We start from the raw sequence: 114356 nt of genomic DNA, 5'->3' as shown, positions 1-114356 counted from the left end.
CCCAGCCCACCGCAGGGGAAGTCACCGCCGAACAGCGCCCAGTGCAACCAGGTTCCGACGATCGGCACGCTCATCGTGATCGACGACAGCGCCGCACGAAGGCCGATGCCGGACAGCAGGTCGTCGGGCAGCGAGTAGCCGAAGTACCCCTCGAACATGGCCAGGATCAGCAGCAGCGACCCGATGACCCAGTTGGCCTCACGTGGCCTGCGGAACGCGCCGGTGAAGAAGATGCGCGCCAGGTGCACCATGATCGCCGCGGCGAACAGCAGCGCGGCCCAGTGGTGGATCTGGCGGACGAACAGGCCACCGCGCACCTCGAAGCTGATGTCGAGCGCCGAGGCGAACGCCTTCGACATCTCGACGCCGCGAAGCGGTTGGTACACACCCTGATACGTCACCTCGGCCATCGACGGGTCGAAGAACAGCGTCAGGTACACGCCGGTGAGCAGCAGCACGATGAAGCTGTACATCGCGATCTCACCCAGCAGGAACGACCAGTGGGTGGGAAAGACCTTGTTCAGCTGTCGTCGAACCGCGGCCGACGGGTGGTAACGGGAGTCGATGGCGTCGCCCTGCTTGGCCAGGGCATCGTTGAGTTTCGGACTCATGATGTGCGCTCCCAGAATGCGGGTCCGACGGGCTCGGCGAAGTCGCCGTTGGCGACCAGATACCCGTCCTTGTCAATGGTGATCGGCAACTGCGCCAATGCGCGCGCAGCCGGACCGAAGATCGGCCGTGCGAAATGCAGTGCGTCGAACTGCGATTGGTGGCACGGGCACAGGATGCGATAGGTCTGCTGTTCGTACAGCGAGGCCGGGCAGCCCAGGTGCGAACAGACCTTGGTGTAGGCGAACAGGTCGCCGAAGTTGAAGCTCTCCTGGCCTGCACGCTTGACGACCTTGGACATGTCGGCCGGCTTGATGCGGATCAGCATCACCGGATTGCGCACGCCCATCGCGATTTCGCTCAGTCGCTCGTGGCTTTCGACGGTGGTGCCGTCGCCGTCGCTCTCACGCCACGGGAACACCGTCTCCATGCCGCCGGCGTCGATGTCCTCGGGTCGCAACTTCACGAACGGCGACTCGCCCGGCAGGCCGGTGGCGCGCGCCAGGAAGATGGTCTCGCCGGTGAACCGCGGGGTCCATCCCGAGGTCCACAGCACCGCCTTCTTGCCTTCGGCGGTGGGAACCACCGGCTTCCACGGGTTCTTGATCAGACCGCCGATGAACGCCACCAGCGTGCCTGCGCCGAACGCGCCCATCCCGATCCCGAGCGACAGCCCAACCAGCTTGCGCCGCTTGATCGTCGATTCTTCGAGAGCGTCGGTGAGGTTGGCGACGACGGTCTTGCGCTGGATCAGCGGCGAGGCGCCGTCGTGGCGCTCCTGGACCGAGATCTCCTCGGGGATGAACTTCTTCTGGTAGAGCACCGCGCCGATGCCGATCGCCAGGATCGACATGCCGAAGGTCAACCCGTAGAGCGGGGTGGCCAGCTCGGACAGGGAGCGCTCGTTCGAGCCGTCCCACTGCCACGGCCAGAACAGGAAGACCAGCAGCAGCGCCAGACCGAACAGGCCGCCGAGCAGCAGCCAGATCGACACCAGACGCGCTGCGCGCTTCTCGGCCTTGGTGCCCTCGACCGGCCAGCGCGGGTCCTTGACGATGGTCTCGACGCCGTCCATCCGGCCGCCGAGTTCGACCAACTCCTCGCGCGACATCCCAGCGAGTTGCTCGTCGGTGGGCTGATTTACGTCACTCATGAAGATCTCGCTCCGATCCACAGCGCCGCGGCGATGACGGCGACCATGCCGATGATCCAGGCCGCCATGCCCTCAGATGAGGGGCCGAACCCGCCGAGGCCGTAGCCGCCGGGGTCCGGCGCGCGAGTCGCCATGCGCACGTAGGCGATGATGTCTTTCTTCTCCTCAGGAGAAAGCTGGCGGTCGCCGAATTTGGGCATGTTCTGCGGGCCGGTCAGCATCGCGGTGTAGATCTGGGCCGGGGTGGCCGGCTCGAGGTCGGGTGCGTACTTACCCGACGACAGGGCGCCGCCCTTGCCGGTGAAGTTGTGGCACGAGGCGCAGTTGAGCCGGAACAGGTCGCCGCCGCGGGCGACGTCGTTGCCGAGCAGCGAGTGGTCGGCGATCTGGCCGTTGGCGTCGCGGGGGACCAGCGGTCCGCCGCCGTTGGCCTGAACGTAGGCGCCGAGCGCGTCGATCTGGGCCTCGTCGAAGACCGGGTCCTTGCGCGGAGCCTGGGCTTCGCCGCGCATCGCCGGCATGCGGCCGGTCGACACCTGGAAGTACACCGCCGCCTCGCCGACGCCGATCAGGCTGGGGCCGCGGCCCTCGACGCCCTGGAGGTTGGCGCCGTGGCAGGTGACACACGAGGTGTCGAACAGCTGCTTGCCGGTGCGCAGCAGTGCGGACTGCGATTCGTCGGCCACCGCGACCTGCGGTGTGGGTGTCAGCGTGGCGGCCAGGCCACCCGCGACACCGAGCCCGACCAGCAGCAGTACTGCACCGGTCAGGCGGCGACGAAGCCGGCGACGCGACTTGTCACGCGTCGCCGAAGACTCCACCCGCGCCGATCTCTTGAGCATCGAACCCCTTCTCATCGGATGAAGTAGATCGTCGCGAACAGGGCGATCCACACGATGTCGACGAAGTGCCAGTAGTAGGACACGACGATCGCGGCAGTCGCCTGCGCAGGCGTGAACTTGCTCATCGTGGTCCGCAGCAGAAGCAGGACGAATGCGACGAGACCGCCGATCACGTGCAGGCCGTGGAAACCGGTCGCGAGGTAGAACACGCTGCCGTAGGAGCTGCCCGCGATGGTCGTGCCGTGAGTGACCAGGTGGTAGTACTCGTAGCCCTGTCCGAGGACGAAGAACAGTCCCATCAGGAAGGTGATCACGTACCAGCGGCGGAGCCCGTAGACGTCACCGCGCTCGGCCGCGAACACACCCATCTGGCAGGTGAACGACGATGCGATCAGCACCAGCGTCACCGGAACCGCCTGATACAGGTTCAGTTCGGTGGGCGGTGGCGGCCATACCCCGCCGGCCTGAGCACGGGCAGTGAAGTACATCGCGAACAGTCCAGCAAAGAACATCAGCTCACTGGAAAGCCATACGATGGTGCCAACACTGACCATATTCGGCCGGTTCAGCGAATGTACGCGCGATGTGATCGCAGTTCCCGAAGTGCCAACAGCGCTCGTCACAACAAGAAGTATGACGCTTTGTAGTTGTCGAGGTACAGCCAGGGGGCCAATTGGTCACATCTGTCTGAAAACTGACGTGTGGACATGCCCTGCGGCATGGGAACATCGGCCCGTGACTCACCCCCATTCCCCGCCCGGCGCAGGCTCGCCGGATACGTCATGGCCGCAGGTCCTGGACCGGTTGACGGCAAGCCTGGAACTCCAGCCGGGGCAGGCGAGTTGGGCGATGGACCAGATCATGAGCGGCGTCGCGACGCCGGCTCAGATCGCCGCCTTCGGCGTGTCGATGAAGATGAAGCGCCCGACCGCCGCCGAAGTACGTGAATTGGCCGACACCATGCTCGGCTACGCGCGCATGGTGCCCACCGACGAGATCGGCACCGACACCGTCGACATCGTGGGCACCGGTGGCGACCGCGCCAACACGGTGAACCTGTCGACGATGGCGGCGATCGTGGTTGCCGCCGCCGGGATCCCCGTCGTCAAGCACGGCAACCGGGCGGCGTCGTCCAAGAGTGGCGGCGCCGACATGCTCGAGGCCCTCGGGGTGCGCATCGACCTCGGTCCCGACGAGGTGGCCCGCTGCGTGGCCGAAGTCGGCATCGGGTTCTGCTTCGCGCCGGTCTTCCACCCGTCGTACAAATTCGCCGGGCCGCCGCGCCGCGAGATAGGTACCCCGACGGTCTTCAATCTGCTTGGGCCGCTGACCAATCCGGCCAGCCCGCGGGCCGGCCTGATCGGCTGCGCGTTCGGCGATCTGGCCGAGGTGATGGCCGGGGTGTTCGCCGCCCGCCGCAGCAGTGTGCTCGTGGTGCACGGCGACGACGGCCTGGACGAACTGACCACCACGACCACCAGCACGATCTGGCGGGTACAGGCCGGCACCATCGACAAGCTCACCTTCGACCCGATGGGATTCGGTTTCGCCCGGGCCCGCATCGAGGAGCTGGTCGGCGGCGAGGCCGAGGATAACGCCCAGGAAGCGCGCGAGGTGCTCGGTGGCGCCACGGGAGCCGTGCGCGATGCGGTGATCCTCAACGCGGCCGGGGCGATGGTCGCCCACGGCGGGCTATCCAGCCACGCCGAATGGCTGCCGTGCTGGGAGGACGGGCTGGCCCGCGCCGCGGAGGCGATCGACTCCGGGGCGGCCGAACAGCTCTTGGCGCGTTGGGTGCGGTTCAGCCAGCAGCTCTGAGTCCATCCGCTGCGCCTGTTCGGCGGCCAACCGTGCCGAGCGTGCGGCCGCGGCCCACTGCGCCCATGGTCCGGCAGAGGCCAGCGGTGACGTCAAACCCGTTGTGGCACTGACGATTCGGACGCCCGCGCTGTTGATCCAGCGGGCGATCAGGGCGGTCTCTTCGACCAGCGCGCCGCCCAGTGGCGCCGGCCGCGGGAGCACCACCTGCGCGCCTGCCCGGAGGGCATCGACCACGGGCATCGGGGGAACCCGACGCGGCGCGACGCCTGCCGCGGCGAGTTGCCCATGCCGGATCACCGCCAGCTGCCAGCCGCCCGCACCGTCCGGCGCGGCGGCGACGAGTTCTTCGACGGCACTGAGCGACCGCAGGCGTTGCCCCCGCCACAGCACGTCGACGGCCACGGCGACGTGGTCACGCAGCCGCGCCGCGCTTTCGTAGCGGGACTTCTGCGCCAGTGCGCCGACCTGGTCGACGGCCGCACCGAGCGCGGCGTTGTCCAGACCTTCGATCAGTGCGGCCGCCAGCTGCGGAGCCGCCGCATACTGCTCGGCGGTGATGCCGCGCGGCGCGGGACAGGGGGAAACCTCGCGCTCCGGACAGGATGGTCCGTGCTCGGCCGCGCGGCCGATACGGCTGGTACAGGTGCGCACACCGGTGAACCGGGCGATCAGGGCCGCGGTGTCGAGGGCGTCGGCCCGCGACCGGAACGGGCCGATCGCGCGGTCGTGTCGCGGCTCGCGGACCACCGAGAGACGCGGGAACGCCTCGTCGGTGAGCGTCACCCACCACCAGCGATGCGGAAAGCGGGACCGGCGGTTGTACGGCGGCGCATGCGCGGCCAGCAGCCGAAGCTCACGCACCCCGGCTTCCAGCGCGTGGGCGCATTCGACATGGTCGACCGCTGTCGCCAGCGCCACCATCTCCTTCATCCGGCCGCGTGGATCGGCGCCGTTGAAGTACTGGCCAACCCGGCGGCGCAGATCGGTGGCGGTGCCGACGTAGAGCACTTCGCGAGCCGGCCCGCGGAACAGGTACACCCCCGGACGGTGCGGCAGGGTGCGGGCCAAAACCCGTTTGCTCCGTTGGGCGTTCGAGATGTTGGGCAGATACCCGCGCAGATCGGTGTAGGTGTGCACGCCCTGATTGCCGACACGCTCGATCAGCGCGTGCAGCACGTCGACGGTGGCGCGGGCGTCATCGAGCGCCCGGTGGGTCGGCTTGGTGGCCGAGCCGACCAGCGCGGCCAGTGTGGACAGCCGCACGCTGGGCGCCTCCTCGCGGGTCAGCACGCGCCGGGCCAGCCGCACCGTGCACAGCACCGGCGGCCGGGGCCAGGGGATGCCGCACTGTTCGGCGGCGGACTTCAGGAAGCCGATGTCGAAGCCGGCGTTGTGGGCGACCAGCACGGCGCCACGGGCGAACTCGAGGAACATCGGCAGTACGGCGGCGATGGTCGGCGCGTCGTGGACCATCGCGGTGGTGATCCCGGTGAGCTGAACGATCTGCGGCGGGATGGACCGCTGCGGGTCCACCAGGGTGGCGAATTCGCCGAGCACCTCACCGCCGCGGACGCGGACCGCACCGATCTCGGTGATCGCGTCGCGGGAGCCGTCGGCCGATGCGGTGGCCCGGCCGCCGGTGGTCTCCAGGTCGACCACCACGAATGTGGTCTCCCGCAGCGAGACGTCGGCCGCGGGGTCGACGTCGGCGAAGCTCAGCTGCGCATCGATCGGTGTGGCCGGCACAGCACTTGACGGTAGGCAGACCCACCGACAACGGCGGTGTGCCACTCCGCGACCGATCGGCTTTCCGGTGGCGGGACGGGCGGACTTGTCGGTACCCGGCGATAGCGTGCGGCCAACTCGATAGAAGGAGTCCCGAGATGGGAATGGAGCCAGCCGAACCGGTCGTCATCGACTGCGACGACTGTGCGGTGCGCGGCCCTGGTTGTCGCGACTGTGTGGTGAGCGTATTGCTCGGTGTCCCGGAAACTTTGCTGGAAGACGAACGGGCGGCCCTCGACGTGCTTGCTGAGGCGGGCTTGGCGCCGAAGTTGCGGCTGGTGCCGATCCACCGCACCGGGGGGCGGGGGCTCGCCAGCTAGCGCCGAGGCCGCGTCCTGCTAGGTTGGTTGGCAGGTTGTGACTGGTGTGGCTTGGGTGGCTGAGAGTCTGCTGAATTTCCGCCCCACGTTTGGACAACGCCGATGCCATTTCGTAACCTGTTCGAGACCTAAGGCACTCGATGCATCAACGTCGACGGCACTTAAAGGAACGCAATTTTGAGCTCTGACCGCAGATACCTGACTAAACGCGTTCTCAAACGCCCTCTAGTTGGTGGAATTGCGGGCTTCATGGTGCTGTCCGCCGTTATCTCCGGCGCCTCGCACGCCGACCCCGCCGAAGACGGTGTGGCCAAGCTGAACGAACTGTCACGACAGGCAGAACAGCTCACCGAGTCGATGCATTCCGCTCAGCTCGATCTTGACAAGAAGCTGCAGGCGGAGAGCGTTGCGGAGAAGAAGCACACCGACGACCTCGCCGCAGCTGACAGCGCAAAGGCCCAGTTGGCCACCTACCAGGGTGCGGTCGATAAATTTGCTGCCGCGGTTTACATGGGTGGCCGCACCGACGGCCTCAATGCCATCCTGACCGCCGAGTCGCCGCAGGGCCTGATCGACAAGATGGCCGTGCAGCGAGTGATGGCCACCGAGATGGCCGCCCAGATGCAGAGCTACCGCCAGGTGAACGAGCAGCTGCGCCAGGCCGAGGCCGAGTCCGCCAAGTCGGCGGACGCGGCCAAGACGGCCGCCGAGCAGGCCGCCGCGGTCCGCGCCGACCTGCAGCGCAAGCAGTCTCAGCTGCAGGTGCAGATCTCGGTTGTGAAGTCGCGTTACCAGACGCTCACCCCGGAGCAGCGCACCGCGCTGGCCGCCCCCGGACCGGTGCCGCCGGCCGACATCCTGGCCGCTCCCGCGCCTGCGGGCCTGCCGCCGCTCAACGATGTGCCGCCGCCTGACGCCCTCCCGCCGGCACCGGACGCCCCGCCGCCGCCGGACGCCGCCCAGGTCACCCCGATGGCCGCCGTACCGACGCCCGGCGCCGGTGGCGAACAGGGCGCAGTCGCCGTGCAGGCGGCGCTGACCCGGATCGGTGACCCGTACGTCTGGGGTGGATCTGGTCCCAACCAGTTCGACTGCTCCGGTCTGGTGATGTGGGCCTTCCAGCAGGCCGGCATCTTCCTGCCGCACTCCAGCCAGGCGCTGGCCGCAGGTGGTCAGCCCGTCTCGATGGACCAGATGCAGCCCGGCGACGTCGTGAACTACTACTCCGACGCCTCGCACTCGGCGATCTACATCGGCGACGGAATGATGGTTCACGCCTCGACGTTCGGCCGGCCGGTGATGATCGCTCCGGTCAACAACGCCCCGATCTACAACGTCCGTCGCTACTGACGCACCCCGGCGGCGCGCGCTCGCGGCCGTCCTGGCCGTTGTTCTCATCACCGAATTGCTCGGTGGCTCGGCACTGGTAGCAGTGCCGTCGGCGACTCCGCCGTCGCCGCGCTCCGCAGTCCCCGCACCGTCGCCCCTGATCGTCGGCGACGGTCGCACCGTGCGACTGATCAGCCTCGGTGGAGACCGCACCGACGGCCTGCTCACCCGCATCGCCGGGGACATCGGTGCCGCCGTCGCCGCCGTCGAGAAGTTCTGGGGCACCGACTGGGATCGCGAGATCGTCATCATCGCCACCGGCTCGCAGCAGGAATTTCTCACCCAAGCCGGCCTGGATCCGCGCGGCCAGTGGCAGGACATCGCCGCGGTCTCGGTCGCCGACCAGGTCGATTTCGCGCACCATCGGGCCAGTGGGCAGCGCATGGTGTTCGCCCCGGGTGCCGTCGCGATGAACGATCAGTCGCTGCGAATCGTGTTGACCCACGAGCTGTTTCACCTCGCCGCTCGTGCCGACACCGTCCTGGACGCGCCCCGCTGGCTGGTCGAAGGGGTGGCCGACTTCGTCGCCCGGCCGCCCACGCCGCTACCGCCGGGTGCGGCCGCGGATACCGCGCTGCCCGCCGACGCCGATCTGGACGCCGCCGGTCCGCAGCGTGTCCACGGCTACGACCGGGCCTGGTGGTTCGCCCGGTTCGTGGCCGACACCTACGGCGTCGATGCCTTGCGAAGGCTCTACACCGAGGCGTGCGGGCCCGGCCACGGTGACTTCGCGACGGCCGTGCGTCGCGCGCTGAACACCGACACCACCGCGCTACGCGCCCGCTGGGCCCAGTGGTTGACCGGCTAGCGTGTACCGCGATGACGCGAGTCCTGCTGGTCACCAATGACTTTCCACCCCGTCGGGGCGGTATCCAGTCCTACTTGGAGCAGTTCGTCGGACGGCTTGCGGACAGCGGTGAACACCAGATCACCGTCTACGCCCCAGCGTGGAAAGACGCCCAGGCCTACGACCAGGCGGCCGGTTACCGCATCGTCCGCCACCCCGGCACGTTGATGCTGCCCGAGCCCGGGGTGGACCGCCGGATGCGCGAGCTGATCCGTGAGCACGACATCGACACGGTGTGGTTCGGGGCCGCCGCCCCCCTGGCGCTGCTCGCCGGCCGCGCCCGCGGCGCAGGCGCCCGCCGGGTGGTGGCCAGCACCCACGGCCACGAGGTGGGCTGGTCGATGCTGCCGATCGCGCGTTCCGCGCTGCGCCGCATCGGCGACACCACCGACGTCGTGACATTCGTCAGTCACTACACCCGCGGGCGGTTCGCCTCGGCGTTCGGGCCGAACGCCGCACTGGAACACCTGCCGCCCGGCGTCGATGCCGACCGCTTCCGTACAGACCCCGCAGCCCGGGCCGACCTGCGTTGCCGCTACGGCCTTGGCGAGCGGCCCACCGTGGTCTGCCTGTCGCGGCTGGTGCCGCGCAAAGGCCAGGACATGCTGATCAAGGCGCTGCCCGGTATCCGCCGCCGGGTGCCCGACGCCGCGCTGGTGATCGTCGGCAACGGCCCCTACGCCGACGACCTGCACAAGCTCGCCGCGCAGGTGGGCGTCACCGACGATGTGGTGTTCACCGGGGCGGTGCCCAGTGCCGAGCTGGCAGCCCACTACGCGATGGCTGACGTCTTTGCAATGCCCTGTCGCACAAGGGGTTCCGGGCTGGATGTGGAGGGTCTCGGCATCGTCTTCCTGGAGGCGTCGGCCGCGGGCGTGCCGGTGGTGGCCGGGAACTCCGGAGGTGCGCCCGAGACCGTGAAAGACGGCGAAACCGGACGGGTGGTGGACGGGCGTTCGGTCGAGGAGATCGCCGAGGCCGTCTCAGGCATCCTCGACGACCCCACCCTCGGTGCGCGGATGGGGGAGGCCGGCAGGCGATGGGTCGAGAAGGACTGGAACTGGGCGGCGCACACCGCGCGGCTTTCCGAACTCCTGCGCGTGGCCGACCACGCCGTGTGACGATGCTCAAGATGAGCCGAACCCGGGTCGCCGCGTTCGGTGCCGTTCTGGCCGCAGGTGCAGCCCTGGTCGGCCCGGTCGGCGCCGCGACGGCCGACGACTGCCCCGACGTCGAGGTGATCTTCGCCCGCGGCACCGGTGAGCCGCCCGGCCTCGGGCGGGTGGGGCAGGCCTTCGCCGACGCGCTCGCGCCCCGCCTGGGCGGGCGCAGCATGGGCACCTACGCGGTGAACTACCCGGCGAGCTTCAACTTCCTCGCCGCGGCGTCCGGCGCCGACGACGCGGCCGCCCGCATCGCGGATATGGGGGCGCGCTGCCCGCAGACCACCCTGGTGCTCGGTGGGTTCTCCCAAGGGGCGGCGGCGGTGTCGATGCTGGCCGGTGTCCCGCCGGTGGGGCAGCGGATCGGCAGCATCGGCTCGGCCCCACCGCTGCCGCCGGCCGCCGCCGGCCAGATCGCGGCCGTTGCGGTGTTCGGCAACCCGGGGGCCCGGTTCGGCTCCCCGCTGTCGAGCACCGGCCAGTTCGCCGGCCGCGCAATCGACATCTGCAGCGGCGGCGACCCGATCTGCTCGCCCGGCCTCGACCGTGCCGCCCACAGCAACTACGAGCTGCCGCCGTACCCCGACCAGGCGGCAGGCTTCGTGGCCGGCCTGCTCTGACGGGTATCCTCGCCGGTTTCCTGCTGTTTCGCCCGTGGGTGACCGCGGTGGCCGCCGGCGCGGCTGCACAGGCTCACCGGGGTCGCTACGTGCCGGTGCCCGGGCAGCCGTCGAACGCGTTGCCCGTCCACGTGGGATGAGCCTTCATGTTCTCGGCGCACCATGCGGCGCCGTCCTCGGTCGTGCTCTTCCACTCATAGGCCTGCTCGTCCTTGAGCGCCTGCTGCCCCTCTGGACTGGCTGCCGAGTTGCCGGGCTTGCCTGCTGTCGCGACGGCGGCGTTGCAGTTCAGGAACAGCAGCACCGTGTTGTTGGTCTGCTGGAAGTTGTCGCCCTTGACCCAGGGTGCCTTCTGCGAACGTGTCACGATGCACTGATCCGTCGGCAACTCCGAGCCAACCCGCCCGGCCACGACGGCCGTCAGGCCTGACCCGCTCAGTGCGCTGGCGGCATCGCCGTAGGTCTCGCCTGCGTAGCTGTCGGCCGACGCGACCGGGGACCCGACCATCGCCGTTGACACCATGATCGCGCCGGCGACAGCGGTCACACCGGCAGGAAGTTTGCTCACCATGTTCGTACCTTTACCTGCATCGGGCGCGCCGCGGGGCTACTTCGCATAGATCGCTCCGATCTCGTCGGCGAACTTTTCCGCAACCACATTGCGCTTGACCTTCAGCGTCGGGGTCAGTTCACCGGTCTGCACAGTGAAGTCCTCGGGCAGTATTCGGAACTTGCGGATCGATTCGGCATGGGAGACATGCTGATTCGCGTCCTTGACGGCCAACTCGATCTCGGCGATCAGATCCGGATCCGTCCGCAGATCACCCACCGAGGCGCCGGCGGCCTTGCCGTGCTGGGTCTTCCACCCCTCGAACGACTCAGGGTCGATGGCGATCAGGGCACCGATGAACGGCTGGTTGTCGCCGACGGCCATCGCCTGGCTGATCAGCGGATGGGCCCGCAGGGCGTCTTCGAGCACGGCAGGGGCGACGTTCTTGCCGCCCGCGGTGACAATGATCTCCTTCTTGCGGCCGGTGATCGACACGAAACCGTCGGCGTCGATGCTGGCCAGATCCCCGGTATGGAACCAGCCGTCGACGATCGCCTCGCCGGTCGCCTTCTCGTTGTGCCAGTAACCGTCGAACACGACGCCACCCTTGACCAGCAGCTCGCCGTCTTCGGCGAGCGCCATGCTGTTGCCCGGCACCAACTTTCCGACCGTGCCCACCTTGAGCTCACCGATGCGGTTCACCGTGATCGCCGCGCTGGTCTCGGTCAGTCCGTAGCCCTCGTAGATCGACAGGCCGGCGCCGCGATAGAAGTGGCCGAGCCGCTTGCCCAACGGCGCGCCGCCCGAGATCGCGGCGTGGCAGTCACCGCCAAGGGCGGCCCGCAGCTTGCTGTACACCAGTCGGTCGAAGACGGCGTGGCCGAGCTTCAGCAGCAGGTTGGGGCCATTGCCGGCCAGTGCCTCGCTGTAGGCGATCGCGGTCTTGGCGGCCAGCTCGAAAACGGCGCCCCGGCCGCTGTTGCGGGCATTCAATTCGGCTGTGTTGTAGACCTTTTCGAACACTCGGGGAACCGACACCACGATCGTCGGCTTGAAGGACTGCAGCATCGGCACGAGGTTCTTGATGTCGCTGGTGTAGCCGAGCGTCACCTTGTTGGCGAACGCGGTCATCGACAAGGCGCGCGCCAGCACATGCGCCAACGGCAAAAAGACCAGCAACCGCTCGTGCTGGCGCAGCAGAGTCGGGAAACATGTTGTGGTGCCGCGGGTTTCGAACAGCAGGTTGGCGTGCGTGAGCTGCACGCCCTTGGGTCGGCCGGTGGTGCCCGAGGTGTAGATCAATGTCGCCGGGTCGGCCGAACGCAGCGCCGCCAGCCGGCGTTCCAGCTCTGCGGGGTCCGCGCCGGCGGCGGCCTTGGCCAGCTCGTCGAGCGCGGTGGGTCCCGAGGACTCGATCCGCAGGGCCTTGCGAAGGTCCGGCAGCTCGTCCTGGAGCTCCTTGACCATCTGAGCGTGGGACTCGGTCTCGGTGAACACCAGCACCGCCCCGGAGTCCTGGAGCACCCAGCGGACCTGGTCGGTCGAGGACGTCTCGTAGATGGGCACCGTCACCCCGCCGACCGACAGGATCGCGTAATCGAGGATCACCCACTCGTAGCGGGTCGCCGACAGGATCGCCACCCGGTCGCCGGCCTGCACGCCCTCGGCGATCAATCCCAGCGCCGCCGAGCGGATCTGGGCGGCGACCTCGGCGCACGTCACGTCGGTCCAACCGCCCTCGACCTGCCGCTGCACAATCACGTAGCTCGGATCGGTGCGCTCGTGGTCGTACACCGAGCTGACGACATTGTCATGCTCTCCGACGGTGAACGACGCCGGAACGTTGTACTCACGCATGTCAACAGCGTAGTCACCGGCAGCCGGGCACCCTGCCCGTGGACCCGATATGTGAAGCTGTTGGCATGAACAGCATCCAGGTCGCCGACGAGACGTTTGTCGCGGCAGATCCGGCGGCGGTCGGGCGCGCGGTCGCGGACCGGGCGAGCTGGCGGCGGTGGTGGCCGGACCTGCGGCTCGAGGTCGTCGAGGACCGTGCCGACAAGGGCGTGCGATGGACGGTGACCGGCCCGCTGACCGGGACCATGGAGATCTGGCTGGAGCCGGTGCTCGACGGGGTGCTGCTGCATTACTTTCTGCACGCCGAGCCCTCGGGGGTCGCGGCCTGGCAGCTGGCCAAGATGAACCTCGCGAAGCTCACGCATCAGCGCCGGGTGGCCGGTAAACGGATGGCGTTCGAGGTGAAATCGACGCTGGAGGCGTCCCGCCCGGTGGGCGTCGCACCCGCCACCTGATATCAGGTCAGACCCTCGGGCGGGAGGGTACCTTTGTGGCCGAGGGAGCGGACCCTGTCGGGTCACGCAGCGCAAGCGATGGGAATTGGCAACAGTGGCTGACAAGACGGCGCAGACCATCTACATCGACGCGGACCCCCGCACCGTGATGGATGTCATCGCCGATATCGGGTCGTACCCGCAGTGGGTTTCCGAATACAAGGAGACCGAGGTCATCGAGTCCGACGACGCCGGTTACCCGCTGGTCGCGCGCCTGGTTCTGGACGCCGCCGTTCTGAAAGACACCATGGTGCTGGCTTACGAGTGGCCGGCCGACCGCAAGTCGGTGCGCTGGTCATTGGTTTCAAGCTCGCTCTTGCGCGCACTCGACGGCGCATACACGTTGCAACCCAAAGGTTCTGGAACCGATGTCACCTACGAGTTGTCGGTGGATCTGATGATCCCGATGATCGGCCTGCTCAAGCGCAAGGCCGAGCGCAGGCTGACCGACACCGCGCTCAAGGACCTGAAGAAATGGGTCGAGGGCTGAGTGACTGATCGGGCCCGGATCAGTTTCTTCGTCGGCAAAGGCGGCGTCGGCAAGTCGACGCTGGCCTCGGCGACGGCGGTCCGGGCGGCGCTGGCCGGGCAGCGGGTGCTGGCCGTGTCCACCGATCAGGCCCACTCGCTCGGCGATGTTCTCGGGGTGGTGGTCGCGCCGACCGGGTCCCGCGAGCCGGTGCGGATCCTCACCGAGGAGGACACCGACGACACCGCCGGCGGTCACCTCGACGCGCTGGCGCTGGACACCCTGGCCCTGCTCGCGGACAGATGGCGGGCCGTCGCGCCGGTGTTGGCCGCCAGATTTCCCGAGTCTGACATCAAAGACGTTGCCCCGGAAGAGCTTTCCGCTCTGCCTGGCATTCAGGAGGTATTAGGGCTGGCCGAGGTCGCCGCGCTGGCCGACTCCGGCCGGTGGGATTACGTCGTGGTCGACTGCGCCTCGACGGCCGATGCGATGCGGATGCTGACGCTGCCTGCCGCCTTCGCGATGTACATCGAGCGGGCGTGGCCACGGCATCGCCGGCTCAGCGCCGCCGTCGACGGCATGCACGCCGCGGCCACCGTCGCCGTGGTCGAGGGCATCAGTGGGGCCGTCGAAGGGTTGTCCGCCCTGCTCACCGATGCCGAACGGGTCAGTGCCCACCTGGTGCTCACCGCTGAGCGGGTGGTGGCCGCCGAGGCGGTCCGCACCCTGGGCTCGCTGGTGCTGATGGGTGTACAGGTCGCCGAATTGATCGTGAATCAGGTTCTTGTCCAAGATGATTCGTACGAGTACCGCAATCTTCCGGACCATCCGGCGTTCGGCTGGTACGCCGAGCGGATCTCCGAACAGCAATCGGTGCTCGACGAGCTCGCCGCCACCATCGGCGACGTTCAACTGGTGCTGGCCCCCCACCTGGCCGGTGAGCCGATCGGCCCCAAGGCGCTCGGCCAACTACTCGACAGCGTCCGGCGGCGGGACGGCTCCGCGCCGCCCGGGCCACTGAAGCCGGTGGTGGACCGCGAATCGGGCTCAGGGCTCGATGCCGTCTACCGGATGCGGCTAGAGTTGCCGCAAATCGATCCGGGCACGCTGACGCTGGGCCGGGTCGACGACGACCTGATCATCGGCGCCGCGGGGATGCGGCGCCGGGTACGACTGGCGTCGGTGCTGCGGCGGTGCATCGTGATGGATGCGGCCCTGCGCGGTACCGAGCTGACCGTGCGCTTTCGACCCAATCCGGAGGTGTGGCCCGCGTGAACGGCCAGCACCCCGACCTGGGGCCCGAACTGCGCGCCCTGGCCCAGGCGATCCTCGACCGGCTCGACCCGGCCGTGCGGGCCGGTGCCGCAATGGCATCCGGTGGCGGGCAGGGCAAGTGCCAGCAGGTGTGGTGCCCGGTGTGCGCGCTGGCAGCGCTGGTCAACGGCGAACAACATCCGCTGCTGACCGTGGTCGCCGAGCACAGCGTGGCGCTGGTGACGGTGATCCGGACGATCATCGCCGAGGACGGCACGAGCCCGCCCGATCCGGACCGCACACCCCCGGACCGGCCGGGCCCGGATTCGCCGGAGCGCCCCGGCAGCCGCTACCAACACATTCCGGTCAGCGTCGAGGACTGACGCTGGCCGCGCCCTGATGATCCGGTGAGAACCGGGTGCGACCTGTGGTCGGTGTCCGCGGACCTGGGTACAGTTGCACGAAAGCGTGCGGTGATCGGGAGGCTCCATGTGGTACTGGCTGTTCAAGTACATCTTCATGGGCCCGTTGCTGGCTCTGTTAGGTAGGCCGAAAGTCGAAGGGCTGGAACATCTTCCAGACAACGGCCCGGCAATCCTGGCCAGCAACCACCTGGCGGTGGCGGACAGTTTCTACCTCCCGCTGGTGGTCCGGCGACGGATCACGTTCCTGGCCAAGTCCGAATACTTCACCGGCACCGGCATCAAGGGCTGGTTCACCCGGTGGTTCTACACCGTGGCCGGCCAGGTCCCGATCGATCGCACCGACGCCGACGCCGCGCAGGCGGCGCTGACCACCGCCGAGCGACTGCTGTCGCAGGGCAAGCTGATGGGGATGTATCCGGAGGGCACCCGCTCCCCGGACGGCCGGCTGTACAAGGGCAAGACCGGACTGGCGCGCCTCGCGCTCGAGACGCAGGTCCCGGTGATTCCCGTCGCGATGATCGGAACCGACGTCGTGAACCCGCCGGGATCCAAGATGTGGCGCTTCGGCCGGGTGACGGTGCGCTTCGGCAAGCCGATGGACTTCTCCCGGTTCGACGGTCTGGCGGGCAACCGCTTCATCGAGCGGGCCGTCATCGACGAGGTCATGTACGAGCTGATGGAGCTGTCCGGTCAGGAGTACGTCGACATCTACGCCGCGACGTTGAAGAACAGCGAGGAACCCGGGGGCCCTAAGCAGGGTGGACCAGATCAGCCACCGGCGCGGATCCCGGAGTCCGCCGCAGGTTAGCGATCGGCGTGGTCACCGTCAGCCCCGCGACGATGATCACGGCCAAGGCCCACCAGACATAGGACATTCCGAGCAGCTGTCGCCACCACGACGCCGACTCCTCGTGATGCTGGGGCAGCAACTCCAGCGGAATCCACACCATCAACGCCACCCCGGCAGCGGTCACCACGCCGAGCGCTATGTTGCGCCGTCGGTAGGCGGCCACCGTCGCCGTGATCACGGTCGGCAACGCCCAGACCCAGTGATGTGACCACGAGACCGGCGAGACCATCAGCCCGAACAGGGCGACACACATCAGCGCCAGCGTCGGTTCGCCGGCGGCCAGCACCCGGCGGACCGCCCAGATGGTCAGGCCCAGGACGGCGAAGCAGGCCAGCGTCCAGAGGATGAAGTGGGTGCTCTTGTCCAGGCCCAGGCGGGCCAGTGCGCCCGCGATGTTCTGGTTGGTGTTGAGCGCCGCACTGCCGATCCGGTCGGTGTGGCGGATCGTGGTGGTCCAGTACTCCAGCGAATCGCGCCAGGCCAACGCACAGCCCAGCAGGCTGGCCGCGACGAACGTGCCGGCCGCGGTCAGCGCGGCGCGACCATCGCGGCGCAGCAGGAGATACAGCAGGAAGACCGCCGGGGTCAGCTTCAGCGCGATCGCCACCCCGAGCAGCATCCCGCGCGGCCAGGGAGTGCGGCGCGGCACGCAGTCGGCGATCACCAACGTCATCAGCACAACGTTGATCTGGCCGAACGCGAAGTTGGCGTCGATGGGTTCCAGATACATCACCGCCAGCGCCACGAGGCCCGCCGACAGCCAGGCCCGGCGCAGCCACGCCGGCTCCCGGGTCAGCGCCGAGGCCGGCCACACCGCCAGGCGGGTCAGCACGATCCAGGTGGACACCAGCAGCAGGACCAGCGTGATCACGGTGATGATCACGCTCGCCACCGACAGCGACACCCAGGCGAACGGACTGAACACGATGGCCGCCAGCGGGGGATAGGTGAACGGCAGACCGAGCCCGATCGTGGTGTGGAACGTCGCATCACCGGCGTAGAGGGACTGGCCGTGCAGCCACGCCTGGCCGCCCATCCGGTAGACCTCGATGTCGATCCGGTAGGGGATATGCCCGAACAGCAGCCAGCCGGCATAGACCAGGAGCGCGACGATCGCGACCTGCGTCACCCGCCACCCGGCGACCAACCAGGGCCGCGCCGAACTGCCCACGTCGCTACTCATCTCGCAAACCAGACTATCTCCGGCGCCGCGACGCGCCGGAGGTATCCCGGCCGTGCCGGGCCCATCGGCGCGTGTCGGCGCGTATCTTCACGTCCCGTGTCCTACCACCTGCACTTCGACGTCGTCGCTCCCGGGCGCGTGCCGTTGATGTGGTGTTTGATCGCGTTCATCCTCACGTTCTTCGTGACGCGCACGATCGTCCGCTACATCCGGCACAACGCCGGCAGCGACGCTCCCCGCAAATGGTGGCAGCCGCGCAACATCTCCGGCCACGGCGGCCTGCACATCCACCACGCGGTGTTCGGCATCATCCTGGTGATGATCTCCGGAGTCGCCATGGTGACGATGGCCACCGAGGGCGGGACCAGCGAGTTCACCGCTGCTGCAATCGTTTTCGGCATCGGCGCGGCACTGGTTCTCGACGAGTTCGCGCTCATCCTGCACCTGGAGGACGTCTACTGGGCCGAGGACGGCCGCGCCTCGGTGGACGCGGTGTTCGCCGCGATCGCCGTCGCCGGGCTGCTGATCATGGGTTTCAACCCGCTGTCGTTCTTCGACATCGGGATCTGGCGGGCCGACGATTCCGTCGGCGCGCGCACCCTGGTCGTCGTGCTCGCCGTGCTGACGCTCGCGCTGGCCGTCGTGGTGCTGCTCAAGGGCAAGGTGTGGACCGGCCTGATCGGGATGTTCATCACGCCGCTGCTGATCATCGGTGCGATCCGGCTGTCCCGGCCGCATGCGCCGTGGGCGCGCTGGCACTACCAGGACAAGCCCAGGAAGATGCACAAAGCCCTGGAGCGGGAACGCTACATGCGCCGCCCCGTCGTGCAGGCCAAGTTGTGGTTGCAGCACATCATCGCCGGTGAGCCGAGCTTCCCGGCCGACGCCGAGGTCGACGCCGAGCTCGACAAGGAGATTCACGCCGCGCCCGCGCCGCCGAACCGGGCCGAGGCGAAGGGATAGGGTGCGGCCGGTGCGGTACTTCTACGACACGGAGTTCATCGACAACGGTCGGATCATCGACCTGATCTCGATCGGCGTGGTGGCCGACGACGGACGCGAGTTCTACGCGATCTCCACCGAGTTCGACCCGGACTCCGCAGGCCGGTGGGTGCGCACCAACGTCTTGCCGAAGCTCCCGAGCCCGTCGTCGCAGCTGTGGCGCTCGCGCCGTCAGATCCGGGAGGGCCTGGAGGAGTTCCTGGGTATCGACGGCGACGAGCCGATCGAGCTGTGGGCCTGGGTGGCCGCCTACGACCACGTCGCGCTCTGTCAGCTGTGGGGGCCGATGACCAGCCTGCCGCCGCAGATCCCGCGGTTCACCCGCGAGCTGCGCCAGTTCTGGGAGGACCGCGGCAGCCCCCGGATGCCGCCGCGACCGCAGGACACCCACGACGCCCTGGTCGACGCCCGCCACAACCGGCGCCGGTATGTGCTGATGACCACCGGCGTCGACCTGGGTGCGACGCCGGTCAGCCGGTAAAAGGGGATGCGCGGCCCGGTTACCATGGACGGGTGAACTGGACCGTTGACGTACCGATCGAGCAGCTGCCGTCGCTCCCGCCGCTCCCGGCTGACCTGCGCGGACGGCTCGATGCGGCGCTGACGAAGCCGGCGCTGCAGCAGCCCAGCTGGGATCCCGAGCAGGCCGCCGCGATGCGTACCGTCCTCGAGAGCGTGCCGCCGGTCACCGTGCCGTCGGAGATCGAGAAGCTCAAGGCGCAGCTGGCCGACGTGGCCCTCGGCAAGGCGTTTCTGCTGCAGGGCGGCGACTGCGCCGAGACCTTCGTCGACAACACCGAGCCGCACATCCGCGCCAACATCCGCACCTTGCTGCAGATGGCCGTCGTGCTCACCTACGGCGCGAGCATGCCGGTGGTCAAGGTGGCCCGCATCGCCGGGCAGTACGCCAAGCCGCGCTCCTCGGACACCGACGCGCTGGGGCTGAAGTCCTACCGCGGTGACATGGTCAACGGTTTCGCCCCCGACGCCGCGGTGCGCCAACACGATCCGTCGCGGCTGGTCCGCGCCTACGCCAACGCCAGCGCCGCGATGAATCTGGTGCGGGCGCTGACGTCGTCGGGCTTGGCCTCGCTGCACGCGGTGCACGACTGGAACCGGGAGTTCGTCCGGACCTCGCCGGCGGGTGCCCGCTACGAGACGCTGGCCAGCGAGATCGATCGCGGCCTGCGCTTCATGACGGCCTGCGGCGTCAATGACCGCAACCTGGACACCGCCGAGATCTACGCCAGCCATGAGGCGCTGGTGCTGGACTACGAGCGCGCGATGCTGCGAATGGATGCCGACGCCGTCGGTGGGCCCAAGCTGTATGACCTGTCGGCGCACTACGTCTGGATCGGGGAGCGCACCCGCCAGCTCGACGGCGCCCACGTGGCGTTCGCCGAGGTGATCGCGAACCCGATCGGCGTCAAGATCGGCCCGACCACCTCACCGGAACTGGCGGTGGAGTACGTCGAGCGGCTCGACCCGAACAACGAGCCCGGCCGGCTCACGCTGGTCAGCCGGATGGGCAACGGCAAGGTGCGCGATGTGCTGCCGCAGATCATCGAGAAGGTGCAGGCGTCGGGCCATCACGTCATCTGGCAGTGCGACCCCATGCACGGCAACACCCACGAGTCCTCGACGGGCTACAAGACCCGCCACTTCGACCGCATCGTCGACGAGGTGCAGGGCTTCTTCGAGGTGCATCGCGCGCTGGGCACCCATCCCGGCGGCATGCACGTCGAGATCACCGGCGAGAACGTCACCGAGTGTCTCGGTGGCGCGCAGGACATCTCGGATTCGGATCTGGCCGGGCGCTACGAGACGGCGTGCGATCCACGACTGAACACCCAGCAGTCACTGGAGCTGGCGTTCCTGGTCGCGGAGATGCTGCGCGACTAGCCGATCAGGCCTTGCAGGTTGGTGCCGAGCGTCCAGCCGGCTGCGGCCATCCCGCCGGTCAGCAGCAGCACGATCAGAGTCCAGAACATCAGCGCCCGCCGGGCGCGCTGCCGTTCCCAGATGAATTCACCGATGTCGATACCGGCGAATTGGCTTGCGAGTTCCGGAGTCTCGTCGTCTGCGGCGTCCGGCTGCCAGTCCTGCGGGTCGCGAATGAGCTGCCGGGTGGGATTCTTGACGGCCGGTGGCGGCGCCAGCGGCGGCGGGGTCTGCGCAGGCACCGGTCGCGGGACCGGGTGGAAGTCGACGGTCGGTCGGCTGTGTAACGCGGTGGCCGCGGCGTGCTGAGCGGAGTTCTTGGGTGCAGGCACCCGGAACTTCGGCAGCGCCAACTCCACGGCGATCGCGTCCAGATCCTCGGCCATCTCCGCCGCGTCGGCGAACCGGGCCTCGGGGTCGCGAGCCGTTGCGCGCGCGATGAACTCGTCGAACTGGGGCGGCACCCCGCTGATCGCCGCACTCGGCGGCGGGACATCGTGGTCCATCCGCTGGTATGCCACAGTCAGCGGATTGTCACCGTTGAACGGCGTTGCGCCGGTGATCAATTCGTAAGCCAGCACACCGACGGCATAGACGTCGCTGCGGGCGTCGGCGGCTCCGGTGCTGACCTGCTCGGGGGACAGGTAGGCCGCCGTGCCCAGAATCACGCTGGTCGAGGTGATCCCGGCTTCGGCAACCGCACGAACCAACCCGAAGTCGACCAGCTTGACCTCGCCGTCGTCGGAGATCAGTACGTTCTCGGGTTTGACATCGCGGTGCACCAGTCCGGCGCGATGTGCGGTGGCCAGTCCGCCCAGCACCGGGCGCAGCACCGCCGCCGCCGCGTGCGGGGGCATCGGTCCGCGCTCGCGCAGTAACTCGCGCAGTGTGCCGCCCTCGATCAGCTCCATGACGAGGAAGGGGTGGCTGCCGTCCAGGCCCTGGTCGTAGACCGCGACCAGCCCGGGGTCCTTCAACCGGGCCACCGCGCGGGCTTCCCGCTGGAAGCGGGTGAGGAATTGGCTGTCTCCCGCGTACCGCGCGTCCATCACCTTCAACGCGACCGGACGGTCCAGACGTACATCCAGACCGCGGTACACCGTGGACATGCCGCCGGTGGCGATCTTGGCGTCGACGCGGTACCGGTCTTCCAGCAACACGCCGTTGAGGGGGTCCGACGTCACCGACACATGGTATGCCGAGGCCGAACAGTTCTAGACTGGGCCGGTGAGCAGCATTCCCGCCGGCGAAGACGTGCTGGATCCCGACGAGCCGGTCTACGAGCTGTCGGCGGTCGCCGAGTTATTGCACGTCCCGGTGACCAAGGTGCACCAGCAGTTGCGCGAAGGCCATCTGGTAGCGGTGAAACGCGGCGGGGTCCCGATGATCCCGAAGGCCTTCCTCAACGCCGAGGGCGAGGTGGTGAAGAGCCTGCCCGGCCTGCTGGCGGTGCTGCGCGACGGCGGCTACCGCGACACCGAGATCCTGCGCTGGCTGTTCACCGCCGACCCGTCACTGACCATCACCCGCGATGGGTCGCGTGAAACGGTCAGCAACGCTCGCCCGGTGGACGCGCTGCATGCTCATCAGGCTCGTGAGGTGGTTCGGCGCGCTCAGGCGATGGCGTACTGACTCTCAGCGAGTACCAGGCCGCCAGAGCGCACGCGGTGGCCAGCAGCACATGGATCCACGAGTACATCCCGTGTGAGCCGTCCGGTTTGAAGATCACCATGATCCAGGTGGAGAACCCGGCGATCAGTGCGATCGCGGTGCGGGACTGTGCCAATGCCGACAGCACCGCCAGCGGCCAGGTGTAGTACCACGGCAGCGCCGCGGGCACGAAGAGCACGACCACCAGCATCGCCCACGCGATGCCGGTCAGCGCTTCGCGATCGTCATGCCGAAACCGCCACCACAGCAGGGGAAGTGACACGGCGATGATCGCGATGCCGACAATCCGGGTGACATCGAGCACCGCGTAGAAGTTGACCGGCATGAACAGTCCGCCGATGGCGTTGGTGAGGTTCGCGACGGCCGTCGGGATGGTCAGCCAGTTGATGATCTTCACCGATCCGGCCAGCGCGGTCAGCCAGCCCAGGCCGACCCCGGCCACCCAGGACAGCACCGCGAACACCGCGACGAAGATCGCCACCGACGCCGCCGATGCGGTCGCGAAAGCCGTTATGGCTCTTTGCTTTTTCCGGTCCCGCAGGTGCCGCATCCACACCCACACCATGAACGGCAAGGCCAGCACCGCGGTTGCCTTCACCGCGACGGCGATCGCGATCAGCGCCGCCCCGGCGGCGTGGTGGCGGGCGAACGTCAGCGCGATGCCGGCCATCATCAGGCCGACCATCAGCATCTCGTTGTGCACCCCACCCATCAGGTGAATGATCACCAGCGGGTTGAGCGCGCAAATCCACAGTGCCACCGAGCCGTTCGCGCCGATGTGACGAGCCACCCGGGGCGCCGCCCAGATCAGCATCGCCAACCCGGGGAGCATGCACAGCCGTAGCAGCATGGTGCCGGCCACCACGTGGTCACCGACCAGGGTGGTGACGAACCGCGCAACCAGGATGAACGCCGGGCCGTAGGGCGCGGTGGTGGTGGTCCAGATCGGACTCACGTTGTCCAGCAACGAGTTCTGGTTCTCCACCGGTCCGACGGCGTACGGGTCGAGGCCATCGCGCAGCAGCGCGCCTTGCGCCAGATACGAATAGGTGTCGCGGCTGAACAGCGGAACGCTCAGCAGCAGCGGAGCCAGCCAGAACCCGGCGGTCGCGATCATCGAGAATTCGCTGATCTCGTTGTCCCGCCGAACGACGCGGCGGCCCACCCACAGCCATGCCACCAGCATCAGCACGACGCCGCCCCACAGCAGCACCGACGACACCACCAGGCCGTGGCCGAATCGCAACCAGGACAGGTGCATCGACTCGAGCAGTGGATCGTGCTGACGGGTGCTGCCCGCGCCGAGGCCGCCGAGGGTGAGCAGGATCGCGCCGAGGAAACCCAGTAGGGCCGGGCGGCCCTCCTCGGCGGCGGTGAACGCCACCAGGCGCGCGAGGCCGGCCCGGCTGGTCGGTGTGGTGGGTGTGGTGGCGGACATGGGCCTAGGCGGACCGGTTGGCGGCCAATCTGGCGAGTTCGGTCAGACCGGCTTTGGCCGGTGCGTTGATGGGCGCGCTCTCCAGCAGGCTCAGTGCCCGGTTGGTCAGCAGTTCGATGCGGCCTTCCACCGCGGCCAGCGCGCCCACCGACTCGATCACGTCGCAGAGTTGGCGTACGTCGGCGTCGGACAGTTCGGTGCCGATTCCGGCGCGCAGCCGGTCCGCGGCGGCCGAATCCGAGGCGGTTGCCCGCTGCACCGCCTCGGCGAGCAGCACGGTGCGCTTGCCGGACCGCAGGTCATCCCCGGACGGTTTGCCGGTCACGGCGGGATCGCCGAACACGCCGAGAACGTCGTCGCGCAGCTGGAATGCCACCCCGAGGTCGGTGCCGAGTTCGTAGAAGATGCGCTGGACGTCGGGCCGGTCGGCGGCGGCCGCGGCGCCGAACTGCAGCGGCCGCGAGATCGTGTACGAGGCGGTCTTGTAGGTGTTCACGTTCATCGCCGACTCGATGGACTCCGCACCGCTGGATTCGGCGACGATGTCGAGGTATTGACCGCCGAGCACCTCGGTGCGGATGTCCGACCACACCCGCCGGACGCGCCGCCGGCCGTCGTCGTCGAGATTCGCCGCGGCGATGATGTCGTCGGCCCACACCAGGGAGAGGTCACCCAGCAGGATCGCGGCCGAACGCCCGAACTGCTCGGACGAGCCGCGCCAACTGCTGCTGCGGTGCAGGTCGGTGAAGTGGACGTGGACCGTCGGCCAGCCGCGCCGTGTCGCCGAATCGTCGATGACGTCGTCGTGCACCAGTGCGCAGGCGTGCAGCAGCTCCAGCGCCGAGAACAGCCGCAGAGCGTCGTCGTCCACCGGCAGATCAGGGTCGGCGGTGACGGCGCGGTAGCCCCAGTAGGCGAACGCGGGACGTACCCGTTTGCCGCCCCGGAGCACGAAATCTTCGAGGGCGCCGATCAGCGCGTCGTAGTCGGTTCCGATGTAGGCGGCGTCGGCGCGGCGGCCGGCCAGGTACTTCCGAAGTTGGTCGGTGACGGCGCCGGCCAGCTGGACGGCAGACGGAGCTGCTTCGACGCTCAGCGCAGCGCCCCTTTCTGTGTACGAGCCGACGGGAGATCCGGGTGGAACCAGACTAGAACGTCGGCTAGCTGTCGGCCTGATCGGAGTTGGCGAATCGCGGCGAACGGTCCCTGCTGACCCAGGCCAGGCTGCCGATGACGCCGCACACCGCGAGCGCACCCAGTCCGAGCCAGAGCGCCGCTCCGGTGAACGACCTGGTGCTGGGGTCGGTGGCGCGGGCCTGGGCGCTCATCGTCGACACCACGCCCGGCTTGAGCTTCCACTCGACGACGTCGGTGTCGAGGCGGTCGCCGTTCGTGGACGTCACCTCCCCGGGGAAGGAAACCGTCAGCGAAACGTCAGCGTCGGTGTCGGTGACGCTGGTCAGGTCGACCCGGCCTTCGAGGATCACCAGATTGCCTGCCCGCCGCAGCGAGATGTCCACCCCGGCGGCCTCGCGGTTGAGGTTGGCCAGTTGCGGCACTTCGGCGAAGCTCAGGTTCGAGAACACCGCCTCGGAGCCGACGAAGTCGTCGGATTTGTACTTCGACACCGAGATCTTCTGGCTGAACGGCACGTTGAGGTCGAACTGCGGCCCCTGGTCGTCTGAGTCGCGGGCTTTGGCGGCGGCGATGATCTGACCGGAGACCTGGTCGTCCGGCGACACCGTGATCGAGGCGTGCACTCGCACGCAGCCGACCGCCAACGGCGCGATGATGAGCAGCAACAACGCCAGGGCGCGTAAGCGCAGGCGGCGGGATGGGTCGCGCACGTGGGTATCGTGCCAGATCCGCGCTACAGCGGGAGGCTACGACCCAGAATCGCGAACGCCCGCGGATCGCCGGCGAAGTGGTAGCCGCGGATCACGTCGGTGAAGCCGAGCCGCCGGTACAGCCGCCAGGCCCGGTTGGCCTCGCCGATGATTTCGGGGGTCGACAGCAGTACGTGGGACTCGCCGCGGTCGGCGAGTAGCCGTCGGGCCAGCGCTTCGCCCAGCCCGCGGCCCTGGGCGCTCGGGTGGATGTGGAGCTCGGTCAGCTCGAAGTAGCTGCTGGTCAGCCTGCCGATCTCCTCGGCGGGCACGCCGATGCGGTGCAGCCCGGCGACCACCTGCTGCTGCCACCACTGGTCGGGGGCGCCGCAGTAGCCGTAGGCGATACCGAGCAGGGGAGCCGCCGACAGCTGCGCGGTCCCGGGCTCGGCGGCGGGTGCCACGTCGGCTTCCACGGCGGCGACGGCTTTCCACCCGTGCCGGCGGGTGTGCTCGAGCCACATCGCCGCCCGCTGGCCTTCGGTGCCGCGCGGGTAGCGCATGGCGTCGACGTACACGCTCAGTGCGTCGTGAAGACGCTGCGCCATGTCGGTGGGCGACAGATCGATGAGGAAAGTCGCCAACGCCACGATGCCTTTCTGTCTGCCGATCGATCCGGGGGTGCATGGCCATTATCAGTGCACTCGCGACCCGGCTCTGCCGCTGCTGTGGTGACCAGGCCCTTACGTGGCGATGGCGGGGACAGAACAACGCCTGGACACAGCTACAATCGGGTGGACCAACTAGGTGGTACGCCGCACATCTAGCTCGTATCATTTGGTTAGTCGCCCCGTACATTGCTGGGCAGCCAAGTTCTATCGGAATCGTGACCGGCCGTGTCGGCAAGGAGGGACGAATGCCACTCTCCGATCATGAGCAGCGCATGCTCGATCAGATCGAGAGCGCTCTCTATGCCGAGGACCCCAAGTTCGCCTCGAGTGTGCGGGGCGGAACTCTGCGGGCCCCCTCCACGCGCAGACGATTGCAGGGCGCCGGCCTGTTCGTGATCGGTCTGGCGATGCTGGTTGCCGGGGTTGCGTTCAAGGCCACGATGATCGGAAGCTTCCCGATTCTGTCGGTGATCGGTTTCGTGGTGATGTTCGGCGGCGTGGTCTTCGCGATCACCGGCCCGCGTGTCGCCGGCGGCCGGGACCGGTCGGGCCCGTCGTCACCGTCGTCCGGTTCGCGTCAGCGCCGGCCCAAGGGCGGCGGCGGATCGTTCACCAGCCGCATGGAGGATCGCTTCCGGCGTCGTTTCGACGAGTGACCGTCAGCGTCTCGAATACGGGGTAGCCGCTTCGGCTGCCCCGTTTTTGTTTGCCTGGACCCCGCTCCGGCTGTTCGCCCTGCGCGATATCGACACGAGGGCTGTTGATCCGCCGTCGGAGTGACCGTGGTGTCGATCTCGCCGCGCGCCGATTACCCCCACTTCGCCCCACCGGCCGTTGAGCTGCGCTTTTGTGGGTCGATCCGACGGCCGGAGTGCTCGGGCCAGGGTAGAGGTGGCAGAGAGTGGCGGATGCAGATCGAAAACAGACCATTATGTGGAGCAAAGTGGGGGATTGTGGGGTATTGTGGCGGTTAACGGAGCGACGGCTCCGGGGCGTGAGGGCAAGGAGATGTGCACAGCATGTTTCTCGGCACGTACACGCCCAAGCTCGACGACAAAGGGCGGCTGACATTGCCCGCCAAGTTCCGCGACGCACTGGCAGGAGGGTTGATGGTCACCAAAAGCCAAGATCACAGCCTTGCCGTCTACCCGCGTTCGGAATTCGAACAGCTGGCCCGGCGGGCTTCGCAGACCTCGCGCAGCAATCCGGAGGCGCGTGCGTTCCTGCGCAACCTGGCGGCCGGCACCGACGAACAGCACCCCGACTCCCAGGGCCGGATCACGCTGTCGGCGGACCACCGCCGCTACGCCAACCTGTCCAAGGAATGCGTGGTGATCGGCGCCGTCGACTTCCTCGAGATCTGGGACGCCCAAGCCTGGCAGGAATACCAGGAGACCCACGAAGAGAACTTCTCCGCGGCCAGCGATGAAGCACTCAGCGACATCATCTGAACCGGCCGCCCAGCCGGAGGTAGCCCGTGCATCGTGGTCTCTGCCCGAACCGACCCTGACGTACTTCCCCAACGCCAGGTTCACCTGTTCGGACAGGGACCTCGATGCAAGGGCACCCGGTGCCCACCCAGAACCCGGAGGTCCCGTCGTGGTTGACGAATCCGACCCCCAATCAGGACACGGGCACATCCCTGTCCTGCTGGATCGGTGCGTCGAGATTCTCGGCCCGGCGCTGACCCGACCGGATGCGATCCTCGTCGACGCGACCCTGGGTGCCGGTGGCCACTCCGAGCGCTTCCTGACCGAATTCCCCACGCTGCGCCTGATCGGGCTGGACCGCGACCCAGGTGCCCTGGCCGGTGCGCGAGAGCGGCTGGCCCCGTTCGCCGACCGGATCACCCTGGTCCACACCCGCTACGACGGCATCGCCGACGCTCTTGCCGAAGCCGGCTGGGAGGCAACCGAATCCATCGACGGTGTCCTGTTCGACCTGGGTGTCTCCTCGATGCAGCTCGACCAGGCCGAGCGCGGATTCGCCTACTCCAAGGACGCGCCGCTGGACATGCGGATGGACACCGACGCCCCGCTGACCGCCGCGGAGATCCTCAACACTTACGGCCGCGCCGAACTGACCGACATCCTGCGCCGCTTCGGTGAGGAGAAGTTCGCCCACCGCATCGCGGGGCTGATCGTCGAACGACGCCAGCACGCGCCGCTGACCACCACCGGCGAACTCGTCGAGATCATCTACCAGGGCATCCCGGCGCCGGCGCGCCGTACCGGGGGTCACCCTGCCAAGCGCACCTTCCAGGCCCTGCGGATCGCGGTCAACGCCGAGCTGGACTCGCTGACGGCGGCACTGCCCGCGGCGCTGGCCGCGCTGCGTCCCGGCGGCCGGATCGCGGTGATGTCCTATCAGTCTCTGGAGGACCGGATCGTCAAGACGACATTCGCCGCGGCAACCGCCTCCCGGTCACCGGCCGGCCTGCCCGTCGAATTGCCCGGCTATGAGCCGGAATTCAGCGCGATCACCCGCGGTGCCGAACGCGCCGACGCCGCGGAAATCGAACGGAATCCACGCAGTGCACCGGTTCGGCTGCGGGCACTGCAACGCGTGAAGTCGGTCAACCGGGGACGGGGAGGAGACAGCTGATGAAGGTGGGGCGCAAGCCGGTTGATTCGATGGATCGCGCAGGGGCCAAACGGGACGGGGCCAAGCGGGACAAGAACGAACCGACCAAGTCGGCCAGGAAGAAGGCAGGCGCAGGCACGGCCACCGCCCGTCGCCGCGGCACCGAGGCGCCGGCACGGGGCGGGCGCGCATCGGCCCGCCGCCCGCACGAGCCGCGAGCGCTGCGGCAGGGACCGCAGACCGCGCCGGTCGCACGGCCCGCCGAACGCCCCACCCGGGCCAAGAACGTCAGTCAGGCCAAGGCGCGGGCGAAAGCGCGTAAGGCGAAGGCCCCCAAAGCCATTCGGCCGCCACTTCGCGATCGGCTGATCGCTCGGCTGGCCGGTATCGAGCTGCGTCCGCACACGCTGGTCGCGAAAGTCCCGTTCGTGGTGCTGGTGATCGGGGCCTTGGGTCTCGGGCTGGCCGTGACGCTGTGGCTGTCCACCGACGCCGCTCAGCGGTCCTACCAGTTGGGCACCGCCCGGTCCACCAATGAGGCGCTGTCCCAGCAGAAGGAGGCGCTCGAACGCGACGTCCTCGAGGCGGAATCCGCGCCCGCGCTGGCCGAGTCCGCGCGCAATCTGGGCATGATCCCGTCGAAGGACACCGCGCATCTGGTTCAGGATCCGACCGGCAACTGGACCGTGGTGGGCAAGCCGAAGCCGGCCGAAGGGGTGCCGCCCCCGCCGTTGAACAGCAAACTGCCCGACGACAAGCCGCTGCCGCCTGCCGCACCCGTGCCGCCGCCGGTGGCAGCGCCGAAGCCGGGAAGTTCACCCGAGGTTCCGGTGCGTGTCGCACCCACTCCGCTCGGTGGTCTGCCGTTGAATGGTGCGATGCCCTTTGGCGTTCCCTTGGCAACCTTGCCCGGCACGGTTCTGGCACCCGGCGCTGTCCCGGCTCCCGGCACTGTCGCACTTCCCCCCGCCGCGGCGCAGGCGCCGTTGCCCGGCACGCTGGCGGTTCCGGCTCAGGCGCCGGCGCCTGCGGCCGCACCGGCGCCGGGCCTCGTGCTCGCACCGGTGCCCACGCCTGCTGACGCCGTACCGCCCGCAGCCGTACCGCCCGCAGTCGCACCGCCTGCCGTGGCACCGCTCGTGGCCGCACCGCCCGCGGCCGCACCCGATGCCCCGGTTGCGCCCCCGGTCGATCCGCCCGTTGCGCCCGCCGGAGCCGGTCAGTGAGTCGCCGGGATTCCAAACGGCAGCGCACCTCCGCGGGCAAGGCTCAACCGGATCCCGGTCCCGGCCGTTCGGCAAAGGCTCGTCGGACCCGTGAGATCATCGAAAGCGGCTCCCGCACAGCGTCATTCGTCTTCCGGCACCGCGCGGGCAACATCGTCATCTTCCTGGCCATCGGCGTGGCCGCCATCCAGCTGTTCAACCTGCAGGTGCCACAGGCCGCCGGTCTGCGCGCCGAGGCCGCCAGCCAGCTCAAGGTGACCGATGTCGAGAAGGCGGTGCGCGGCAGCATCGTCGACCGCAATTTCGACAAGCTGGCCTTCACCATCGAAGCCAGGGCGCTGACCTTCCAGCCCGCCAAGATCCGCAAGCAGCTGACCGAGGCGAAGGAGAAATCGCCTTCCGCACCGGATCCCGACAAGCGGCTCACCCAGATCGCCACCGAGGTCGCAGGCAAGCTCAACAACAAGCCCGATGCGGCCACCCTGCTCAAGAAGCTGCGCAGCAACGAGACCTTCGTCTATCTGGCCCGCGCGGTCGATCCGGCGATCGCCGATGCCATCACCAAGAAGTTCCCCGAGATCGGCGCCGAACGCCAAGACCTGCGCCAGTATCCCGGCGGCGCCCTGGCGGCCAACATCGTCGGCGGGATCGACTGGGACGGCCACGGTCTGCTCGGCCTCGAGGACTCGATGGACTCGAAGTTGTCCGGCACCGACGGCTCCATCACCTATGACCGTGGCTCCGACGGTGTCGTCATCCCCGGCAGCTACCGCAACAAGCACGACGCCGTCAACGGCTCCACCGTGCAGCTGACGCTCGACGACGACATCCAGTTCTACGTCCAGCAGCAGGTCCAGATGGCCAAGGACGCTTCCGGCGCCAAGGACGTCTCCGCGGTGGTGCTGGACGCGAAAACCGGTGAAGTGCTGGCGATGTCGAACGACAACACCTTCGACCCCAGCCAGGACATCGGTCGGCAGCAGGACAAGCAGCTGGGCAATCTGCCGGTCACCTCGCCCTATGAGCCGGGATCGGTGAACAAGATCGTCACCGCCTCCTCGGTGATCGAGTACGGGCTGTCGAACCCTGACGAGGTGCTGCAGGTGCCCGGTTCGATCAACATGGGCGGCGTCACCGTCAATGACGCGTGGAGCCACGGCGTGATGCCGTACACCACCACAGGGGTGTTCGGGAAGTCGTCGAACGTCGGCACCTTGATGCTTGCGCAGCGGATCGGGCCGGAGCGCTACTACGACATGCTCGGCAAGTTCGGCCTCGGGCAGCGCACCAATGTGGGTCTGCCCGGTGAGAGTTCGGGCCTGGTGCCGCCGATCGACCAGTGGTCGGGCAGCACGTTCTCGAATCTGCCCATCGGGCAGGGTCTTTCGATGACCTTGCTGCAGATGACCGGGATGTACCAGGCCATCGCCAATGACGGGATGCGGATCCCGCCGCGGATCGTGAAGGCCACCGTCGCCCCGGATGGCACCCGCACCGAAGAGCCGCAGCCAGCCGGCATCCGGGTCGTGTCGCCCGAGACCGCCCGTACGGTGCGCAACATGTTCCGTGCGATCGTCCAGCGCGACCCGATGGGCTACCAGCAGGGCACCGGGGCGCCGGCCGCCGTCGACGGCTATCAGATCGCAGGCAAGACGGGAACGGCCCAGCAGATCAACCCGGCGTGCGGCTGCTACTACAGCGACGTCTACTGGATCACCTTCGCCGGCATGGCGCCCGCCGACGATCCCCGCTACGTCATCGGCATCATGATGAACAACCCGCAGCGCAACCCGGACGGAACGCCAGGTCACTCGGCGGCGCCGCTGTTCCACAACATCGCGGCCTGGCTGCTGCAGCGGCAGAACGTCCCGCTCTCGCCGGATCCCGGCGCGCCGTTGATCCTTCAGGCCACATAACCGGTTCACGGTGTCGGCTCGGTAGGGTGACAACCCAATGACCAACGCCCTGCGGCCCCGCGCCACGCCGGCGCTGACCTTGCCGACGCTGGCCGCCCGGGTCGGCGCGGTTCCGGCTTCCGGCGGCACGACACCCGACGTGCGAATCACCGGTATCACCCTGCGCGGCCAGGACACGGTGGGCGGTGACCTGTTCGCCGCGTTGCCCGGTTCCTCGGCTCACGGCGCGCAATTCGCCAAGGCCGCCGTCGAGGGCGGGGCCGTCGCCGTGCTCACCGACGCCGAAGGGGTCGCCGTCATCCACCGCCTGCTCGGCGAACCGGCACCCATCCCGGTCCTGCTGCATCCGCAGCCCCGCGCCGTGCTCGGTGAACTGGCCGCCGCGGTCTACGGGCACCCGTCAGACCGCGTTGTGGTCGTCGGCGTCACCGGAACCTCCGGCAAGACCACCACCACCCACCTGATCGAGGCGGGCCTGCGATCGGCCGACCGTGTTCCCGGGCTCATCGGCACCGTCGGTGTCCGGATCGCCGGGGAGGACGTGCCCAGCGCATTGACCACCCCGGAGGCCCCGGCGCTGCAGGCGCTGCTGGCGGTGATGGCCGAGAAGGGCGTCGACACCGCCGTGATGGAGGTTTCCAGCCACGCCCTCGAACTCGGTCGCACCGACGGCATCCGGTTCGCCGTCGGCGGTTTCACCAACCTGTCCCGCGACCACCTCGACTTCCATCCCACGATGGCCGCCTACTTCGAAGCCAAGGCGCGGTTGTTCGATCCGGCCTCACCGGCGCACGCCGCGGTGTCGGTGATCTGCGTCGACGACGACGCGGGCCGCGACATGGCCCGCCGGGCCGACGATTCGGTGACGGTGTCCGCCGACGGCCACCCGGCGGATTGGCGGGCCGAGGACATCACGGTGCTCGACGGCGGTGCCCAGGAGTTCACCGCGGTGGACCCCGCCGGGGTGCATCACCGGCTGCGGATCCGCCTGCCCGGGCGCTACAACGTCGCCAACGCGCTCCTAGCGTTGGCGATGCTCGACGCCATCGGGGTGTCACCCGAACAGGCCGCACCCGGGTTGCGCGCGGCGGCTGTGCCCGGCCGCCTGGAACCGATCGACCGCGGGCAGGACTTCCTGGCGGTCGTCGACTACGCCCACAAACCCGGTGCGCTGCAGGCGGTGCTGGCGACTCTCAAGCCCGCGCAGGGCCGGCTGGCGGTGGTCTTCGGCGCCGGCGGCGACCGCGATCCCGGAAAGCGGGAACCCATGGGCCGCATCGCTTCCGAGCTCGCCGACCTGGTGATCGTCACCGACGACAACCCCCGCAACGAGGATCCCGCGACGATTCGGGCCGCGATCATGGCCGGCGCCGGAGGCGCCGACGGCGCTGAGGTCATCGAGATCGGGGACCGGCGCGCGGCGATCCGGCACGCGGTGGGCTGGGCCCGCAGCGGCGACGTCGTGGTGATCGCGGGGAAGGGGCACGAGAAGGGCCAGACCGCGGCCGGACAGACCCGTCCCTTCGACGACCGTGCCGAGCTCGCGGCCGCCCTCGACGCGCGGGGAGCGGGCGCATGATCGCGCTGTCCGTTTCCCGGATCGCCGAGATCGTCGGCGGCGAACTCGCCGACATCAGCGCGGACGCGGCGGCTGAGCGGATCGTCACCGGGACCGTCGAATTCGATTCGCGCGCCGTGGGTCCGGGTGGTTTGTTCCTCGCGCTGCCGGGTGCCCGCAGCGACGGACACGACTTCGCCGAGGCCGCCGCCGCGGCGGGTGCGGCCGCGGTGCTCGCGGCTCGGCCGGTGGGGGTGCCCGCGATCGTGGTGCCGCCGGCGGTGGCCGCCGACGCGGGAGCCGGGGTGCTCGAACACGACGTCGACGGCTCCGGTGCCGCCGTGCTGGCGGCACTGTCGAAGCTGGCCGCGGCGGTCGCGGCCGAACTCGTGGCGGGCGGTCTGACGATCGTCGGGGTCACCGGATCGTCGGGTAAGACGTCGACGAAAGATCTGATCGCCGCGGTGCTGCGCCCGCTGGGCGAGGTCATCGCCCCGCCCGGCTCGTTCAACAACGAACTCGGGCTGCCCTGGACCGTGCTGCGGGCGACCGAGGACACCGACTACCTGGTCCTGGAGATGTCGGCCCGCCACCTCGGGAACATCGCCGCGCTCGCCGCGATCGCGCCGCCGTCGATCGCGGTGGTGCTCAACGTGGGCACCGCGCACCTCGGCGAGTTCGGCTCGCGTGAGGTGATCGCCGCCACGAAAGGTGAACTGGTAGAAGCAGTTCCGGCCTCCGGGGTGGCAATTCTGAACGCCGATGATCCGCTGGTGTCGGCGATGTCGGACCGGACCGCCGCCCGGGTGGTGCGGGTCGGGCAGTCCGAGGCGGCCGACATCCGCGCCGAGAACGTTCAGCTCGACGAGCTGGCGCAGCCGCGCTTCACCTTGCTGACCCCGGCCGGCTCCGTCGAGGTGCGGCTGGCCGTGCACGGCGAGCATCAGGTCGGCAACGCCCTGTCGGCGGCGGCGGTGGCCTTGGAATGCGGGGCGACGCCGGAGCAGGTGGCCGCCGCACTGGCGACCGCGGGGCCGGCGTCGCGGCACCGGATGGAGGTGCATACCCGCGCCGACGGCGTCACCATCGTCAATGACGCCTACAACGCCAACCCCGACTCGATGAAGGCCGGGCTGCGGGCGCTGGCCGTGATGGCCCGCTCGGGTGAAACGCGCCGCAGTTGGGCGGTGCTCGGTGAGATGGCCGAGCTGGGGGATGAGTCGATAACCGAGCATGATCGTGTCGGTCGGCTGGCCGTGCGCTTAGATATCAGTCGACTCGTCGTCGTCGGAACCGGGAGGCCCATGAGCGCCATGCACCACGGGGCGGTCATGGAGGGATCCTGGGGTTCGGAATCCACCATGGTCGCCGACGCCGACGCTGCCCTGGCGGTGTTGCGTGCCGAACTGCAGCCCGGTGACGTCGTCCTGGTGAAGGCCTCCAATTCGGCGGGCCTCGGCTCGCTGGCCGAAGCCCTGCTCGACGAGGGCGCCTCATGAGACTGATCCTCGTCGCCGTCGCGATCGCGCTGGCGGTCTCGATCCTGCTGACGCCGGCGCTGATCAAGCTGTTCACCCGCCAGGGTTTCGGCCACGAGATCCGCGAGGACGGGCCGCCGAGCCACAAGACCAAACGCGGCACACCGTCGATGGGCGGCGTGGCCATCATCGTCGGGATCTGGGCCGGCTATTTCGGCACCCATCTGGTCGGTCTCGCGCTCGACGGCGACGGCCCGTCGGCCTCGGGTCTGCTGGTGCTGGGTCTGGCCACCGCGCTCGGCGCGGTCGGATTCGTCGACGACCTGATCAAGATCCGCCGCTCCCGCAACCTCGGCCTGAACAAGACCGCCAAGACGGTCGGGCAGATCACCGCCGCCGTGCTGTTCGGCATCCTCGTGCTGCAGTTCCGCAACTCCGACGGGCTCACGCCGGGCAGTCCAGAGCTGTCCTATGTGCGCGAGATCGCCACGGTCACGCTGAGCCCGCTGCTGTTCGTGCTGTTCGCCGTCGTGGTGGTCAGCGCCTGGTCCAACGCGGTGAACTTCACCGACGGCCTGGACGGGCTGGCCGGCGGCAGCATGGCCATGGTCAGTGCCGCGTACGTGCTGATCACGTTCTGGCAGTACCGCAACGCTTGCGCGACCGCCCCCGGACTGGGCTGCTACAACGTGCGTGACCCGCTGGATCTGGCGCTGCTCGCGGCGGCCACCGCCGGGGCGTGCATCGGCTTCCTGTGGTGGAACGCCGCACCGGCCAAGATCTTCATGGGCGACACCGGGTCGCTGGCCCTGGGCGGGATGATCGCCGGCCTGTCGGTGACCAGTCGCACCGAGGTTCTCGCGGTGGTGCTGGGCGCGCTGTTCGTCGCCGAGGTGACGTCGGTGGTGGTGCAGATCCTGGCGTTCCGCACCACCGGGCGACGGGTGTTCCGGATGGCGCCGTTCCACCATCATTTCGAGCTGGTCGGCTGGGCGGAGACGACGGTGATCATCCGGTTCTGGTTGCTCACCGCGATCGCCTGCGGCCTCGGCGTGGCGCTGTTCTACGGCGAGTGGCTGTCTGCCATAGGAGCCTGACGGTGCCGGGGCCTGACATGCCCGGGCTGGAGCCGCTGACCCCAGGGGTGCAGGTGCTGGTGGCCGGCGCCCGGGTGACCGGGCGTGCGGTGGTGTCGGCACTGGCGGCGCTCGACGTGCACATCTGGGTCTGCGACGACAACGCCGAATCGTTGAAAGCGTTGGCCGACAACGGAATCCATGCGATCACCCCGGCCGAGGCGGTCGTGTCCATCAGGGACTTCGCCCTGGTGGTGACCAGCCCGGGCTTTCCGCCGACCGCACCGGTGCTGGCCGCGGCCGCCGGGGCCGGACTGCCGATCTGGGGTGACGTCGAGCTGGCCTGGCGCCTTGATGCCGCAGGCCACTACGGTCCGCCGCGGCGCTGGCTGGTGGTCACCGGCACCAACGGCAAGACCACCACGACGTCGATGCTGCACGCCATGCTGGTCGCCGACGGCCGCCGCGCGGTGTTGTGCGGCAACATCGGCGACCCGGTACTGGACGTGTTGGATCAGCCGGCGGACATCCTGGCGGTGGAGCTGTCGAGCTTCCAGCTGTTCTGGGCGCCGTCGCTGCGCCCGGCGGCCGGGGCGGTGCTCAACGTCGCCGAAGACCACCTGGACTGGCACGGGTCGATGGAGGCCTACGCCGCCGCGAAGGCCCGGGTGCTCGACGGCCGGGTCGCGGTCGTCGGTCTCGACGACCCGGTTGCGAGCGGTCTGCTGCCGGGCGCGGCCGCAGCCGTGAAGGTCGGTTTCCGGCTGGGGGAGCCGCACGCCGGGGAACTCGGCGTGCGCGACGGCATGCTCGTCGACCGCGCGTTCGCCGACGATCTCGAACTGGCCCCGGTCGAGGCGATCTCGGTGGCGGGTCCGGTCGGTGTCCTCGACGCGCTGGGCGCGGCGGCGCTGGCCCGCGCCGTCGGCGTCGCGCCCGCCTCGATCACCGACGCGCTGAGCACGTTCCGGGTCGGGCGGCACCGTGCGGAGGAGGTGGGCGTCGTCGACGGGGTGGCGTACGTCGACGACTCCAAGGCCACCAACCCGCACGCCGCGCAGGCATCGATCACCGCGTATCCGCGGGTCGTGTGGGTGGCCGGCGGCATGCTCAAGGGCGCGTCGGTCGACGACCTGGTCGCCCGGGTGGCGGACCGGCTGGCCGGTGCGGTGCTGATCGGCCATGACCGTGCGGTGGTTGCCGAGGCGTTATCGCGACACGCGCCCGATGTCCCCGTCATCCAGGTGGTGACGCGGGAGGATGCTGTGGTGCATGAGACCAATGAGTCAGGTGTTACTCATGAGACTCGAGTGGTCGACGCCTCTGCTCCGGGCCTGGGCGCCCGGGTGATGACCGAGGTCGTCGCCGCCGCCGCGAGCCTGGCCCACACCGGCGACACGGTGCTGCTGGCCCCCGCCGGCGCGTCGTTCGACCAGTTCGCCGGCTACGCCGACCGGGGCGACGCGTTCGCCGCCGCCGTGCGCGCCACGGCGCGGTAAAGGCCGTGCCCACGATGCTGTCCCGGCTGCGCCGTCGCGGCTCGGCCGACACGACCGACTCCACCGTCGAGGCCGACACCGACGCCGTCGACGCACCGGACACCGAGGCCACCACCGCGCCGGTCGCCGCCACCGAGGCGCCTGCCAACCACCGCTTCGAGGTGCACCGCAGGTTCGGCGCCTGGCTGGGCCGGCCGATGACGTCGTTCCACCTGATCATCTCGGTGGCCGCGCTGTTGGTCACGCTCGGCCTGACGATGGTGCTGTCCGCGTCGGGCGTGCACTCCTACGACGAGGACGGCTCGCCCTGGGCGATCTTCGGCCGCCAGGTGATGTGGACGGTGCTGGGTCTGTTCGCCTGCTGGATCGCACTGCGGTTGCCGGTGAACTTTTTGCGCCGCACCGCGTTCGCCTCGTTCGCCATCACGATCGTGATGCTGGTGCTGGTTCTGATCCCGGGCATCGGTCACGAATCCAACGGTTCCCGCGGCTGGTTCGTCGTCGCCGGGCTGTCGATGCAGCCCTCGGAGCTGACCAAGATCGCGTTCGCCATCTGGGGCGCGCACCTGCTGGCGACCCGGCGCCTGGAACACGCGTCGCTGCGCGAACTGCTGATCCCGCTGATCCCCGCCGCCGTGGTCGCGCTGGTGCTCATCGTCGCCCAGCCCGACCTCGGGCAGACCGTGTCGCTGGGCATCATCCTGCTGGCGCTGCTCTGGTATGCCGGCCTGCCGCTGAAGGTGTTCGTCACCTCGCTCGGCGCCGCGGTCGCGGCCGCCGCCGTACTGGCGGTCTCCGAGGGCTACCGCTCCGACCGGGTGCGGTCGTGGCTGGATCCCGGCGCCGACGCGCAGGGCTCGGGATACCAGGCCCGGCAGGCCAAGTTCGCGCTGGCCAACGGCGGTGTCTTCGGCGACGGGCTGGGGCAGGGCACCGCGAAGTGGAACTACCTGCCCAACGCCCACAACGACTTCATCTTCGCGATCATCGGTGAGGAACTCGGCTTCGTCGGCGCCTTCGGGCTGCTGGCCCTGTTCGGGCTGTTCGCGTACACCGGCATGCGGATTGCCCGCCGCTCGGCTGACCCGTTCCTGCGGCTGCTCACCGCCTCGGCCACCATGTGGGTGGTCGGCCAGGTGTTCATCAACGTCGGCTACGTCATCGGCCTGCTGCCCGTCACCGGAATCCAGCTGCCCCTCATCTCCGCCGGTGGAACATCAACGGCGACAACGCTGTTCATGATCGGCCTGATGGCCAACGCGGCCCGTCACGAACCGGAGGCGGTCGCGGCGCTGCGCGCGGGCCGCGAAGACCGGATGAACCGCATCCTGCGACTCCCGCTGCCCGAGCCTTATGTGCCCTCCCGGGTGGAGGCGGTGCGCGACCGGCTGCGCAGCAGGCCGAACGCCGCCAAGGCCACCAAAGCCGCCAAACCCGCCAAACCCGCGCGGCCGGCCCGCCCGGCCAGGCCGGAGAAGAAACCGGCCAAGAAACCGGCCCGCGCAACCCAGTCCACCCGCGACCGTGCCGCTCTACCTGCCAAAACCAGGACGGCGCAGCGACCCACCCGACGCTCAGGGCATCATGGTGACGCTCCGCGTAACAGCGCGCAGCAGCCGAAAGAGGGAAGCAGTCGCGCACGGCGGTCCCGCACATTGGAAGGTCAGCGTTACGGGTGAGTGACTCGGTGTCGGTTGTGCTTGCCGGTGGAGGCACCGCCGGGCATGTCGAACCGGCCATGGCGGTGGCTGACGCGCTCAGAGCGCTGGACGCGGATATCCGGATCACCGCATTGGGCACCCCGCGCGGTCTGGAGACCCGGCTGGTGCCCGACCGCGGCTACGACCTGGAACTCATCACCGCTGTGCCGCTGCCGCGCACGTTCAACGGCGACCTGATGAGCCTGCCGCTGCGGGTCCGCCGCGCGGTGCGGGAAACCCGTGCCGTGCTCGACGACGTCGCCGCCGACGTGGTGATCGGGTTCGGTGGGTATGTCGCCGTCCCCGCCTACCTGGCGGCACGGCGCCGTCGCATTCCCGTCGTCGTGCACGAAGCCAACGCGCGCGCCGGGATCGCCAACAAACTCGGCGCCCGCGGCGCCCGCAGAGTGCTGGCCGCCGTACCCGATTCGGGGCTGCGGCACGCCGAGGTGGTGGGCATGCCCGTGCGGGCGTCGATCACCTCGCTGGATCGGGTCGGGTTGCGCGCGCAGGCCCGCGAGTACTTCGGATTCGCCGACGACGCCACCGTGCTGCTGGTGTTCGGCGGTTCGCAGGGCGCGGCGTCGATCAACCGTGCGGTGGCCGCTGCTGCCGCCGATCTGGCCGCCGCGGGCATCGCGGTGCTGCACGCCCACGGCCCGAAGAACACCCTCGACCTGCGCAGCACCCAGCCGGCCGACCCGCCGTACGTCGCGGTGCCCTACCTGGACCGGATGGACCTGGCCTACGCCGCCGCCGACCTGGCGATCTGCCGCTCCGGCGCGATGACGGTGGCCGAGGTGTCGGCGGTCGGATTGCCCGCGGTCTACGTACCGCTACCGATCGGCAACGGCGAGCAGCGCCTCAACGCGCTGCCGGTGGTCAACCCCGGCGGCGGGCTGCTGGTCGAGGACGCCCAGCTCACCCCCGAGTTCATCGCCCGCGAGGTGGTCGGCCTGCTGACCGACCCGCCGCGACTGCAGGCGATGACGGTGTCCGCCGCGCGGGTCGGACACCGGGACGCCGCGCAGCGGGTCGCCGCGGTGGCCCTCGACGTCGCGCACGCCGGAAGGGTCCGCCGATGACCGCGCCGACGGGTCCCCGGGCGCTGCCACCGGAACTGCAGCGCGTGCACATGGTGGGCATCGGCGGCGCGGGGATGTCGGGTATCGCCCGGATCCTGCTGGACCGCGGGGGCCTGGTGTCGGGTTCCGACGCCAAGGACTCCCGCGGTGTGGTGGCGTTGCGCGCGCGCGGAGCGATGATCAGCATCGGTCACGATGCGGCCAATCTCGACCTGCTGCCGGGCGGCCCGACCGCGGTGATCACCACCCACGCGGCGATCCCGAAGACCAATCCCGAACTGGTGGAGGCACGCAAGCGGGCGATCCCGGTGATTCTGCGCCCGGTGGTCCTGGCCAAACTGATGGCCGGTTTCCGCACGCTGATGGTGACGGGCACCCACGGCAAGACCACGACGACCTCGATGCTGATCGTCGCGCTGCAGCATGCCGGGCTGGATCCGTCGTTCGCGGTCGGCGGCGATCTCGGCGAGGCGGGGACCAACGCGCACAACGGAAGTGGCGACTGTTTCGTCGCCGAGGCCGACGAAAGCGACGGCTCGCTGCTCGAGTACACCCCGGATGTGGCGGTGGTGACCAACATCGAGGCCGACCACCTCGACTTCTTCGGTAGCGCAGACGCCTACACCGCGGTGTTCGACGCCTTCGTCGAACGCCTGGCGCCGGGCGGCGCCCTGGTGGCGTGCGCGGACGATCCCGGTTCGGCCGCACTGGCCGAACGCAGTGCGGCCCTTGGGGTTCGGGTCTTGCGCTACGGGGAAGGCCCGGCGGACGGACTGGCCGGTGCGCTGATCGGCTGGGAGCAGCACGGCACCGGTGCGGTCGCCCACATCCAATTGGCCGGCGAGGCTCATCAGCGGGTGTTGCGGCTGGCGGTGCCGGGCCGGCACATGGCACTCAATGCCCTGGCCGCGCTGTTGGCCGCGGCCGAGGCCGGTGCGCCGATCGACGAGGTGCTCGACGGGTTGGCCGGGTTCGAGGGGGTGCGGCGGCGCTTCGAGTTGGTCGGCACGGCCGACGGGGTGCGGGTCTTCGACGACTATGCCCATCATCCGACCGAGGTCAGGGCCGCGCTGACCGCACTGCGGGCGGTCGCCCAGCAGGACCGGACCGGGCATCCCACGATCGTCGGCGCGCGCAGCATCGTGGTGTTCCAACCGCATTTGTATTCGCGCACAAAGACTTTCGCGCGTGACTTCGGCAGCGCGCTCGATACCGCCGACGAGGTGTTCGTCCTCGACGTCTACGCGGCGCGTGAGCAGCCGATCGCCGGGATCAGCGGCGCGACGGTGGCCCAGCACGTCAGCGTGCCGGTGCATTATGTCGCCGACTTCTCGGCGGTGGCCGCGCAGGTCGCCGCGTCGGCGCGCCCGGGTGACGTCGTGGTCACGATGGGCGCCGGTGACGTCACGATGCTGGGGCAGGAGATCCTGACGGCGTTGCAGGACAAGGGGAATCGATGAGCGATCCCGAGGCGGGCGAAGACGCCCCCATTCTGCCCAAACCGACAGATGGCAGCGAAAGTGCGAGTGAAGACGAGCAAAACGTCGATCTCGGCGACGCAAAAGAAGGCCCCCGCATGCGGGAACGCCGCGAGCGTGCCGAGCGCCGCGCCGCGCAGATCCGGGCCACCGCGATCGAAGAGGCTCGCCGGGAGGCCAAGCGCCGGGTTCGCGGTGAGGCCACCGAAGAGCCGAAAGCTGTGGGCAAGGGGACCGTTCGCGGTCTGCGGCTGTTCATCTGGCTGATCGTCCTGGCGATCATCAGTGTCGGGCTGGGATTGATCCTCTATTTCACCCCGGTCATGTCGGCCCGCTCGCTGGTGATCACCGGGATCGGCGCGGTGACCCGCGAGGAGGTCGTCGACGCGGCGAAGGTCCGGCTGGGCACGCCGCTGCTGCAGATCAACACCGACCAGGTGGCCGATCGGGTGGCCGGCATCCGGCGGGTGGCCAGCGCACGGGTCCAGCGCGAGTATCCGTCGACGTTGCGCATCACGATCGTCGAGCGAATCCCGATCGTCGTGAAGGACTATCCCGACGGTCCGCACCTGTTCGACAAGGACGGCGTGGATTTCGCGACGGCGCCGCCGCCGCCCGGCCTGCCGTACATCGACGTCGACAAGCCCGGCCCGAGCGATCCGCCGACGCGGGCCGCGCTGGAGGTGATGACGGCGCTGCGCCCGGAGGTGGTGGGTCAGGTCAGCCGGGTGGCCGCGCCGTCGGTGGCGTCGGTGACGCTGACGCTGACCGACGGGCGCACGGTGGTGTGGGGGACGACGGACCGCACCGAGGAGAAGGCGGAGAAGCTGGCCGCGCTGCTGACCCAGCCGGGCAAGGTGTACGACGTGTCGAGCCCGGATCTGCCGACGGTCAAGTAGCCGGTCGGCGCAGGCCGGTGAGGAAATTCGCCGGCGACACCCCGGCGCGCCTCCCACATCCGGGCACCACCGGCCATACCGTTCTGGTTGCACGGCACTACTTGACATAACTCTAAGCCTCTGGTTGAGGTTGAGGGTTTGCCGGAAGGGCCGAAGACCCGATCCCCACCTGGGAGGAAGACAGACGATGACCCCCCCGCATAACTACCTCGCCGTCATCAAGGTCGTTGGCATTGGCGGCGGCGGCGTCAACGCCGTCAACCGCATGATCGAGCAGGGACTCAAGGGCGTGGAGTTCATCGCGATCAACACCGACGCCCAGGCGCTGTTGATGAGCGACGCCGACGTCAAGCTCGACGTCGGCCGCGACTCCACCCGCGGTCTCGGCGCCGGCGCCGACCCCGAGGTCGGCCGCAAGGCCGCCGAGGACGCCAAGGACGAGATCGAGGAGCTGCTGCGCGGCGCCGACATGGTCTTCGTCACCGCCGGCGAGGGGGGTGGCACCGGCACCGGTGGCGCACCCGTGGTGGCCAACATCGCCCGCAAGCTCGGCGCGCTGACCGTCGGTGTGGTGACGCGACCGTTCTCCTTCGAGGGCAAGCGCCGCTCCAACCAGGCCGAGAACGGCATCCAGGCGCTGCGCGAGAGCTGCGACACCCTGATCGTCATCCCCAACGACCGGCTGCTGCAGATGGGCGACGCCCAGGTCTCGCTGATGGATGCCTTCCGCAGCGCCGACGAAGTGCTCCTCAACGGCGTGCAGGGCATCACCGACCTGATCACCACCCCGGGCCTGATCAACGTCGACTTCGCCGACGTCAAGGGCGTCATGAGCGGTGCGGGCACCGCCCTGATGGGTATCGGCTCGGCCCGCGGTGACGGCCGCGCGCTCAAGGCCGCCGAGATCGCGATCAACTCGCCGCTGCTGGAAGCCTCGATGGAAGGTGCGCAGGGCGTGCTGCTGTCGGTGGCCGGCGGCAGCGACCTCGGCCTCTTCGAGATCAACGAGGCCGCCTCACTGGTGCAGGACGCCGCGCACCAGGATGCCAACATCATCTTCGGCACCGTGATCGACGACTCGCTCGGCGACGAGGTCCGGGTCACGGTCATCGCCGCCGGGTTCGACTCCGCCGGCCCGAGCCGCAAGCCGGTCGTCGGGGCGGCCGGCGCCGCCACCGGAGCGCAGCCCATCGCGCCCGGTGCGGCAGGCAAGCTCAGCTCGTCGCTGTTCGACCCGATCGACGCCGCGAGCGTGCCGGTGCACACCAACGGTGCGACGGTGAGCATCGGTGGCGGCGACGACGGCGGAATCTCCGACGACGACGTCGACGTGCCGCCGTTCATGCGGCACTGACGCTTTCCGCACTGCCGCAATACTGGGTTTGTGACAGTCATCCGTCGCGTGACCACCACCCGTGCCGGTGGTGTCTCGGTCCGACCGTTCGACACCTTCAATCTCGGTGACCACGTCGGCGACGACCCGAAAGCGGTTGCGGCCAACCGGACACGGCTGGCCGCCGCGATCGGGCTGCCCGAGGACCACATCGTGTGGATGAACCAGACCCACAGTGATCACGTCGCCGTGGTCGACGGTCCGCGTGCCGACGCCGTCGACGACACCGACGCGCTGGTGACGACGACGCCCGGGCTCGCCCTGGCCGTGGTGACCGCGGACTGCGTGCCCGTGCTGATGTCCGACGCCCGCGCCGGGGTGGTCGCCGCCGTCCACGCCGGGCGGGTCGGCGCCGCCGACGGTGTGGTGCTGCGAACCCTGGACACCATGCTGGCCAACGGTGCGCACACCGCGGACATCTCGGTGCTGCTCGGCCCGGCCGTCAGCGGCGCCAACTATGAGGTGCCCGAACAGATGGCCGCCGATGTCGAAGCGCGGCTGCCTGGCAGCCGGACCCGGACCGCCAAAGGCACCCCGGGACTGGATCTGCGGGCCGGGATCGCCCGGCAATTGCGCGACGCCGGGGTGAAGGCCATCGACGCGGACCCGCGCTGCACGGTGGCCGACACCAGATTGTTCAGCCACCGCCGCGACGCCCCGACCGGTCGCCTGGCCTGTTTGGTGTGGATGGAATGACGAGCCCCACCGACCGGGAGGCCCAACTGGCCACCGCCCTGGCCGCACTGACCGACCGGCTCGCGGCGGCCGCGCGCGACGCCGGCCGCGACGTCGCCGAGATCGACCTGCTGCCGATCACCAAGTTCTTCCCGGCGACCGACCTCGCCATCCTGTGGCGGCTGGGTTGCCGGGTGTTCGGTGAATCCCGCGAACAGGAGGCCTCGGCGAAGATCGCCGAGGTGGCCGATCTCACCGGTGCCGGTGACCTGCGCTGGCACATGGTCGGTCAGATCCAACGCAACAAGGCCAAAGCGATTGCGGCGTGGGCGGATACGGTCCACTCGCTGAGTACGGCCAAGGTGGCCGCGGCGCTGGACCGCGGTGCCGCGCTGGCTATCGAGCAGGGCGTGCGGAGTGCACCGATCAACGTGTTCGTCCAGATCAGCCTCGACGGTGACACCTCACGCGGCGGTGTGGACATCGGCGATCCGGGCGCCGCCGACGAGCTGTGCGCCCTGGTCGCCGAGGCGGACGCGCTGCGGCTGGCCGGGCTGATGGCCGTCCCGCCGCTGGGTGCCGATCCCGACGCGGCATTCGCGGCGCTGGCCGACGAACACCGCCGGATATTGCGCAATCACCCTGGTGCGACAGCGTTGTCGGCGGGGATGTCGGGCGACCTGGAGGCGGCGGTGCGACACGGATCTACGTGTGTGCGTGTCGGAACCGCGCTTATGGGACAACGTCCTCTAACGTCTCCCTGAGTAGTCACTCCAGTCACATCTTCATCACAGACACCGCACTTCACGCTTTCAGAAGGGTCCAGCGATGAGCACTCTCCACAAGGTCAAGGCTTACTTCGGTATGGCCCCGATGGACGACTATGACGACGAGTACTACGACGACGACGACCGCGGCGCTCACCGCGGTTACGCCCGCCGTGAGCGCTTCGCCGACGACGAGTACGAGCGCCCGGGCCGCTTCGACGACCGCGACCCGCGGATGGGTCGCGAGTATGACGATCTCCGGGACCCGCGCGAGGCCGACTACGCGCCGACCGGTGGCTTCCGCGCCCAGTACGGCGACGAGCCGCGGTTCCGTCCGCGCGAGTTCGAGCCCCACCCCCACGACATGCCGCGCTCGTCGCGGTTCGGCTCGCTGCGCGGTTCGACCCGCGGCGCACTGGCGATGGACCCGCGCCGGATGGCCGAACTGTTCGAAGCCGGCAGCCCGCTGTCGAAGATCACCACCCTGCGCCCCAAGGACTACAGCGAGGCCCGCACCATCGGCGAGCGTTTCCGCGACGGCCAGCCGGTGATCATGGACCTGGTCTCGATGGACAACGCCGACGCCAAGAGGCTGGTCGACTTCGCCGCCGGTCTGGCCTTCGCCCTGCGCGGGTCGTTCGACAAGGTGGCCACCAAGGTGTTCCTGCTGTCGCCGGCCGACGTCGACGTCAGCGCCGAGGAGCGCCGGCGGATCGCCGAGGCGGGTTTCTACAGCTACCAGTGACCGACAGCGGTGGTCCGACGTCTCGGAGCACCGCAGGTCTTAGGTAGGCTGACTGCGTCGCGCTGGCCTCAAACCCAGCGATGTCGGCAATGTCACATCCGCTGTTGATTAAGGACCGGCTCTAGTTGTCGCTGTTCTTCGAAATCCTTGGCTTCGCGCTGTTCGTGTTCTGGCTGCTGTTGATCGCCCGGGTCGTCGTCGAGTTCATCCGGTCGTTCAGCCGGGATTGGCATCCGCGAGGGCTCACCGTGGTGATCCTCGAATTGATCATGACGGTCACCGACCCACCGGTGAAGCTGTTACGTCGGCTTATCCCGCAGCTGACCATCGGCGCGGTCCGGTTCGACCTGTCGATCATGGTGCTGCTGCTGCTCGCGTTCATCGGCATGCAGCTGGCATTCGGCGCAGCCGCCTGAGGGCGGCAAGTTACCCCATCGGGCCGCGAAATGCGATTAGCCACGCCGTGGAAGCGGTATGTAGAAAATTGAATTTAGCTCTTAATTAGGCAACCGGCGGTTCTGGTGTGACAGGATGGACGCCAGTTACAGTACGGACCGACGAACGTTCGACACGTTCTAGACTTTGCACCCGTTCAACCGTTCAGACCCGAGGGGGCAGATGATGCCACTTACACCGGCCGACGTGCACAATGTGGCGTTCAGCAAGCCGCCCATCGGCAAGCGAGGCTACAACGAGGACGAGGTCGACGCCTTCCTCGACCTGGTGGAGAACGAGCTGACCAGGCTCATCGAGGAGAACTCGGATCTGCGCCAGCGGGTCGCCGAGCTCGACCAGGAATTGTCCTCCGCGCGCTCCGGCGGCGCGGTTCCGCAGCCGACGCAGGCCATTCCGATGTATCAGCCGGAGCCGGAGCCCGAGCCCACCCCGGCGCCCGCGCCGCAGGCGGCTCCCGCCCCCGCGCCGAGCCCGGCCGCCAGCGAGGAGCAGGCCATCAAGGCCGCTCGGGTGCTGGCCCTGGCCCAGGACACCGCCGACCGGCTCACCGGCACGGCCAAGGCCGAGGCCGACAAGCTGCTCGCCGATGCGCGCAGCAATGCCGATCAGATCCTGTCGGAGGCCCGCCACACCGCGGAGACCACGGTCGCCGACGCCAAGCAGCGTGCCGAAGCACTGCTCAGCGATGCGCAGAACCGTTCGGAGACCCAGCTGCGGCAGGCGCAGGAGAAGGCCGACGCCTTGCAGGCCGACGCCGAGCGCAAGCACACCGAGATCATGGGCACGATCAACCAGCAGCGGACTGTCCTCGAGGGACGACTGGAGCAGCTGCGGACGTTCGAGCGCGAATACCGCACCCGGCTCAAGACCTACCTGGAGTCCCAGCTCGAGGAGCTCGGTCAGCGTGGCTCGGCCGCACCGGTGGATTCCGGCGCTGCCAGCGACGGCGGTGGGTTCAACCAGTTCAACCGGGGCAACAACTGAGCGCTGCGCGCGCTGGAGGTTGATCGATGCTGATCGTTGCGCTGGTGCTGGCGGTGATCGGCCTCGCGGCCCTGGTCACCGCGGTTGTCACCAGCAATGAGCTGGTCGCATGGGTATGTATCGCGGCCAGCGTCGTCGGAGTGATCCTGCTGATCGTCGACGCGATCCGGGAGCGCCAGCAGCGTCGCATCGATGAGGTGGAGCCGGCGACCGTGACGGCCTCCGACGAGTCGGTGGAGTCCTCGGCGACCGCCGAGACCACCGCCTACTCGGAAACCGACGAGACGGTCGACACGACCTATTCGACGTTCGACGCCGACTACCCCGACGACGAGACGCCGGCGGCGACGGAGCCGGAAACGGTCGAGGACGCCCCCGACGAGCCCGACGAAGCCGACGAAGCCGCCGATGAAGCCGCATCCGAGGGCGAGACCGAACCGGTCGCGGACGAGCCCGACGAGCAGAAGTCCGGCGACTCCGGCTCACGCTGACCTTTTCGTGACCCCTGCGGGGCGCCCGGTCAATCGGGTGTCCACACGGGTAAAAGGGAGCCATGGGCATCCACTACTCGAGCATCGTCGACCATCCTGTTGACGAGGTCTTCGCCTGGCACACCCGGCCCGGCGCGATGCGGCGCCTCGTTCCGCCCTGGCAGCCGATGCAGGTCATCGCCGAAACCGAATCGCTGGCCGACGGCCGGGCGGTCCTGGGTCTGCCCGGCGGTCTGCGCTGGGTGGCCCGGCACGACCCCTCCGGCTACGACCCGCCACATCAGTTCGTCGACGTGCTGTCCTCGGACGGGCTGATGACGCTGCCGCCGCGGATCATCGGATGGTGGCGGCACACGCACACGTTCGCCGACGCCGGTGCGGGCCGTACCGAGATGCGCGACGAGGTGGACACCACGGTGCCCGGCGCCGCGCTGCGCTCGACGTTCGTCTACCGGCACCGGCAGCTGGCAGATGACCTCGCCGCCCACCGGGATGCCCGGCAGGCCGGTGCCGGCCAGTTGTCCGTCGCCGTCACCGGGTCCACCGGTCTGGTCGGCACCGCGCTCACCGCCCTGTTGTCCACCGGCGGGCACCGGGTGATCCGGCTGGTCCGCCGTGACCCGGTCCGGCCCGACGAAAGGCGTTGGGAGCCAAGTGATCCCGCGCCAGATCTGCTCGCCGGGGTGGACGCCGTCATCCATTTGGCAGGCGAGTCGATCGCCGGGCGTTTCACCGAGAAGCATCGCCGCGCGATCCGCGACTCCCGCATCGAGCCGACCCGCAGGCTGGCCGAGTTGGCCGCCGGCGCGAGGGTGAGCGCCTTCGTCAGTGCTTCGGCGATCGGGATCTACGGGTATGACCGCGGCGACGCCGAGCTGTCCGAGGACAGTGCGCGCGGTGACGGTTTCCTGGCCGACGTGGTCGCCGACTGGGAGGCCGCCACTGAGCCCGCCGCGACCGCGGGGGTTCGGACGGTCTGCGTGCGCACCGGCATCGTGCAGGCTGCCCGGGGCGGCACGCTGCGGTTGATGCGCCCGCTGTTCGCCGCCGGCCTCGGCGGCCGGTTGGGCAGCGGCGAGCAGTGGCTGTCGTGGATCGGCCTGGACGATCTGCTGGACATCTACTATCGCGCCGTCTACGACGAGGCGATGGTGGGTCCGGTCAACGCGGTCGCACCGAATCCGGTGCGCAACAAGGCATATACGAAGGCACTCGCGGCGACGCTGCATCGCCCGGCGGTCTTGCCGGTGCCGTCGCTCGGCCCACGGCTGCTGCTGGGTAAGCAGGGCGCCCAGGAACTGGCCGAGGCGAATCAGCGGGTGCTGCCGGCGAAGCTGGCGGAGCTGGGCCATCGGTTCCGGCAGCCGGAGGTCGAGGGCGCGCTGGCCCACGAACTCGGACACGACCCCGGGTAGCTCAGTCGGTGGCCCGCCACGAGTGCAGACTGCGCAGCAATGAACTCTTCTTGTGCTCGTGGCCGGCCATCCGCCCCAGCACATCGTCGAGGGTGACGACCGCGTCGGTGATGTAGGGACCCTTGTTGAGCATCACGCACTCGGCGCGTTCCGCCATTGCCGCATCGGTGATTTCGGCCCGGGACGGAAGGCCGGTGGTGGCGAGCTGCTCGAGCACCTGGGTCGCCCAGATCACCGGCAGGTGCGCGGCTTCGCAGAGACACAGCGTCTCCTCCTGCAGCTCCGCCACCCGTTCGTAGCCCACCTCGACGGCCAGATCGCCGCGGGCGATCATCACCCCGACCCGGCGTCGGCGCATCGCGGTGAGCAGCAGCCGCGGCAGATGCTCGAACGCCAGCCGGGTTTCGATCTTGAGCACCACTCCGAGGTCACGGTCACCCAGACGGTCCAGTTCGTCGAAGAGGCGAATGACGTCGGCGGGTTCGCGGACGAACGACAGCTCGACGAAGTCGGCCAGCTCGACCACCGTCGCCAGGTCCGCGATGTCCTTGTCGGTCAGTGCCGAGATCGGAAGGTCGGTGTCGGGAACGTTGATTCCCTTGCCGGCGCGCAACTTTGCCGTGCCGTGTGCGGGGCGCTCGATGCGCACGTCGAGGGCGTCGGCGGTCACCGCGACCACCACGCCGCCGAGTTTCCCGTCGTCGAAGAACACGCGTTCACCCACCTCGGCGGTGTCGAACACCTCGGGCAGCGTGCACCCGATCTGCGGCGGGCGCCCCTCGTCGACCGGTGCCGGTGTGCAGTCGCGGGTCACCCGCACGACGTCGCCCGCGGCCAGCCGCAGGCTCTGCTCGACGGCGGGTAACTCACCGACCTTGGTGGAGTCTTTCCTTCCGGCCTTGAGTACCGTCCCGGTGCCCACATAGGTGGTCTTCTCCGTGGTGACGATGAAGCCGCCAGGCGCCGCGGCGGCCAGCAGCAGCCGTCGCTTCGATCCGCGCGTGTCGCGCAGCACCAGCTCGTCACCCTCGGCGCGGTTGGCCAGCCAGTCCGCTTTGACCGGCAGGGTGGCCAGATCCGGCTCCGGCGGGCGGGCCGGCCGTCGCGCCGAGGTCAGCCAGCCGCGCCCGGCGGCGACCACTTGACCCTGGTCGTTGCGGGTCGGCCGAAGGCGCAAAACCCGGGGTCCCGGCTGCAGCGGGCCGGTGCGCAGTTTGGGCCCGCCCAGGTCCATCGCCACCAGGCAGGTCCGGCCGGCCGCCTCGGCGGCGGCGCGGACGTTGGCCGCCATGGCTTTCCATGCGGCGGCGTCGTCATGGGCGCAGTTGATCCGGGCGATCCGCATACCGGAGTCGATCAGTGTGCGGGACAGGGTGGGGTCGGTGGCCGCCTCCGAGGGCAGGGTGACCATGATCCGGGCCGCGCGGTCCTCGGCCGCGGGCCCCAGCAGCTCGGTGGCGTTGCGCTCGAGCAGGCGGCTGCCCTCGGCGACCTCCACGCAGACCTGGTCGTTCGGTGTCCAGCCCTGTCCGCGCATCGCGGCGAGCGCGGCCGACACCAGGCGCAGCGTCGCCTGGACGTGTGCTTCGCTGCGGCCGAGCGAGGAGAGCCCCACGGCGGTCAGCTGCTGCTGGATATCGCGGAGTTCGACCTGCCGCATCGCCCAGTAGTGGACCAGGTTTGTTGCACTGCACCGGTTCTCGTCGGCAACCGGGTCGGTCCACGGTTGCCATCGCAGCTCGGCATCGGCCAGCTGGGCCAGCAGCACGTCGACATCACCCTGCAACTGGGCCAGCTGCTGCGCGTCTGCGGACATGGTCCGGCACGCTAGTCACTCCAGGTTGCGGTTGGGTGAACGGTTGCCCCTCAGCAAGCGGCAAGTGGCACGTTGCTGCTGGTGGGATGCTAGCGAGCGACCTTCGCGAGGAATCCGCGCACCAGCTGCCTGAGCCGTCGCGCGGCATCGTCGACATGGGTGGTGGTGTCGGCGCGCAGGTCCTCGGCGCGCAGCCCGAGCCGGGTCAGATCCCCGCCGCCGCGGGTGCGGTCATCGTCGATCCACAACTCCAGCAGCTTGTGGTCGAGTTCGGGGTGGAACTGCAGACCGAGAGCCGGTCCGTGTACGAAAGCCTGTGTGGCGCGGCCATTCTGGGCGACCACGGTGGATCCTGGCGGGGCGGTGAAGCGGTCGAAATGCCACTGGAACCACGGCCCGGCGTCGGGCACCAGTTCGGGGTCGCTGCTGTGCACCTGATGCCAGCCGATCTCGGGATCGGGGGAGCGCTGGACCGAACCGCCCAGCGCGGTCGCCACCAGCTGACCGCCGAAGCACACTCCGAGCACCCCGACACCGGAGTCGACAGCCCGTCGCACGACGTCGATCTCACCGGCCACCCACGGCAGCCGTTCGTCATACACCGCCCAGCGTGAGCCCAACGGAACGATCACGTCGTAGCCGGTGGGGTCGGGGAAGGTCACGTCTACGGTGGGGTCGCCGGCTCGCTCCGCCGGGACGACCTCGAATGTGTCGACGTCGAAACCGAGTTCGGTGAACGTCTCGCCGAGCAGCGCTTCGGGCGCGATCGGATCGTTGTAAATGAACAGGACCTGACGGGGCACCCGCATACGGTACGGCAGGGGTGCGGCTACACGCAGTCCGAGGCGCCGTCGACGACCAGCACCGCGCCGTTGATGTAGCTGCTCTGCGCCGTGCACAGGAACGCGATGGCCGGTGCGACCTCGTCGACCCGGCCCATCCGCCCGGCCGGGATGTGGGCGATCTCGGTCGCCATGATCTCCGGGACGGCATGCATCGGCTCGGTCATCGCGGTCTCGATGGTGCCCGGCGCGATCGCGTTGACGCGGATGCCGTACTTGGCCCACTTGACCGCCAGGTTGCGGGTGATGTTGACGATCCCCGACTTGGCCGCACCATAACCGGGGACCATCGTGACCGCACGCAACGCCGACATCGAGGCGAGGTTGACCACGCTCGCGCCTCCCGCCGCGGTCGACGCCGTGAGCGCGCGGCGCAGCCCGACGGTGAGCCGGTACGGCCCGGTGAGGTTGAGGGCGACGGAGGCGGCGAACCCGTCGGGGGTGGATTCGTCCAGGCCGTCCGGGAAGTTGGCGCCGGCGTTGTTCACCAGCACATCGAGCGACGAGATGCTCTCGGCCAGGTTGTCAATGGAGGCATTGTCGGTGAGCACAAGTTGCCGATAGGTCATCCCGGACAGGTCGGTGTCGTAGTCGCCGGCACCGGGCCTGGTGCCCGTCACGGTGACTGTCGCGCCGGCGTCGCGCAGGAGTACGGCCACAGCGTGACCGATGCCGCTGGTCGCCCCGGTGACCAGTGCCCGAGTCCCGGTGAAGTCGAAGCTCAGCTGGGCGGTCATGTGTACCTTTCGATCTGCTTGGTCAGCCACGCGCTTTCCCAGAAGTTCACGCTGTCGGCCAGCAGCCGCTCATGGGCGTCCTTGAGGACCGCCCGCGCCGCGGCGTCATCGGGCGCGGTGGTGGTGACGACTTCGGCGAGGTGGATGGCCTCCAGTGGGCGGCCATCGGCGAGGTGGCGCCGGGCCCGGGCGGTCAGGGCCTCGGCGCCGGCGAGTTCCACCAGGTCCGCGCTGACGGCCTCGGCTCCGATCGGGTACAGCTCGGTGGTCGACCGGTGATGGAACCACCCGGAGTAGTTCTCCCAGATCGCCCGCACATCCCAGGCCACCTTGCCGTAGCCCTGGCCGACCGCCAGGTGGTCGGGCAGCGTGATCTCGCGCATCAGCGTCCGGACGTCCTTACCGGCGTTCATCCCGGCCACCGTCTGGTCGTGCAGATACTGCACGGCATCGCGCAGCCGGGTCAGCTCGGCGTCGATCAGGTCGGCCCCGCGGATGGGGTCGAAGTGTCCGGTGAGCAGCACCTCGGGGCGCAGTGACCGAACCCGTTCGATGGTGTCGATCACGGTCAGCGCATCCCGGTAGCGGTCGCCGCGGATGGTGACCAGATTGGGGATGTGGCCGAAGATGGGTCCGAAGGTGTTGCTGCACAGGCAGACCCGCTCATCGGGTAGCCAGATCACCATCGAGTCGGTGGTTTCCCCACCGGGAGTGGCGATCAGTTCGAGGCGGCGGTCTCCGACGGTCAGCGACAACCGGTCGTCGACCACGAGGTCGGCGCACCCGGCGCTCTGCGGCGGCAGCTTTGTGCCGAAGCGCTGCTGGATCTTGGCGATACCGCCGGCCAGTCGGTCGGAGAACGCGAACGCGCTGCGATTGGCCCGGTAGGGCAGCAGCCGCTCATTGTCGTTGCGCCATTGATCCCAATTCGCCTGTGCCACAACCGTGGTATCCGGGTCACGCAGGGTGTCCAGGCCGCCGACGTGGTCGTAGTGGCCCTGGGTGATCAGGATGTAGCGCACCGGTGACGAGTCGACGGCGTCGAAGACCGCGCGGTGCACCGGGGCTTCGAATCCCATCCCGGTGTTGACGACCACCCGGCCCTCGGAGGTGGTGAGCAGGTAGGCGTTGGTCAGTCCGGGCGAGCACCAGATCCCGGGGGCGACTTCCTCGGCGCGTTCGGCGGCGGCAGGAGCCATGGCGTCGGCGCCGGGCCGGCTGCGGTAGAGGGGTTCCACTGCGTTCCTTCAGATCTCGGGGCGGACGTCGAAGCGGTCGAAGTAGAACGCGAACCGTGACCGCATATCGTCGGGCTCGACACCGAAGTGTCGTCGGAGGTCGTAGGGGATGCGCCCCTTGGCGCCGCGACGGTTGTCGTCGATGTAGGTCTGGAATCGGGTGGCCACCTTGGGCGGGATGTCGATCCCGGCTTGCTCGTAGAACGAGGTGAGTACCGGCATCTCGTTGCCGTTGAGGTGATGGAAGCTGATGTCGACGCTGCGGTCGGCAGCCACCAGATCCCGGTCCCGCACGCAGGCGGTCAGCAGGCGGTGGATCCGGTCAGTCCAGTAGTCGACCAGCCAGTCCGGGTCGATGCTGGTGCGGCGCAACCGATCCGAGTACGCCATCATCGTGATCGCCGACTGGATCACCGCGACGGGGTCGCGATGGGTGAAGGCGACGGTGGCATCGGGAAAAGTGGTCATCAGCGGACCGAGTTGCTCGGCATGTTGCGGCGACTTCAGCACCCAGGTGCGCGGGCCGCGCAGGAACGTCAGCGCCTGCAGGATCTTCTTCAGGTAACCGTAGTGACGGACGTGGTCCAGGCCGAGGTAGAAGTCACGCCAGCCCGGCACGCGAGCGTGCCACTCGAGGACGTAGCCGGCCATGTCGAGGTCGAGCAGTTCCACCTCCTCCTCGATGGCCTCGGGGAACCTGTCGTGCATCGCCGCGACGTACGGCGTGCTGGCCATCAGCGCCTCGTGCTCGGCCTTGACGCGGGTGTAGCGGGGATCGACACCGAACACGTCGGGTCCCTGCCCGAGCGTCGGAATCGGGTCCTCGGCCTCCCAGTACGGCAGGGCCCGGCGGCGCCGGTCTTGGGCGATCAGGTTGACCAGGTGGGTGGTGCCCGAGCGGGGCATGCCGACCACGATCAGTGGCCGCTCGATCGGGATGGATTCGATCTCCGGGTAGCGCTTGAGCAGGTCGGTCAGCGACAGCCGGTTGCGAACCTTGCGAATCACTCTGGCGCGCAGACTGCTTCGGATCAGCTGGCGTAGCCCGGTATCGGACTCGATGGCCGCCACGTGGGCGGCCAACCGGTCGGCGAAACCGTCGTCGTCGGCCAGATCATCACTGCCGGCCTGCTGCACCGCTTCGGCGAGCATCTCGTCGATATCGAAGGTGATGTGCTGCGACTCGGTGTAGTCGAGGATTTGGCGCTGGGTTTCGGTCAGCACGGGGTCGGTGAGGTCGTCGAGGTTCAGGGTCTCCAGTGCTGACCGCGTCGCCATGTCCAGGCACTTTAATGCTCGGCGGCGGTCCCGGACGGCAATTCTCGCTGGGCGGGATCAGGCTTAGAACTCAGCTCCAGCCGTCGTCGCGCCAGCACACCCAGTCGATCTCGACGCGGGCACCCACGGCCAGACCGGTCGTGCCGACGCAGGTTCGGCTCGGCAGCCGGTCGGGGAACCACGGTGCGTAGGCGGCGTTGAAATCGGCGTAGTCGTCCCAGTCGAGCAGAAACGCCCGCACCGAGACCACGTCGGCCAGGCCGCCGCCACACAGCTCGGTGACGCGCAGCAGATTGGTCAGCACCTGATCGGTCTGCGACGCGACATCCGCGCCGACCACCGTGCCGCTGGTGTCGGTCGGCATCTGGCCGGTGACGTAGAGGGTCTGGCCTGCGGCCGTCGCGTGGGCGAACGGCGCCACCGCGGGCGGGACACCGTCGGCCGGGGTGAACGTGAACGCCCGAATACCGGTCATGCAGCGGGATTCTGCCACCGCGGGAAGCATCGCTTGTCGATTCGGCCGTGCACGCCCTGACGCTGGTCGACCACCTGAGTCACGGTGAAGTCCACCGCCACCGACATGAACGAGTACGCGTCGGCCCGCGACAACCCGAAGTGACAACGCAGCAGCTGCAGAGTGCGCAGCGTCGCGCATTTCATCGCCGCGTCCAGGCTGTCTCCGAAGCCGTGCACCAGCAGCTCGGTGGCGGTTTCCAGAACCGGCACGGTGAACGGCAGATCACGGCGAATGGTCAAGCGCAGCAACCCGTTCAGCGATGACTCCAGCGCGGTACCGCTGACTTCGCCGTCGCCCTGCGAGACATGCGGGTCGCCGACCGAGAGCAGCGCGCCGGGCACCTGGACGGGGTAGTACATCCGGCCGCCTGCGCCGATGCGCCAGTTGTCGACGTTGCCGCCGTGGTCGCCCGGCGGCACCGAGGAGACTCGCACCGGATCCGCCGGTGCCACACCCATGGTGCCGAAGTGCGGTCGCAGCGGAACCACGACTCCCGGCAGCGCAGGCTCGCGGCTCGCGGGGTCGGGCGCGACGATCGTGCCCGGCTCGTTGGCCAGCGGGGTCGCGGTCCAGTCGTAGCCGAACAGCGCCCGTCCCTGCAGCGCGTTGACATCGAGTTCATAGATGGTGACCCGCTCGACGGGGATCTCGTCGTAGAGGTAGCCCCAGTGGCCGGCCAGGTTGGATCCGTACGGCAGGCGCGGGGTGGCCTCCAGGATGTCGACCTGCAGCACATCACCGGGTCGGGCGCCGCTGACCGCGATCGGCCCGGTGAGGACGTGCGGTCCCGGCCCGCGGTCGTCGACCTCGGCGAACACCCGCGAAATGCGCTCGTCCATCAGCAGATCGGGGGCGTCTCCGGCGTGATGGGTCAGTGTCTCGATCGTCACCAGGTCGCCGGATTCGACGGTCAGTGCCGGAGCCTGCCGTGGGTCGAAGAAGCCCCACTGCACCGACTGCGCGGTCGCCGGGAGGTGGTGGGATGCCATAAGCGACAGATCATGCCAGCAGCCCGGCCCTGGCGCGCGCTGAAGAATTACACCGCGTGATAGCGACGCTCAGGCCGCCCAGCCCCGTACTGCAATCGCAGTCCGACCGCACCGGTGGTCAGGAAGTGTTCGAGGTAGCGGCGCGCGCTGACTCTGGAGATGCCCACCAGGTCAGCGCATTCGGCTGCCGACAGCTCGCCGGCCCCGCGGACCGCGTCGAGGACCAGTCGCGCGGTCTCGGCGCCCAGCCCTTTGGGCATCGGTGCTGAGTCGCCGGGTGCGGGGGAATGTCCGAACAGAGTGTCGACGAAACTCTGGTCGATGCCACGGTCTGCGCCCAACGCATCGGCGCGGGCGGCGAATGCCGCCAATTTGGTTCTCAGCTGGTCGAACTCGAACGGCTTGATCAGATAGTCGGCGGCACCGCCGTCGAGAGCGCCGCTGACGGTGTCCAATTCGCGTGCGGCAGTGATCATGATGACGCCCACCGGGTCACCTTCGGCGCGCAACGTCTGCAGCATCTGCAGGCCGGTCATGTCGGGGAGGTAGACGTCGAGCAGGATCAGATCCGGGCGCACGGTTCGGGCGGCGTCGAGTGCGGCGGCGCCGGTATGGGCCACCTCGACGGTATGGAATCCCTCGATGCGGTCGACGAAGCGCCGGTGGATGTCGGCGACCATGAAATCGTCGTCGACGACCAGCACCTCACGCATGACTCACCGACTCGGTCCGCGGCAGCCGGGCGACGAACAGGGCGCCGCCACCGTCGGCGTCGTGCACCTCGGCGGTTCCGCCGTGCTGGGCGGTGATCAGCCGGACCAGCGCAAGGCCGATGCCGCGACCGCCGGGGACATCGGGCTTCGACGTCACGCCCCGGGAGAAGATCTGGCTGCGTTGTGCTTGCGGCACACCGGGTCCGGAGTCGGCGACCTCGATGGTCAGACCGTCGGCGTCGTCGATTCGCACCTCGACGCGCGAGGCGGCAGTGCCTTCGGATACGTCGACGGCGTTGTCGATGAGGTTCCCCAGCACGGTGATGACATCGGTCGCCAGTGCCGGGCTCAGCGCCGCCAGGTGTGAATCGTCGGCCAGCTGCAGCGACACGCCACTCTCGGCGGCCAGCGTGGTCTTCGCGATCAGCAGCGCAGCGACGGCGGGATCCGAAATATGCTGTGTCACAGCAGCATCAATCTCGGCCCGGCGACGGGTCAAGGTGCCGACCAGATCCCGCACCGACTCGTACTCGCCAAGCTGGACCAGCCCGGAGATGGTGTGCAGTTGGTTGGCGAATTCGTGGGTCTGCGCGCGCAATGTGTCGGTCACGCTTTTGTGTGAGGACAGCTGGCCCTGCATCGACGCCAGCTCGGTGCTGTCGCGCATGGTGGTGACCGTACCGATGCGCTGACCCTGGCTGGTCGCCGCCCGCCGGTTGAGCGCCAGCACCCGATTCGGTGTGGCGATGACGACGTCGTGGCCGTCCTCACCGGACATCAGGAAGTCGGCCACGGCCGGGTCGATCCCGGCGTCGCAGACCCGGCGGTTGACGGCGTCAGGGCCGATCCCCAGCAGCTCCTGGGCGCTGTCGTTGACCACGGTGATCACCCCGTCGGTGTTCACCCCGATCACACCCTCACGAATGCTGTGCAGCAACGCTTCTCGATGTTCGGCCAGCCCGGCTATCTCGGCGACCTCCAGACCTCGGGTGTGCCGTTTGATCCGGCGGGACAACAGCCACGAGGCGACCAGGCCCAGGGCCGCCCCCAGACCGAGGTACGCCAGCAGCCGCTCACCCGCGCCGCTGAGCAGCTGCCAGACCGAGGGATAGGGCTCGCTGACCGACACCACCGACAGCACCGCCCCGTCGGTGGACAGGATGGGGACGTGGCCGGCCAACGTGTGGCGGCCGTCGATGTCGAGGTCCCCGAACCAGGCCCGGCCCTCGACGACCCGACTGGGGCCGAAGTCCACGGTGCGGCCCACCCGCGACGGATCGGTGGACACCCGCACCCGCCCGGAGGGGCCGATGATCTCGGCGAGCCCGGCCCCGGACAGCGCCACCGCCCGGTCGACATCCGGCGCCAGAATCTGGGCCGCGAAGGGGTCGCCGTACCGGTCCCGCACCAGCGGTGTGGACGCCACGTTCTCGGCGACGGCGATCATGCGCTGGCCACGTACGTCGCGGAACTCCTTGGTCGACTGGGCGATCGACACCGCACCGACGGCGACCAGCACGACCGCCACCACGAGCAATTGGAAGGCGAGGAACTGGCCCGCGAGGCTACGGCCGCTACGTACCAGCGATGACCACAACGACCACAACTTCCTCTGCGTCCGAAAGAGTGACTGCCGTCACGTCCTCGACCAGTATTGCTGAACATCACATGTGGACGAACTCTTCCCACCAGGAAACGGGGTCGACGAATGGTGCGACGACGCACGAAGCGGTTCGCGGTGCTCGCCACCGTGCTGGCCGTGACGTTCCTGCTCGCTGGGTGCGGCGTGACGCGGGGCGACGATCCCTCCGGCTTGCACCGGCTGCGGATGATGGTGCCGAACAGCCCCGGCGGCGGCTATGACCTGACGGCGCGAACGGCCGTCAAGATCATGGAGGACCGCGACATCACCGGCCGCGTCGAGGTGTTCAACGTCCTCGGCGCCGGCGGCACCGTGGCAATGGCGCGGCTGATGAACGAGCGGGGCAACAACGACCTGATGATGACGATGGGCCTGGGCGTCGTCGGCGCCACCTACACCAACGGGTCCAAGGTCAAAGCCTCCGATGCGACGGCGATCGCCAAGTTGATCGAGGACCCGGGCGCGATCTTCGTGCCCGCCGATTCGCCGTTCAAGACGGTGCAGGACTTTGTCACTGCCTGGAAGGCCGATCCGGCCACGATGACGATCGGCGGGGGATCCTCACCGGGCGGGCCCGATCACCTGTTCCCGATGGAAGTCGCCAAGAAGGTCGGCGTCGACCCGAAACAGGTCAACTTCATCACCTACGACGGCGGTGGAGACCTGTTGACCGCGCTGCTCGGCAAGAAGATCACCGTGGGAACCTCCAGCCCGGGCGAGCTCATCGACCAGATCGAGGCGGGCCAGCTCCGCGTGCTGGCGGTGTCCAGCGAGCAACGCGTCGAGGGCATCGACGCGCCGACGCTCAAGGAGGCCGGCATCGACCTGACCTTCGCCAACTGGCGTGGTGTCCTTGCGCCGCCGGGCATTTCGGACAGCGCCAAGAACGACATGGTCAAGGCGCTCGAAGAGATGCACGGCACGACGGAGTGGAAAGAGGCGTTGGTCAAGAACGGGTGGACAGACGCCTTCGTGACCGGTGCGCAGTTCGAACAATTTCTCAAAGACCAGGACAACCGGGTCGCGTCCACGCTGACCGAATTGGGGCTGCTGTGAGCATTGATGAAAAACAGGCAGAGCCGGCCCATGGAGTCGATCATGCGCAGTACATCGTGGTCGCCGTCCTCGCGCTCGTCGGCGGATTCCTGGTCTACAGCGGACTGACCCTGGAAGAGGGTTTCGCCAAGGTGGATCCCGTTGGGCCCAAGTTTTTCCCGTTGGTCATCGGTGTTGCGGCACTGCTGCTCGCGGTGATCCTGGCCGTCGCCATCCCGCGCGGCAGCAAGGGCGAGGCCGACGCGGGCGAGGACATCGATCCCGAAGCACCGGGGGACTGGCGCACCGTCGGACTGCTCATCGCGCTGTTCGTCGCGATGATCCTGTTGGTCAACCCGGTGGGTTGGGTGATCACTAGTGCGCTGTTCTTCGCGGGTGCGGCAACGATTCTGGGTGCCAAGCACTACGTGCGCAACATCGTCATCGGTGTCGTCCTCGCACTGGCCAGCTTCTATGCGTTCTACTCCGGGCTCGGAATCCCGCTGCCCGCAGGCATCTTGGACGGGATTCTGTAGATGGACAATCTCAACTGGCTGCTACAGGGCTTCGCCGAGGCGGCGACCCCGATGAACCTGCTCTACGCCGTGATCGGGGTGCTGCTGGGCACCGCGGTCGGGGTGCTGCCCGGCATCGGGCCCGCCATGACAGTGGCGCTGCTGCTGCCCATCACCTACAACGTCAGCCCCAGTGCGGCATTCATCATGTTCGCCGGCATCTTCTACGGCGGTATGTACGGCGGATCCACCACGTCGATCCTGCTGAACACACCGGGGGAGTCGTCCTCGGTGATCACCGCCATCGAGGGCAACAAGATGGCGAAGGCGGGCCGGGCCGCGCAGGCATTGGCCACCGCGGCAATCGGCTCGTTCGTCGCCGGCTCCATCGGCACGGTGCTGCTGGCCGCGTTCGCGCCCGCGATCTCCCGGTTCGCCGTCACCCTCGGCGCGCCGTCGTATCTGGCGATCATGCTCTTCGCACTGGTGGCGGTGACCGCGGTGCTGGGCTCATCCAAGTTGCGCGGCGCCATCTCGCTGGTGCTGGGCCTGGCGATCGGCATCGTCGGCATCGACTTTCTGACCGGGCAGCCGCGGGCCACGTTCGGTATCCCGCAACTTTCCGACGGTATCGACATCGTGGTGATCGCGGTCGCGATTTTCGCTGTGGGAGAGGCACTCTGGGTGGCCGCGCACCTACGGCGAAGGCCTGCCGACGTGATCCCGGTCGGGCGGCCGTGGATGGGCCGTGATGACTGGCGCCGGTCCTGGAAGCCGTGGCTGCGCGGCACCGCGTTCGGGTTCCCGTTCGGTGCGCTGCCCGCCGGTGGCGCCGAGTTGCCCACGTTCCTGAGCTACATCACTGAGAAGAAGCTGTCCAAGCACCCCGAGGAGTTCGGGCGGGGCGCCATCGAAGGGGTGGCCGGACCCGAGGCGGCCAACAACGCCTCGGCCGCGGGAACCCTGGTGCCGATGCTGTCGCTGGGCCTGCCGACCAACGCCACCGCCGCGGTCATGCTCACCGCATTCGTCTCCTACGGGATTCAGCCCGGGCCAACACTGTTCAGCAAGGAGCCGCTGCTGATCTGGACGCTCATCGCCAGCTTGTTCATCGGCAACTTCCTGCTGCTGGTGCTCAATCTGCCGTTGGCGCCGCTATGGGCCAAGCTGCTGCGCACGCCGCGGCCGTACCTGTACGCCGGCATCCTGTTCTTCGCCACACTCGGGGCGTTCGCGGTGAACATCCAGCCGCTGGATCTGGCGCTGCTGCTGCTGTTCGGTGTGCTCGGCCTGATGATGCGCCGGTTCGGACTTCCGGTGCTGCCGCTGATCATCGGCGTCATCCTCGGTCCGCGTATCGAACGTCAACTGCGCCAGAGCCTGCAGCTGGGCGGCGGCGACTGGTCGAGCTTGTTCACCGAACCGGTCGCGATCGCCACATACGTGTGCATGGCCGTGCTGCTGATCATCCCGCTGGTGCTGCGGCTGCTGCACCGCAATGAGGAAACGCTGCTGGTGGTCGAGGACGACAAGGATCAGAGAGAGAAGGCGCAGACGTCATGATCGTTGTGGGATACACCAATGACCAGCACGGCCGGGCGGCAGTGGACGCCGGCATCGCCGAGGCCACCCTGCGCAACACCGATCTGCTGGTGGTCAACTCGACGCCGGGGGACTCCTACATCGACGCCGCGTTCGCCCAGCCCGGCCAGGTGCGCACCATCGAAGAGCACCTGCGCCAGAGCGGGGTGCGCTACGAGCTCTCTCAGCCGGTCGGGGTGTACGCCGCCGACGCACTGCTGCAGGCGATGGAGCACCCCGATGCCGAGCTCCTGGTGATCGGCCTGCGGCACCGCAACCCTGTCGGCAAACTGCTGCTGGGCAGCGTCGCGCAACAAGTGCTGATGGAATGCCCGAAACCTGTGCTCGCGGTCAAAGCTGGCTAATAACGAATAATGGATGTCATGGACATCACCGGATCGGTCTGGTTCATCACGTGCGCAGTCATCCTCGGGCTGTTCGTGTTCGACTTCTACGCCCATGTGCGGGTGCCGCACGAACCGACGTTCAAAGAGTCCGCGATCTGGTCGTCGGTGTACATCGGCCTGGCGGTGGCATTCGGGTTCGTCGTGTGGTGGCTGTGGGGTGGGACATTCGCCGGCGAGTACTTCGCCGGGTACGTCACCGAGAAAGCCCTGTCCGTCGACAACCTGTTCGTGTTCACGGTCATCATGGGCACGTTCGCGGTGCCGCGGGAATTCCAGCAGAAGCTGCTGCTGATCGGGATCGTGCTGGCGCTGGTGATGCGCGCCGGGTTCATCGCCGTCGGCGCCGCGGCCATCAGCACGTTCAGTTGGGTGTTCTACCTCTTCGGACTCTTCCTGGTGCTTACCGCGATCAAGCTCGCGAAGGAGGCCGGTCACGAGAAGGAGGTCGAGGAGAAGCGCGACAGCCGCATCATCGCCCTGGTGCGCCGCCTCGTCCCGACGACCGACACCTACGACGGCGACAAGTTCCTCACCACGGTCGACGGTAGCCGCGCCGTCACACCGATGTTGTTGGCGCTGATCGCAATCGGCTTCACCGACGTACTGTTCGCCCTCGACTCGATCCCGGCGATCTACGGGCTGACCGAGCAGCCCTACATCGTGTTCACCGCCAACGCGTTCGCCTTGATGGGGCTGCGGCAGCTGTACTTCCTGATCGGTGGTCTGCTGGACCGCCTGGTGTACCTGTCTTACGGGCTGGCGCTGATCCTGGCGTTCATCGGTGTCAAGCTGGTGCTGCACGCCTTGCACGAGAACAGCCTTCCGTTCATCAACGGCGGCGAACATGTCACGGTCCCCGAGATCTCCACGGGCATGTCGATCAGCGTGATCGGGGTGGTGCTGCTGGTGACGACGGTGGCGAGTCTGGTCAAGACGCGGGGGCGCGCGAGCACGCCTGACTCGGTCTAGGACTGGCCCGCCGGGCGGGTGCTCACAGTCGGTTTCATCGCCGCGCGTGCCACCCGGACCCCGTAGGCAACCGCGCTCGCCCCGAACAGCGCTGCCGTCAGCAGAAGCCAGCGTCCCAGATAGGGGGCCTGGGTCAAGCCGGTGGCCGCATGAAAGTTCACGGCGCCCTGCTCGATGATGCCGGGCAGGAAGACGACCAACGTCAACGCCGCACCCATCAGCGGCACTCGCACATAGTTGATCAGCGGGACGGTCGCGGTGCTGGTGATGGGGGCTGGTCGGTGACGGAGCGCGGCCACCAGAACGCGGTCGACAAGTGAATAGAGCGGAAACAAGACCAGATCATGAGCGACGATGGCGGCCGCGAACCACACCGCGATCGACTGCCACCACGTGGTGGGATTCCACAGCTGGTCAGGACCCAGCGTGACGAGAACATAAGTGAACAGGGCGAATCCGGCTGTCAACGTGAGCAGGTGGAGCGGATGCGAGCCATAGACGTCGCGGAACACCGACCTGAACGACGACATCTCACACCGTCCTGAAGTCGATCGACGTGACCCACTTGGTGCTGTGCACGCCGGGCAGGGCGGGGACGATGATGCGCGCCGGGTACCCATGATCGGGGGACAGGTCGGCACCGTTGACTTTCAACGCCAACAACGAATCCCGGGCTGACACCTGATTTCCTTGGAGCGTCGCCTGGTTGAAGCCATACCGCTCGAGCGAGCGGACGTACGCCGAGACCGGATTGGGCACCCCGACCAACACGGCCAGACTGCGCAGCGGTACCCCTGTCCAGTCCTGAGTGCTGGACCACCCCTCGACACAGGCGATCGGCAAGGTGGCGGTGTGCTGCGTCATCGCCAGCAACGCCGCACGATCGAGCACCACAGGCCGCGGTCCACCGGTCACGGTGAGCCGCCAGGCGTCGGCCGTGGCACGGGGATCGATCAGCGATGCGGCGAAGGTCTTGTTCACCTCGAAGTCATTCGGTCCGTTGCCGAGGTCCCGGCCACGCGGCAGGAGGAGCGCGAGATGCCGCGTGACCCCGCCGATCGTCTGCCCGGCGGTGATCGCGGCGATGAACACCGAGCCCGCGCCGACGAGAAGCAGTGCACCCCGACGGCTCACGGTGGCCGGTGCGGGGTCAGCGGCGACCAGCCCGTCGGGGTCCGCTGGTTCCGCACGGGTTTCGGCCACCGGGGTGGTCAGCACCTGCCGAAAAGGTAGTGACCGCAACCCGGCTCGCATCTTCGGGATTTTGATGGCGATGTGAACGAGGAATCCCGCGATGAACACCCACGCGCCGAAGTAGTGCGCGGTATAGAAGCTGAACCCGAAGATGTAGTCGTACTGGATGTTCAGGACGCCGGTCACAATTTCGAAGAGGATCCCGCCGACCAGCATGATCAGCGACAGACGTTCGATCAGCTGGGCCGGCGAGCGCGAGGGCGGCCAGGAGAAGAAGCGCGGGATCACCGACCACAACTTCGCCAGGATCACCGGGATCAGGATCAAGCCCAGCCCCACATGCAGACCTTGGGTGAGCCGATACAACCAGGACGGGTTGGTCGGCCAGTCGAATGTCGGCAGTTTCAGAAACCCGACATCGACGGGTATCGCCTGTCCGAACTGGGGGCCGTACGCGATGTACGAGAGCAGGCCGGTGATGATGACAACGGGCAGGGTGATCAGCAGCACCAAGCCGAATACCGAGGTCAACCACGGGCCGCGCAACGGGCTTCGCCACCGGCGGAGATGCCCCGCCCCGGGTGGCGGATGTTTGTCCACAGTGCGCCACAACACCTTTGGGAACCCATAACCACCCGGGTCGACGGGTGGCTCGTCGCGGTCGTCGCTGTCCATACGGACTGGAACTCCTCCGGTCGTGCGGCGCGTCAGGTGAGGCGCTGGCTGGTACGACCTTGAGTCACGCACGGAGGCCGAAGCGTTACACCGATCGGCAGAAGCGGTCAGTGCCAGTCGCGGAAAGCGTTGAGCAGCTTGGCCCGGAAGTCGGGGTCGACGTGCTCATGATCGATTCGGCCCACTGCTTCTATGGTGATCCGGAACTGCTGCAAGTAGTTCTCGCACCCGTCGCAGTCGAGCAGGTGCATGTCGAACCGTGACCTGTCCGTCGGGTCCAGCGATCCGTCGAGATACGCGGTGACGAGTTCGACCAATTCGTTGCAGTTCATGCCGTTGGCGTTCATCGCGCCTCCCGCACGTAGTCCTCGAGCGCCTGTCTGATCGCGGCGCGGCCGCGATGCAGCAGTACGCGCTGGTTGGCGACGCTGAGATCGAGCAGTTCGCACACCTCTGCAGAGTCGAACCCCAGAAGGTCGCGCAAGGTGACGACCATACGTTGGCGTTCGGGGAGCTTGTCCAATTCGCGACGTGCGAGATCGAGAAATTCCGCTCCCAACACGGAGCCTTCGGGAGTGTCGGGGAACGGGACCGGCGCCCGGTCGTCCTTCCAATGTCCGGGCCAGTCCGGGTCGCCGGCGGGACGGAATCTGCTCGAGTCGACGGTGCCTCCCGCCGCCGCCATCTCGGCATCGGAGTGCCGCCGATCTCGGACGCCGCGGGTCTTGGCGATGTTGATCATCACCGTGAAAAGCCAAGTGCGAAGCGATGATCGGCCTTCAAACTTCTCGATGCCTTTGATCAGGGCGATCCAGGTCTCCTGGACCACCTCTTCGGCCGATTCGTGGGTGCGCACATAGCCGCGGGCCACCCGCAGCATAGCGGGAGTGTAGCGGTCGACGAGCCGGGCGAAGGACATCTCGTCGCCGGCCCGCAGTGCTGCGACGAGTGCTGTCTCGTCGTCTTCCGTCCCGGGCATCGAGACGGAATGTTATCCGCTCAGCGGTATTCCGGATTGGCGAAATCAAAGCGGCAGCCCGCGTCCCAGCCCGCCCGTACATTCCCGTAGGCCGGTAGGCCACCGGCGCTGCGCAGCAACTGCGCCATATGCATCAGATTCCATGTCATGAAGGTGGTGTTGCGGTTGGTGAAGTCGTTCTCCGGGCCGCCCGAACCCGGGTCGAGGTAAGACGGTCCGGGACCTGCTTCGCCGATCCATCCGGCGTCGGCCTGCGGGGCAATGGTGTAGCCGATGTGCTGCAGGGTGTAGAGGACGTTCTGTGCGCAGTGCTTCACCCCGTCCTCGTTGCCGGTGATCAGGCACCCGCCGACCCGGCCGTAGTACAGGTATTGCCCAGCGTCGTTGAGGAGGTGTGAACCGCCGTAGAGTCGCTCGTGCACCCGTTTCATCACCGAGCTGTTGTCGCCGAGCCAGATCGGCCCGGCGAGCACCAAAATGTCTGCGGCAAGGACTTTTTCGAACACCTGCGGCCAGTCGTCGGTGGCCCATCCATGGTCACGCATGTCAGGCCATACACCGGTGGCGATGTCGTAGTCGACAGCTCGCACCACGTCGACGGCCACTCCGTGCCGAGCCATGATCGAGGTGCTGATATCGATCAACCCCTGGGTATTGCTCGGCTCGGGTGAACGTTTCAGGGTGCAGTTGATGAACAATGCGCGCAGACCCGCGAAATCGTAGCTCGGACCAGTCATCGGGGCGTTCTCCCTTCGTCACCGTCCCCACGTAGTGGGCCGGGCGGTCGACACCGTTACGCCGCTGCTCACAGCGCCTCCCGCACGCACTGCCGGAGCCAGCGATGTGCGCCGTCGGCATCGTGGCAGGGATGCCACGCCATGCTGATCGTCAGCGGGGGCAGCTCCAGCGGGATCGGGAAGCTTTTGAGGTTCAGCGCTTCGATCGCGGACTGTCCCAGTCCGGCCGGCATCATGGCGACCAGGTCGCTTCCGCGAACGAGGAACAGCCCGCCCGCGGGAGTGGGTGCACACACCGCGACGCGTCGGTGCAGGCCGTGCTCGGCGAGAAGGTCGTCGACCGGCCCGCGCAGCCGCCCGCGGCGGGAGAACACGACGTGTTCGGCATCGGCGAATCGTCGGACCGTGACACGCCGCTTCAGGAGTGGATGGCCGGCCCGGACGACGCCGACCATCCGGTCGGTGACGAGGTCCTCGACCCGGATCTCCGGGTCGAGATGACTCGTCTGTCCGATCTCGAGGTCCACGCTGCCGTCCCGCAGGGAGTGGGTGTCCTCGTGGCTTTCGCCGACGAAGCGTACGACCACGTCCGGAGCTTCAGTACGCACTCGTGTGAGGAGCCTTTCGGCGAGGGTGCTGAGCATCCCGATGTCGCCGACCTGCAACGAGAACGTGCGCGACAACCGGCGAGGTTCAACGGCTTCGGGTGGTGCGAAAAGTGTTCGGGCGCGGTCGATCACATCACGAACGTCGGCTTGCATGGCCAGCGCCCGGGGCGTCGGCGTCATCTGTCTGCCGGCTCGCACCAGCACCGGGTCGTCCAGTCGGCGCCGTAGCCGGCCGAGTGTGCGACTCATCGCCGGCGCCGAGGTGTGTAGTCGCTCGGCCGCCACACCAACGCTGCGGAACTCGAGCAGAGCGTCGAGCGCCAGCAGCAGGTTCATATCGAGGTCGTGTGTGGATTCCATTTCTGATAATCCCTACTTATCAATGATGCACTGGAGGTAATCCAGCATCGAGCATACGTTGAGGTCATGACAAACAACTCCCTGACAAACCCCGCGGTTTCGGTTGTCCTGCAACGCCTTCTGTCGAGTGAAGAGACCGGTGACGAGGCCATCATGGCGACGGTGCTCGACGCACCGCGCTCGCCGTGGGACCTCGACGCCGCCCAGCGCGCCGACATGTTCAAGGACGTCTACATGTCCGTGTCCGGCGCCGGCGGGCAGCTGCTGTATCTGCTGGCCAGGGCGATCGGCGCCCGCAACGTCATCGAATACGGCACGTCGTTCGGGGTGTCGACGATCCATCTGGCGAGCGCCGTCCGCGACAACGGCGGCGGCCGGGTGATCACCACCGAACTGCAGCAGGACAAGGCCGACGCCGCGCTGGCCAACTTCGCCGAAGCCGGTGTCGCCGACCTCATCGAGCTGCGCCGCGGCGACGCCCGCGAGACGCTCGCGGACATCCCGTGGGTCCCGGACCTGGTGCTGCTGGACGGCTGGCCGGATTTGGCGCTCGATGTCCTGCGGGTGCTGGAGCCGAACCTGCGGGCCGGCACCCCGATCCTGATCGACGACGTCACCGCCGACTTCGGCCGGGACGTGCACGGACCGCTGCTGGCTTACCTGGGTGATCACGCCAACGGCTACGCGACGATGACGTTGCCGATCGCCGACGGCATTCAGATCGCCGTCCGGCTCTAGAGAAAGTGTCCGAGGGGGGACTTGAACCCCCACGCCCGTTAATAGGGCACTAGCACCTCAAGCTAGCGCGTCTGCCATTCCGCCACTCGGACCTTCCCCTGAAGACCAGCCCAGGGGCGCTTAAGGCTAACGGATCAGTGACCCGAGTCCCAAATGAGGGCCTCACGGTTCGAATCCGTGGCCGAGCGTGACGCCAGGGTGACGCTCGCCGCCGAATCGCGCCCTGGCGTTACGGTCGGCGCGTCAGCACCTCAGGCGCTCGGCAGCCGTCCGGCGATCTGGCCGGCGATCGCGCTGGCCGCCGCAGTCGGCCCGTCCAGGCTGCATGCCTCCACATCGACCGCGACATTGCTGTGCACCGTCAAGGCGCGCTGACAGGCCCACCGCTGCGGGCTCTGCTGTACCCGTGACACCGCGAGCACGTCGCGGTCGGTGCTGGTCTGTCCCACCGACCACACCTGCGGGGGTCCGATCGGCTGGGCGTAGTTCAGCTCGCGGTTCGAGCACTCCGCCCAGCCGCGCTGCGACGCGGTGAAGAAGTCCGACGCCGCCTGCGCACTGGGGAACGACACCACCGCCTGGACGGCGTAGTGCTCCCACGCCGGGGCCGTCGGCGCCTCGCGCAGCACCTGACCGTGCACCGCGGTCGACCCGCTGCTCGAGTACACCCCCTGCTGGGCGGCACCGGCGATGGCCAGGCAGTTCACGTCGGCGAAGTGGGCGCTGTCGTTCCACGCTTTGCTCACGTCGGTGGTGACGACGACGTCGTCGCTGGCCAGCGCCGCGCCGACATCGGGTGCCGACAGCAGGAGCGCGGGCAGGGCGTCCGGGCTGGTCAGCGGCGCACGGTCGGCCGGCTGCGCAATGCCCGCAGTGACAGCAGAGCAGCCGCTGACCGACAGGCACAGCAGCGCCGCGATCGCGGGCAGGCGGGGAGTCATCCGCTAAATCAAACCCTAAATCGGCGTGTTGCGCGAGTGGTTCTTGGGAAACATGTGGTAGAGGCCGACCTCCGCGCCCCCGGTCACCCGGCGCCAGTGGTAGGAAAGGGGACTGTGACACAAGCCGTCGACGAGGTGGTTGATCTCGTCAGTTCCCTGATCCGGTTCGACACCTCCAACACCGGCGATTTGGCGACCACCAAGGGCGAGGCGGAATGTGCCCTGTGGGTGGCCGAGCAACTCAGCGCGGTCGGCTACGCCACGGAGTACGTCGAATCCGGAGCTCCGGGCCGCGGCAACGTCTTCGCCCGCCTGCCCGGCGCCGACCGCAGCCGCGGCGCACTACTGATCCACGGCCATCTCGACGTGGTGCCCGCCGAGCCCGCGGACTGGAGCGTGCACCCCTTTTCCGGGGCCATCGCCGACGGGTACGTGTGGGGCCGCGGTGCGGTCGACATGAAAGACATGTGCGGCATGATGATCGCGGTCGCCAGGCACTTCAAACGGGCCGGCATCGTGCCACCCCGAGACCTGGTGTTCGCGTTCGTCGCCGACGAGGAGCACGGCGGGACCTACGGCGCGCAGTGGCTGGTGAACAACCGGCCCGACCTGTTCGAGGGCATCACCGAAGCCATCGGTGAGGTGGGCGGCTTCTCGCTCACCGTGCCCCACAAGGACGGCGGGGAACGCCGGCTGTACCTCATCGAGACCGCGGAGAAGGGCCTGTCCTGGATGCGGCTCACCGCCCGCGGGCGCGCCGGGCACGGCTCGATGGTGCACGACGACAACGCCGTCACCGCGGTCGCCGAGGCCGTCGCCCGTCTGGGGCGGCACCAATTCCCGCTGGTGCTCACCGATTCCGTGCAGCAATTCCTCACCGCGGTCGCCGAGGAGACCGGCTACAGCTTTGATCTGGACTCGCCGGATCTCGACGGCACGATCGCCAAACTCGGCGGCATCTCGCGCATCGTCGGCGCGACCCTGCGCGACACCGCCAACCCCACCATGCTCAAGGCCGGGTACAAGGCCAACGTCATCCCGCAGACGGCCGAGGCGGTCATCGACTGCCGGGTGTTGCCCGGCCGCAAGGAAGCCTTCGAGCGGGAGATCGACGAGCTGATCGGCCCGGACGTCACCCGCGAGTGGGAACGGGACCTACCGTCGTATGAGACCACGTTCGACGGTGACCTCGTCGACGCGATGAACGACGCGCTGCTGGCCGTCGACCCGGAAGCGCGCACCGTGCCATACATGCTCTCCGGTGGAACGGATGCGAAAGCCTTTGCCCGACTGGGCATTCGGTGCTTCGGCTTCATCCCGTTGCGGCTGCCGCCCGAGCTGGACTTCGCGGCACTGTTCCACGGCGTCGACGAGCGGGTACCCGTGGACGCGCTGCACTTCGGCACCCAGGTGCTCGAACACTTCTTGAAGAACTGCTGACAACCGAAAGGAAGCCCGTCACATGGCATTTCCCTACAACCCCTACGAATTCCTGCCCCAGCTGCCCAGTTTCACCCTCACCAGCACCGACTTCGCCGACGGTGAGCCGTGGAAGAACGCTCAGGTCAGCGGCATCATGGGCGCCGGTGGTGAGGACGTCTCGCCGCAGCTGAGCTGGTCGGGATTCCCCGAGGAGACGCGCAGCTTCGCCGTCACCGTCTACGATCCGGACGCTCCGACCGCCTCCGGCTTCTGGCACTGGGCGGTGGCCAACCTCCCGGCGACCGTCACTGACCTGCCGTCCGGTGTCGGGGACGGTTCGGTGCTTCCCGGTGACGCCCTGACACTGGTCAACGACGCCGGCATCCGCCGCTTCCTGGGCGCCGCCCCGCCGCAGGGGCACGGTTACCACCGCTACTACGTGGCCGTGCACGCGGTGAAGGTGGAGAAGCTCGAGCTCACCGAGGACGCCAGCCCGGCCTACCTCGGGTTCAATCTGTTCATGAATTCCATTGCGCGCGCGGTCATTCACGGCACGTACGAGCAGAAGTAAGCTCCGCGCGGCGCTGGCAGTCGTCGCGTTGGTAGCCGGCTGCAGCACGGCGGTCGAGGGCAAGCCCCAGGCGACGACGCCGGCACTGGGTCCACCGGTGCCGGTGGCGTGGTCGCCGTGCCGCACGGCCGGCGCCGAGTGCGGCGACGTCGAGGTGCCCGTCGACTACGCCGAGACAGGCGGCGCCATCGCGCAGTTGGCGCTCATCCGATTTCCGGCGACCGGCCAGAAGATCGGTTCGCTGGTCGTCAATCCCGGCGGTCCCGGCGGGTCAGGTGTCGACGCGGCAATCAAACTGGTCAATTCGCTACCGCCGCAGGTACGTCAGCACTTCGACTTCGTCGGATTCGACCCTCGTGGAGTGGGCTCCTCGACTCCGGCGCTGTGGTGTAACTCCGACGCGGACAACGACGCGGCCCGGACCGACCCGCAAGTGGACTACAGCCCCTCGGGCGTCGCCCACATCGAGGACACCCGCAAACAGTTCGCCCAGCGCTGTGTGGACAAGACGGGCACGAAATTCCTGGCCAACGTCGGTACCGTCAACGTCGCCCGGGACCTCGATCGCATCCGGGTTGCCCTCGGCGACGAGAAACTGACCTACCTCGGGTACTCGTATGGCACCGAGATCGGTGCAACCTATGCCGAGGCCTATCCCGACAAGGTGCGGGCGATGATTCTCGACGGTGCGGTGGACCCCGACGCCGATCCGATCCAGGCCGCCGTCGATCAGGCCGCGGCGTTCCAGAAGGCATTCAACGATTTCGCGGCGGACTGCGCCGGCGACGGCGGCTGCCCGCTCGGCGCCGACCCCGCCAAGGCCGTTGACGTCTACCACGAGCTGGTGGATCCGCTGGTCGCCGCCCCCGCGGGGACCGATGATCCGCGGGGGCTGGGTTACAGCGACGCGTTGACCGGGACGATGATGGCGCTGTACTCACCGAAGATGTGGACGACTCTGAGTCGCGGCCTGGCCGAACTGGCTCAGGGGCGTGGCGACATTCTGCTCACGCTGGCCGACGCGTACCTGGGCCGTGACGACCAGGGTCACTACCTGAACACCAACGACGTTCAGACCGCGGTGAATTGCGTCGACGTGCCACCCAACACCGACCGGGCCAAAGCCGCCGACAAGGACCGGCAGCTGCGACAGGTGGCACCGTTCGGTACCTACGGGCCGTTCACCGGCAACGCGCCCCTCGACGTGTGTGCGTTCTGGCCGGTGCCGCCGTCCAGTGGGCCGCACACGGTGTCCGCGCCGGGCCTTCCGCCCGTGCTGGTGGTCTCCACCACCGGCGATCCGGCCACGCCCTATCAAGCCGGCGTCGAGCTCGCCAGACAGCTCGGGGGAGTGCTGCTGACGTTCGACGGCACCCAACACACCACGGTGTTTCGGGGCGAACCCTGTGTCGATTCCTATGCGGCGGCGTACCTGATCGACCTCACCCTTCCACCAAAGGACGCTCGGTGCTGACAGTGCACAGACTCTTCGCCACGGTGGCAGCCGCCGCGGTCGTGGCCGGATGTGGTTCTGGCGCAACCACTACGCCCCCGGCCAGTAGCCAGAGGGACGCGACGTACGACGCTTACCGGCAGAGCTACACCGTGCCGTGGGTGGGGTCGCCGGACTTCGCGAACCTGCGAACCACACTCAAGGTCGATGCGTCGGTCAACGGTGGCCCGGTGTCGCCGTTCACGGTGGACACCGGGTCGGTGGGCGTGGTGGTACCGGCCTCGGAAGTGCCGAATATTCCGGCCGACTCGCCGCCCGGCAGCCTCACCTACAGCTCGAGCGGGTTGGAGCTGACCGGAGTGTGGGTGCCGGCATCGGTGTCGTTCCCGCAGGCCGTCGACGCCACCGGTGCCGGCGTGGCAGCGCAGGCAGCAGTGCCGGTGCTGGCGGTGACCAGCTCGAGATGCCTTGGCGGCGGCGTGAATTCGGGCCGCTGCACGGCGGTGATCCCGCACATGCTGGGCGTCGGCTTCGGTCGCGGAAACACCGCCCGCGCCGCGCCCACCCACAACCCGTTCCTGAACCTCACCGCGATGACGGCAGGGACGATGCGGCGCGGGTACCTGATCGGCCGGGCCGGCCTGTCGCTGGGCCTGACCGCCGCCAACGTCACCGGATCGTGGACCATGCAGCAGCTGACCAGTGCCGGCTCCCCGGCGGAGGGGCCCCACAACGACTGGCTGACCCCGACGGGCGGCTTCCAATCAGGCTCAGGGCCAATGCATTCCGGCAAGGTTCTGGTCGACACCGGTCTGCTGGACATGATCGTGGAGGCCGACGATCTGCCGTCGAGTGGGACCGTGCCGGTCGGCACCGCGATGACGATCACGGTGGGCGATCTGCGCTACAGCTTCGCGGTCGGCGACGGCGGACCGCAGACGCCGACCGCGGTGCACCGCGCGCCCGCCCGAAACGGCACGTTCGTGAACACCGGGCTGCGGGCACTGGGCCACTACGACCTGCTCTACGACGCGGACGGCGGAATCTTGGGATTGCGCCCGGAGTGAGCCGACCCGACGGCCTCCGCCAGCGATGAGAAGCCGCCGGCGTGCAGTCGGGCGGCGATGCCGTCGTGAATCTCCTTGGCCCACAAGCCGCCGCCGTAGATGAACCCGGTGTAGCCCTGCAGCAGGGACGCCCCGGACGTGATGCGCTCCCAGGCGTCGTCGGCGGTCTCGATGCCGCCCACACTGATCAGCACCAGGTCGTTGCCGACCCGGCTGTACAACCGCCGCAGGATCTCCAGGGACCGGCGCGCCACCGGCGGTCCGGAAATGCCGCCCGGGCCCAGCTCGTCGACGCCGGGAGTGCGCAGGCCGGCGCGCGAGACCGTGGTGTTGGTGGCGACGATGCCGGCCAGCCCCAGCTCGACGGCCAGATCGGCGACCGCGTCGACGTCCTCGTCGGACAGGTCCGGCGCGATCTTGACCAGGACGGGGGCCGAGGTCTCGGCCAGCACCGCCGACAGGATCGGGCGCAGCGATTCGACGGCCTGCAGGTCACGCAGTCCGGGCGTGTTCGGGGAGCTGACGTTGACCACCAGGTAGTCGGCCAGCGGGCCGAGTAGCCGCGCGCTGGCGCGGTAATCGTCGGCGGCCAGCTCGGGCGGGGTGATCTTCGACTTGCCGATGTTGACCCCGATCGGCGAGTCGGGCCGGTAGCGGGCCAGCTGCAGAGCCAACCGTCCGGCGCCGTGGTTGTTGAAGCCCATCCGGTTGAGCAGGGCCCGGTCCTCGGGAAGGCGGAACAGCCGCGGCAACGGATTGCCCGGCTGAGCACTCGCGGTCACCGTGCCGACCTCCGCGTAGCCGAATCCCAGCGCGTCCCAGGTCTTCAGCCCGAGGCCGTCCTTGTCGAACCCGGCGGCCAAGCCCATCGGACCGGGGAACCGCACCCCGAACACGGTGCTGGCCAACACCGGATCGCGGGGTGCGAGCCTGCGGCGCAACGGTCCGCGGGTGGCGTTGGTGGCCGTGACGGCGCGCAGCGAGCCGAACACGAACGTGTGGATGCGTTCGGCCGGCACCAGGAAGAATGCCCGCCGCAGCGCGTCGTACATCACAGCTCGGGCTGATCGGTGATCTGGCCGTTGATTCGAGATTTCTTGCGTCGCAAGAGGATTCGACGGCTGCCGTCGGTGTAGAGGCGCACCCGGGTCAACTCCCAGCCCCGGTACTCGGCTTCGATCGACAGTCGGGTCGACGCGCTGATGCGGGTGACGTCGGGCGGCAACCGCAGCGGAATCCACTCGTAGTCATCGGAGAGTTCGACTTCCCAACTCGCCGGCATCCGGCCGCGGTAGGCCGCGCTCACCGGGCGCCCGCCGCATTGCGGATAACCTGCACACCCGCGCCGGCGCCCGACACCACATAGAGCGTGTCGGAGTTGTCGTCGAAAGCCAGCGAGTTCGGTTGCTGCACGGTCGGGTAACGCACTTTCTCCACAGGAATACCAGTCGTCAAATCGTAACCAACAACCATGTTCGACGCGGTCTGCGAAACCCAGGCCAGATTGCGTGATCCGGCCAGCCCGTACGGCGCATCCGGAACCGGGTAGGCCTGCCGCTCGATTAGCGGATCGACACCGAACACCAGCAGTTGTCCGCCGCGGGTGTCGGTCACCAGGACACGGCCCAGCGGGTCGGCCACCATCGTGGTGGCGCCCAAGCCGGCGCGCAGGGCCTGCTGGGTGCGGCCCTCGGCGTTCAGTGAGGTCACCGAGGTCTGACCGCGGTCGAGAACCACGGCATTGTTGCCCTCGGCGACCACGGCGTCCACCCGCGCGAAGATCTTCACCTTCTCGGCGACCGCGGTGTCCGATCCCAGGGTGTAGGCGGTTCCGTCGGCGCTGCCGAGCACCAGCCGACCGTCCGCGCGGCGGGCGATCGCGGTGAAGTCGGTGTCGGTCTCCTCGTTGATCGACACCGGACTGGCCGTGCCCGCGGCCAGATCGACGGTGACATAGCCACCTCGGGTGGACAGGAACGCCGAGCCCTGTCCGTCGCCGGTGATCGCGGTGGCCGGACCGGGCAGGGTGAGCTCGCGCGGAACGCCGCTGGAGTTGAACATCGTCAGTGTCGCGGCGGCCTGGGGGTCGGCGCCCGGGGTCAAAACAGCCAGTGACCCGGTGCGATCGTCGAAGATCGCGGCCTCGGGATTTCCGCCGAGCGGCAGAATCTCACCGGCGGGGCGGGTGGCCGGCGGCGGGGACGCCGCGGGAGCGGCCGGCTCGATCGTCGGAGGCGGCGCTGCCAGCGGATTGGTCGAGCAACCGGCCATGACGGTGGCGCAGGCCAATAAGATGGCGGTTGACCTGCGCAAACCGGCGCGGTTTACGATTTTTGCCAACGGGTAGCCCCCGGTTGTGTTCAAGATCGAGCGACCGAATCGCCCACTGTCGATCAGGAAGTCTAGGCGGGCGGGAGGAAGACAAAATGGTCAGATTGTCTTCTCAAGTCCCGTAACTCGCGTTATGGTGACCTCATGACGCTGGCCGTGACTCGGGATTCCGATAGGCGAGAGTTCGCTATCGAGGACATCTCCACTGGTGTGTTCGCCAGTGGTTTCGGCCATCTCGGGGACGGTCGCAGTTTCTCGTTCCAGATCCGTCGGGGGCAGCTCCTGGTGGAGGTCTATCACCCGCGGTTGGCCGGTCCGGTGCCGCTCGAGGAGGACGTGGTCGCCACGGCGGCCCGGAGCCTCACCGACTTCGATATCGACGACGAGCGCAGCCTGACCGCCGCCGTGCGGGACGCGGTCGCGCACGCTGCGCCGGTAGCCCGCCCTTCACGCTGAACCACCAGCTCTATCCAGTACGGTCGGCGACGTGAGTGTCGCGTCGATGTCGTGGTTGCAGGTCGTCGTCCTGTCGATCGTCCAGGGTCTGACCGAGTTCTTGCCGATCTCGTCGTCGAGCCACCTCGCGATCGTGTCGAGGGTCTTCTTCTCCGCCGACGCCGGTGCGTCGTTCACGGCGGTGTCCCAGCTGGGCACCGAAGCCGCCGTGGTCATCTACTTCGCCCGCGACATCTGGCGGATACTCAAGGCCTGGTTCAACGGGCTCTTCGTCAAGGCTCACCGGGACAACATCGATTACCGGATGGGCTGGTACGTCATCATCGGCACACTGCCGATCGTGGCGATCGGCCTGGCGTTCAAGGACGCGATCCGCGGTGAGGTTCGCAATCTCTGGGTGATCGCCACCGCGATGCTGGTCTTCTCGGCCGTGATCGCCGCTGCCGAGTACTTCGGGAAGCAGACCCGCCACCTGGAGCAACTGACGTGGAAGGACGGCCTGACAGTCGGCGTGGCCCAGTGCCTGGCCCTGGTGCCGGGGGTGTCCCGGTCCGGTTCGACGATCAGTGCCGGCCTGTTCCTCGGGCTTGATCGTCCGCTCGCGGCGAGATTTGGCTTCCTGCTTGGCATTCCGGCCGTGCTGGCCTCCGGCATCTTCTCGCTTCCCGATGCTTTCCATCCGGTGACCGAAGGAATGAGCGCCACGGGGCCGCAATTGCTGGTGTCGGTGGTCATCACGTTCGTCGTCGGCTACGTGGCGATCGCCTGGCTGCTGCGCTTCGTCGCCAACCACGCCATGTACTGGTTCGTTGGCTACCGGGTGGTGCTGGCACTCGTCGTGATGGCGCTGCTGGCGTCGGGTGTGGTGGCGGCCTCTTGACCGTCATCCTGCTACGCCACGGCCGCTCGACGTCCAACACCGCGCACACGCTGGCCGGCCGGACCGAGGGTGTCGAACTCGACGACAAAGGGCAGGACCAGGCCGGCGCGCTCGTCGACCGGGTCAAGGGCCTGCCGATCAAGGCGCTCGTCCGGTCCCCGCTGCTACGCTGCCGCCTCACTCTGGAGCCGCTGGCCGCCGAACTGGACCTCGAGCCGGTGGTCGACGACCGCCTCGCCGAGGTGGACTACGGGCAGTGGACCGGCCGGGCGCTGAAGGATCTGGTGAAAGAGCCGCTGTGGGCGGTGGTTCAGCAGCAGCCCAGCGCGGCCGTCTTCCCCGACGGGGAGGGCCTGGCACAGGTTCAGGCCCGCGCGGTGGCCGCGGTACGCGAGCATGACCGCCGCCTCGCCGACGAGCACGGTCACGACGTGCTGTGGATCGCCTGTACGCACGGCGATGTGATCAAGGCTGTCGTCGCCGACGCACTCGGTGCCCATCTGGACAGCTTCCAACGGATCACCGCCGACCCGGCGTCGATGAGTGTCATCCGCTACACGCCGTTCCGCCCATTTGTCGTGCACGTCAACCACACCGGCGCCGAACTCGCGTCGGCGCTCAGCGCGCCGCCGCCCGCCGAGGGCGACAAGACCGCCGGGGACGCCGTCGTCGGTGGGACCACCGACTGACCCGGCTGCCGCCGATTACGGCTGGCTGCTTTCAGCCGGTATTTTGGACATAACATGGCCCGCGCAATTCACGTCTTCCGCACACCCGACCGCTTCGTCGCCGGGACCGTTGGGCAGCCCGGAAATCGCACGTTCTATCTCCAGGCCGTCCACGACACCCGGGTCATCTCCGTGATCCTGGAGAAACAACAGGTCGCGGTGTTGGCCGAACGTATCGGCGCGCTGCTGGTCGAGATCAACCGCCGGTTCGGCACCCCGCTGCCGCCGGAGAAGGACGTCGACGACCTGAGCCCGCTCGTCACACCGGTCGACGCGGAGTTCCGGGTCGGCACGATGGGCCTCGGGTGGGATTCCGAGGCGCAGACCGTCGTCGTCGAACTGCTGGCCGTCAGCGACGTCGAGTTCGACGCGTCAGTGGTGCTCGACGACGCCGAGGAGGGCCCCGACGCGGTGCGGGTGTTCCTCACGCCCGAGTCGGCCCGCCAGTTCGCCTCCCGCTCGACCCGGGTCATCTCGGCCGGCCGGCCGCCCTGCCCACTGTGCGACGAACCGCTGGATCCGGAAGGTCACATCTGCGTGCGCACCAACGGATATCGGCGCGGGGCGTTCGGCGAGACCGACGACGACTTCGACTCGTGACAGCCGCCGACGAGGCCTCGGCCCGCGACGCGCTGCGCTGCGGTGAGCTGACCATCCTCGGGCGGATCCGCTCGGCAAGTAATGCCACCTTCCTGTGCGAGGCCACCGGGCCCGCGGGGCCCGACCATCCGGTGCACTGCGTCTACAAACCGGTCGCCGGCGAGCAACCACTGTGGGATTTCCCGGACGGCACCCTGGCCGGCCGGGAAGTGGGCTCGTATCTGGTCTCGGCCGCACTCGGCTGGAACATCGTGCCGTACACCATCATTCGGGACGGCCCTGCCGGTCCGGGGATGGTGCAGCTGTGGGTCGATCAGCCCGGCGATAGCGACGACGCCGAATCCGAAGGACCTGACCTGGTCGACATCTGCCCGCCGGGATCCATTCCGCCTGGCTATCTTTCGGTGCTGCGCGCATACGACTACGCGGGCAACGACGTCACGCTGGTGCACGCCGACGACACGCGGCTGCGGCGGATGGCGGTGTTCGACGTGATCGTCAACAACGCCGACCGCAAGGGCGGCCACATCCTGGCCGGCATCGACGGCCGGGTGTACGGCGTCGACCACGGGGTGTCACTGCATGTCCAGGACAAGCTGCGCACCGTGCTCTGGGGCTGGGCCGGAAAGCCGATCGACGACGAGACGCTGGCGGCGATCGCCGGACTCGGCGAGCAGCTGGCCGGCCCGCTCGCCGACCAGCTACGCGAGCTCATCACCCCGGCGGAGGTGGCGGCGTTGCGGCGGCGGGTCCGGATGCTGGTCGCCGAGCCCGTCATGCCCGCACCCGATCGGCACCGGCCGATTCCCTGGCCGGCCTTCTGAGCCCTGGTCCCGCGGGGCGACCGACGGGACTGATCATGATTCGGCAATACTGACTCAGGTGAGCATGACCGACGCGGCGCTGGCCGCCGACCTCGCCGAGGAGGCCGGCCGGCTACTGCTGTCGGTACGTGACGAGGTCGGTTTCGACTTCCCGCCCGCGCTCGGAGATGCCGGCGACGTGCGCGCCAATGCCCTGATTCTGCGCAGGCTGCGTGCCGAGCGTCCCGGTGACGCCGTGCTCTCCGAAGAGGCCTACGACGACCTCAAGCGGCTTCAGGCCGACCGGGTGTGGATCATCGACCCGCTCGACGGCACCCGCGAATTCTCCATGCCCCGCCGCACCGACTGGGCGGTCCACGTGGCCCTCTGGCAGCGCACCGGCGGACCGGACGGCACCATCACCGATGCCGCCGTCGCGCTGCCTGCGATGAGCGAGGTGTATCGCTCGGACACCGTGACCGCCCCGCCGCCACCGCCGCCCGGCCCGATTCGGATCACCGCCAGCTCCAACCGCCCGCCCGCGGTGCTGTGGCGGCTGCGGGACCGCCTCGACATCGAGTTTCTGCGGATCGGATCGGCCGGCGCCAAGGCGATGGCGGTGGTGCGCGGCGACGCCGACGCCTACATCCACGCCGGCGGTCAGTGGGAGTGGGACTCGGCCGCACCCGCCGGGGTGGTGCAGGCCGCCGGTCTGCACGCCACCCGCATCGACGGGTCGCCGCTGCGCTACAACCGGCCGGACCCCTACCTGCCCGATCTGCTGATGTGCCGGGCCGACGTCGCCGACCTGCTGCTCGACGCCATGTGGCTGGCGAGTTAGGGAATCAAACCTGTCGCCGCGTTGTCTGAAGTAACGCGAGACAGCCGGTCACCACACCACCTGAGAGCGCCGTGAACAGCGAACCCCCTAGAGTCGAGGCCATGCAGTCCTGGTCGGCCGTCGACATCCCACAGCTGCCCGGTCGCGGGCCGGCCCTGCGGTTGTACGACACCGCCGACGGCCAGGTCCGTCCGACGTCGCCGGGGGAGACCGCGACGATGTACGTCTGCGGCATCACGCCCTACGACGCGACGCACCTGGGCCACGCCGCGACGTACCTGACGTTCGATCTGGTCTACCGGGTCTGGCGCGACGGCGGCCATCAGGTTCATTACGTGCAGAACATCACCGACGTCGACGACCCGCTGTTCGAACGGGCCAATCGCGACGGCGTGGACTGGCGGGAGCTGGGCGCGCGGGAGATCCAGTTGTTCCGCGAGGACATGGCCGCGTTGCGGGTACTGCCCCCGCGCGACTATGTCGCCGCCACCGACGCGATCGGCGAAGTGGTCGAGTTGGTGGAGAAGATGCTGGCGTCCGGGGCGGCGTATGTGGTCGACGACGACGAGTTCCCGGATATCTATTACCGCGCCGACGCCACCACCCAGTTCGGTTATGAATCGGGCTACGACCGCGACACGATGATGCGGCTGTTCGCCGAACGCGGCGGCGACCCGGATCGGGCGGGCAAAGCCGACCCGCTCGACGCACTGCTCTGGCGTGCAGCCCGCCCGGACGAGCCGAGCTGGCCCGCGCCGTTCGGTGCCGGACGGCCGGGGTGGCACGTGGAGTGTTCGGCGATTGCTCTGAGCCGCATCGGTTTCGGCTTCGACGTGCAGGGTGGCGGCAGCGACCTGATCTTCCCGCACCACGAGTTCTCCGCCGCGCACGGTGAATGCGTGGTCGGAGAGCGCCGGTTCGCGCGGCACTACGTGCACGCCGGGATGATCGGCTGGGACGGGCACAAGATGTCCAAGAGCCGCGGCAACCTGGTGCTGGTGTCCCGGCTGCGCGGGCAGGGGGTGGACCCGGCGGCCATCCGCCTTGGCCTGCTGGCGGGGCACTATCGCAGCGACCGGTCGTGGAGCGACACGGTGCTCGACGACGCCAACACCCGCCTGCACCGGTGGCGGTCAGCTGCGGCTTTGCCCGCCGGACCGGATTCCGCCGACGTCATCGGACGGCTGCGGCAGTACCTGGCTGATGACCTCGACACGCCCAAAGCCCTTGCCGCCATTGATGGTTGGGTCACCGATGCACTGGAATACGGTGGCCATGATGACAGCGCGCCGACCGCGGTTGCGGCCGCGGTCGACGCGCTGCTGGGCGTGTCGCTCTAGTTCCTACAGAGCGACGGCGCCGTAGCTGCCCACCTGCGAGCTGAGGAATCGCAGCTGATCGGTGGCCGACCCGAGGGTCTGGTCGATAGCGGTGAGCCGTGCGGCGTAGTGGGCCACCGGGTATTCGGCGGTCACGCCGATACCGCCGTGCATCTGGATCGACTCCTGGGCGATGTGCTTACCCGACCGTCCGATCTGCAGCTTGGCCCGGGCCGCGACCATGGGATCCAGCCGGCCGTCGCTGATGCACATCGCGGCGTAGTAGTTCATGCTGCGAGCCAGCTCGAGCGACACGTACATGTCGGCGGCACGCTGGGTGAGCGTCTGGAACGTCTTGAGCGGCACGCCGAACTGCTTGCGTGCGTTCAGATACTCCGTGGTCATCCGCAGCGATTCATCCATGGCGCCAACGGCTTCGGCGCACAGGGCCGAGGAGTAGCGGATCAGCGTTGCGTGGATGCGTTCGCTGGCATCGCCGCCGTCGCCGAGCGGCTGCGCCGGGGCGTCGGTGAAGTCGATCTCGGCGCCGCGCTGCCCGTCGAAGGTCCGGTACCCGCGGCGGGTGGTTGCCGCGGCGTCGACGAGGAACGCGCCGATGCCACCATCGGGCAGGGCGGCGGTGACGACCAGCGCATCGGCGCTGTCGCCGGCCAGGACCGGGTTCTTGCGGCCGGTGATGGTCCAGGAGTCACCGGTTTTGGTTGCGCGCGTCGACAATTCGTCAAGCCCGCGCAGGCCCTTCTCGGTGTGCGCCAACGCGAGCAGTCGCTCACCGGCGGCGACGTCGTCGAGCTGAGCGCGCTGAGAGTCGCTGCCCAGTTCGGCGATCAGGCCGCCCGGGATCAGTGCGGCCGCGGCCACCGGCTCGGGTGCCAGACGGCGGCCGAGCTCGGTCATCACGACGATGATCTCGATCTGGCCGGCTTCCTCGGGCTCGAAACCCAGTCCCAGGATGCCGATCTCGGCCAGCTGACGCCACACGTCGCGGCTCCAGCCGAGCTCGGAGTCGACGGTTTTGTTGCGGGTCTCGATGTCGTAGGTGCGGGAGAACACCTCGCGCGCGGTGTCGCGGAGCAGTTCTTGTTCGTCGGTCAAATCAAAGTTCATGGCTGGCCGTCCCTCACAGTCCCAGGATCGTCGAGGAGATGATGGTGCGCTGGACCTCGTTGCTTCCGCCGTAGATCGAGGTCTTGCGGTAGTTCAGATACTTCGGCGCGGCGTGCTGCGCCCAGAGCGGGGATTCGATATCGGCGCCGCCGTCGAACGGCAGCGCATCCGGTCCGGCCACCTCCACGGCCAGCTCGGTGACGGCCTGCTGCAACTGGCTGCCGCGCAGCTTCAGAATCGACGACGCCGGGTTCGGCTTGCCGGTGCCCTCGTCGCCGCTGACCCGCAGCTGCGTGAGTTCCAGTGCCAGCAGGTCGTTTTCGATCTCGGCGACCTTGGCGGCGAACAGTGGATCGTCGAGCAGGCTGCCCGCGCCGACCTTGGTCTGGGCGGCGTTCTCCTTGACGTCGGCGAGCCACAGCTTGGTGGTGCCGATCCGGGCGATGCCGGTGCGCTCGTTGGACAGCAGGAACTTGGCGTAGCTCCAGCCCTGGTTCTCCTCGCCGACAAGCTGATTGGCGGGCACCCGGACATCTTCGAAGAACACCTCGTTGACCTCGTAGCTGCCGTCGATCAGCTTGATCGGCCGCAGCGTGATGCCGGGGGTGTTCATCTCGACGAGGATGAAGGAGATGCCGGCCTGCTTCTTCGGGGCATCCGGGTTGGTGCGGGCCAGCACGAAGATCCAGTCGGCGTACTGGCCGAGCGTCGTCCAGGTCTTCTGGCCGTTGATGACGTAGTCGTCGCCGTCGCGCACCGCGACGGTCCGCAGCCCGGCCAGGTCGGAGCCGGCTTCGGGCTCGGAAAAGCCTTGGCACCACCAGATGTCGAGGTTCGCCGTCGGCGGCAGGAAGCGTTCCTTGATCTCCTGCGAACCGAAGTGCGCGATCACGGGCCCGACCATGCTGGCGTTGAAGGCCAGCGGCTCGGGGACGCACGCCATGCGCATCTCGTCGGCCCAGATCTGGCGCTGCAGCGGGGTCCAGTCCTTGCCGCCCCACTCCACCGGCCAGTTGGGCACACCCAACCCGGCCTTGTTCAGGATCCGCTGGGTCGTGATCGCGTCATCGGGGAAGTTCAGGCTGTCCGTGCGAGCCCGTTCGCGGATGTCGGCGGGGACTTGGGTGGTGAAGAACTCGCGGAGTTCGTCGCGGAACTTTGCGTCCTCGTCACTGAGTGCCAGCTTCACGAGCGCAACCTCGATTCTTGTTACTCGGCAGTATCTATTGCTCGATCCATTGCACGGTAGCGCAGCCCTACCAACTGGTCGGCAGGAGACCTCCCGGCGCCGCGTTTGGGCGCCTGCCTGCTACTGTCAGGGCAGTCGTACAGGGCGATCGCCCTACTTCTGCGCGAGAGGTGGTCGACGGTGGTGAGTTCCCCAGCGTCAGAACGGGGGCGTGAGGTGCGTCAGCGGCTGCTGGCCGGGGCGGTCGAACTCATCGCCGAACGTGGCTGGACCGCGGTGAGTACCCGCACCCTGGCCGAGCGGGCCGGCGTCACCCCGTCGGTGGTGCACTACCACTTCCCGTCCATGCAGGCACTGCTGCGCGAGGCGGTGACGACGGGGATGCGTGCGGCGGTGAGTGAACTCGACGCGTATCTGGACGGCGCCGGCGGCGCCGGAGATCTGGTCGAGGCCATGTTGGCGTCGGTGGCCTCGTATTCGGGCACCGATCCGACGTCGATGTTGTTCATCGAGGCCTATCTCGCCGCCACCCGCGATGACACGCTGCGCGATGACATCGCCGATGCACTGCATGGCCTGCGGGTCAGCCTCGGTCGCCGGCTGGCCGACCGTGGGGTTGCTGATCCGGACGGCACCGCCGCGGTGCTGCTCGCCGCCCTCGACGGAGTCCTGCTGCATCGGGGTCTCGGCAGCGGGGTGGGCGGCCCGGCTGCGGCGGCCATCCTGCGCCGGTTGGTCACCTGACCGGCGGACGCACGCGGCCCCGACCCCAACAGAAAAGCTCCACCACACGAAAGGAGATGCCCATGAAGGTGGCGATTTGTGGAGCGGGAATGGCCGGGCTGGCGCTGGCCAACCGGATCCGGGCGATGGGCGCGGAGGTGGCTCTCTTCGAACGCGCACCGGCACCCCGCACGCAGGGCTACATGATCGATTTCTTCGGACCGGGCTTCGATGCCGCCGAGGCGATGGGGCTGGTGCCCGCGATCGATGAGATCGCCTATCCGGTGGACGAGGTGAGCCTGGTCGACGAGCGGGGGCGTCGGCGGGCGGGCTTGCCCTACCGGCAGTTCGCCGCCGCTGTCGGCGGACGGCTGCGCAGTGTGATGCGCCCGGATTTGGAGCAGGTACTGCGCAACAGCCTCGACGACGGTGTGGACATTCGGTTCGGGTGTGCCGTCGTGGGTTTCGACGATCACGGCGACGGCGTGACCGTGCATCTCGAGGACGGCACCAGCCTGGCGGCCGACCTCCTGGTCGGTGCCGACGGGATTCACTCGACGGTACGGCGGCTGGCGTTCGGCGACGAGGCGAAGTTCGTGCGCTACCTCGGTTTCCATACCGCGGCGTTCGTGTTCGACGACCCACAGTGCCGGGAGGTGACGGCGGGCCGCTTCGTCCTGACCGACACCGTGGGCGAGCAGATGGGTTTCTACACGCTGCGCGACGGGCGTATCGCCGCGTTCGCGGTGCACCGCCAGGCCGATCCGGCATTGCCCGACGATGTGCGCTCGGCGGTTCGGCGCGCCTACCGACACCTGGGCTGGCTGGCTCCCCGTGCCCTCGACCGGTGCCCACCGGCCGAGGACATCTACTACGACCAGGTCGCCCAGATCCAGCTGCCACGCTGGAGTCGGGGCCGGGTGGTGCTGCTGGGTGACGCCTGCTACGCGGTGTCGCTGCTGGCCGGCCAGGGCGCCTCGTTGGGCATCGCGGGAGCGTATGTGCTGGCCGACCGGCTGCAGCGGTCACCGTCGATCGAGCAGGCGCTTGCCGATTACGAGCGGTTGTGGCGACCGGTCGCCGAGGAGAAGCAGGCCAGCGGCCGCCGGGCGGCCCGCTGGTTTTTGCCCAAGTCGGCGCTCGGGCTGTGGGTGCGCCGCACCGCGCTCGCGGCGGCCGCCCGGCTGCCGCTGGCGAATCGCTACGTCGGCGCCGCTCTGGCCGGCAAATCCAGCGGGCTGATCTCCCAGCTCCGCCGCAAAGACCACTCCTGGCAGGAGGTTGTCAAGTGAGCCAATGGAATCCGGGGCGACTCACCCGCGCGCTGTTCCGGGCGCCCACCTGGCTCTACGGCCGCGGCCTTGGCTGGCTGCTGACCGGCCGGCTGATGTGCCTGACCCATGTCGGCCGGCGGTCGGGCCGGCATTACCGCACCGTGCTCGAAGTCGTCGGCCGACGAGGCGAGGAGATCTACGTGGTCTCGGGCTTCGGCTCATCCTCTGACTGGTATCGCAACGTCACGGCCAACCCGCCGGTCGAGGTGATCAACGGTCGGCGCCGGTTCACGCCGGTGTGCCGGACGCTGGAGCCCGCCGAAGCGGCGTCGGTGATCGCCGACTACGAACGGCGCAACCGGCTGATCACGCCGGTGGTCCGCAAGGGGCTGTCCAAACTGGTGGGCTGGGATTACGACGGCACGCCGACCGCGCGCGAACGTCTGGTCCACGAGGTTCCGCTGCTGGGCCTCCGCCCGGCGTGAGGTCGGGCTAGCCGCGAAAACCCGGACCCCGCCGGCGCAAGTACCGCTCGAACTCGGCGGCCAGCGCGTCGCCGTCGACCTTGGAGAGCGCCTCGTTGACATCGACCTCAGCGTCGCCGCGCTGTTCCAGGGAGGCCACGTACTCGGCGATCTCCTCGTCCTCGGCGGTCATCTCGGTGACGGCCTGCTCCCACTCCTCGGCCTGCGCGGGCAGATCGCCCAACGGCACCTCGATGTCGAGCACATCCTCGACGCGCCGCAGCAGCGCGACGGTGGCCTTCGGATTGGGCGGTTGCGACACGTAGTGCGGCACCGCGGCCCAGAACGTCACCGCCGGGATACCGGCCGCCACGCAGGCATCCTGGAACACGCCGGCGATCCCCGTCGGGCCCTCGTAGCGGGTTTCCTCGAGACCGAAGAACTTCGCGGATTCGGGGGAGTAGGCCGCTCCGGAGACCGGGACGGGCCTGGTGTGCGGGGTGTCGGCCAGCAGCGCGCCCAAGATCACCACGGTGTCCACGTTCAGCTTGTCGGCGATCGCGAGCAACTCGGCGCAGAACGTGCGCCACCGCATGTTGGGTTCCACCCCGTGCATCAGCACGATGTCGCGGTCCGAGCCGGGCGGGCGGCAGTGAGAAATCTGCATCGACGGCCACACCAGTTCGCGGGTCACGCCGTCCACCTGCCGGATCACCGGACGATTCACCTGATAGTCGTAATATGCCTCGTCGTCGATCTCGACGATCGTGTCGGCCTCCCAGATCGCGTCCAGGTGCTCGAGCGCGTCGCTGGCGGCATCGCCGGCGTCGTTCCAGCCCTCGAAAGCCGCGACGATGATCGTGTTCTGCAATTCGGGCAGATCCGGGCCTTTCGCGCCGCTGAAATTCGACGGGGTCACGACTTCAGCCTAAGGGTTGCTCGGCTTCGATGAGCCTTCTCGGACCGACTACCCTGGTGTCGTGGCGTGTGCTAGTAGACGCGTCATCGGCACGTGGTTGCGGGCCCGGGCGTCCCTGGTGCGAAATACGTTCGGCTGCAATCTGGTTAACCCGACGGGTTAGGCGTCCAGAAGTCCATTGCAGGACGACGTAGACTTTTCACCGTCGAGAGGCGTTGCAACGGGTCCGGCCGGCTGCCGGTATCCGCCACGCTCGGCAGAGTTAAGGACGCCTTCCGTCATGGAAGGAACGTTTGTGAGCACCCCTGAGTCGAACGGCTTCACGCCGAACATCCGCCCGGACTGCACTGATGCGTTGGCAGCGGCCATGCGCGAGCGGATCCTGGTGATCGACGGTGCGATGGGAACGGCGATTCAGCGCGACCGACCGGATGAGGCCGGGTATCGCGGCGAGCGGTTCAAGGACTGGCCGAGCGACCTGGTCGGTAACAACGACCTGCTCACCCTGACCCAGCCGCACATCATTGAGGGCATCCACCGCGAGTACCTCGACGCCGGCGCCGACATCCTGGAGACCAACACGTTCAACGCGAACGCGGTCTCGCTGTCCGACTACGGCATGGCGGAGCTGGGTTACGAGCTGAACTACGCCGGTGCGGCGCTGGCCCGCACGGCCTGCGACGAGTTCAGCACGCCCGACAAGCCGCGTTACGTCGCGGGTGCGCTGGGCCCGACGACCCGGACCGCGTCGATCTCCCCGGACGTCAATGACCCCGGCGCCCGCAACGTCTCCTACGACCAGCTGGTCGCCGCCTACCTCGACGCCGCCAACGGGCTGGTCGACGGCGGTGCCGACATCCTCATCGTCGAGACGATCTTCGACACGCTGAACGCCAAGGCGGCGATCTTCGCCATCGAGACGCTGTTCGAGGAGCGCGGCCGCCGCTGGCCGGTGATCATCTCGGGCACCATCACCGATGCGTCCGGGCGGACGTTGTCCGGTCAGGTCACCGAGGCGTTCTGGAACTCGATCCGACACGCGAAGCCGCTCGCGGTTGGTCTCAACTGCGCCCTCGGCGCACCCGAGATGAGGCCGTACCTCGCCGAGATCTCGCGTATCGCGGACACCTTCGTGTCCTGCTATCCGAATGCCGGTCTGCCCAACGCCTTCGGCGAGTACGACGAGTCCCCGAAGCGTCAGGCCGGATACGTCGAAGAATTCGCCGACGCCGGTCTGGTCAACATGGTCGGCGGCTGCTGCGGAACGACACCGGCGCACATCGCCGAGATCGCGAAGGTCGTCGAGGGCAAGACGCCCCGCGAGGTGCCGCAGATCGCGGTCGCCACCCGGCTCGCCGGCCTGGAACCGCTCAACATCACCGACGAATCGCTGTTCGTGAACATCGGTGAGCGCACCAACATCACCGGCTCGGCGCGGTTCCGCAACCTGATCAAGGCCGAGGATTACGACACCGCGTTGTCGGTGGCGCTGCAGCAGGTCGAGGTCGGCGCGCAGGTCATCGACATCAACATGGACGAAGGCATGATCGACGGCGTCGCCGCGATGGATCGGTTCACCAAGCTGATCGCCGCCGAGCCCGACATCAGCCGCGTCCCGGTGATGATCGACTCCTCCAAGTGGGAGGTCATCGAGGCCGGCCTGAAGAACGTGCAGGGCAAGCCGATCGTCAACTCGATCTCCATGAAGGAGGGCGAGGAGAAGTTCGTCCGTGAGGCCCGGCTGTGCCGCAAGTACGGTGCCGCCGTCGTGGTGATGGCCTTCGACGAACAAGGGCAGGCCGACAACCTGGAACGCCGCAAGGAGATCTGCGGGCGCGCCTACCGGGTCCTGACCGAAGAGGTCGGCTTCCCGGCCGAGGACATCATCTTCGACCCGAACTGCTTCGCCCTGGCGACCGGCATCGAGGAGCACGCCACCTACGGCATCGACTTCATCGAGGCCTGCGCCTGGATCAAGGAAAACCTGCCGGGCGTGCACATCTCCGGCGGCATCTCGAACGTGTCGTTCTCGTTCCGGGGCAACAACCCGGTCCGCGAGGCGATCCACTCGGTGTTCCTGTTCCACGCCATCAAGGCCGGCCTGGACATGGGCATCGTCAACGCCGGCGCACTGGTGCCGTACGACTCGATCGACCCCGAGCTTCGCGACCGCATCGAGGACGTCGTACTGAACCGTCGCGAGGACGCGGCCGAACGCCTCCTCGAGATCGCCGAGCGGTTCAACAGTTCGGAGAAAGCTGACGATCCGGCCGCGGCCGAATGGCGGTCTCTGCCGGTCCGCGAGCGGATCACGCATGCTCTGGTGAAGGGCATCGACGCGCACGTCGACGACGACACCGAGGAGTTGCGGGCCGACATCGCCGCCGCGGGAGGTCGCCCGATCGAGGTGATCGAAGGTCCGCTGATGGACGGCATGAACGTCGTCGGTGACCTGTTCGGTTCCGGCAAGATGTTCCTGCCCCAGGTGGTGAAGTCGGCCCGGGTGATGAAGAAGGCCGTCGCCTACCTGCTGCCGTTCATCGAGGCAGAGAAGGAGGCCTCCGGCGCGTCCCAAGATGGAAAGGCCGGTAAGGACACCAACGGCACGATCATCATGGCCACCGTGAAGGGCGACGTCCACGACATCGGCAAGAACATCGTCGGGGTTGTGCTGCAGTGCAACAACTTCGAGGTGATCGACCTCGGTGTGATGGTGCCCGCGGCCAAGATCCTGGAGGCGGCCAAGGAGCACGACGCCGACATCATCGGGCTGTCCGGTCTGATCACCCCGTCCCTGGACGAGATGGCCAACTTCGCCGTCGAGATGGAACGCCAGGGCCTGCAGATCCCGCTGCTGATCGGTGGCGCGACGACCTCGCGCGCCCATACGGCCGTGAAGATCTCGCCGCGCCGCAGCGGCCCGGTGGTGTGGGTGAAGGACGCGTCGCGCTCGGTGCCCGTCGCCGCCGCGTTGCTCGACGACAAGCAGCGGCCGGCTCTTCTTGAGTCCACCGAGAAGGACTACGCGTCACTGCGGGAACGGCATGCGCAGAAGAACGAGCGGCCGATGCTCACCCTGGAGAAGGCCCGCGCCAACCGGACACCGATCGAGTGGGACGGCTACACACCGCCGGTGCCCGCCCAGGGCCTCGGCGTGCGGGAGTTTCTCGACTACGACCTCGCCGAGCTCCGCGAATTCATCGACTGGCAGCCGTTTTTCAACGCCTGGGAGATGAAGGGCCGGTTCCCCGACATCCTGAACAACCCGGCGTCCGGCGAGGCGGCCCGCAAGCTGTACGACGACGCCCAGCAGATGCTCGACACCGCGATCAAGGAGAAGTGGCTGACCGCCAACGGGGTGATCGGCTTCTTCCCCGCGAACGCCGTCGGCGACGACATCGAGGTGTACACCGACGAGACCCGCACCGAGGTGCTGACCAGGTTGCACAACCTGCGCCAGCAGGGCGAGCACCGCGACGGCATCCCGAACCGGAGCCTCGGCGATTTCGTCGCGCCCAAAGACACCGGCCTGGCCGACTACGTCGGCGCCTTCGCCGTCACGTCAGGGCTCGGCGGCGGCGAGAAGATCGCGGAGTTCAAGGCCGCGCTCGACGACTACAGCGCGATCCTGCTGGAGTCGATCGCCGACCGGCTGGCGGAGGCGTTCGCCGAACGCATGCATCAACGGGTCCGCAAGGAGTTCTGGGGTTATCAGCCCGACGAGCAGCTGGACAACGACGCGCTGATCGGCGAGAAGTACGTCGGAATCCGTCCCGCGCCCGGCTATCCCGCCTGCCCGGAGCACACCGAGAAGATGACGCTCTGGGAGTTGATGGACGTCAAGGAGCGCACCGGTATCGAGCTGACCGAGTCGATGGCGATGTGGCCCGGCGCCGCGGTCAGCGGCTGGTACTTCTCGCACCCGCAGTCGCAGTACTTCGTGGTCGGCCGGCTGGCCCAGGATCAGGTTGCCGACTACGCCAAGCGCAAGGGCTGGACCCTGGCCGAGGCCGAGCGCTGGCTGGCGCCGAACCTCGGCTACAACCCGGAGGACTAGGTCCTAGCGCCGGAAGTACAGGCTGCCCCGGAACTGCAGCAGCACAGCGACGGTCGCGGTCCAGCCGGTCTGGTGGCTGGCGCCGAGGCCGCGGCCGGTGTCGCCGTCGAAGTACTCGTGGAACGGGATCAGGTCGCGCCAGTGCGGGTCGCTCTGGAAGTACTCGTTGTCCCCGAACACCGCTCGCCGGCCGTTCTCGTCGCGGACCAGGAGGCCGGTGAGCTGGCGAGCCAACCGGTCGGCCACCACGTGCAGGGTGACCTCGTCGGCCGACCCGGCGGGATCGGGAACGCGGTAGGTATCGCCGAGGAACCGGGCGTAGGAGTTCAGCGCCTGGACGATAAGGAAATTGGTGGGCAGCCAGACCGGGCCGCGCCAGTTCGAGTTACCGCCGAACATCCGGCTGCGTGATTCGGCAGGCTGATAGTCCACGACGTAGTCGGCGCCGTCGACGTGGTAGGTGTACGGGTGGTCCCGGTGATACCGCGACAGTGACCGGATTCCGTTGGGGGACAGGAACTGCTCGGGGTCGAGGAGCCGTCGCAGGATATGGGTGAGCCGGTCCTCGTGGATGACGCCGATCATCAGATGCGTGCCGTCGCCGCCACTCATCACCAGTTTGACGTCGTCGTCGGTGTGCTCGTAGGTCTTGGCCAGCGCTTCGAGACAGTGCCGCAGGGTCGAGGTCACCTCGGTCGCGCTGGTCGGGATGGCGATCGCGGCGAACAGTGGAACGATCGCCTGAATCGAGAACACCTCCAGCGATCTGCTCGTCCCGTCCGGCATTTCGATGACGTCGTGATAGAAGTTCGTGTCGTCGTTCCAGAAGCTGACCCGGTAGGTGCCCTTCTCCAGCGAATTGGCCACCAGCCAGGCGTCCCACACCCACCGGCTGAACATGTCGGTGTAGCTCGGATCCGTTTGGGACAGTTCGATCGCCATCTCCAACAGATGGAAGACCAGCGCCGCCATCCACGCGGTGCCGTCGACCTGGGCGAGTTCGCCGCCGGTGGGTAGCGGCTCGTCGCGGTCGAACACCCCGATGTTGTCCATGCCGAGAAACCCACCGCCGAACACACCGCGGTTGGTCTCGTCCTTCTGATTCAGCCACCACATCGCGTTGAGGGTGGCTGATCGGTACGCGGTGGCCAGGAAATCGAAATCGCCCACACCGCTGCGGAGCTGATCGAGTTGGTAGACCTGCCACGCCGCCCAGGCATGCACCGGGGGATTGGTGTCACCGAACTTCCATTCGTAGGCCGGGATCTGGCCGTGCGGATGTTGCGCGGTGGAGCCGTGCAGCACGAGTACCTGTGCCTTGGCGAAGTCGGGATCGATGAGCGCCATGGCGACACAGTGAAAGGCCAAGTCCCAGGCGGCGAACCACGGGTACTCCCAGGCGTCGGGCATCAGGATGACAGCGCTGACCGCGAAGTGCTGCCAGTCGTGGTTGCGTGCGCTCCAGCGTTCGCGCGGCGGTGGCGGCTGCTCCGGGTCGCCCTTGAGCCAGCGCCGCACCGCGTAGTTGTAGAACTGTTTGCACCACAGCAGCCCTGCGAAGGCTTGTCGCTGGACCAACCGCTCGTCGTCGCTCAGGTCCGGTGCCGCCACCGCGTGATAGAACTGGTCGGCCTCACGCTTGCGGTCCGCCAGCACGGCATCGGCGTACCCGGGCGGGCGAACAGCATCCGTGGTAGCGAAACACACTGTGACGGTGCAGCTTTCACCGGGCTGCAAAGTAGCGGAGACGATCGCGGCGACCTTGCTGCCCTCGGCGGGGTCGACGGCTCCGGCGATGCCGTCCACCACATAGTCGTTGATGCCGTCTTTGGTGGTGGCCGATGCGTTGGGCGAGGAGAACAGCAGGCGGTTGTTGGTCTCGTTCTCGCAGAACACCAGTCGCGGAGTGTCGGTGCAGGAGCTGGTGACCGTGTACCACCGCTGCCCGAGCATGGGGTGCCAGGTGCGCGCCGTTCCGTCGCCGCAGGCGGTGATCCGTGGCCTGTCCTGGCCGGGATCCCAGGACCAGGTGTTGCGGTACCACAGCTGCGGCAGCACGTGGATCGGCGCGGCGTCCGGTCCGCGGTTGGTCACCGTGATGCGGCAGAAGACGTCCTCGGGACCGTCCTTGGCGTAGGCCACCTCGACGTCGAAATAGCGCTGCTGCAGCCATTGTTCGCGCAAGGCCTCGAACAGTTCGTACTCGTCGTCCGCCGGCCCGCGCTGCTGGTTCGTGCGCAGCAGGTCGTCATAGGGGAATGCGGCCTGCGGGTATTTGTAGACCAGGGACGCATAGGCGTGGGTGGGCACGTTGTCGGTGTAGAACCAGTAGTCCTTGACGTCCTCGCCGTGGTTGCCCTCCTCGTTGGCCACCCCGTAGGGCCGCTCCTTGAGGATGCGGTCGTGACCGTTCCACAGCGCGACGCCCAGACAGATGGTCTGCTCGTCATCGCACCAGCCCGCCAGGCCGTCGTCGCTCCACCGGTACGCCCGGCTGCGGGCGTGATCGAACGGAAAGTAGGCCCAGGCGTCGCCGTCGGCGCTGTAGTCCTCTCGCACGCTGCCCCAGGCGCGTTCGCTCAGGTAGGTTCCCCAGCGGCGCCAGGGTGCCACCCCGGTCGTGGCCTCGTCGAGACGGGTCTGTTCGGCCGTGCTCACTGGTGGTCGGGCAGCCAGGGCTGACGCCAGGCCGGATAACCCGCCACCAGTGCGTCGGCTCCCTTCGGTCCCCACGAACCCGGTTGGTAGATCTCGACCGGCGGCGGTGAATCCAGCAGCGGCTCAACGATCCGCCAGGTCTCCTCAACACCGTCTTCCCGGATGAACTGGCTCGAATCGCCGTGCATGGCGTCTCCGAGCAGTCGCTCGTACGGCTCGGGGGCGGCGGCCATTTCGTCGGCGAACACCAGGCAGAGGTTGACGGCGCGGGTGGCGTCGGCGCCCGATTCCTTGGCCTGAAGCACGAGGTCGACGCCGGGGCTGGGGTCGATCCGGAAGATCAGTTCGTTCTGTTCGTCGATCTCGGGCAGGAACGGCAGTGGGGGCGGTCGCTTGAAGATGACCCGAATCTCGGTGGCCCGCACCGCAAGAGCCTTGCCGGCCCGGATGAAGAACGGCACGCCCGACCAGCGCCAGTTGTCGATGTACAACTTCAGCGCCGTGTAGGTCTCGGTCTGCGAGTCAGGCGCGACACCGTCGATCTCCTGGTAGCCGGCGTACTGACCGCGCACGTAGTGCTTGGGGTCGGCGGGACGGATGGACTTGAACAGCTCGACCCGTTTGTCCCGGAACCCGTCCGGGCCGCCGCTCGACGGTTCGGAGGCGATCAGCCCGATGAGCTGCAGCAGATGATTCTGTACGACGTCGCGCAACGCCCCGACCGGGTCGTAGAAGTGGCCGCGATCCTCGACGCCGAAGTTCTCGGCCATCGTGATCTGCACGGCCTCGATCCGGTCGCGGTTCCACAGCGGCTCGATGATCGAGTTGGAAAACCGGATGTAGCGGATGTCCATCGCCGGTTCCTTGCCGAGGAAGTGGTCGATGCGGTAGATCTGCCACTCCTGCAGGTGTGCGCTCAACTGGTCGTTGAGGGCCTTCGCCGACGAAAGGTCGTGTCCGAACGGCTTTTCCACCACCACGCGGGCATTGTCGGTGAGGCCGGCGCCGGCGAGGCCGTCCACCACCCGCCCGAACAGTGACGGCGGGATCTCCAGATAGAACACCGGAGCGGTGCGTCCTTTGATGGCGTCCGCCACCTTGGTGTAGGTCGCGGCGTCCGCGAAATCGCCGGAGACCATCGACAACCGCGCCGCGAATCGGGCGAACACGTCGTCGTCCACGGGCTCGCCGGTGGCCTCGATAGCGGTTCGGGCGTGCTCCCGCAGGGTGTCGGCGGACCAGTCGTCCAGCGCCACCCCGACGATCGGGCACCCGAGCAGGCCGCGCCGCTCCAAGCGGTACAACGACCGGAACGTCATCTTCCTGGCCAAGTCGCCGGTGATGCCGAAGATCACCAGAACATCTGCGGCGGAACCGCTTTGAGCGGCCATCACTTCTTCTCCGCGTGGCCGCCGAATTCGCTGCGCATCGCCGAGCAGATCTTGTCGGTGAACTCGCCCAGCTGCCTGGACTGGAAACGCTCGTAGAGGGCGGTGGTGATGACCGGGGCGGGGATACCTTCGTCCACCGCGGCGAGCACCGTCCAGCGTCCTTCGCCGGAATCCGATACCCGCCCGGAGAACTGGTCGAGGCCGGGTGAGGCCGCGAACGCGTCCGCGATCAGGTCCACCAGCCAGGATCCGACCACCGATCCGCGGCGCCAGACTTCGGCGACCTCGCCGACGTTGATGTCGTACTGATAGGCCCACGGGTCGCGCAGCGGAGTGGTCTCGGCGTCGACCACCCGATCGACCGTGCCGGCGTTGGCGTGCTTGATGATGCTCAGCCCTTCGGCGATGGCGGCCATCATCCCGTACTCGACACCGTTGTGAACCATCTTCACGAAGTGCCCGGCGCCGTTGGGGCCACAGTGTAGGTAGCCTTCGGGGGCGGTTCCGGCGGCGTCCGCGGGCCGGTTCGGGGTGGGCTCAGCGGTACCGATCCCCGGTGCGATGGTCTTGAAGATCGGATCGAGGCGATCGACCACGTCGGTTTCGCCGCCGATCATCAGGCAGTAGCCGCGGTCCAGCCCCCAGACTCCGCCGCTGGTGCCGCAATCGACGTAATGCAGGCCACTTTCGGCGAGCTTCCGCGCCCGGGTGATGTCGTCGCGGTAGTACGAGTTGCCGCCGTCGATCACGGTGTCGCCGGACGAGAGCAGCGGGACCAGTGCGTCAAGAGTCGAGTCGACGATGGCGGCGGGCAGCATCAGCCATATCGCGCGCGGACCGTCGAGTTGTGCGACGAATTCGTCGAGGCTGGCCGCTCCGGTGGCGCCCTCGCCTTCCAGCTCGCTGACCGCGGCGGGGTTCACGTCGTACACGACGCACGTGTGCCCGCCCCGCATCAATCGGCGAACCAGGTTCGCGCCCATTCGTCCCAAACCAACCATGCCGAGTTGCATGACGCCACCCTAGTGATCCGTCGCAGCAAACTCGCCGGATTCGAGGTCAGGGCCTGGTACATGGCACAATCGTGGGCGTGCGAGCGGTGTTATGGGACATGGACGGCACTCTCGTCGACTCCGAAAAGCTCTGGGACGTCGCGATCAAGGAGCTGTACACCCGCCACGGCCGGGTGTTGTCTCCGGAGATCCGCGACGCCACAGTGGGCGGCTCTGCCGACGGGGTGATCCGGATCGTGTTCGCCGACCTCGGTCTGGATCCGCACCCGGGGCACATGGCCGAGGTCGCCGACTGGATGCACGAGTACGTCGGAGAACTGTTTTCCACCGGCCTGCCGTGGTGCCCGGGTGCCCGGGAACTCCTCGACGCGCTGCGGGCCGCCGACGTGCCGATGGCGCTGGTGACCAACACTCGTCGGGACCTCACCGAGAATGCGTTGAACAGCATTGGCAGGCATTATTTTTCGGCCACCGTATGCGGCGATGAGGTGCCTGAGGGCAAGCCCGCCCCGGACATCTACCTGCGCGCCGCCGAGCTGCTCGGGTTTGCCGCAGGTGAGTGTCTGGCTATCGAGGACTCGGTCACCGGCACCGCTGCCGCCGAAGACGCCGGATGCCCGGTGCTTGTGGTACCCAACGAGATCCACGTGCCCGCCACCCCTGGCCGGCAGCACGTTTCGTCGCTCGACGGGTTGGGCATCCCGCAGCTGCGACAGATCTATACGGACCTGCGGCTGGGGCTCGGCGAGCGCTCGGCGTGAACGGCTGACCGATATCGGCGTGGTGCGGCTGCGACTGTGCAATCGTAGGTGCCACCAGATTTCGCAGTGCTGCGGAAAGGACGCCTCATGGCTGGCCAAGGACCCACCAGCGATTCACCGACAGGACTCGAGAACGAGGACTTCTCCTCGGGCGGCACCGCGGTTCGGATAGCCTCGGTAGCCGCCCTGGGCGGTCTGCTCTTCGGCTACGACAGCGCGGTGATCAACGGTGCGGTCGACTCGATCCAGGAAGACTTCGGCATCGGTAACGCCGAGCTCGGCTTCGCGGTCGCATCGGCGTTGCTCGGCGCCGCAGCCGGTGCGATGTCCGCGGGCCGAATCGCAGACCGCATCGGCCGCATCTCGGTGATGAAGATCGCAGCGGTGTTCTTCCTCATCAGTGCCATCGGCACCGGTCTGGCGCCCAATGTGACGACGGTCGTGATCTTCCGGATCGTCGGCGGCATCGGCGTCGGCATCGCCTCGGTGATCGCGCCGGCGTACATCGCCGAGACCTCCCCGCCACGCATCCGCGGCCGGCTCGGCTCCCTGCAGCAGCTGGCGATCGTCTCCGGCATCTTCCTGTCGTTCGTCGTGAACTGGCTGCTCCAGCACGCCGCCGGCGGCCCGAACAAGGAACTGTGGCTGCACCTCGACGCCTGGCGGTGGATGTTCCTGGCGATGGCGATCCCCGCAGTCCTGTACGGCGCGTTGGCGTTCACCATCCCCGAGTCACCGCGGTACCTGGTGGCCAGTCACAAGATCCCCGAGGCTCGCCGGGTGCTGAGCATGCTGCTGGGTGAGAAGAACCTCGAGATCACCATCAGCCGCATCCGGGAAACCCTGGAGCGGGAGGACAAGCCCTCCTGGCGGGATCTGCGCAAGCCCAGCGGCGGCCTGTACGGCATCGTCTGGGTTGGCTTGGGACTGTCGATCTTCCAACAGTTCGTCGGCATCAACGTGATCTTCTATTACTCGAATGTGCTGTGGCAGGCCGTCGGCTTCGACGCCGACCAGTCGGCCATCTACACCGTCATCACGTCGGTGGTGAACGTCGCGACCACCCTGATCGCGATTGCGCTGATCGACAAGATCGGCCGCAAGCCGCTGTTGTTGATCGGCTCGTCCGGGATGGCCGTCACCCTCATCACGATGGCCGTCATCTTCGCCAACGCGACTCTGGTCGACGGAAAGCCGAACCTGCCGGGCGCATCCGGGGTCATCGCGCTGATTGCCGCGAACCTCTTCGTGGTGGCGTTCGGTATGTCCTGGGGCCCGGTCGTCTGGGTGCTGCTCGGTGAGATGTTCCCCAACCGCATCCGGGCGGCCGCACTCGGCCTGGCCGCGGCGGGACAGTGGGCGGCGAACTGGCTGATCACCGTGTCGTTCCCGGGCCTGCGTGACCACCTCGGTCTGGCGTACGGGTTCTACGGACTGTGCGCGGTGCTCTCGGGACTGTTCGTGTGGAAGTGGGTCATGGAGACCAAGGGCGTCTCGCTCGAGGACATGCACGCCGAGCTCCTGCACGAGGACAAGCCGGCGCGCTCCGGCTAGCCGAGGTCAGGGGACGTCGGTGTACACCCAGGTCGCGCCGGTGTTGGAGAACGTGAATCCCTTGCCGGTCTGTTCACTCAGGCACGAGATGCCGGTCTGCTGCTGAATGTTGCAGCGAAATCCGGCGGCAGCGAGGATCTTGTTGAACGGCAACGTCTTCGGAGCGCCCGACGGCTGTGTGAATTGCTCAGCCGGTACCGAGGCGAACTGGGGATCGTCTTGGGTGAACACCACGATGGAGTTGGGTGCGACGCTCTGCCCGTCGGCGTCGGTCACCGTATCGGGCGCACCCGTCACGCCGATGCGACCGGTTCCCGAGGTCGACTGGCAACCCGCCCAGGTACGGGGGACGATCACGCAGCGCCAGCTGCCGCTCGGACTGGTGAAGTAGTAGCCCGAATGTACGTCATCGGTCCGGGTGTAAAAGTCGAACGCATTGACCAGCTTGTCATTGCTGGGATGCGCTGAAGTAGTGGCGGCCGGGGGTGGCGCCGTTTGCTCCCCGGACTCCTTGGTGGTGACGATCGGGCTGGAACAGCCGGCCAGCGCCGCGACGGCGGCGCCCAGGACGAACAGTGGCCGGGATCCTCGCACGAGAAGCCAGCCTAGTGGCCGACCGGAAACCGCCGTGACGGCGGCTGCACCCGCATGGAACAATCGCAGGCCGTGAAGACCTTCGAGGAACTGTTCGCCGAACTGGGGGAGCGAGCCCGCACCCGACCGGCGGGCAGCGCCACCGTCGCCGCGCTGGACGGCGGTGTGCACGCCCTCGGCAAGAAGATCCTCGAAGAAGCCGGCGAGGTGTGGCTGGCCGCCGAGCACGAATCCGACGAGGCGCTGGCCGAGGAGATCAGCCAGTTGTTCTACTGGGCGCAGGTGATGATGGTCGCCCGTGGCCTGACCCTCGACGACATCTACCGGAAGCTCTAGGTGGCTGCCATGTTGCGCGTTGCCGTCCCGAACAAGGGGGCGCTGTCCGAATCCGCAGCCGAGATCCTCTCCGAGGCGGGCTACCGGCGGCGCACCGATCCCAAGGATCTCACCGTCATCGACCCGGCCAATGGCGTCGAGTTCTTCTTCCTGCGTCCCAAGGACATCGCGATCTACGTCGGCTCCGGGCAGCTCGACTTCGGGATCACCGGCCGTGATCTTGCCGCCGAGTCCGACGCCCCGGTGACCGAGCGGCTGGCTCTGGGCTTCGGCTCGTCGAGCTTCCGGTACGCCGCACCGGCTGGACGGGAATGGACAGTTTCCGACCTGGCGGGCAAACGGATCGCCACCGCGTACCCGAACCTGGTGCGGAAAGACTTGGCCAGCAAGGGAATCGAGGCCACCGTCATCCGCCTCGACGGGGCGGTCGAGATCTCGATCCAGCTCGGCGTGGCCGACGCGATCGCCGACGTGGTCGGTTCGGGCCGAACGCTGCGGCTGCACGATTTGGTGGCTTTCGGTGAGACGCTGTGTGATTCGGAAGCAGTGTTGATCGAACGGGCCGGCAACGGCGACGACTCCAACCGGGCCGCGCGCGACCAATTGGCGGCCCGCGTCCAGGGTGTGGTGTTCGGCCAGCAGTACCTGATGCTCGACTACGACTGCCCGCGTTCGGTGCTCGAGCGCGCCACCGCGGTCACCCCCGGTCTGGAGTCACCCACGATCGCGCCGCTGGCCGACCCGGACTGGGTTGCGGTGCGCGCCCTGGTTCCGCGCCGCGATGTGAACGCGATCATGGATGAGCTCGCGGCCATCGGTGCCAAGGCGATTCTGGCCTCCGACATCAGGTTCTGCCGCTTCTGAGGTTGGCCCGCCGCGGCGGCGGCTGCGTGTTAGCGTCCCTTTAGTTGCCACCGGCCCGAAGGACCGTTATGACGCACGCTCTCGTTCTGTTGCTGGCCCTACTGATCGGTGTGATCGCCGGATTGCGCGCGCTGACCGCGCCCGCGGTCGTGGCGTGGGGCGCATTTCTCGGCTGGATCGACGTCACCGACAAGTGGTCGGCCTGGGTGGGCAGCTGGATCACCGTGGCCGTGCTGACGGTCCTGTTGCTCGTCGAGCTCGTCACCGATCAGCTGCCGAAGACGCCCAGTCGCAAGACCACCGCGCAGTTCCTGACCCGCCTGCTCACCGGTGCGTTCGCCGGTGCGGTGATCGGCAGCGCGTTCTTCCATACGTTCAGTTCACTCGGGGCCGGCATCATCGGCGCGGTGCTCGGCACCCTCGGTGGCTACGAGGCGCGCTCACGGCTGGTGGCGGCCAATGGGGGCCGCGATCTGCCGGTGGCGATCGGCGAGGACGTGATCGCAGTCGGCGGCGGCTTCCTGGTTGCTTACCTGGTCAGTCTTCTGTGACTCACGTAGACGCGATCATCGTCGGTGCCGGGCAGGCCGGCCCACCCTTGGCCGGGCGACTGACCGACGCCGGTCACACCGTCGCGGTGATCGAACGCAAACTCGTCGGCGGAACGTGCGTCAACTCCGGCTGTATACCGACCAAGACCCTGGTCGCCAGCGCGCACACCGCCCACACCGCGCGCCGCGGAGCCGATTACGGGGTGTCCACCGGTGACGTGTCGGTCGACATGGCAAAAGTGAAGGCGCGCAAGGACGGAATCGTGCTCGGCGATCGCAGTGGCGTCGAATCGTGGATCGAGGGCATGCCGGGTTGCACTCTGATTCGCGGCCATGCCCGGTTCGAGGATCCGCACACCATCCGCGTCGGGGACGAGGTCCTGACAGCCGACCGGATCTTCCTCAACGTCGGGGGCCGGGCGGTGGTGCCGGAGCTGCCCGGGCTCGGCGACATCGACTACCTGACCAATGTCGGCATCCTCGAACTCGACGTGGTGCCTGACCATCTGGTGATCGTCGGCGGCAGCTACATCGGGCTGGAGTTCGCCCAGATGTATCGCCGGTTCGGCGCTCGGGTCACCGTCCTCGAACGGGGGCCCAGGCTCACGCCGCGCGAGGACGAGGACGTCTCGGCGGCCATCGAGGACATCCTCACGGCCGAGGGCATCACCGTCGTCACCGGCGCATCCGGTCTACGATTTACCAAGCGCGACAACGGTTTCGAGGTGATTCCGTACGACGGAGCCGAGCCCATCGCCGGTTCACACCTGCTGGTGGCCGTGGGCCGCCAGCCGAACACCGACGACCTCGGCCTCGACCGTGCCGGTGTCGAGGTCGACGGCCGCGGCTACATCGTCGTCGACGACCAACTTCGCACCACCGCCGAACACATCTGGGCGATGGGCGACTGTAACGGCAAGGGTGCCTTCACCCACACCTCCTACAACGACTTCGAGATCGTCGCGGCCAACCTGCTCGACAACGATCCGCGCCGAGTCAGCGACCGGGTACCGACCTACGCTCTCTACATCGACCCGCCACTCGGCCGGGCCGGCCTGACCGTCGACCAGGTGCGTAAGTCCGGCCGTCGGGCACTGGTGGGCCGGCGGCCGATGACCAGGGTCGGCCGGGCGGTGGAAAAGGGCGAGACGCAAGGCTTCATGCAGGTCGTCGTGGACGCCGACACCGAGCAGATCCTCGGCGCAGCGATCCTCGGGGTCGGCGGCGACGAGGTCATCCACTCGATCCTCGACATCATGTCCGCCAAGAAGCCTTACACGGCGATATCGCGCACCATGCACATCCACCCGACCGTCAGCGAGCTGGTGCCGACCATGCTGCAGGAGCTGGAACCGCTCACGTAGCGGCGGGGGCCGGCGCGATCCGGGCGCAGATTCTTGCTCTTCTGGGTTGGGCCCGGCTCTGGCATGCTGTGGGGCATGACTGAGCCGCAGTTCGGAGGCACCGAGGGCGCGCCGCCGCCCAACTACCAGGCCCCGCCGAATTACCCGATGCCGCCGCAGTATCCGGGTCCGGGTGGCTACGTGGATCCCGCCGCCCCGTTCGGCCGTCATCCGGTCACCGGTGAGCCGCTGTCGGACAAATCGAAGATCGTCGCCGGGTTGCTGCAGCTGCTCGGCTTGTTCGGCCTGGTGGGGATCGGCCGCATCTACCTCGGCTACACCGGACTGGGGATCGCCCAGCTGCTGGTCGGGCTCGTCACGTGCGGCGTCGGCGCGGTCATCTGGGGGATCATCGACGGCGTCATGATCCTCACCGACAAGGTGCGCGACCCGCAGGGACGTCCCCTGCGTGATGGGTAGCGTCGGCCAGCCACCCAGAACCCGGCTCTACACCGGGCTCGCCACGGGTGCGCTGGGGATCGGTGCGCTCACCTATGTCGGCATCGCCGACCCGCACCGGCCCGGCTCACTGTTTCCGCCGTGCCCGTTCCGGTTGCTCACCGGCTGGAACTGCCCGGCGTGCGGTGGCCTGCGAATGACCCACGACCTGCTGCACGGCGACGTCGCAGCCGCCGTTGTCGACAATGTGTTCCTGCTCGTGGGTTTGCCGATGCTGGCACTCTGGGCGATCTGGCGGATCCGGCGAGGGGAGCGGCCGTTTCCGCTGTCGGTGATCAGCGTGATCGCCGTCGCGGCGATCAGCTGGACGGTCATCCGGAACCTGCCGGGCTTCCCGCTGGTGCCCACATTAATCGGGCAGTGATGCCCACACCGCGCTGATACACTCGCAACTGAAATCATCGGGCCGGTGCAGTCCCAGACATCACACGTCAGACTGCGGTAAGGCCAATCATCACGCGCATCGCGCACACCAGCTTTCCGCCTCATGACCGACCGCGGAGGAGCGTGAAATGCTGTTCTCGGCACTTCCCGAAGCGCAGGGTCTCTACGACCCCCGGCACGAGTCCGACTCGTGCGGTGTGGCGATGGTGGCCGACATCCAGGGCCGACGGTCACACCAGATCGTCGCCGACGGACTGACGGCACTCGAACACCTCGAACACCGCGGTGCCGCCGGGGCCGAACCCAACAGCGGAGACGGCGCCGGAATCCTGCTGCAATTGCCGGTCGAATTGCTCTCCGCTGTGGCGGAATTCGATCTTCCCGCACCAACGATCAACGGCTGCAACAGCTTTGCCGCCGGCATCTGCTTCCTGCCGACGGACCCGTTCGCTCGGCAAGCCGCTGTCGGCCGGGTCGAGGCGATCGCCGAGGAGGAGGGCCTGGAGGTCCTCGGGTGGCGGGCCGTGCCGGTCGACCCTGACGGCGCCGAAGTCGGCGCCACCGCGCTGGGCTGCATGCCGCACATGTCGATGCTGTTCGTGGCAGCTCCCGAACGAAACGGCCACCGGGCCGGCGGGATCGATCTCGACCGCCTGGTGTACCCGCTGCGCAAGCGCGCCGAGCAAGGGCCCGACAGCGTCTACTTCCCGTCGCTGTCCAGCCGCACCATCGCCTACAAGGGCATGCTCACGACAATGCAGCTGCCGCAATACTTTCCCGATCTGCGCGACGAACGCTGCCGCAGTGCGATCGCGATCGTGCACAGTCGTTTCTCCACCAACACCTTTCCGTCCTGGCCGTTGGCGCACCCCTTCCGGTTCGTGGCGCACAACGGCGAGATCAACACCGTGCGGGGTAACCGCAACCGGATGCACGCCCGGGAAGCGATGCTGGCCAGCACCATGATTCCCGGTGATCTGAGCCGGCTTTCGCCGATCTGCACCCCCGATGCGTCGGACTCCGCGTCCTTCGACCAGGTGCTCGAGTTGCTGCACCTCGGCGGCCGCAGTCTGCCGCATGCCGTGATGATGATGATCCCCGAGGCGTGGGAGAACAACACCACCATGGATCCGGCCCGCCGGGCGTTCTGTCAGTACCACGCCTCGCTGATGGAACCGTGGGACGGACCCGCGTGTGTGACGTTCACCGACGGCACCGTGGTGGGAGCTGTCCTGGACCGCAACGGCTTACGGCCCGGCCGGTGGTGGCGCACCATCGACGACCGGGTGATCCTGGCCAGTGAGAGCGGCGTGCTGGACATTGCGCCGGGTGAAGTGGTGGCCAAGGGTCGGTTGGAGCCGGGCAAGATGTTCCTGATCGACACCGCCGCCGGTCGGATCGTCAGCGACGACGAGATCAAGGGTCAGCTCGCCGCCGAAGCGCCGTACGCCGAATGGCTGCACGCCGGTCTGCTCGATCTGGCGACTCTGCCGGCCCGGACCCGGGTCTCGCCGAACCACGAATCGGTGGTGCGGCGCCAGGTCGCGTTCGGCTACACCGAAGAAGACCTGCGGATCATGCTCACCCCGATGGCGGCCTCCGGCCAGGAGTCGCTGGGGTCGATGGGCACCGACACCCCGGTGGCTGTGCTGTCCCAGCGCCCCAAGCTGATCTACGACTACTTCGTCGAACTGTTCGCCCAGGTGACGAACCCGCCACTGGACGCGATCCGCGAGGAGATCGTCACCTCGATGGCCCGCGTCATGGGCCCCGAACAGAACCTGCTCGAACCGACGGCCGCGTCCTGCCGCCAGATCCTGCTGCACTGGCCGGTTCTGGACAACGACGAGCTGAACCGGATCGTCCACATCAACGACGACGGCGAGCAGCCCGGCCTGAAGTCAGCCGTCCTCAAGGCGCTCTACGATGTCGAGCGCGGCGGGGAAGGCTTGGCCGAGGCCATCGAGGACCTGCGCCACCGGGCGTCCGACGCGATCGCCAAAGGCGCACGCACGCTGGTCATCTCCGACCGCGACTCCGACCACACCCGTGCGCCGATCCCGTCGCTGCTGGCCGTCGCCGCGGTGCACCACCATCTGGTCCGGACCAAACAGCGCACCATGGTGGCGCTGGTGGTGGAAAGCGGTGACGCCCGCGAGGTCCACCACATCGCGCTGCTGATCGGATACGGGGCGGCCGCGGTCAACCCGTATCTGGCGTTCGAGTCGATCGAGGACCTGATCCGGGAGGGCGAACTCACCGGCATCGACCCGGGCACCGCCGTGCGCAACTACCTCAAGGCACTCGGCAAGGGCGTCATGAAGGTGATGAGCAAGATGGGTATCTCGACCGTCGGCTCATACACGGCTGCACAGGCTTTCGAAGCCATCGGGCTGTCCAAGGATGTGGTCGACGAATACCTCACCGGCACGGTCAGCCAACTCGGCGGTGTCGGACTCGACGTGCTGGCCGACGAGGTCAAGCTGCGGCACCGCCGGGCCTATCCGGAGAACCCGACCGAGCGGGTGCATCGCCGCCTCGAGGTCGGCGGAGAATACCAATTCCGCCGCGAAGGTGAACTGCACCTGTTCACCCCGGAAACGGTTTTCTTGCTTCAGCATTCGACCCGCACCGGGCAGAGCGAGGTGTTCGCCAGGTACTCCGCGGAGGTCAACCGGCTGTCCCGTGAGGGCGGTACGCTGCGCGGACTGTTCGGCTTCAACAAGGGTCTGCGGCCACCGGTTCCGCTGCACGAGGTGGAGTCCGTCGAGGCGATCTGCAGCCGCTTCAACACCGGCGCCATGAGCTACGGCTCGATCTCGCAGGAAGCCCACGAGACCATGGCCATCGCCATGAACGCCCTCGGCGGGCGGTCCAACAGCGGTGAAGGCGGCGAAGACGAAGACCGGCTCTACGACCCCCGCCGGCGCAGTGCCGTCAAACAGGTGGCGTCCGGCCGGTTCGGTGTCACCAGTGACTATTTGGTCAACGCCACCGATATCCAGATCAAGATGGCCCAGGGCGCCAAGCCCGGTGAGGGCGGGCAGCTGCCCGGCTTCAAGGTGTATCCGAACATCGCCAAGACCCGGCACTCCACGCCCGGGGTGGGCTTGATCTCGCCGCCACCGCACCATGACATCTACTCCATCGAGGATCTGGCACAACTGATCCACGACCTCAAGAACGCCAACTCCCAAGCCCGGATCCACGTCAAACTGGTCAGCTCGGTCGGGGTCGGCACGGTCGCGGCCGGGGTGTCCAAGGCGCACGCGGATGTCGTGCTGATCTCCGGATACGACGGCGGCACCGGCGCGGCGCCGCTGACCAGCCTCAAGCATGCCGGGGCGCCGTGGGAGATCGGTCTCGCCGACACCCAGCAGACGTTGGTGCTCAACGGACTTCGCGATCGCATCACCGTGCAGTGCGACGGCGGTCTGCGCACCGCCCGCGACGTCATGGTCGCCACACTGCTCGGCGCGGAGGAGTTCGGCTTCTCCACCGCCCCGCTGATCGTCGCGGGCTGCATCATGATGCGGGTCTGCCACCTCGACACCTGCCCGGTGGGGGTGGCCACCCAGAACCCGGAACTGCGAGCACGTTTCAACGGCAAACCGGAGTTCGTCGAGAACTTCTTCCGGTTCATCGCCGAAGACGTCCGGGTGATGCTGGCCGAGTTGGGCTTCCGGAGCATCGACGAGGCCGTCGGCCACGCGGAGGTGCTCGACACCGACGACGGGGTGGCGCACTGGAAGACCAAGGGCCTGGACCTGAGCCCGATCTTCGCGGTGCCCACCGACGCGCACGGCGGCGCGTTGCCGCAGCGACGGCGGCTGCGGGATCAGGAGCACGGCCTCGAGCACGCTCTGGACCAGACCCTGGTTGCGCTGGCCGAAGGTGCGCTGGAGGACGCCCACCCGGTTCGGCTGGAACTGCCGGTCCGCAACGTCAACCGCACCGTCGGCACCCTGCTGGGTTCGGAGGTCACCCGCCGCTACGGCGCCCAGGGCCTGCCGGATGACACCATCCACATCACGCTCACCGGCTCGGCGGGCCAGTCCATCGGCGCATTTCTGCCGCCCGGTATCACCCTCGACCTGATCGGTGACGCCAACGACTATGTGGGTAAGGGACTTTCCGGTGGCCGGGTGATCGTCCGCCCGCCCGACGACGTCCTGTTCCTGCCCGAGGACAACGTGATCGCCGGCAACACCCTGCTGTACGGGGCGACCTCGGGCGAGGTGTACCTGCGCGGCCGGGTCGGTGAGCGGTTCGCCGCCCGCAACTCCGGTGCGCTCGCGGTGACCGAAGGGGTGGGGGACCACGCCTGTGAGTACATGACCGGCGGGCGCGTCGTGGTGCTGGGCCGCACCGGACGCAACATGGCGGCCGGAATGTCCGGCGGCATCGCCTATGTGCTGGGTCTCGACCCGGCCATGGTCAACACGGCGATGGTCGAGCTGCACGCCCCAGACCCCGACGACCTGGAATGGCTGCACGACGTCGTGGCTCGCCATGCCCGGTGCACCGGCAGCACGCTGGCCCGTTCGGTGCTCTCGGACTGGCCAAGGCGCAGCGCACAATTCACCAAGATCATGCCCACCGACTACCGGAAGGTGCTCGAGGCCACCCGGATGGCCAAGGCGGAGGGGCGTGACGTGGACACCGCGATCATGGAGGCGACACGTGGCTGATCCCACCGGGTTTCTGAAAGTACCGAAGATCGAGGCCGCCAAGCGGGCCGTCGACGAGCGGGTCGGCGACTGGCGCGAGGTGTACGAGCGCCAGAATCCCCAGGAACGCGCCGGCGAGGTGGCCCAGCAGGCGCGCCGCTGTATGGACTGCGGAATCCCGTTCTGCCACTCCGGAACTGCGGGGTGCCCGTTGGGCAACCTGATCCCGGAATGGAACGACCTGGTACGACGCGGCCGCTGGGACGCCGCAAGCGAACGCCTGCACGCCACCAACAACTTCCCGGAGTTCACCGGCCGCCTGTGCCCGGCGCCGTGCGAAGCGGCCTGCGTGCTGTCGATCGGCGAGGAGCAGACCGGCGGCAGCGTGACGATCAAACGGATCGAGAACACCATCGCCGACCAGGCCTGGCGGCTCGGCATCGTCGAAGCGCAGCCCGCCGCGATCGGCACCGGCCGCAACGTGGCGATCGTCGGCTCCGGGCCCGCGGGGCTGGCCGCGGCCCAGCAGCTGACCCGCGCCGGTCACCACGTCACCGTCTACGAACGCGACGACCGACTGGGCGGTCTGCTCCGGTACGGAATCCCCGAGTACAAGCTCGAGAAGGCCACGCTGAACCAGCGGTTGGCCCAGATGCGCGCCGAGGGAACACGTTTCGTCACCGAATGCGAAGTGGGAGTGGATATCTCGGTCGAGGAGCTGCGCAACCGGTTCGACGCCGTCGTACTGGCGGTCGGTGCGTTGCGCGGCCGTGACACCGACGTCGAGGGCCGCCAGCTGGCCGGTGTCCACCTGGCGATGGAGCATCTGGTCCCGGCCAACCGGGAGTGCGAGGGTGACGGGCCGTCGCCGCTGTCGGCCAAGGACAAGCATGTGGTGATCATCGGCGGCGGCGACACCGGAGCCGACTGCCTGGGCACCGCACACCGCCAGGGCGCGGCATCGGTGACCCAGCTCGACTACAACCCGCAACCGCCGGACGTCCGCAACGATGAGCTGACCCCGTGGCCCACCTGGCCGCTGGTGCTGCGCACGTCGCCCGCGCACGCCGAGGGCGGCACCGTTCACTATCAGGTCGCGGTGCAGCGGTTCGTCGGTGACGGCGGGGGCAACCTGCGCGCACTCGAGATCGCCGAGGTGAAGGTCGAGCGGGTCGACGGCCGGCGGGTCATCACGCCGGTGGGTGAGGCCATGGAGATTCCGTGCGATCTGGCGCTGCTGGCGATCGGCTTCGAAGGTGTCGAACACATGACACTTCTGGACGACCTCGGCGTCGCGTTGAGTCCGCGCGGCGTCATCAGCTGCGGATCGGACTGGCAGACCGACGCACCCGGCGTCTTTGTTTGCGGCGACGCCCACCGCGGCGCCTCGCTGGTGGTGTGGGCGATCGCCGAGGGGCGCGCCGCCGCTCACGCGGTCGATGCGTATCTCATGGGTGAGTCGGATCTCCCCGAGCCGGTACGGCCGCACCAATTGCCATTGGCCGTCGGCTGAGTGAATACCGTGCTGCCGCCATCTGGATCGGTCGAGATGCCCATGAACCGCGACTATGCTGAGGCGTCGTGAGTAGACGCGGGAAGATTGTCTGTACCCTCGGCCCGGCCACCAGCACCGATGAGTCGGTGAGAGCTTTGGTCGACGCCGGCATGGACGTGGCCCGCCTGAATTTCAGCCACGGCGACTATGTCGATCATGAGGCGGCCTACAAGCGGGTTCGCCTGGCATCCGATGTGACCGGACGTGCGGTCGGGATCCTGGCGGACCTGCAGGGACCCAAGATCAGGCTGGGCCGCTTCGCCGACGGACCGACGTATTGGGCCAACGGTGAGACGGTGCGGATCACCGTCGAGCACTTCGAGGGCAATCACGACCGGGTGTCGACCACCTACAAGAACCTGGCCAGGGATGCTCAGCCGGGTGACCGTCTGCTGGTCGACGACGGCAAAGTGGCGCTCGTCGTCGAACACATCGACGGCGACGACGTGGTGTGCATGGTCACCGAGGGCGGTCCGGTCAGCAACAACAAGGGCCTGTCCCTGCCCGGCATGAACGTGTCGGTGCCTGCGCTGTCGGAGAAGGACATCGAGGACCTCGAGTTCGCGCTGCGCCTGGGAGTGGATCTGGTGGCGCTGTCGTTCGTGCGCTCACCCGCCGATGTCGAGCTGGTGCACGAGGTGATGGACCGGGTCGGCCGTCGCGTCCCGGTGATCGCCAAGCTGGAAAAGCCGGAAGCGATCGACAATCTCGAGGCGATCGTGCTGGCCTTCGATGCCGTCATGGTGGCCCGCGGCGATCTCGGCGTCGAGCTGCCCCTCGAAGAGGTCCCGCTGGTGCAGAAGCGGGCCATCCAGATGGCCCGGGAGAACGCCAAGCCGGTGATCGTGGCCACCCAGATGCTCGAGTCGATGATCGAGAACTCCCGGCCCACCCGGGCCGAGGCCTCCGACGTCGCCAACGCGGTGCTGGACGGTGCCGACGCGGTCATGCTGTCCGGGGAGACCTCGGTCGGCAAGTACCCGCTGGAGTCGGTGCGGACGATGGCTCGCATCATCGGTGCGGTCGAGGAGAACTCGACGGCGGCCCCGCCGCTGACCCACGTGCCGCGCACCAAGCGCGGCGTCATCTCCTATGCCGCTCGTGACATCGGTGAGCGCCTCGACGCCAAGGCCCTGGTCGCGTTCACCCAATCCGGGGACACCGTTCGGCGGCTGGCCCGGCTGCACACCCCGCTGCCGCTGCTGGCGTTCACCGCGCTGCCGGAGGTGCGCAGCCAGCTGGCGCTGACCTGGGGCACCGAGACCTTCATCGTCGGGCACATGGAAACCACCGACGACATGATCCGCGAGGTCGACCGCTCGATGCTGGAGCTGGGCCGCTACAAGCGCGGTGACCTAGTGGTCATCGTCGCAGGTGCTCCGCCGGGCACAGTAGGCTCGACAAACCTGATCCATGTCCACCGGATCGGGGAGGACGACCACTAGGGGAGAGAACTCTTGGCCAACGCGGACCTCGACGAGCTGCTGGCCATCCTCGATCTCTCCCCAGTCGGCGACGACGTGTTCGCTGGGGCGCACCCGCACAAGAACCCGCCGCGCACCTTCGGCGGGCAGCTGATGGCCCAGGCCTTCGTGGCGGCCACCCGCACTCTTCGGCACGAGATCGCACCCAGCGCGTTGTCGGTGCATTTCATCGCAGGCGGCGATCCGGAGGCCGACATCGAATTCCATGTCGTCCGGCTGCGCGACGAGCGGCGGTTCGCCAACCGGCGTGTCGACGCCGTCCAGAACGGCACACTGCTCGCCACCGCGCTGGTGTCCTACCTGTCGGCGGGAAGCGGCCTCGAACACAACACCCCGATGCCCGACCTGCCCGCGCCGGAGACGCTGCCCACGATCGACGAGCTGCTCGTCGGGTACGAGAAAGTGGTGCCCGGATTCGTCGCGGCGCTCCGCCCGATCGAGTGGCGCTACACCAACGACCCGTCGTGGATCATGCGCGAGAAGAACGGCATGCTGACCGCAAATCAGGTGTGGCTCAAGGCCGATGGCCCAATGCCCGACGACCCGACGCTGCACACCGCCGCGATGATCTATTCGTCCGACACCACGATCCTGGATTCGATCATCACCACCCACGGTCTGTCCTGGGGCTGGGACCGCATCTTCGCGGTCACGGTCAACCATTCGCTGTGGTTCCACCGGCAGGTCGACTTCTCCGAGTGGGTGCTCTATTCGACGAATTCGCCGGTCGCCGCGGAGTCCCGCGGCCTGGGCACCGGCCACTTCTTCAACCCGACCGGGGAGGTGGTGGCCACTGTCACGCAGGAGGGCATCGTCAAGCACTTCCCCGGAAATGCCTGATAGAAGGCGTATCGTCGGTCACGTGACCGAGCCGCCGGTTCAGGTCGCGCATCGTGTGCGCGCAAGGGAACGGGTTGTCGTCAATGTCGACACCCTGGCCGCGCGCTGGGTGGGCGCGCTGGCACTGCTCATCGCCTGCAGTTGGCTCACCGTGCTGATGGTCCGCGCGCACCGCCACCACACCGACTGGCAGACCGACAGCCGGGTGGCGTGGTCGCTGACGATCCTGGCTGCCGTCGCGTTGATCGCCCGGGGCATCTTCCTCGGCCGCCCGGTGACCGCCGCGCATGCGATCGCCGCCGCCGCGGCGGTGCTCGCCGGATTCGCCGCCCACCTACTGGCCTTCGACCTCACCGGCGACGTGCTGATCGCCTCCTCGGGGTTGCTGCTGATGTGGCCGACGACCGCGCGACCCGATCCGTCCCAGCTGGCCAGGGTGTGGGCCCTGGTCGACGCCACCAGCGGTGACCCGGTGGCGCCGTTCGCGATGCAGAACCTCAAGAGCTACTTCTTCAGCGCCGACGGCACCGCCGCGGTCGCCTACCGAACCCGGCTGGGTTACGCCGTCGTCAGTGGCGACCCGATCGGTGACGAAGGCCGTTTCGAGGAGCTGATCGGCGACTTCACCGGCATGTGCCACACCCACGGCTGGCGCGTGGTGGTCCTGGGCTGCAGCGAGCACAGGCTCGGGCTGTGGCGAGATCCCGCGGTGATCGGGCAGGCCTTGCGACCGGTTCCGATCGGCCGCGACGTGGTGATCGACGTGCCGTCCTTCGACATGGTGGGCCGCAAGTTCCGCAACCTGCGGCAGGCGGTGCAGCGCACCCACAACTTCGGGATCAGCACCGAGATCGTCGCCGAGTCCGAACTCGACGACCATCGGCTGGCCGAGCTCACCGACGTGCTGCTGTCGTCGGCCAAGGGGTCGCGCACCGAGCGTGGTTTCTCGATGATTCTCGATGGCACGCTGACCGGTCGCTACCCCGGCGTCCTGCTGATCATCGCGCGTGACCGGGCGGGCCGGGTGCAGGGATTTCACCGCTACGCGGTCGCCGGTGCCGGCAGCGACATCACCCTCGACGTTCCGTGGCGGCGCCGCGGCGCCCCGAACGGCATTGACGAGCGGCTGTCCGTGGACATGATCGACGCGATGAAAGCCGAGGGAGCTCAACGCCTTTCGCTGGCATTCGCGGCGTTCCCGGAGATCTTCAACGAAAAGCAGCGGGGAGCGCTCAGCGCATTCTTCTACACGGCGATCCATCTGGGCGACTCGCTGATCGCGCTGGAGTCGCTGTACCGGTACCTGCGCAAGTTCCACGCCCTCGGTGATCGCCGGTACGTGCTGCTGTCGCTGAGGCAGGTGCTGCCGCTGCTCGTGGTGTTGCTCTCGCTGGAGTTCTTCCCGAGGCGGCGGCAGCTGCCCACGGAGTCCGGGGAGGACGACCGATAGGTCCTACGGCGTCGGGGTCAAGGTGACGCTGAACTTGTTCTCCACGGAC

Annotated in this window: 108 protein-coding genes, 1 tRNA gene and 2 pseudogenes (2 of these 111 running past the window's edge); 70 read left to right on the top strand and 41 right to left on the bottom strand. The window is 68.1% G+C overall.

Features of this window, described 5'->3' with window-relative positions:
- The 4 genes in view from AB4879_RS27220 to AB4879_RS27205 are tightly spaced (at most 11 nt apart) and all read right to left on the bottom strand, a layout consistent with a single transcriptional unit that may run on beyond the window.
- On the bottom strand, positions 1–611 hold the 5' portion of the coding sequence (locus AB4879_RS27220; RefSeq protein WP_102805462.1) for a cytochrome bc complex cytochrome b subunit. Its footprint begins 1084 nt before the window's first position; only the first 611 of its 1695 coding nucleotides appear in the window; it begins with the start codon at positions 609–611; its stop codon lies off the left edge, out of view.
- Positions 608–1762: a ubiquinol-cytochrome c reductase iron-sulfur subunit gene (locus AB4879_RS27215; RefSeq protein WP_102805746.1), complete on the bottom strand. Its 1155-nt coding sequence runs from the start codon at positions 1760–1762 to the stop codon at positions 608–610. The genes AB4879_RS27220 and AB4879_RS27215 overlap by 4 nt, the downstream gene beginning before the upstream one ends.
- Positions 1759–2604, bottom strand: a complete 846-nt coding sequence (locus tag AB4879_RS27210) for a c-type cytochrome (RefSeq protein ID WP_370510057.1) — start codon at positions 2602–2604, stop codon at positions 1759–1761. Before AB4879_RS27210 ends, AB4879_RS27215 begins: the two co-directional genes overlap by 4 nt.
- Before the next feature lie 11 nt (positions 2605–2615).
- Positions 2616–3227, bottom strand: coding sequence for a heme-copper oxidase subunit III (locus tag AB4879_RS27205; RefSeq protein ID WP_036344655.1), 612 nt, complete (start codon positions 3225–3227; stop codon positions 2616–2618).
- A gap of 112 nt (positions 3228–3339) precedes the next feature.
- On the opposite strand from AB4879_RS27205, the gene trpD reads away from it, so the two are divergent.
- The gene (trpD, locus tag AB4879_RS27200) at positions 3340–4422 is read left to right on the top strand and encodes an anthranilate phosphoribosyltransferase (RefSeq protein ID WP_370510056.1); all 1083 of its coding nucleotides are present in this window, start codon (positions 3340–3342) and stop codon (positions 4420–4422) included.
- On the opposite strand, the pseudogene AB4879_RS27195 reads toward trpD, so the two are convergent.
- Positions 4360–6171 (bottom strand): annotated as a pseudogene (locus tag AB4879_RS27195) (DEDD exonuclease domain-containing protein); the annotation flags it as partial. The gene trpD and the pseudogene AB4879_RS27195 overlap by 63 nt on opposite strands.
- A gap of 137 nt (positions 6172–6308) precedes the next feature.
- Here AB4879_RS27195 and AB4879_RS27190 point away from each other — a divergent pair.
- The 5 genes from AB4879_RS27190 (at position 6309) to AB4879_RS27170 (ending at position 10549) form a co-directional block, all read left to right on the top strand.
- Positions 6309–6530 (top strand): hypothetical protein, encoded by a 222-nt coding sequence (locus AB4879_RS27190; RefSeq protein WP_370510055.1) that lies wholly within the window; start codon positions 6309–6311, stop codon positions 6528–6530.
- Between the two features lie 177 nt (positions 6531–6707).
- Complete coding sequence (gene ripC, locus AB4879_RS27185; protein ID WP_370510054.1) at positions 6708–7880, top strand: peptidoglycan hydrolase RipC; 1173 nt, start codon at positions 6708–6710, stop codon at positions 7878–7880.
- A gap of 73 nt (positions 7881–7953) precedes the next feature.
- Positions 7954–8727 (top strand): hypothetical protein, encoded by a 774-nt coding sequence (locus AB4879_RS27180; protein ID WP_370510241.1) that lies wholly within the window; start codon positions 7954–7956, stop codon positions 8725–8727.
- A gap of 11 nt (positions 8728–8738) precedes the next feature.
- Positions 8739–9887 (top strand): glycosyltransferase family 4 protein, encoded by a 1149-nt coding sequence (locus AB4879_RS27175; RefSeq protein WP_370510053.1) that lies wholly within the window; start codon positions 8739–8741, stop codon positions 9885–9887.
- An 11-nt stretch (positions 9888–9898) separates the two neighbouring features.
- Positions 9899–10549 (top strand): cutinase family protein, encoded by a 651-nt coding sequence (locus AB4879_RS27170; RefSeq protein ID WP_370510052.1) that lies wholly within the window; start codon positions 9899–9901, stop codon positions 10547–10549.
- Positions 10550–10634: 85 nt separating this feature from the next.
- Here AB4879_RS27170 and AB4879_RS27165 read toward each other — a convergent pair whose 3' ends face one another.
- A complete protein-coding gene (locus AB4879_RS27165; protein WP_199189749.1) occupies positions 10635–11120 on the bottom strand; it encodes a hypothetical protein in 486 nt (161 codons plus the stop codon).
- Positions 11121–11156: 36 nt separating this feature from the next.
- On the bottom strand, positions 11157–12956 hold the full coding sequence (locus AB4879_RS27160; protein ID WP_370510051.1) for a long-chain fatty acid--CoA ligase: 1800 nt from the start codon (positions 12954–12956) through the stop codon (positions 11157–11159).
- A 65-nt stretch (positions 12957–13021) separates the two neighbouring features.
- On the opposite strand from AB4879_RS27160, the gene AB4879_RS27155 reads away from it, so the two are divergent.
- The 5 genes from AB4879_RS27155 to AB4879_RS27135 all read left to right on the top strand — a co-directional run bounded on the left by AB4879_RS27155 (position 13022) and on the right by AB4879_RS27135 (position 16406).
- Positions 13022–13411: a polyketide cyclase / dehydrase and lipid transport gene (locus AB4879_RS27155; RefSeq protein ID WP_102805452.1), complete on the top strand. Its 390-nt coding sequence runs from the start codon at positions 13022–13024 to the stop codon at positions 13409–13411.
- Between the two features lie 94 nt (positions 13412–13505).
- Positions 13506–13940, top strand: coding sequence for an SRPBCC family protein (locus AB4879_RS27150; protein ID WP_083122818.1), 435 nt, complete (start codon positions 13506–13508; stop codon positions 13938–13940).
- Positions 13941–15194 carry an ArsA family ATPase gene (locus tag AB4879_RS27145; RefSeq protein WP_370510050.1) on the top strand — a complete coding sequence of 418 codons (1254 nt, stop codon included), beginning with the start codon at positions 13941–13943 and terminating at the stop codon, positions 15192–15194.
- The gene (locus AB4879_RS27140; RefSeq protein ID WP_370510049.1) at positions 15191–15556 is read left to right on the top strand and encodes a hypothetical protein; all 366 of its coding nucleotides are present in this window, start codon (positions 15191–15193) and stop codon (positions 15554–15556) included. The genes AB4879_RS27145 and AB4879_RS27140 overlap by 4 nt, the downstream gene beginning before the upstream one ends.
- 106 nt (positions 15557–15662) lie before the next feature.
- Entirely contained in the window at positions 15663–16406 is a 744-nt protein-coding gene (locus AB4879_RS27135; protein WP_370510048.1) for a lysophospholipid acyltransferase family protein, read from the top strand.
- Here the strand turns inward: AB4879_RS27135 and AB4879_RS27130 are convergent.
- On the bottom strand, positions 16348–17631 hold the full coding sequence (locus AB4879_RS27130) for a glycosyltransferase 87 family protein (protein WP_370510047.1): 1284 nt from the start codon (positions 17629–17631) through the stop codon (positions 16348–16350). The two genes, AB4879_RS27135 and AB4879_RS27130, sit on opposite strands and share 59 nt — an antisense overlap.
- A gap of 147 nt (positions 17632–17778) precedes the next feature.
- Here AB4879_RS27130 and AB4879_RS27125 point away from each other — a divergent pair, with 147 nt between their 5' ends.
- Genes AB4879_RS27125 through AB4879_RS27115 form a run of 3 tightly spaced genes read left to right on the top strand, consistent with a single transcriptional unit; the run spans position 17779 to position 20535 of the window.
- Entirely contained in the window at positions 17779–18594 is an 816-nt protein-coding gene (locus AB4879_RS27125; RefSeq protein ID WP_370510240.1) for a hypothetical protein, read from the top strand.
- 10 nt (positions 18595–18604) lie between these two features.
- Complete coding sequence (locus AB4879_RS27120; RefSeq protein WP_083122835.1) at positions 18605–19114, top strand: polyadenylate-specific 3'-exoribonuclease AS; 510 nt, start codon at positions 18605–18607, stop codon at positions 19112–19114.
- A gap of 32 nt (positions 19115–19146) precedes the next feature.
- Complete coding sequence (locus tag AB4879_RS27115; RefSeq protein ID WP_102805447.1) at positions 19147–20535, top strand: class II 3-deoxy-7-phosphoheptulonate synthase; 1389 nt, start codon at positions 19147–19149, stop codon at positions 20533–20535.
- On the opposite strand, the gene AB4879_RS27110 is transcribed toward AB4879_RS27115, so the two are convergent.
- Positions 20532–21764: a protein kinase gene (locus AB4879_RS27110; protein ID WP_370510046.1), complete on the bottom strand. Its 1233-nt coding sequence runs from the start codon at positions 21762–21764 to the stop codon at positions 20532–20534. The genes AB4879_RS27115 and AB4879_RS27110 overlap by 4 nt on opposite strands.
- A gap of 37 nt (positions 21765–21801) precedes the next feature.
- On the opposite strand from AB4879_RS27110, the gene AB4879_RS27105 reads away from it, so the two are divergent.
- On the top strand, positions 21802–22206 hold the full coding sequence (locus tag AB4879_RS27105; protein WP_370510045.1) for an Rv2175c family DNA-binding protein: 405 nt from the start codon (positions 21802–21804) through the stop codon (positions 22204–22206).
- Here AB4879_RS27105 and AB4879_RS27100 read toward each other — a convergent pair.
- The 4 genes from AB4879_RS27100 to AB4879_RS27085 all read right to left on the bottom strand — a co-directional run bounded on the left by AB4879_RS27100 (position 22124) and on the right by AB4879_RS27085 (position 26153).
- Entirely contained in the window at positions 22124–23683 is a 1560-nt protein-coding gene (locus AB4879_RS27100) for an alpha-(1->6)-mannopyranosyltransferase A (protein WP_370510044.1), read from the bottom strand. The genes AB4879_RS27105 and AB4879_RS27100 overlap by 83 nt on opposite strands.
- 4 nt (positions 23684–23687) lie before the next feature.
- Positions 23688–24746 carry a bifunctional (2E,6E)-farnesyl/geranyl diphosphate synthase gene (gene idsA2, locus AB4879_RS27095; protein ID WP_370510239.1) on the bottom strand — a complete coding sequence of 353 codons (1059 nt, stop codon included), beginning with the start codon at positions 24744–24746 and terminating at the stop codon, positions 23688–23690.
- Between the two features lie 97 nt (positions 24747–24843).
- On the bottom strand, positions 24844–25530 hold the full coding sequence (locus AB4879_RS27090) for a DUF3153 domain-containing protein (protein ID WP_036344673.1): 687 nt from the start codon (positions 25528–25530) through the stop codon (positions 24844–24846).
- 23 nt (positions 25531–25553) lie between these two features.
- Positions 25554–26153: a GNAT family N-acetyltransferase gene (locus AB4879_RS27085; protein ID WP_370510238.1), complete on the bottom strand. Its 600-nt coding sequence runs from the start codon at positions 26151–26153 to the stop codon at positions 25554–25556.
- A gap of 272 nt (positions 26154–26425) precedes the next feature.
- On the opposite strand from AB4879_RS27085, the gene AB4879_RS27080 reads away from it, so the two are divergent.
- The 21 genes and pseudogenes from AB4879_RS27080 (at position 26426) to AB4879_RS26980 (ending at position 49604) form a co-directional block, all read left to right on the top strand.
- The gene (locus AB4879_RS27080) at positions 26426–26836 is read left to right on the top strand and encodes a DUF3040 domain-containing protein (RefSeq protein ID WP_102805742.1); all 411 of its coding nucleotides are present in this window, start codon (positions 26426–26428) and stop codon (positions 26834–26836) included.
- A gap of 363 nt (positions 26837–27199) precedes the next feature.
- The gene (gene mraZ / locus AB4879_RS27075) at positions 27200–27631 is read left to right on the top strand and encodes a division/cell wall cluster transcriptional repressor MraZ (RefSeq protein WP_036347573.1); all 432 of its coding nucleotides are present in this window, start codon (positions 27200–27202) and stop codon (positions 27629–27631) included.
- Positions 27606–28784: a 16S rRNA (cytosine(1402)-N(4))-methyltransferase RsmH gene (gene rsmH / locus AB4879_RS27070; RefSeq protein ID WP_370510043.1), complete on the top strand. Its 1179-nt coding sequence runs from the start codon at positions 27606–27608 to the stop codon at positions 28782–28784. Before mraZ ends, rsmH begins: the two co-directional genes overlap by 26 nt.
- Positions 28784–29989, top strand: a complete 1206-nt coding sequence (locus AB4879_RS27065; protein ID WP_370510042.1) for a hypothetical protein — start codon at positions 28784–28786, stop codon at positions 29987–29989. The genes rsmH and AB4879_RS27065 overlap by 1 nt, the downstream gene beginning before the upstream one ends.
- Positions 29986–31905: a penicillin-binding protein 2 gene (locus AB4879_RS27060; protein WP_102805440.1), complete on the top strand. Its 1920-nt coding sequence runs from the start codon at positions 29986–29988 to the stop codon at positions 31903–31905. Before AB4879_RS27065 ends, AB4879_RS27060 begins: the two co-directional genes overlap by 4 nt.
- 37 nt (positions 31906–31942) lie before the next feature.
- Positions 31943–33484, top strand: coding sequence for a UDP-N-acetylmuramoyl-L-alanyl-D-glutamate--2,6-diaminopimelate ligase (locus AB4879_RS27055; RefSeq protein WP_370510041.1), 1542 nt, complete (start codon positions 31943–31945; stop codon positions 33482–33484).
- Complete coding sequence (gene murF / locus AB4879_RS27050; RefSeq protein ID WP_370510040.1) at positions 33481–34962, top strand: UDP-N-acetylmuramoyl-tripeptide--D-alanyl-D-alanine ligase; 1482 nt, start codon at positions 33481–33483, stop codon at positions 34960–34962. The genes AB4879_RS27055 and murF overlap by 4 nt, the downstream gene beginning before the upstream one ends.
- Positions 34959–36038: a phospho-N-acetylmuramoyl-pentapeptide-transferase gene (gene mraY, locus AB4879_RS27045; RefSeq protein ID WP_370510039.1), complete on the top strand. Its 1080-nt coding sequence runs from the start codon at positions 34959–34961 to the stop codon at positions 36036–36038. The genes murF and mraY overlap by 4 nt, the downstream gene beginning before the upstream one ends.
- A gap of 17 nt (positions 36039–36055) precedes the next feature.
- On the top strand, positions 36056–37516 hold the full coding sequence (gene murD, locus AB4879_RS27040) for a UDP-N-acetylmuramoyl-L-alanine--D-glutamate ligase (protein WP_370510237.1): 1461 nt from the start codon (positions 36056–36058) through the stop codon (positions 37514–37516).
- Between the two features lie 14 nt (positions 37517–37530).
- Entirely contained in the window at positions 37531–39195 is a 1665-nt protein-coding gene (ftsW, locus tag AB4879_RS27035) for a putative lipid II flippase FtsW (protein WP_370510236.1), read from the top strand.
- Positions 39171–40301, top strand: a complete 1131-nt coding sequence (murG, locus tag AB4879_RS27030) for an undecaprenyldiphospho-muramoylpentapeptide beta-N-acetylglucosaminyltransferase (protein WP_370510235.1) — start codon at positions 39171–39173, stop codon at positions 40299–40301. The genes ftsW and murG overlap by 25 nt, the downstream gene beginning before the upstream one ends.
- Entirely contained in the window at positions 40298–41761 is a 1464-nt protein-coding gene (gene murC, locus AB4879_RS27025) for a UDP-N-acetylmuramate--L-alanine ligase (RefSeq protein WP_370510038.1), read from the top strand. The genes murG and murC overlap by 4 nt, the downstream gene beginning before the upstream one ends.
- The gene (locus AB4879_RS27020) at positions 41758–42678 is read left to right on the top strand and encodes a cell division protein FtsQ/DivIB (RefSeq protein ID WP_370510037.1); all 921 of its coding nucleotides are present in this window, start codon (positions 41758–41760) and stop codon (positions 42676–42678) included. Before murC ends, AB4879_RS27020 begins: the two co-directional genes overlap by 4 nt.
- Positions 42679–42865: 187 nt before the next feature.
- Positions 42866–44032 carry a cell division protein FtsZ gene (gene ftsZ, locus AB4879_RS27015; protein ID WP_036344681.1) on the top strand — a complete coding sequence of 389 codons (1167 nt, stop codon included), beginning with the start codon at positions 42866–42868 and terminating at the stop codon, positions 44030–44032.
- 30 nt (positions 44033–44062) lie between these two features.
- Positions 44063–44767 (top strand): peptidoglycan editing factor PgeF, encoded by a 705-nt coding sequence (pgeF, locus tag AB4879_RS27010; protein WP_370510036.1) that lies wholly within the window; start codon positions 44063–44065, stop codon positions 44765–44767.
- Positions 44764–45510 (top strand): YggS family pyridoxal phosphate-dependent enzyme, encoded by a 747-nt coding sequence (locus tag AB4879_RS27005; RefSeq protein WP_370510035.1) that lies wholly within the window; start codon positions 44764–44766, stop codon positions 45508–45510. Before pgeF ends, AB4879_RS27005 begins: the two co-directional genes overlap by 4 nt.
- A 64-nt stretch (positions 45511–45574) precedes the next feature.
- On the top strand, positions 45575–46258 hold the full coding sequence (locus AB4879_RS27000) for a cell division protein SepF (protein ID WP_102805431.1): 684 nt from the start codon (positions 45575–45577) through the stop codon (positions 46256–46258).
- Between the two features lie 125 nt (positions 46259–46383).
- On the top strand, positions 46384–46674 hold the full coding sequence (locus AB4879_RS26995; RefSeq protein WP_115320485.1) for a YggT family protein: 291 nt from the start codon (positions 46384–46386) through the stop codon (positions 46672–46674).
- A gap of 205 nt (positions 46675–46879) precedes the next feature.
- Positions 46880–47698, top strand: a complete 819-nt coding sequence (locus tag AB4879_RS26990) for a DivIVA domain-containing protein (protein WP_370510034.1) — start codon at positions 46880–46882, stop codon at positions 47696–47698.
- A gap of 26 nt (positions 47699–47724) precedes the next feature.
- A pseudogene (locus AB4879_RS26985) lies at positions 47725–47896 on the top strand (hypothetical protein); the annotation flags it as partial.
- A gap of 355 nt (positions 47897–48251) precedes the next feature.
- Positions 48252–49604: a TIGR01777 family oxidoreductase gene (locus AB4879_RS26980; RefSeq protein ID WP_370510033.1), complete on the top strand. Its 1353-nt coding sequence runs from the start codon at positions 48252–48254 to the stop codon at positions 49602–49604.
- 1 nt (position 49605) lies between these two features.
- On the opposite strand, the gene AB4879_RS26975 is transcribed toward AB4879_RS26980, so the two are convergent.
- From AB4879_RS26975 to AB4879_RS26935, 9 genes are all read right to left on the bottom strand, one after another.
- Positions 49606–51420, bottom strand: a complete 1815-nt coding sequence (locus AB4879_RS26975; protein ID WP_370510032.1) for a pyruvate kinase — start codon at positions 51418–51420, stop codon at positions 49606–49608.
- 89 nt (positions 51421–51509) lie between these two features.
- Positions 51510–52223, bottom strand: coding sequence for a type 1 glutamine amidotransferase (locus AB4879_RS26970; protein ID WP_370510031.1), 714 nt, complete (start codon positions 52221–52223; stop codon positions 51510–51512).
- Between the two features lie 26 nt (positions 52224–52249).
- Positions 52250–52999, bottom strand: a complete 750-nt coding sequence (locus tag AB4879_RS26965; RefSeq protein WP_370510030.1) for an SDR family NAD(P)-dependent oxidoreductase — start codon at positions 52997–52999, stop codon at positions 52250–52252.
- Positions 52996–54198: an alkyl sulfatase dimerization domain-containing protein gene (locus tag AB4879_RS26960; protein WP_370510234.1), complete on the bottom strand. Its 1203-nt coding sequence runs from the start codon at positions 54196–54198 to the stop codon at positions 52996–52998. The genes AB4879_RS26965 and AB4879_RS26960 overlap by 4 nt, the downstream gene beginning before the upstream one ends.
- A gap of 48 nt (positions 54199–54246) precedes the next feature.
- Positions 54247–55515 (bottom strand): sulfotransferase, encoded by a 1269-nt coding sequence (locus AB4879_RS26955; RefSeq protein WP_370510029.1) that lies wholly within the window; start codon positions 55513–55515, stop codon positions 54247–54249.
- Positions 55516–55585: 70 nt separating this feature from the next.
- Positions 55586–55990: a RidA family protein gene (locus AB4879_RS26950; protein ID WP_370510028.1), complete on the bottom strand. Its 405-nt coding sequence runs from the start codon at positions 55988–55990 to the stop codon at positions 55586–55588.
- The gene (locus tag AB4879_RS26945; RefSeq protein ID WP_370510027.1) at positions 55987–57021 is read right to left on the bottom strand and encodes an acetamidase/formamidase family protein; all 1035 of its coding nucleotides are present in this window, start codon (positions 57019–57021) and stop codon (positions 55987–55989) included. The genes AB4879_RS26950 and AB4879_RS26945 overlap by 4 nt, the downstream gene beginning before the upstream one ends.
- A gap of 47 nt (positions 57022–57068) precedes the next feature.
- The gene (locus AB4879_RS26940; RefSeq protein WP_370510026.1) at positions 57069–57734 is read right to left on the bottom strand and encodes a response regulator; all 666 of its coding nucleotides are present in this window, start codon (positions 57732–57734) and stop codon (positions 57069–57071) included.
- Complete coding sequence (locus AB4879_RS26935; protein ID WP_370510025.1) at positions 57727–59340, bottom strand: ATP-binding protein; 1614 nt, start codon at positions 59338–59340, stop codon at positions 57727–57729. The genes AB4879_RS26940 and AB4879_RS26935 overlap by 8 nt, the downstream gene beginning before the upstream one ends.
- Before the next feature lie 102 nt (positions 59341–59442).
- Here AB4879_RS26935 and AB4879_RS26930 point away from each other — a divergent pair, with 102 nt between their 5' ends.
- From AB4879_RS26930 to AB4879_RS26910, 5 genes are read left to right on the top strand one after another with little or no spacing between them, the layout of a single operon-like run.
- A complete protein-coding gene (locus tag AB4879_RS26930; protein WP_370510024.1) occupies positions 59443–60432 on the top strand; it encodes a Bug family tripartite tricarboxylate transporter substrate binding protein in 990 nt (329 codons plus the stop codon).
- A complete protein-coding gene (locus tag AB4879_RS26925) occupies positions 60429–60947 on the top strand; it encodes a tripartite tricarboxylate transporter TctB family protein (RefSeq protein ID WP_370510023.1) in 519 nt (172 codons plus the stop codon). The genes AB4879_RS26930 and AB4879_RS26925 overlap by 4 nt, the downstream gene beginning before the upstream one ends.
- A complete protein-coding gene (locus AB4879_RS26920; RefSeq protein ID WP_370510022.1) occupies positions 60948–62489 on the top strand; it encodes a tripartite tricarboxylate transporter permease in 1542 nt (513 codons plus the stop codon).
- Positions 62486–62872, top strand: a complete 387-nt coding sequence (locus AB4879_RS26915; protein WP_370510021.1) for a universal stress protein — start codon at positions 62486–62488, stop codon at positions 62870–62872. Before AB4879_RS26920 ends, AB4879_RS26915 begins: the two co-directional genes overlap by 4 nt.
- 18 nt (positions 62873–62890) lie before the next feature.
- Positions 62891–63883 (top strand): TerC family protein, encoded by a 993-nt coding sequence (locus AB4879_RS26910; protein ID WP_370510020.1) that lies wholly within the window; start codon positions 62891–62893, stop codon positions 63881–63883.
- Here AB4879_RS26910 and AB4879_RS26905 read toward each other — a convergent pair.
- From AB4879_RS26905 to AB4879_RS26880, 6 genes are all read right to left on the bottom strand, one after another.
- The gene (locus tag AB4879_RS26905; RefSeq protein WP_370510019.1) at positions 63880–64413 is read right to left on the bottom strand and encodes a hypothetical protein; all 534 of its coding nucleotides are present in this window, start codon (positions 64411–64413) and stop codon (positions 63880–63882) included. The two genes, AB4879_RS26910 and AB4879_RS26905, sit on opposite strands and share 4 nt — an antisense overlap.
- Before the next feature lies 1 nt (position 64414).
- Entirely contained in the window at positions 64415–65752 is a 1338-nt protein-coding gene (locus AB4879_RS26900; RefSeq protein WP_370510017.1) for a molybdopterin-dependent oxidoreductase, read from the bottom strand.
- Positions 65753–65859: 107 nt separating this feature from the next.
- Entirely contained in the window at positions 65860–66099 is a 240-nt protein-coding gene (locus tag AB4879_RS26895; protein WP_370510016.1) for an anti-sigma factor, read from the bottom strand.
- Entirely contained in the window at positions 66096–66731 is a 636-nt protein-coding gene (locus AB4879_RS26890) for an RNA polymerase sigma factor (protein WP_370510015.1), read from the bottom strand. The genes AB4879_RS26895 and AB4879_RS26890 overlap by 4 nt, the downstream gene beginning before the upstream one ends.
- 20 nt (positions 66732–66751) lie before the next feature.
- Entirely contained in the window at positions 66752–67468 is a 717-nt protein-coding gene (locus tag AB4879_RS26885; protein WP_370510014.1) for a flavodoxin family protein, read from the bottom strand.
- A 68-nt stretch (positions 67469–67536) separates the two neighbouring features.
- On the bottom strand, positions 67537–68436 hold the full coding sequence (locus AB4879_RS26880) for a LysR family transcriptional regulator (protein WP_370510013.1): 900 nt from the start codon (positions 68434–68436) through the stop codon (positions 67537–67539).
- Between the two features lie 66 nt (positions 68437–68502).
- Between AB4879_RS26880 and AB4879_RS26875 the strand changes: the two genes are divergently transcribed.
- Positions 68503–69174 (top strand): O-methyltransferase, encoded by a 672-nt coding sequence (locus AB4879_RS26875; protein ID WP_370510012.1) that lies wholly within the window; start codon positions 68503–68505, stop codon positions 69172–69174.
- Between the two features lie 6 nt (positions 69175–69180).
- Here AB4879_RS26875 and AB4879_RS26870 read toward each other — a convergent pair.
- Both AB4879_RS26870 and AB4879_RS26865 read right to left on the bottom strand, forming a co-directional pair.
- Positions 69181–69266, bottom strand: a tRNA-Leu gene (locus AB4879_RS26870).
- A 159-nt stretch (positions 69267–69425) separates the two neighbouring features.
- Positions 69426–70115, bottom strand: a complete 690-nt coding sequence (locus tag AB4879_RS26865) for a sensor domain-containing protein (RefSeq protein WP_370510011.1) — start codon at positions 70113–70115, stop codon at positions 69426–69428.
- Between the two features lie 96 nt (positions 70116–70211).
- Here AB4879_RS26865 and AB4879_RS26860 point away from each other — a divergent pair, with 96 nt between their 5' ends.
- The 4 genes from AB4879_RS26860 to AB4879_RS26845 are packed head-to-tail and all read left to right on the top strand — an operon-like array spanning position 70212 to position 74628.
- Entirely contained in the window at positions 70212–71555 is a 1344-nt protein-coding gene (locus AB4879_RS26860; RefSeq protein WP_102809007.1) for a M20/M25/M40 family metallo-hydrolase, read from the top strand.
- Between the two features lie 22 nt (positions 71556–71577).
- Entirely contained in the window at positions 71578–72108 is a 531-nt protein-coding gene (locus AB4879_RS26855) for a YbhB/YbcL family Raf kinase inhibitor-like protein (RefSeq protein ID WP_102809008.1), read from the top strand.
- Positions 72068–73582: an alpha/beta hydrolase gene (locus tag AB4879_RS26850; protein ID WP_370510010.1), complete on the top strand. Its 1515-nt coding sequence runs from the start codon at positions 72068–72070 to the stop codon at positions 73580–73582. The genes AB4879_RS26855 and AB4879_RS26850 overlap by 41 nt, the downstream gene beginning before the upstream one ends.
- A complete protein-coding gene (locus AB4879_RS26845; RefSeq protein WP_370510009.1) occupies positions 73576–74628 on the top strand; it encodes a hypothetical protein in 1053 nt (350 codons plus the stop codon). Before AB4879_RS26850 ends, AB4879_RS26845 begins: the two co-directional genes overlap by 7 nt.
- On the opposite strand, the gene AB4879_RS26840 is transcribed toward AB4879_RS26845, so the two are convergent.
- From AB4879_RS26840 to AB4879_RS26830, 3 genes are read right to left on the bottom strand one after another with little or no spacing between them, the layout of a single operon-like run.
- On the bottom strand, positions 74586–75680 hold the full coding sequence (locus tag AB4879_RS26840; RefSeq protein WP_370510008.1) for a quinone-dependent dihydroorotate dehydrogenase: 1095 nt from the start codon (positions 75678–75680) through the stop codon (positions 74586–74588). The genes AB4879_RS26845 and AB4879_RS26840 overlap by 43 nt on opposite strands.
- The gene (locus tag AB4879_RS26835; RefSeq protein ID WP_102809011.1) at positions 75680–75934 is read right to left on the bottom strand and encodes a DUF5703 family protein; all 255 of its coding nucleotides are present in this window, start codon (positions 75932–75934) and stop codon (positions 75680–75682) included. Before AB4879_RS26835 ends, AB4879_RS26840 begins: the two co-directional genes overlap by 1 nt.
- Complete coding sequence (locus AB4879_RS26830) at positions 75931–76899, bottom strand: YncE family protein (protein ID WP_370510007.1); 969 nt, start codon at positions 76897–76899, stop codon at positions 75931–75933. Before AB4879_RS26830 ends, AB4879_RS26835 begins: the two co-directional genes overlap by 4 nt.
- A 204-nt stretch (positions 76900–77103) precedes the next feature.
- On the opposite strand from AB4879_RS26830, the gene AB4879_RS26825 reads away from it, so the two are divergent.
- The 7 genes from AB4879_RS26825 (at position 77104) to mshC (ending at position 82607) form a co-directional block, all read left to right on the top strand.
- Positions 77104–77415 (top strand): hypothetical protein, encoded by a 312-nt coding sequence (locus AB4879_RS26825; protein WP_370510006.1) that lies wholly within the window; start codon positions 77104–77106, stop codon positions 77413–77415.
- 46 nt (positions 77416–77461) lie between these two features.
- The gene (locus AB4879_RS26820) at positions 77462–78295 is read left to right on the top strand and encodes an undecaprenyl-diphosphate phosphatase (protein ID WP_370510233.1); all 834 of its coding nucleotides are present in this window, start codon (positions 77462–77464) and stop codon (positions 78293–78295) included.
- On the top strand, positions 78292–78984 hold the full coding sequence (locus AB4879_RS26815; protein WP_370510005.1) for a histidine phosphatase family protein: 693 nt from the start codon (positions 78292–78294) through the stop codon (positions 78982–78984). The genes AB4879_RS26820 and AB4879_RS26815 overlap by 4 nt, the downstream gene beginning before the upstream one ends.
- A gap of 54 nt (positions 78985–79038) precedes the next feature.
- Entirely contained in the window at positions 79039–79623 is a 585-nt protein-coding gene (locus tag AB4879_RS26810; RefSeq protein ID WP_102809014.1) for a DUF3090 domain-containing protein, read from the top strand.
- Positions 79620–80447, top strand: a complete 828-nt coding sequence (locus tag AB4879_RS26805; protein WP_370510004.1) for an SCO1664 family protein — start codon at positions 79620–79622, stop codon at positions 80445–80447. Before AB4879_RS26810 ends, AB4879_RS26805 begins: the two co-directional genes overlap by 4 nt.
- A 58-nt stretch (positions 80448–80505) precedes the next feature.
- Complete coding sequence (locus AB4879_RS26800) at positions 80506–81267, top strand: 3'(2'),5'-bisphosphate nucleotidase CysQ (protein WP_102809016.1); 762 nt, start codon at positions 80506–80508, stop codon at positions 81265–81267.
- 101 nt (positions 81268–81368) lie between these two features.
- The gene (gene mshC, locus AB4879_RS26795; RefSeq protein ID WP_370510003.1) at positions 81369–82607 is read left to right on the top strand and encodes a cysteine--1-D-myo-inosityl 2-amino-2-deoxy-alpha-D-glucopyranoside ligase; all 1239 of its coding nucleotides are present in this window, start codon (positions 81369–81371) and stop codon (positions 82605–82607) included.
- Between the two features lie 3 nt (positions 82608–82610).
- Here mshC and AB4879_RS26790 read toward each other — a convergent pair whose 3' ends face one another.
- Both AB4879_RS26790 and AB4879_RS26785 read right to left on the bottom strand, forming a co-directional pair.
- A complete protein-coding gene (locus AB4879_RS26790; RefSeq protein WP_370510002.1) occupies positions 82611–83714 on the bottom strand; it encodes an acyl-CoA dehydrogenase family protein in 1104 nt (367 codons plus the stop codon).
- 13 nt (positions 83715–83727) lie between these two features.
- Positions 83728–84903 carry an acyl-CoA dehydrogenase family protein gene (locus AB4879_RS26785; RefSeq protein ID WP_370510001.1) on the bottom strand — a complete coding sequence of 392 codons (1176 nt, stop codon included), beginning with the start codon at positions 84901–84903 and terminating at the stop codon, positions 83728–83730.
- 183 nt (positions 84904–85086) lie between these two features.
- On the opposite strand from AB4879_RS26785, the gene AB4879_RS26780 reads away from it, so the two are divergent.
- The 3 genes from AB4879_RS26780 to AB4879_RS26770 all read left to right on the top strand — a co-directional run bounded on the left by AB4879_RS26780 (position 85087) and on the right by AB4879_RS26770 (position 87385).
- Positions 85087–85647, top strand: a complete 561-nt coding sequence (locus AB4879_RS26780) for a TetR/AcrR family transcriptional regulator (protein WP_370510000.1) — start codon at positions 85087–85089, stop codon at positions 85645–85647.
- 62 nt (positions 85648–85709) lie between these two features.
- Entirely contained in the window at positions 85710–86918 is a 1209-nt protein-coding gene (locus AB4879_RS26775; RefSeq protein WP_370509999.1) for an FAD-dependent monooxygenase, read from the top strand.
- Positions 86915–87385: a nitroreductase family deazaflavin-dependent oxidoreductase gene (locus AB4879_RS26770; RefSeq protein WP_370509998.1), complete on the top strand. Its 471-nt coding sequence runs from the start codon at positions 86915–86917 to the stop codon at positions 87383–87385. The genes AB4879_RS26775 and AB4879_RS26770 overlap by 4 nt, the downstream gene beginning before the upstream one ends.
- Before the next feature lie 7 nt (positions 87386–87392).
- On the opposite strand, the gene AB4879_RS26765 is transcribed toward AB4879_RS26770, so the two are convergent.
- Positions 87393–88283, bottom strand: a complete 891-nt coding sequence (locus AB4879_RS26765) for a PAC2 family protein (RefSeq protein WP_036344710.1) — start codon at positions 88281–88283, stop codon at positions 87393–87395.
- 295 nt (positions 88284–88578) lie between these two features.
- Here AB4879_RS26765 and metH point away from each other — a divergent pair, with 295 nt between their 5' ends.
- Entirely contained in the window at positions 88579–92340 is a 3762-nt protein-coding gene (metH, locus tag AB4879_RS26760) for a methionine synthase (protein ID WP_370509997.1), read from the top strand.
- Positions 92341–92343: 3 nt separating this feature from the next.
- On the opposite strand, the gene AB4879_RS26755 is transcribed toward metH, so the two are convergent.
- Genes AB4879_RS26755 through gnd form a run of 3 tightly spaced genes read right to left on the bottom strand, consistent with a single transcriptional unit; the run spans position 92344 to position 97402 of the window.
- Positions 92344–94998: a glucosidase gene (locus AB4879_RS26755; RefSeq protein WP_370509996.1), complete on the bottom strand. Its 2655-nt coding sequence runs from the start codon at positions 94996–94998 to the stop codon at positions 92344–92346.
- Positions 94995–96389 carry a glucose-6-phosphate dehydrogenase gene (gene zwf, locus AB4879_RS26750; protein ID WP_370509995.1) on the bottom strand — a complete coding sequence of 465 codons (1395 nt, stop codon included), beginning with the start codon at positions 96387–96389 and terminating at the stop codon, positions 94995–94997. The genes AB4879_RS26755 and zwf overlap by 4 nt, the downstream gene beginning before the upstream one ends.
- Positions 96389–97402, bottom strand: coding sequence for a phosphogluconate dehydrogenase (NAD(+)-dependent, decarboxylating) (gene gnd / locus AB4879_RS26745; protein WP_370509994.1), 1014 nt, complete (start codon positions 97400–97402; stop codon positions 96389–96391). Before gnd ends, zwf begins: the two co-directional genes overlap by 1 nt.
- A gap of 77 nt (positions 97403–97479) precedes the next feature.
- Between gnd and AB4879_RS26740 the strand changes: the two genes are divergently transcribed.
- A complete protein-coding gene (locus AB4879_RS26740) occupies positions 97480–98163 on the top strand; it encodes an HAD family hydrolase (RefSeq protein WP_370509993.1) in 684 nt (227 codons plus the stop codon).
- Between the two features lie 87 nt (positions 98164–98250).
- Positions 98251–99717, top strand: a complete 1467-nt coding sequence (locus tag AB4879_RS26735; RefSeq protein ID WP_370509992.1) for a sugar porter family MFS transporter — start codon at positions 98251–98253, stop codon at positions 99715–99717.
- A gap of 6 nt (positions 99718–99723) precedes the next feature.
- On the opposite strand, the gene AB4879_RS26730 is transcribed toward AB4879_RS26735, so the two are convergent.
- On the bottom strand, positions 99724–100311 hold the full coding sequence (locus AB4879_RS26730) for a hypothetical protein (protein WP_370509991.1): 588 nt from the start codon (positions 100309–100311) through the stop codon (positions 99724–99726).
- A 54-nt stretch (positions 100312–100365) separates the two neighbouring features.
- Here AB4879_RS26730 and AB4879_RS26725 point away from each other — a divergent pair, with 54 nt between their 5' ends.
- The 11 genes from AB4879_RS26725 (at position 100366) to AB4879_RS26675 (ending at position 114307) form a co-directional block, all read left to right on the top strand.
- Positions 100366–100647 carry a phosphoribosyl-ATP diphosphatase gene (locus tag AB4879_RS26725; RefSeq protein WP_036344717.1) on the top strand — a complete coding sequence of 94 codons (282 nt, stop codon included), beginning with the start codon at positions 100366–100368 and terminating at the stop codon, positions 100645–100647.
- Positions 100648–100656: 9 nt separating this feature from the next.
- Positions 100657–101511 carry an ATP phosphoribosyltransferase gene (hisG, locus tag AB4879_RS26720; protein ID WP_370509990.1) on the top strand — a complete coding sequence of 285 codons (855 nt, stop codon included), beginning with the start codon at positions 100657–100659 and terminating at the stop codon, positions 101509–101511.
- Between the two features lie 68 nt (positions 101512–101579).
- Complete coding sequence (locus AB4879_RS26715; RefSeq protein WP_102809027.1) at positions 101580–102062, top strand: DUF4126 family protein; 483 nt, start codon at positions 101580–101582, stop codon at positions 102060–102062.
- Positions 102059–103426 carry an FAD-containing oxidoreductase gene (locus AB4879_RS26710; RefSeq protein ID WP_370509989.1) on the top strand — a complete coding sequence of 456 codons (1368 nt, stop codon included), beginning with the start codon at positions 102059–102061 and terminating at the stop codon, positions 103424–103426. The genes AB4879_RS26715 and AB4879_RS26710 overlap by 4 nt, the downstream gene beginning before the upstream one ends.
- Before the next feature lie 63 nt (positions 103427–103489).
- Complete coding sequence (locus AB4879_RS26705) at positions 103490–103885, top strand: NINE protein (protein WP_102809029.1); 396 nt, start codon at positions 103490–103492, stop codon at positions 103883–103885.
- Entirely contained in the window at positions 103878–104288 is a 411-nt protein-coding gene (locus AB4879_RS26700) for a DUF2752 domain-containing protein (protein WP_370509988.1), read from the top strand. Before AB4879_RS26705 ends, AB4879_RS26700 begins: the two co-directional genes overlap by 8 nt.
- Positions 104289–104436: 148 nt before the next feature.
- Positions 104437–108999 (top strand): glutamate synthase large subunit, encoded by a 4563-nt coding sequence (gltB, locus tag AB4879_RS26695; RefSeq protein ID WP_370509987.1) that lies wholly within the window; start codon positions 104437–104439, stop codon positions 108997–108999.
- Positions 108992–110491, top strand: a complete 1500-nt coding sequence (locus AB4879_RS26690; RefSeq protein WP_102809032.1) for a glutamate synthase subunit beta — start codon at positions 108992–108994, stop codon at positions 110489–110491. The genes gltB and AB4879_RS26690 overlap by 8 nt, the downstream gene beginning before the upstream one ends.
- Before the next feature lie 68 nt (positions 110492–110559).
- Entirely contained in the window at positions 110560–111978 is a 1419-nt protein-coding gene (gene pyk / locus AB4879_RS26685; protein ID WP_102809033.1) for a pyruvate kinase, read from the top strand.
- A 12-nt stretch (positions 111979–111990) separates the two neighbouring features.
- The gene (locus AB4879_RS26680; protein WP_102809034.1) at positions 111991–112857 is read left to right on the top strand and encodes an acyl-CoA thioesterase II; all 867 of its coding nucleotides are present in this window, start codon (positions 111991–111993) and stop codon (positions 112855–112857) included.
- A 22-nt stretch (positions 112858–112879) separates the two neighbouring features.
- Entirely contained in the window at positions 112880–114307 is a 1428-nt protein-coding gene (locus AB4879_RS26675; RefSeq protein ID WP_370509986.1) for a bifunctional lysylphosphatidylglycerol flippase/synthetase MprF, read from the top strand.
- Between the two features lie 3 nt (positions 114308–114310).
- Here AB4879_RS26675 and AB4879_RS26670 read toward each other — a convergent pair whose 3' ends face one another.
- Positions 114311–114356 carry the 3' portion of a DUF4190 domain-containing protein gene (locus AB4879_RS26670; protein WP_102809074.1) on the bottom strand. 500 nt of this gene lie beyond the right edge of the window, so only the last 46 of its 546 coding nucleotides appear in the window; its start codon lies off the right edge, out of view; the stop codon is at positions 114311–114313.

The organism is Mycobacterium sp. SA01, assembly GCF_041287105.1.
In the GTDB taxonomy this organism is placed as follows: domain Bacteria; phylum Actinomycetota; class Actinomycetes; order Mycobacteriales; family Mycobacteriaceae; genus Mycobacterium.
Note: the sequence above shows the minus strand (reverse complement) of the source record. Positions and strands in the feature narration are given on the sequence as shown.

Bases quoted from the DNA above. Each gene is read 5' to 3' on its own strand.
- AB4879_RS27215 (WP_102805746.1), bottom strand. From the start codon at position 1,762: ATGAGTGACGTAAATCAGCCCACCGACGAGCAACTCGCTGGGATGTCG.
- AB4879_RS27210 (WP_370510057.1), bottom strand. From the start codon at position 2,604: ATGCTCAAGAGATCGGCGCGGGTGGAGTCTTCGGCGACGCGTGACAAG.
- AB4879_RS27190 (WP_370510055.1), top strand. From the start codon at position 6,309: ATGGGAATGGAGCCAGCCGAACCGGTCGTCATCGACTGCGACGACTGT.
- AB4879_RS27175 (WP_370510053.1), top strand. From the start codon at position 8,739: ATGACGCGAGTCCTGCTGGTCACCAATGACTTTCCACCCCGTCGGGGC.
- AB4879_RS27170 (WP_370510052.1), top strand. From the start codon at position 9,899: ATGAGCCGAACCCGGGTCGCCGCGTTCGGTGCCGTTCTGGCCGCAGGT.
- AB4879_RS27165 (WP_199189749.1), bottom strand. From the start codon at position 11,120: ATGGTGAGCAAACTTCCTGCCGGTGTGACCGCTGTCGCCGGCGCGATC.
- AB4879_RS27160 (WP_370510051.1), bottom strand. From the start codon at position 12,956: ATGCGTGAGTACAACGTTCCGGCGTCGTTCACCGTCGGAGAGCATGAC.
- AB4879_RS27155 (WP_102805452.1), top strand. From the start codon at position 13,022: ATGAACAGCATCCAGGTCGCCGACGAGACGTTTGTCGCGGCAGATCCG.
- AB4879_RS27135 (WP_370510048.1), top strand. From the start codon at position 15,663: ATGTGGTACTGGCTGTTCAAGTACATCTTCATGGGCCCGTTGCTGGCT.
- AB4879_RS27130 (WP_370510047.1), bottom strand. From the start codon at position 17,631: ATGAGTAGCGACGTGGGCAGTTCGGCGCGGCCCTGGTTGGTCGCCGGG.
- AB4879_RS27125 (WP_370510240.1), top strand. From the start codon at position 17,779: ATGTGGTGTTTGATCGCGTTCATCCTCACGTTCTTCGTGACGCGCACG.
- AB4879_RS27100 (WP_370510044.1), bottom strand. From the start codon at position 23,683: ATGTCCGCCACCACACCCACCACACCGACCAGCCGGGCCGGCCTCGCG.
- AB4879_RS27080 (WP_102805742.1), top strand. From the start codon at position 26,426: ATGCCACTCTCCGATCATGAGCAGCGCATGCTCGATCAGATCGAGAGC.
- mraZ (WP_036347573.1), top strand. From the start codon at position 27,200: ATGTTTCTCGGCACGTACACGCCCAAGCTCGACGACAAAGGGCGGCTG.
- rsmH (WP_370510043.1), top strand. From the start codon at position 27,606: ATGAAGCACTCAGCGACATCATCTGAACCGGCCGCCCAGCCGGAGGTA.
- AB4879_RS27065 (WP_370510042.1), top strand. From the start codon at position 28,784: ATGAAGGTGGGGCGCAAGCCGGTTGATTCGATGGATCGCGCAGGGGCC.
- AB4879_RS27055 (WP_370510041.1), top strand. From the start codon at position 31,943: ATGACCAACGCCCTGCGGCCCCGCGCCACGCCGGCGCTGACCTTGCCG.
- murF (WP_370510040.1), top strand. From the start codon at position 33,481: ATGATCGCGCTGTCCGTTTCCCGGATCGCCGAGATCGTCGGCGGCGAA.
- mraY (WP_370510039.1), top strand. From the start codon at position 34,959: ATGAGACTGATCCTCGTCGCCGTCGCGATCGCGCTGGCGGTCTCGATC.
- murD (WP_370510237.1), top strand. From the start codon at position 36,056: ATGCCCGGGCTGGAGCCGCTGACCCCAGGGGTGCAGGTGCTGGTGGCC.
- ftsW (WP_370510236.1), top strand. From the start codon at position 37,531: ATGCTGTCCCGGCTGCGCCGTCGCGGCTCGGCCGACACGACCGACTCC.
- murC (WP_370510038.1), top strand. From the start codon at position 40,298: ATGACCGCGCCGACGGGTCCCCGGGCGCTGCCACCGGAACTGCAGCGC.
- AB4879_RS27020 (WP_370510037.1), top strand. From the start codon at position 41,758: ATGAGCGATCCCGAGGCGGGCGAAGACGCCCCCATTCTGCCCAAACCG.
- ftsZ (WP_036344681.1), top strand. From the start codon at position 42,866: ATGACCCCCCCGCATAACTACCTCGCCGTCATCAAGGTCGTTGGCATT.
- AB4879_RS27005 (WP_370510035.1), top strand. From the start codon at position 44,764: ATGACGAGCCCCACCGACCGGGAGGCCCAACTGGCCACCGCCCTGGCC.
- AB4879_RS27000 (WP_102805431.1), top strand. From the start codon at position 45,575: ATGAGCACTCTCCACAAGGTCAAGGCTTACTTCGGTATGGCCCCGATG.
- AB4879_RS26990 (WP_370510034.1), top strand. From the start codon at position 46,880: ATGCCACTTACACCGGCCGACGTGCACAATGTGGCGTTCAGCAAGCCG.
- AB4879_RS26980 (WP_370510033.1), top strand. From the start codon at position 48,252: ATGGGCATCCACTACTCGAGCATCGTCGACCATCCTGTTGACGAGGTC.
- AB4879_RS26975 (WP_370510032.1), bottom strand. From the start codon at position 51,420: ATGTCCGCAGACGCGCAGCAGCTGGCCCAGTTGCAGGGTGATGTCGAC.
- AB4879_RS26965 (WP_370510030.1), bottom strand. From the start codon at position 52,999: ATGACCGCCCAGCTGAGCTTCGACTTCACCGGGACTCGGGCACTGGTC.
- AB4879_RS26960 (WP_370510234.1), bottom strand. From the start codon at position 54,198: ATGGCTCCTGCCGCCGCCGAACGCGCCGAGGAAGTCGCCCCCGGGATC.
- AB4879_RS26955 (WP_370510029.1), bottom strand. From the start codon at position 55,515: ATGGCGACGCGGTCAGCACTGGAGACCCTGAACCTCGACGACCTCACC.
- AB4879_RS26950 (WP_370510028.1), bottom strand. From the start codon at position 55,990: ATGACCGGTATTCGGGCGTTCACGTTCACCCCGGCCGACGGTGTCCCG.
- AB4879_RS26945 (WP_370510027.1), bottom strand. From the start codon at position 57,021: ATGGCATCCCACCACCTCCCGGCGACCGCGCAGTCGGTGCAGTGGGGC.
- AB4879_RS26940 (WP_370510026.1), bottom strand. From the start codon at position 57,734: ATGCGTGAGGTGCTGGTCGTCGACGACGATTTCATGGTCGCCGACATC.
- AB4879_RS26930 (WP_370510024.1), top strand. From the start codon at position 59,443: ATGGTGCGACGACGCACGAAGCGGTTCGCGGTGCTCGCCACCGTGCTG.
- AB4879_RS26920 (WP_370510022.1), top strand. From the start codon at position 60,948: ATGGACAATCTCAACTGGCTGCTACAGGGCTTCGCCGAGGCGGCGACC.
- AB4879_RS26915 (WP_370510021.1), top strand. From the start codon at position 62,486: ATGATCGTTGTGGGATACACCAATGACCAGCACGGCCGGGCGGCAGTG.
- AB4879_RS26910 (WP_370510020.1), top strand. From the start codon at position 62,891: ATGGACATCACCGGATCGGTCTGGTTCATCACGTGCGCAGTCATCCTC.
- AB4879_RS26905 (WP_370510019.1), bottom strand. From the start codon at position 64,413: ATGTCGTCGTTCAGGTCGGTGTTCCGCGACGTCTATGGCTCGCATCCG.
- AB4879_RS26900 (WP_370510017.1), bottom strand. From the start codon at position 65,752: ATGGACAGCGACGACCGCGACGAGCCACCCGTCGACCCGGGTGGTTAT.
- AB4879_RS26895 (WP_370510016.1), bottom strand. From the start codon at position 66,099: ATGAACGCCAACGGCATGAACTGCAACGAATTGGTCGAACTCGTCACC.
- AB4879_RS26890 (WP_370510015.1), bottom strand. From the start codon at position 66,731: ATGCCCGGGACGGAAGACGACGAGACAGCACTCGTCGCAGCACTGCGG.
- AB4879_RS26885 (WP_370510014.1), bottom strand. From the start codon at position 67,468: ATGACTGGTCCGAGCTACGATTTCGCGGGTCTGCGCGCATTGTTCATC.
- AB4879_RS26880 (WP_370510013.1), bottom strand. From the start codon at position 68,436: ATGGAATCCACACACGACCTCGATATGAACCTGCTGCTGGCGCTCGAC.
- AB4879_RS26875 (WP_370510012.1), top strand. From the start codon at position 68,503: ATGACAAACAACTCCCTGACAAACCCCGCGGTTTCGGTTGTCCTGCAA.
- AB4879_RS26865 (WP_370510011.1), bottom strand. From the start codon at position 70,115: ATGACTCCCCGCCTGCCCGCGATCGCGGCGCTGCTGTGCCTGTCGGTC.
- AB4879_RS26855 (WP_102809008.1), top strand. From the start codon at position 71,578: ATGGCATTTCCCTACAACCCCTACGAATTCCTGCCCCAGCTGCCCAGT.
- AB4879_RS26840 (WP_370510008.1), bottom strand. From the start codon at position 75,680: ATGTACGACGCGCTGCGGCGGGCATTCTTCCTGGTGCCGGCCGAACGC.
- AB4879_RS26830 (WP_370510007.1), bottom strand. From the start codon at position 76,899: ATGGCCGGTTGCTCGACCAATCCGCTGGCAGCGCCGCCTCCGACGATC.
- AB4879_RS26825 (WP_370510006.1), top strand. From the start codon at position 77,104: ATGACGCTGGCCGTGACTCGGGATTCCGATAGGCGAGAGTTCGCTATC.
- AB4879_RS26820 (WP_370510233.1), top strand. From the start codon at position 77,462: ATGTCGTGGTTGCAGGTCGTCGTCCTGTCGATCGTCCAGGGTCTGACC.
- AB4879_RS26810 (WP_102809014.1), top strand. From the start codon at position 79,039: ATGGCCCGCGCAATTCACGTCTTCCGCACACCCGACCGCTTCGTCGCC.
- mshC (WP_370510003.1), top strand. From the start codon at position 81,369: ATGCAGTCCTGGTCGGCCGTCGACATCCCACAGCTGCCCGGTCGCGGG.
- AB4879_RS26790 (WP_370510002.1), bottom strand. From the start codon at position 83,714: ATGAACTTTGATTTGACCGACGAACAAGAACTGCTCCGCGACACCGCG.
- AB4879_RS26775 (WP_370509999.1), top strand. From the start codon at position 85,710: ATGAAGGTGGCGATTTGTGGAGCGGGAATGGCCGGGCTGGCGCTGGCC.
- zwf (WP_370509995.1), bottom strand. From the start codon at position 96,389: ATGGCCGCTCAAAGCGGTTCCGCCGCAGATGTTCTGGTGATCTTCGGC.
- gnd (WP_370509994.1), bottom strand. From the start codon at position 97,402: ATGCAACTCGGCATGGTTGGTTTGGGACGAATGGGCGCGAACCTGGTT.
- AB4879_RS26735 (WP_370509992.1), top strand. From the start codon at position 98,251: ATGGCTGGCCAAGGACCCACCAGCGATTCACCGACAGGACTCGAGAAC.
- AB4879_RS26725 (WP_036344717.1), top strand. From the start codon at position 100,366: ATGGAACAATCGCAGGCCGTGAAGACCTTCGAGGAACTGTTCGCCGAA.
- hisG (WP_370509990.1), top strand. From the start codon at position 100,657: ATGTTGCGCGTTGCCGTCCCGAACAAGGGGGCGCTGTCCGAATCCGCA.
- AB4879_RS26715 (WP_102809027.1), top strand. From the start codon at position 101,580: ATGACGCACGCTCTCGTTCTGTTGCTGGCCCTACTGATCGGTGTGATC.
- AB4879_RS26705 (WP_102809029.1), top strand. From the start codon at position 103,490: ATGCTGTGGGGCATGACTGAGCCGCAGTTCGGAGGCACCGAGGGCGCG.
- AB4879_RS26700 (WP_370509988.1), top strand. From the start codon at position 103,878: ATGGGTAGCGTCGGCCAGCCACCCAGAACCCGGCTCTACACCGGGCTC.
- gltB (WP_370509987.1), top strand. From the start codon at position 104,437: ATGCTGTTCTCGGCACTTCCCGAAGCGCAGGGTCTCTACGACCCCCGG.